The 115,343-nt window shown below is 43.7% G+C and carries 86 protein-coding genes, 4 tRNA genes, 2 pseudogenes and 1 other annotated feature (1 of these 93 running past the window's edge); of the genes and pseudogenes, 36 read left to right on the forward strand and 56 right to left on the reverse strand.

Features of this window, described 5'->3' with window-relative positions:
• Nucleotides 1-598: 598 nt before the first annotated feature.
• Nucleotides 599-1,864, forward strand: a complete 1,266-nt coding sequence (locus FTU54_RS04945; RefSeq protein ID WP_180046032.1) for an integrase arm-type DNA-binding domain-containing protein — start codon at nt 599-601, stop codon at nt 1,862-1,864.
• Nucleotides 1,865-2,010: 146 nt separating this feature from the next.
• Here the strand turns inward: FTU54_RS04945 and FTU54_RS04950 are convergent, their stop codons facing one another.
• Genes FTU54_RS04950 through FTU54_RS04960 form a run of 3 tightly spaced genes read right to left on the reverse strand, consistent with a single transcriptional unit; the run spans nt 2,011 to nt 11,184 of the window.
• Nucleotides 2,011-3,387, reverse strand: a complete 1,377-nt coding sequence (locus tag FTU54_RS04950; protein ID WP_180046034.1) for a hypothetical protein — start codon at nt 3,385-3,387, stop codon at nt 2,011-2,013.
• A 19-nt stretch (nt 3,388-3,406) separates the two neighbouring features.
• A complete protein-coding gene (locus FTU54_RS04955; protein WP_180046036.1) occupies nt 3,407-9,382 on the reverse strand; it encodes a DUF637 domain-containing protein in 5,976 nt (1,991 codons plus the stop codon).
• 44 nt (nt 9,383-9,426) lie between these two features.
• Nucleotides 9,427-11,184 carry a ShlB/FhaC/HecB family hemolysin secretion/activation protein gene (locus FTU54_RS04960; RefSeq protein ID WP_180046038.1) on the reverse strand — a complete coding sequence of 586 codons (1,758 nt, stop codon included), beginning with the start codon at nt 11,182-11,184 and terminating at the stop codon, nt 9,427-9,429.
• A 198-nt stretch (nt 11,185-11,382) separates the two neighbouring features.
• Between FTU54_RS04960 and FTU54_RS04965 the strand changes: the two are divergent.
• Nucleotides 11,383-11,689: pseudogene (locus tag FTU54_RS04965) on the forward strand (integrase); the annotation flags it as partial.
• 81 nt (nt 11,690-11,770) lie between these two features.
• On the opposite strand, the gene FTU54_RS04970 reads toward FTU54_RS04965, so the two are convergent.
• Complete coding sequence (locus FTU54_RS04970) at nt 11,771-14,731, reverse strand: DEAD/DEAH box helicase (RefSeq protein ID WP_180046040.1); 2,961 nt, start codon at nt 14,729-14,731, stop codon at nt 11,771-11,773.
• A 157-nt stretch (nt 14,732-14,888) separates the two neighbouring features.
• Between FTU54_RS04970 and FTU54_RS04975 the strand changes: the two are divergent.
• Nucleotides 14,889-15,397 (forward strand): annotated as a pseudogene (locus FTU54_RS04975) (IS3 family transposase); the annotation flags it as partial.
• Nucleotides 15,164-15,280: a sequence feature (AL1L pseudoknot), on the forward strand. It overlaps the preceding pseudogene by 117 nt.
• 69 nt (nt 15,398-15,466) lie before the next feature.
• On the opposite strand, the gene FTU54_RS04980 reads toward FTU54_RS04975, so the two are convergent.
• The 3 genes from FTU54_RS04980 to FTU54_RS04990 are packed head-to-tail and all read right to left on the reverse strand — an operon-like array spanning nt 15,467 to nt 22,301.
• Nucleotides 15,467-18,718 carry a type I restriction endonuclease subunit R gene (locus FTU54_RS04980; RefSeq protein WP_180062637.1) on the reverse strand — a complete coding sequence of 1,084 codons (3,252 nt, stop codon included), beginning with the start codon at nt 18,716-18,718 and terminating at the stop codon, nt 15,467-15,469.
• Complete coding sequence (locus tag FTU54_RS04985; protein WP_180054315.1) at nt 18,715-20,016, reverse strand: restriction endonuclease subunit S; 1,302 nt, start codon at nt 20,014-20,016, stop codon at nt 18,715-18,717. The genes FTU54_RS04980 and FTU54_RS04985 overlap by 4 nt, the downstream gene beginning before the upstream one ends.
• Nucleotides 20,016-22,301 carry a class I SAM-dependent DNA methyltransferase gene (locus FTU54_RS04990; RefSeq protein ID WP_180062638.1) on the reverse strand — a complete coding sequence of 762 codons (2,286 nt, stop codon included), beginning with the start codon at nt 22,299-22,301 and terminating at the stop codon, nt 20,016-20,018. The genes FTU54_RS04985 and FTU54_RS04990 overlap by 1 nt, the downstream gene beginning before the upstream one ends.
• Nucleotides 22,302-22,602: 301 nt before the next feature.
• On the opposite strand from FTU54_RS04990, the gene FTU54_RS04995 reads away from it, so the two are divergent.
• Nucleotides 22,603-22,773, forward strand: a complete 171-nt coding sequence (locus FTU54_RS04995; protein WP_000935322.1) for a YhfG family protein — start codon at nt 22,603-22,605, stop codon at nt 22,771-22,773.
• A 12-nt stretch (nt 22,774-22,785) separates the two neighbouring features.
• Nucleotides 22,786-23,382 (forward strand): putative adenosine monophosphate-protein transferase Fic, encoded by a 597-nt coding sequence (locus FTU54_RS05000; protein ID WP_180046047.1) that lies wholly within the window; start codon nt 22,786-22,788, stop codon nt 23,380-23,382.
• 103 nt (nt 23,383-23,485) lie between these two features.
• On the opposite strand, the gene FTU54_RS05005 is transcribed toward FTU54_RS05000, so the two are convergent.
• The 4 genes from FTU54_RS05005 to FTU54_RS05020 form a co-directional block, all read right to left on the reverse strand.
• On the reverse strand, nt 23,486-24,382 hold the full coding sequence (locus FTU54_RS05005; protein ID WP_180046049.1) for a hydrolase or metal-binding protein: 897 nt from the start codon (nt 24,380-24,382) through the stop codon (nt 23,486-23,488).
• A gap of 138 nt (nt 24,383-24,520) precedes the next feature.
• Nucleotides 24,521-25,612, reverse strand: coding sequence for a YqaJ viral recombinase family protein (locus FTU54_RS05010; protein WP_180046051.1), 1,092 nt, complete (start codon nt 25,610-25,612; stop codon nt 24,521-24,523).
• 88 nt (nt 25,613-25,700) lie between these two features.
• Nucleotides 25,701-26,738: a DUF932 domain-containing protein gene (locus tag FTU54_RS05015; protein ID WP_180046053.1), complete on the reverse strand. Its 1,038-nt coding sequence runs from the start codon at nt 26,736-26,738 to the stop codon at nt 25,701-25,703.
• A gap of 47 nt (nt 26,739-26,785) precedes the next feature.
• The gene (locus tag FTU54_RS05020) at nt 26,786-27,103 is read right to left on the reverse strand and encodes a hypothetical protein (RefSeq protein WP_180046055.1); all 318 of its coding nucleotides are present in this window, start codon (nt 27,101-27,103) and stop codon (nt 26,786-26,788) included.
• Between the two features lie 812 nt (nt 27,104-27,915).
• Here FTU54_RS05020 and FTU54_RS05025 point away from each other — a divergent pair.
• Nucleotides 27,916-29,034 carry a hypothetical protein gene (locus FTU54_RS05025; protein ID WP_180046057.1) on the forward strand — a complete coding sequence of 373 codons (1,119 nt, stop codon included), beginning with the start codon at nt 27,916-27,918 and terminating at the stop codon, nt 29,032-29,034.
• A gap of 102 nt (nt 29,035-29,136) precedes the next feature.
• The gene (locus FTU54_RS05030) at nt 29,137-29,640 is read left to right on the forward strand and encodes a hypothetical protein (RefSeq protein WP_180046059.1); all 504 of its coding nucleotides are present in this window, start codon (nt 29,137-29,139) and stop codon (nt 29,638-29,640) included.
• A 178-nt stretch (nt 29,641-29,818) separates the two neighbouring features.
• Here FTU54_RS05030 and FTU54_RS05035 read toward each other — a convergent pair whose 3' ends face one another.
• On the reverse strand, nt 29,819-31,204 hold the full coding sequence (locus FTU54_RS05035; RefSeq protein ID WP_180046060.1) for a hypothetical protein: 1,386 nt from the start codon (nt 31,202-31,204) through the stop codon (nt 29,819-29,821).
• Nucleotides 31,205-31,319: 115 nt separating this feature from the next.
• Between FTU54_RS05035 and FTU54_RS05040 the strand changes: the two genes are divergently transcribed.
• The 3 genes from FTU54_RS05040 to FTU54_RS05050 all read left to right on the forward strand — a co-directional run bounded on the left by FTU54_RS05040 (nt 31,320) and on the right by FTU54_RS05050 (nt 34,113).
• Nucleotides 31,320-31,523 (forward strand): AlpA family transcriptional regulator, encoded by a 204-nt coding sequence (locus FTU54_RS05040; protein ID WP_180046101.1) that lies wholly within the window; start codon nt 31,320-31,322, stop codon nt 31,521-31,523.
• A 267-nt stretch (nt 31,524-31,790) separates the two neighbouring features.
• Nucleotides 31,791-33,083 (forward strand): inovirus-type Gp2 protein, encoded by a 1,293-nt coding sequence (locus FTU54_RS05045; protein ID WP_180046062.1) that lies wholly within the window; start codon nt 31,791-31,793, stop codon nt 33,081-33,083.
• Between the two features lie 22 nt (nt 33,084-33,105).
• The gene (locus tag FTU54_RS05050; RefSeq protein WP_180046064.1) at nt 33,106-34,113 is read left to right on the forward strand and encodes a hypothetical protein; all 1,008 of its coding nucleotides are present in this window, start codon (nt 33,106-33,108) and stop codon (nt 34,111-34,113) included.
• A 244-nt stretch (nt 34,114-34,357) separates the two neighbouring features.
• Here FTU54_RS05050 and FTU54_RS05055 read toward each other — a convergent pair.
• Nucleotides 34,358-34,447: transfer RNA gene (locus FTU54_RS05055), tRNA-Ser, on the reverse strand.
• Nucleotides 34,448-34,537: 90 nt separating this feature from the next.
• Nucleotides 34,538-35,032 (reverse strand): transcription elongation factor GreB, encoded by a 495-nt coding sequence (gene greB, locus FTU54_RS05060; protein ID WP_005176376.1) that lies wholly within the window; start codon nt 35,030-35,032, stop codon nt 34,538-34,540.
• Nucleotides 35,033-35,398: 366 nt separating this feature from the next.
• On the opposite strand from greB, the gene FTU54_RS05065 reads away from it, so the two are divergent.
• On the forward strand, nt 35,399-36,514 hold the full coding sequence (locus FTU54_RS05065) for a transglycosylase SLT domain-containing protein (protein ID WP_005176374.1): 1,116 nt from the start codon (nt 35,399-35,401) through the stop codon (nt 36,512-36,514).
• A 71-nt stretch (nt 36,515-36,585) separates the two neighbouring features.
• On the opposite strand, the gene FTU54_RS05070 is transcribed toward FTU54_RS05065, so the two are convergent.
• Nucleotides 36,586-36,969, reverse strand: coding sequence for an SCP2 sterol-binding domain-containing protein (locus FTU54_RS05070; protein ID WP_016659963.1), 384 nt, complete (start codon nt 36,967-36,969; stop codon nt 36,586-36,588).
• Nucleotides 36,970-37,185: 216 nt separating this feature from the next.
• Nucleotides 37,186-38,109 (reverse strand): tRNA 2-thiocytidine(32) synthetase TtcA, encoded by a 924-nt coding sequence (gene ttcA, locus FTU54_RS05075; protein WP_005176370.1) that lies wholly within the window; start codon nt 38,107-38,109, stop codon nt 37,186-37,188.
• 509 nt (nt 38,110-38,618) lie between these two features.
• On the opposite strand from ttcA, the gene FTU54_RS05080 reads away from it, so the two are divergent.
• Together FTU54_RS05080 and htpX are read left to right on the forward strand one after the other, a co-directional pair.
• A complete protein-coding gene (locus tag FTU54_RS05080) occupies nt 38,619-39,461 on the forward strand; it encodes a lytic transglycosylase domain-containing protein (RefSeq protein WP_034597413.1) in 843 nt (280 codons plus the stop codon).
• 115 nt (nt 39,462-39,576) lie between these two features.
• On the forward strand, nt 39,577-40,482 hold the full coding sequence (gene htpX / locus FTU54_RS05085) for a protease HtpX (RefSeq protein WP_005176364.1): 906 nt from the start codon (nt 39,577-39,579) through the stop codon (nt 40,480-40,482).
• A gap of 94 nt (nt 40,483-40,576) precedes the next feature.
• On the opposite strand, the gene FTU54_RS05090 is transcribed toward htpX, so the two are convergent.
• From FTU54_RS05090 to FTU54_RS05100, 3 genes are all read right to left on the reverse strand, one after another.
• Nucleotides 40,577-41,170 carry a DUF4112 domain-containing protein gene (locus FTU54_RS05090; RefSeq protein ID WP_180054309.1) on the reverse strand — a complete coding sequence of 198 codons (594 nt, stop codon included), beginning with the start codon at nt 41,168-41,170 and terminating at the stop codon, nt 40,577-40,579.
• 88 nt (nt 41,171-41,258) lie between these two features.
• Nucleotides 41,259-42,596 carry a magnesium transporter gene (gene mgtE / locus FTU54_RS05095; protein WP_005176359.1) on the reverse strand — a complete coding sequence of 446 codons (1,338 nt, stop codon included), beginning with the start codon at nt 42,594-42,596 and terminating at the stop codon, nt 41,259-41,261.
• A gap of 117 nt (nt 42,597-42,713) precedes the next feature.
• Entirely contained in the window at nt 42,714-45,806 is a 3,093-nt protein-coding gene (locus tag FTU54_RS05100) for a multidrug efflux RND transporter permease subunit (RefSeq protein ID WP_180046066.1), read from the reverse strand.
• A 283-nt stretch (nt 45,807-46,089) separates the two neighbouring features.
• Here FTU54_RS05100 and FTU54_RS05105 point away from each other — a divergent pair, with 283 nt between their 5' ends.
• On the forward strand, nt 46,090-47,268 hold the full coding sequence (locus FTU54_RS05105) for a hypothetical protein (protein WP_168381651.1): 1,179 nt from the start codon (nt 46,090-46,092) through the stop codon (nt 47,266-47,268).
• Nucleotides 47,269-47,306: 38 nt separating this feature from the next.
• On the opposite strand, the gene FTU54_RS05110 is transcribed toward FTU54_RS05105, so the two are convergent.
• Both FTU54_RS05110 and FTU54_RS05115 read right to left on the reverse strand, forming a co-directional pair.
• On the reverse strand, nt 47,307-48,461 hold the full coding sequence (locus FTU54_RS05110) for a LuxR C-terminal-related transcriptional regulator (protein ID WP_180046068.1): 1,155 nt from the start codon (nt 48,459-48,461) through the stop codon (nt 47,307-47,309).
• A 205-nt stretch (nt 48,462-48,666) separates the two neighbouring features.
• Nucleotides 48,667-50,457, reverse strand: coding sequence for a YadA C-terminal domain-containing protein (locus FTU54_RS05115; protein WP_180046070.1), 1,791 nt, complete (start codon nt 50,455-50,457; stop codon nt 48,667-48,669).
• A 512-nt stretch (nt 50,458-50,969) separates the two neighbouring features.
• Here FTU54_RS05115 and FTU54_RS05120 point away from each other — a divergent pair.
• Complete coding sequence (locus tag FTU54_RS05120) at nt 50,970-51,347, forward strand: hypothetical protein (protein WP_180046072.1); 378 nt, start codon at nt 50,970-50,972, stop codon at nt 51,345-51,347.
• On the opposite strand, the gene FTU54_RS05125 is transcribed toward FTU54_RS05120, so the two are convergent.
• The 5 genes from FTU54_RS05125 to FTU54_RS05145 all read right to left on the reverse strand — a co-directional run bounded on the left by FTU54_RS05125 (nt 51,334) and on the right by FTU54_RS05145 (nt 55,648).
• Nucleotides 51,334-51,528 (reverse strand): hypothetical protein, encoded by a 195-nt coding sequence (locus FTU54_RS05125; RefSeq protein ID WP_180046074.1) that lies wholly within the window; start codon nt 51,526-51,528, stop codon nt 51,334-51,336. The two genes, FTU54_RS05120 and FTU54_RS05125, sit on opposite strands and share 14 nt — an antisense overlap.
• 259 nt (nt 51,529-51,787) lie before the next feature.
• The gene (groL, locus tag FTU54_RS05130) at nt 51,788-53,422 is read right to left on the reverse strand and encodes a chaperonin GroEL (protein WP_180054307.1); all 1,635 of its coding nucleotides are present in this window, start codon (nt 53,420-53,422) and stop codon (nt 51,788-51,790) included.
• A 57-nt stretch (nt 53,423-53,479) separates the two neighbouring features.
• Nucleotides 53,480-53,770 carry a co-chaperone GroES gene (groES, locus tag FTU54_RS05135; RefSeq protein ID WP_004810787.1) on the reverse strand — a complete coding sequence of 97 codons (291 nt, stop codon included), beginning with the start codon at nt 53,768-53,770 and terminating at the stop codon, nt 53,480-53,482.
• 200 nt (nt 53,771-53,970) lie between these two features.
• Nucleotides 53,971-54,729 (reverse strand): metallophosphoesterase, encoded by a 759-nt coding sequence (locus FTU54_RS05140; RefSeq protein ID WP_016659956.1) that lies wholly within the window; start codon nt 54,727-54,729, stop codon nt 53,971-53,973.
• Nucleotides 54,710-55,648: a diacylglycerol kinase family protein gene (locus FTU54_RS05145; protein ID WP_168399598.1), complete on the reverse strand. Its 939-nt coding sequence runs from the start codon at nt 55,646-55,648 to the stop codon at nt 54,710-54,712. Before FTU54_RS05145 ends, FTU54_RS05140 begins: the two co-directional genes overlap by 20 nt.
• Nucleotides 55,649-56,064: 416 nt before the next feature.
• Here FTU54_RS05145 and FTU54_RS05150 point away from each other — a divergent pair, with 416 nt between their 5' ends.
• Together FTU54_RS05150 and FTU54_RS05155 are read left to right on the forward strand one after the other, a co-directional pair.
• A complete protein-coding gene (locus FTU54_RS05150; RefSeq protein ID WP_104470892.1) occupies nt 56,065-57,894 on the forward strand; it encodes a phosphoenolpyruvate carboxykinase (GTP) in 1,830 nt (609 codons plus the stop codon).
• 175 nt (nt 57,895-58,069) lie between these two features.
• Complete coding sequence (locus FTU54_RS05155) at nt 58,070-58,504, forward strand: hypothetical protein (RefSeq protein WP_005176335.1); 435 nt, start codon at nt 58,070-58,072, stop codon at nt 58,502-58,504.
• Nucleotides 58,505-58,534: 30 nt separating this feature from the next.
• Here the strand turns inward: FTU54_RS05155 and FTU54_RS05160 are convergent, their stop codons facing one another.
• Nucleotides 58,535-59,203: a methyltransferase gene (locus FTU54_RS05160; RefSeq protein ID WP_180054322.1), complete on the reverse strand. Its 669-nt coding sequence runs from the start codon at nt 59,201-59,203 to the stop codon at nt 58,535-58,537.
• Between the two features lie 201 nt (nt 59,204-59,404).
• Nucleotides 59,405-60,253, reverse strand: coding sequence for a bifunctional methylenetetrahydrofolate dehydrogenase/methenyltetrahydrofolate cyclohydrolase FolD (gene folD / locus FTU54_RS05165; RefSeq protein WP_005176331.1), 849 nt, complete (start codon nt 60,251-60,253; stop codon nt 59,405-59,407).
• Between the two features lie 153 nt (nt 60,254-60,406).
• On the opposite strand from folD, the gene FTU54_RS05170 reads away from it, so the two are divergent.
• The 3 genes from FTU54_RS05170 to FTU54_RS05180 all read left to right on the forward strand — a co-directional run bounded on the left by FTU54_RS05170 (nt 60,407) and on the right by FTU54_RS05180 (nt 61,322).
• Nucleotides 60,407-60,480, forward strand: a tRNA-Cys gene (locus FTU54_RS05170).
• A 14-nt stretch (nt 60,481-60,494) separates the two neighbouring features.
• A tRNA-Leu gene (locus FTU54_RS05175) sits at nt 60,495-60,580 on the forward strand.
• A gap of 91 nt (nt 60,581-60,671) precedes the next feature.
• Nucleotides 60,672-61,322, forward strand: coding sequence for a hypothetical protein (locus FTU54_RS05180; RefSeq protein ID WP_257222788.1), 651 nt, complete (start codon nt 60,672-60,674; stop codon nt 61,320-61,322).
• A gap of 120 nt (nt 61,323-61,442) precedes the next feature.
• Here FTU54_RS05180 and FTU54_RS05185 read toward each other — a convergent pair whose 3' ends face one another.
• The gene (locus tag FTU54_RS05185; RefSeq protein WP_168383269.1) at nt 61,443-63,212 is read right to left on the reverse strand and encodes an alkaline phosphatase; all 1,770 of its coding nucleotides are present in this window, start codon (nt 63,210-63,212) and stop codon (nt 61,443-61,445) included.
• A gap of 199 nt (nt 63,213-63,411) precedes the next feature.
• Here FTU54_RS05185 and FTU54_RS05190 point away from each other — a divergent pair.
• Nucleotides 63,412-63,497: transfer RNA gene (locus tag FTU54_RS05190), tRNA-Leu, on the forward strand.
• Between the two features lie 363 nt (nt 63,498-63,860).
• On the opposite strand, the gene FTU54_RS05195 is transcribed toward FTU54_RS05190, so the two are convergent.
• From FTU54_RS05195 to rlmE, 5 genes are all read right to left on the reverse strand, one after another.
• A complete protein-coding gene (locus FTU54_RS05195; protein WP_045796482.1) occupies nt 63,861-64,175 on the reverse strand; it encodes a DUF5713 family protein in 315 nt (104 codons plus the stop codon).
• 126 nt (nt 64,176-64,301) lie between these two features.
• Entirely contained in the window at nt 64,302-65,153 is an 852-nt protein-coding gene (gene folP / locus FTU54_RS05200) for a dihydropteroate synthase (RefSeq protein WP_180054305.1), read from the reverse strand.
• A 78-nt stretch (nt 65,154-65,231) separates the two neighbouring features.
• Nucleotides 65,232-65,846 (reverse strand): GNAT family N-acetyltransferase, encoded by a 615-nt coding sequence (locus FTU54_RS05205; RefSeq protein WP_180046087.1) that lies wholly within the window; start codon nt 65,844-65,846, stop codon nt 65,232-65,234.
• 113 nt (nt 65,847-65,959) lie between these two features.
• Nucleotides 65,960-67,849, reverse strand: a complete 1,890-nt coding sequence (gene ftsH / locus FTU54_RS05210; protein ID WP_005176319.1) for an ATP-dependent zinc metalloprotease FtsH — start codon at nt 67,847-67,849, stop codon at nt 65,960-65,962.
• 134 nt (nt 67,850-67,983) lie between these two features.
• Nucleotides 67,984-68,634, reverse strand: a complete 651-nt coding sequence (gene rlmE / locus FTU54_RS05215; RefSeq protein WP_005176316.1) for a 23S rRNA (uridine(2552)-2'-O)-methyltransferase RlmE — start codon at nt 68,632-68,634, stop codon at nt 67,984-67,986.
• 196 nt (nt 68,635-68,830) lie between these two features.
• On the opposite strand from rlmE, the gene yhbY reads away from it, so the two are divergent.
• Both yhbY and FTU54_RS05225 read left to right on the forward strand, forming a co-directional pair.
• Nucleotides 68,831-69,154: a ribosome assembly RNA-binding protein YhbY gene (yhbY, locus tag FTU54_RS05220; RefSeq protein ID WP_005176314.1), complete on the forward strand. Its 324-nt coding sequence runs from the start codon at nt 68,831-68,833 to the stop codon at nt 69,152-69,154.
• A 9-nt stretch (nt 69,155-69,163) separates the two neighbouring features.
• Nucleotides 69,164-69,703 carry a DOMON-like domain-containing protein gene (locus FTU54_RS05225; protein WP_075167187.1) on the forward strand — a complete coding sequence of 180 codons (540 nt, stop codon included), beginning with the start codon at nt 69,164-69,166 and terminating at the stop codon, nt 69,701-69,703.
• Nucleotides 69,704-69,798: 95 nt separating this feature from the next.
• Here FTU54_RS05225 and FTU54_RS05230 read toward each other — a convergent pair whose 3' ends face one another.
• Nucleotides 69,799-70,290 (reverse strand): hypothetical protein, encoded by a 492-nt coding sequence (locus tag FTU54_RS05230; protein WP_005176311.1) that lies wholly within the window; start codon nt 70,288-70,290, stop codon nt 69,799-69,801.
• A 310-nt stretch (nt 70,291-70,600) separates the two neighbouring features.
• Here FTU54_RS05230 and carA point away from each other — a divergent pair, with 310 nt between their 5' ends.
• From carA to FTU54_RS05260, 6 genes are all read left to right on the forward strand, one after another.
• Nucleotides 70,601-71,740, forward strand: coding sequence for a glutamine-hydrolyzing carbamoyl-phosphate synthase small subunit (gene carA, locus FTU54_RS05235; RefSeq protein ID WP_005176309.1), 1,140 nt, complete (start codon nt 70,601-70,603; stop codon nt 71,738-71,740).
• 14 nt (nt 71,741-71,754) lie between these two features.
• On the forward strand, nt 71,755-74,985 hold the full coding sequence (gene carB / locus FTU54_RS05240; RefSeq protein WP_180046089.1) for a carbamoyl-phosphate synthase large subunit: 3,231 nt from the start codon (nt 71,755-71,757) through the stop codon (nt 74,983-74,985).
• A gap of 92 nt (nt 74,986-75,077) precedes the next feature.
• The gene (greA, locus tag FTU54_RS05245) at nt 75,078-75,554 is read left to right on the forward strand and encodes a transcription elongation factor GreA (RefSeq protein WP_016659940.1); all 477 of its coding nucleotides are present in this window, start codon (nt 75,078-75,080) and stop codon (nt 75,552-75,554) included.
• 132 nt (nt 75,555-75,686) lie between these two features.
• Nucleotides 75,687-77,123: a deoxyribodipyrimidine photo-lyase gene (locus FTU54_RS05250; RefSeq protein ID WP_016659939.1), complete on the forward strand. Its 1,437-nt coding sequence runs from the start codon at nt 75,687-75,689 to the stop codon at nt 77,121-77,123.
• Nucleotides 77,124-77,165: 42 nt separating this feature from the next.
• Complete coding sequence (locus FTU54_RS05255) at nt 77,166-77,789, forward strand: CatB-related O-acetyltransferase (protein WP_005176296.1); 624 nt, start codon at nt 77,166-77,168, stop codon at nt 77,787-77,789.
• A 317-nt stretch (nt 77,790-78,106) separates the two neighbouring features.
• Nucleotides 78,107-78,544: a universal stress protein gene (locus FTU54_RS05260; RefSeq protein WP_005176293.1), complete on the forward strand. Its 438-nt coding sequence runs from the start codon at nt 78,107-78,109 to the stop codon at nt 78,542-78,544.
• Between the two features lie 52 nt (nt 78,545-78,596).
• Here FTU54_RS05260 and FTU54_RS05265 read toward each other — a convergent pair whose 3' ends face one another.
• The 3 genes from FTU54_RS05265 to FTU54_RS05275 form a co-directional block, all read right to left on the reverse strand.
• Entirely contained in the window at nt 78,597-78,926 is a 330-nt protein-coding gene (locus FTU54_RS05265) for an MGMT family protein (protein WP_168390664.1), read from the reverse strand.
• Nucleotides 78,927-79,063: 137 nt separating this feature from the next.
• A complete protein-coding gene (locus FTU54_RS05270; RefSeq protein WP_016659937.1) occupies nt 79,064-79,969 on the reverse strand; it encodes a neutral zinc metallopeptidase in 906 nt (301 codons plus the stop codon).
• Nucleotides 79,970-80,016: 47 nt separating this feature from the next.
• The gene (locus tag FTU54_RS05275) at nt 80,017-80,943 is read right to left on the reverse strand and encodes a DUF808 domain-containing protein (protein WP_075174426.1); all 927 of its coding nucleotides are present in this window, start codon (nt 80,941-80,943) and stop codon (nt 80,017-80,019) included.
• Between the two features lie 203 nt (nt 80,944-81,146).
• Here FTU54_RS05275 and trpS point away from each other — a divergent pair, with 203 nt between their 5' ends.
• The 3 genes from trpS (at nt 81,147) to FTU54_RS05290 (ending at nt 84,968) form a co-directional block, all read left to right on the forward strand.
• Entirely contained in the window at nt 81,147-82,160 is a 1,014-nt protein-coding gene (gene trpS, locus FTU54_RS05280) for a tryptophan--tRNA ligase (protein ID WP_075167197.1), read from the forward strand.
• 404 nt (nt 82,161-82,564) lie between these two features.
• Entirely contained in the window at nt 82,565-83,212 is a 648-nt protein-coding gene (locus FTU54_RS05285) for a YqiJ family protein (protein ID WP_168382433.1), read from the forward strand.
• A 25-nt stretch (nt 83,213-83,237) separates the two neighbouring features.
• A complete protein-coding gene (locus tag FTU54_RS05290; protein WP_075167198.1) occupies nt 83,238-84,968 on the forward strand; it encodes a flotillin family protein in 1,731 nt (576 codons plus the stop codon).
• Between the two features lie 59 nt (nt 84,969-85,027).
• Here FTU54_RS05290 and pgaD read toward each other — a convergent pair whose 3' ends face one another.
• The 13 genes from pgaD to sdhC form a co-directional block, all read right to left on the reverse strand.
• Complete coding sequence (pgaD, locus tag FTU54_RS05295; protein WP_180054303.1) at nt 85,028-85,516, reverse strand: poly-beta-1,6-N-acetyl-D-glucosamine biosynthesis protein PgaD; 489 nt, start codon at nt 85,514-85,516, stop codon at nt 85,028-85,030.
• Complete coding sequence (gene pgaC / locus FTU54_RS05300) at nt 85,509-86,777, reverse strand: poly-beta-1,6-N-acetyl-D-glucosamine synthase (RefSeq protein WP_171249326.1); 1,269 nt, start codon at nt 86,775-86,777, stop codon at nt 85,509-85,511. Before pgaC ends, pgaD begins: the two co-directional genes overlap by 8 nt.
• Nucleotides 86,777-88,627, reverse strand: coding sequence for a poly-beta-1,6-N-acetyl-D-glucosamine N-deacetylase PgaB (pgaB, locus tag FTU54_RS05305; RefSeq protein WP_180054301.1), 1,851 nt, complete (start codon nt 88,625-88,627; stop codon nt 86,777-86,779). Before pgaB ends, pgaC begins: the two co-directional genes overlap by 1 nt.
• A complete protein-coding gene (pgaA, locus tag FTU54_RS05310) occupies nt 88,627-91,086 on the reverse strand; it encodes a poly-beta-1,6 N-acetyl-D-glucosamine export porin PgaA (RefSeq protein ID WP_180054299.1) in 2,460 nt (819 codons plus the stop codon). Before pgaA ends, pgaB begins: the two co-directional genes overlap by 1 nt.
• Nucleotides 91,087-91,277: 191 nt before the next feature.
• The gene (sucD, locus tag FTU54_RS05315) at nt 91,278-92,168 is read right to left on the reverse strand and encodes a succinate--CoA ligase subunit alpha (RefSeq protein WP_005176265.1); all 891 of its coding nucleotides are present in this window, start codon (nt 92,166-92,168) and stop codon (nt 91,278-91,280) included.
• Between the two features lie 11 nt (nt 92,169-92,179).
• Nucleotides 92,180-93,346: an ADP-forming succinate--CoA ligase subunit beta gene (sucC, locus tag FTU54_RS05320; RefSeq protein WP_005176263.1), complete on the reverse strand. Its 1,167-nt coding sequence runs from the start codon at nt 93,344-93,346 to the stop codon at nt 92,180-92,182.
• A gap of 170 nt (nt 93,347-93,516) precedes the next feature.
• Complete coding sequence (lpdA, locus tag FTU54_RS05325; protein WP_005176261.1) at nt 93,517-94,950, reverse strand: dihydrolipoyl dehydrogenase; 1,434 nt, start codon at nt 94,948-94,950, stop codon at nt 93,517-93,519.
• A 99-nt stretch (nt 94,951-95,049) separates the two neighbouring features.
• On the reverse strand, nt 95,050-96,258 hold the full coding sequence (gene odhB, locus FTU54_RS05330; protein WP_075167202.1) for a 2-oxoglutarate dehydrogenase complex dihydrolipoyllysine-residue succinyltransferase: 1,209 nt from the start codon (nt 96,256-96,258) through the stop codon (nt 95,050-95,052).
• A 16-nt stretch (nt 96,259-96,274) separates the two neighbouring features.
• Nucleotides 96,275-99,100 carry a 2-oxoglutarate dehydrogenase E1 component gene (locus FTU54_RS05335; protein ID WP_005176258.1) on the reverse strand — a complete coding sequence of 942 codons (2,826 nt, stop codon included), beginning with the start codon at nt 99,098-99,100 and terminating at the stop codon, nt 96,275-96,277.
• Nucleotides 99,101-99,918: 818 nt separating this feature from the next.
• Nucleotides 99,919-100,629, reverse strand: coding sequence for a succinate dehydrogenase iron-sulfur subunit (locus FTU54_RS05340; RefSeq protein ID WP_005176256.1), 711 nt, complete (start codon nt 100,627-100,629; stop codon nt 99,919-99,921).
• Between the two features lie 14 nt (nt 100,630-100,643).
• Nucleotides 100,644-102,542, reverse strand: a complete 1,899-nt coding sequence (locus tag FTU54_RS05345) for an FAD-binding protein (RefSeq protein ID WP_104470394.1) — start codon at nt 102,540-102,542, stop codon at nt 100,644-100,646.
• A 12-nt stretch (nt 102,543-102,554) separates the two neighbouring features.
• Nucleotides 102,555-102,920, reverse strand: coding sequence for a succinate dehydrogenase, hydrophobic membrane anchor protein (gene sdhD, locus FTU54_RS05350; protein WP_005176252.1), 366 nt, complete (start codon nt 102,918-102,920; stop codon nt 102,555-102,557).
• A complete protein-coding gene (gene sdhC / locus FTU54_RS05355; protein WP_005176242.1) occupies nt 102,920-103,318 on the reverse strand; it encodes a succinate dehydrogenase, cytochrome b556 subunit in 399 nt (132 codons plus the stop codon). Before sdhC ends, sdhD begins: the two co-directional genes overlap by 1 nt.
• Nucleotides 103,319-104,339: 1,021 nt before the next feature.
• On the opposite strand from sdhC, the gene gltA reads away from it, so the two are divergent.
• Nucleotides 104,340-105,614, forward strand: a complete 1,275-nt coding sequence (gene gltA, locus FTU54_RS05360; RefSeq protein WP_005176240.1) for a citrate synthase — start codon at nt 104,340-104,342, stop codon at nt 105,612-105,614.
• A gap of 119 nt (nt 105,615-105,733) precedes the next feature.
• On the opposite strand, the gene FTU54_RS05365 is transcribed toward gltA, so the two are convergent.
• From FTU54_RS05365 to FTU54_RS05385, 5 genes are all read right to left on the reverse strand, one after another.
• Complete coding sequence (locus tag FTU54_RS05365) at nt 105,734-107,353, reverse strand: NAD(P)/FAD-dependent oxidoreductase (protein WP_104500246.1); 1,620 nt, start codon at nt 107,351-107,353, stop codon at nt 105,734-105,736.
• A gap of 9 nt (nt 107,354-107,362) precedes the next feature.
• Nucleotides 107,363-108,214 carry an SDR family oxidoreductase gene (locus FTU54_RS05370; protein WP_171432076.1) on the reverse strand — a complete coding sequence of 284 codons (852 nt, stop codon included), beginning with the start codon at nt 108,212-108,214 and terminating at the stop codon, nt 107,363-107,365.
• Between the two features lie 15 nt (nt 108,215-108,229).
• A complete protein-coding gene (locus FTU54_RS05375) occupies nt 108,230-109,186 on the reverse strand; it encodes a metal-dependent hydrolase (protein ID WP_180054297.1) in 957 nt (318 codons plus the stop codon).
• A gap of 209 nt (nt 109,187-109,395) precedes the next feature.
• Nucleotides 109,396-110,859: a VWA domain-containing protein gene (locus tag FTU54_RS05380; protein WP_180054295.1), complete on the reverse strand. Its 1,464-nt coding sequence runs from the start codon at nt 110,857-110,859 to the stop codon at nt 109,396-109,398.
• On the reverse strand, nt 110,847-112,349 hold the full coding sequence (locus FTU54_RS05385) for an AAA family ATPase (RefSeq protein ID WP_180046095.1): 1,503 nt from the start codon (nt 112,347-112,349) through the stop codon (nt 110,847-110,849). Before FTU54_RS05385 ends, FTU54_RS05380 begins: the two co-directional genes overlap by 13 nt.
• Before the next feature lie 154 nt (nt 112,350-112,503).
• On the opposite strand from FTU54_RS05385, the gene FTU54_RS05390 reads away from it, so the two are divergent.
• The 3 genes from FTU54_RS05390 to FTU54_RS05400 all read left to right on the forward strand — a co-directional run.
• On the forward strand, nt 112,504-113,004 hold the full coding sequence (locus FTU54_RS05390; RefSeq protein ID WP_016659914.1) for a hypothetical protein: 501 nt from the start codon (nt 112,504-112,506) through the stop codon (nt 113,002-113,004).
• A gap of 374 nt (nt 113,005-113,378) precedes the next feature.
• Nucleotides 113,379-115,004 carry an NAD+ synthase gene (locus tag FTU54_RS05395; RefSeq protein WP_005176221.1) on the forward strand — a complete coding sequence of 542 codons (1,626 nt, stop codon included), beginning with the start codon at nt 113,379-113,381 and terminating at the stop codon, nt 115,002-115,004.
• 237 nt (nt 115,005-115,241) lie between these two features.
• Nucleotides 115,242-115,343 carry the 5' portion of a hypothetical protein gene (locus FTU54_RS05400; RefSeq protein ID WP_180046097.1) on the forward strand. The gene runs 93 nt beyond the window's last position, so the window shows 102 of its 195 coding nt (coding positions 1-102); it begins with the start codon at nt 115,242-115,244; the stop codon falls past the right edge of the window.

Here is a 115,343-nt window from a genome sequence, read left to right on the forward strand (position 1 = left end):
CGCGACTCATGAGTGCTCGGTTATATGCGGGCCAATTGGTTGTGCGGTAGATTTTGTGTGCAGGCTTCTTCATTTGAAAATTATATCGCTGAAAAACCCTTTACAGATAGGTTTGTGCAACAAAGCCCTGTCAACCTATAAAATTTAAATAATTGATTTTAATCTTCATCTGTCGCATATACATTGCGACAGGTGAAAGATTATCAATGATTATTTTATAGAAAAGCAATCTATATAAATATTCATTTTTCATATTTTATGGATTTTTATTTTTAGATATTCGAAGCAAAATAATATATCTTAAAGGTATTTATATAATACCTATAAAATATGCTTAGCTCTCCTCTTTAAAATAAATCAGCTCCATATAAAGAATATAAAAATAAAACGGAGCGCAATAAAAAAAGCCCTGACAATGTCAGGGCTTTTTGAATTTGGCGGAAGCGGTGTCCGTCTAACAGTAGTCCTAAACAATCCCAAATAACATTATAAACATATATTTTTCAATTATTTAATATTTTAATTATCCAAAGCCATCTTGCCCAATCCTACTATTTCCAGTATTTTATGAGGGGTAGGTTGTGGGGTAAAATATAATATGCCAAAGAAATCTAAAGAGTTATCTGCTCTGAGTGTAGCAAAAATTAAAACGACTGGTCGACATTCTGTAGGGGGTGTTGATGGCTTATGTCTAAATGTCGAGGGTAATTCCCGTGTCTGGATTTTGCGTGCTGTTGTGGGGAAACGTCTGGATAAAGATGGAAAGTTGAAACCTCATCGTCGTGATATTGGTATCGGCCCCTACCCTGAAGTTTCTTTAGCTGAAGCCCGTGCCAAAGCCACTGAATTACGATTACAAATACGAAGTGGCATTGATCCAATTGCTCATAAACAAGAACAACTAGAAAAGCTGTATGTTCAGAAACTTCGTGACAAAACATTCCTTGAGTGTGCAAAAGTCGTTATTGCCAATAAAACCCGTGAACTGAAAAATGAAAAGCATATTGGGCAATGGACATCTACATTAGAATCCTATATCTATCCAGCTTTAGGCAATCGTTCAATTAGCACAATTACAAAAGTTGATATTGCCGAAGTTCTTAGACCTATCTGGATTGAAAAGAACGAAACAGCTAAACGTATTCGTGGTCGTATAGAAACTATTTTTGATTATGCTAAGGCTATGGGATATCTTGTTGGGGATAACCCAGCTGAATGGAAAGGTAATCTTGAACCTATATTGGGTAACATAAAACAGGAATCACGCCCCCACCCATCCTTACCTTATGAACAGGTAGCTGAGTTTATTCAGCACTTGAGGCAGAAAAAAGGTATTTCACCTAAGGCTCTGGAATTTACGATTTTAACGGCTTGTCGGTCTGGAGAGATTTTTGGTGCAACGTGGCAGGAAATCGATTTTAAACATAAGGTTTGGATCATTCCGAAAGAACGGATGAAAGCAGATAAAGAGCATCGCGTACCTTTATCTCAAGAAGCAATTGCTTTGCTAGAGTTAATTAGACCATATACGCAGCAACAAAATTTCATTTTCCCTGCTCCACGTGGCGGTATGCTTTCTGACATGTCATTGACAACTCTGATCAAACGTATGCATGAACAAAAGCTTAAAGAAAATGGCTTAGGCTATATTGATCCAAAGCAAAATCGAGTGATTACGACCCACGGTTTCCGTTCAACCTTTCGTGATTGGTCAGCTGACAAAACAGATTATCCACGTGAGGTTTGTGAGCATGTACTTGCACATAAGCTGCCAGATGAAGTTGAAGCTGCATATTTACGTGGGGCTTATCTAGAAAAACGTAAAGGATTGATGGCGGACTGGGCTGAGTTTTGTGTTACGTAAAAATAAATATTGTAAAAATCGTGCTTCATCATTAAATAGTAGAAGCACGAATATGCTCATAAATTTTTTTTATATTTGTAATGACAGTTTCACAAAACAATTTACAGGCTGCATAAATTCATTAATTTTTAAATAATAGTTAATTATTATTTAGCCTGAAATGAGCTGAAAACTGGATCAGAGTACTGTTTAGATTCACTCAGATCGTTACAACAATAATCCATAAAAGTTAGCTTAACAAAGTAACTATCAAAAATAATTACTTTAATTGCTATACGAAATAAACTGAACTCCTGTTGGTCTATTTGATCTAAATAGAGCTCTGAGTACTCTTTAAAATGTTCAATCTTACTTTTTACTGTAAACCATTTAGATACCGCTGGTGGATAACTCTTAATCAATGCGTGAATAATAGATTCAGTATATTCATGACGGCTTGTCTTTTCTTGTTCAGGTCGATCCCATGCACCAATAAACAACTCTTTTTCAATAGGTGAATCATAATACTCTGGCTGATAAAAAAATCTAATTTCTTTAACTGTGCCAGTTGATAAATCCGCTTTTTCTTCAGGATAAGCTTGTACAAGCCATTTTTGCGATAAAGCCAATTTCCACATATCCGTATTAATGAGTCTGAGTTGATTTAATTTTTTAGAATCATTTTGAATAGTATCACTCACAATATATTGCTCTGAATCTTCAAATGTAAAATGCGGTATATTAAAAACTTTAGGGCTATGTTCTACTTTTGGAATACGAATTAGATTATTTTCTGATCTTCCTGAAAAAAACCATAAAGTATTCCCAGGTCTATATCCTTTTTCGGGTGTATAAAACACATAGTTGTTTAAAAAACTCTTAACTTCTTCACGCTTAATTCGAGTTTCTTCAGATTTTTCTACAACGTCACTAATATTTTCTGTTAATTGTATAAAAATTAATTCATCTGATAATTTTTCAACTTTAAAGGCAGGTACATTTAATAATTTATCTCCCCACAAATCAATATATGGCTTACCAAATACTACTCCCCAATACATATCAGGTAACCAATTACGCAATTGATCTGTCGTTGGCTCAACTCCTCCAATATGTGGGTTAGCAAGACTCCAACTATCATTAACCTCTATATCAATAATAGTTAGATCAGCATTAAATTTCGTACAAACTTTTTTTACGTATTCAACTAGCTTATTTTGATCAGTTTGTTCTAACTCACTATGAATTACCTCCATAGCATGCATATTATTATGTATAGGAACACTAAAAGCCCCCCAAGCCTTTGTTTTCTTAGCTCTAGACCAGTATAGACTACTAGCCTGTCCGCCACGATCATCAGGAATTAATGTTTCAATTAAGTCTTGAGAAAATTTAATTTTAAATGGCTCTCCAAACCCGCATTTTTCAGGAACTAATTCAGGGTAATGTTCGCATCTAAACTTTATACGCCGAAAGAAACTTTCGGGATTAGCTAAGTTTTGATGAGTATAAATATTTGTACGAATCGCAGTACTAATTTTCATATTGATGATGTTCCTAAATTTAACTGAAATCTTTTAATAATTTAAGAGCTTGCGTCTTTTGATCAAATGTATAGATAGCCCCTTTAGATTCTCTGATTGTTTGCTCAATAGTACTGGAGTATTTAGTATCTGGATTAATAACTAATGTTACTGGCTTTTTAGTCGCAGCATACCCTCTAAATTGCTTTGTATCAGTGATGTACTTTAAATTTTTGAATTCAACTAATGTACCCCCATTACCAAATGCATCTGGAATGATATTGATCTGTCCATCTCTTTCTGTTCTAACCGTAATCATTTCTCGGTTACTATTTCTTTGTATTCCTAACTTGCTTGCAGCACTTACTTCAAACTCCCTTCCATTCAATCTATTGCGTGTAATTACATCAACTTTATTTTGGTAAACTGTTTGGACATAGGAACGATCTGTTTTTAATTTATCAAGCTCATTCTTTGCAAGGTTAAGTGAATCTCCTTTACCCGGTTTTAAGTCAGTTCCAACAATTAAATCTATTGCCGCTAAAGCGCGATCAAATGGAGAAGTGCTTCTACCAAATACTGTCAATAAATCATCGGCAATGCCTATTAGTTCATCTGCACTTTGTTCTTTTAGAGATTTTACAAGATCACTTTTTGTATACTGTAGACCTTTCTTTTTTGCAGCGTTAAATTCATCCAATGTTTTAACTAAAACTTTACCCGTCGCAGTCGCTAATTTAACTAAAGAATTATTTTGAATCGCAGTATCAGCGCTATTTGCAGCTGTATTTACATCATATCCTGCATATGCAGCAACAGTACCTGAAACCAATTTACCTATATTTCGAATTTTGAGTTTTTCATTGTCCGTATATTCAATGCCATTAGCAGGATCAGGCATTAATCCTGCGACGATTTCACCTACACCCGCCCCGATTGCCCCAGCCTCACAACTTGCTTTTGTTGCAGCTGCTGCCGCACAACCTACTGCAGCATGAGCAATTTTATGAATTGTGTATTCAAAGGCACTAGGATCAACTTTATCTAGACTTGTACCAATTTGACTTGCTAGTTCTCCCTGTAATGCCCCTGCTAACCCGGCTAATAAAGCAGCCTGTAAATTGTCTTCGAGATTTCCCCCTTTGATAGCAGTTTGTACTAAAGTAGAGCCGACAGAAGTCGCAAAGTTATTCATTAAACGATCAGGAAAATAAGTACTATCAGGCTTAAGATTTAAAGCTGTACTTACTTGACTCAACAAACCTGCTGTTACAATACTTGTAGCTAAACCTCTTACCGACTCTTTACTGCCCAGCTCATTTAAAGTCTTAGCAATATCTCCACCATTATTAATCAGGCTTACACTCGCTTGTGTTGCTAAAGTTGTAATTGCTGCCTGACTCATTGCAACTGCAGATCCCCCCAAAGTAGATGCTGTTCCCCCTAATGCCCCTACTGCTGTAGCTCCAGCGCCTGCAGTCGCTGCTACCACAACAATTGCAATGATTGCGGCGCCAGCGCCTGTCAAACCTTGCTGCTTATAATTCCAATTCTCTTGAGCAAGTTTAACCGCTTCCCAATTGACATCTTTTCGAGCAATAAGCCCTTTCAAATATTCATTACCAGGCTGATTAGAAAGCTTAATCACCTCAGCACGAACATCATTGTTTTGGCCAGAAACAACAGGCACTTGTACTGTTAGTCCGCCTTTCGCTTCAAACTTTGGTACAACTGGTCCATTAAAACTTGGCAGTTTTGCTGTTTCAGTAATTGAGCCTGTATCCTGCATAGATTGCCAAACAACTGAATTTTTTTCTTTATGAAGAGTATTTTCAATGAGTGTAGTTGCCGAAGTTAATGTAATTGTTCCTCCTGCAGTTATTGAAGCGCCAGATAGATAGTTAAATTCTGAACCTTGTAGAAGAGTATCAAATGCTGCTTTAGTACTTATATAATCAGCTTTTGCTTTAACAGGTAATTGTGTAATTTCTTTATATGATGAATTTGAGGTCGAATCATTATATTTAAATCCCCAAAATGAAGATTTTTTTCTTGAAGTAGTCTCTTTTCTTTTTATTTCATCAGTTACAAGTAGTTTTATATTTTTAGCTTTAATATCAATATCGCCATATGCATCCATATTTGTAGAATATAAAACCGTATCTCCTTTGCTTTTTAATAAAATATTTTTACCTTGTAAATTTACAGGAATTGAAGAATAGTTTTGAGCTTGATAAATAGTTTGTGTAGTTTTTTTCTTTCCGTACCAAGTTTTTTTAGTCGTTGTTTGCGTTGATTTATCATAACTTTGATCTTGACCAGTTAATAATTGAATATCTTTTCCACTTTGTAAATCAACATCTCCATACCACGAAATAATATCAGCACCTTGAATAACTAAATTATCTGTTAAGTTTTCACCTAATGAATTTATTGTTACTCCATTTGAGCCCCTAATTTGATTCGCAACAAAATTCTCTCTAACTTGATAATTAGCACCTGTATCAACACCAAAATCAAAACTATCAACTACTCCATCTATTAATATACCTGCATCCAGTTGCTCAGTAAGTTCTTTAGAGGTTTTAGTTTTTTGTAAAGTACCTTGAGACTCTATTAAGATTTTTTCTGGACTAGTAACATCTGTTGCTCTTAATAAAATTCCCTGCTTTGCATTAATTTCGATATTTCCTGTGTTACTTACAACATTAGCTTTTTTATGCTCAAAACCATTTATATTAGACAAATAGAAATTCATATCTGACTGAATTGCTTTACCTCTTTCTTCAGCAATCGCAATCTCATTAAGAACATATTGGGGTCCAAGTATTGCTAATAAAATTTGATCAGTAGGATATTGCGAAACTAACAATGCTTTAGCTGCTGCGATAAATTGATCATTATTTTTCTTTTCATTCGAAAGCATCTGATAATTTAAAGTATGAGGTGCATTAACATGTTTATTTTTTATACCATCAACAACAATATCCCCATTAGTGGCTACTAAATTTATAGCGCCTTTAGCATTTAAATTACTTCCATCTAACTGTATAGATTTACCAATTAAATTAATCCCACCATTACTTGTTACTAAGTTTACAATTTGCTCTGAACCATTACCTTTCATACCACCATAACCAGCCAATTTTAAATGACCATTCTTTGCAATAAGTTCAATATCACCAATTGCAGATAAATTTATTATCTTTGGGTCAATTGTTAAACCAGTAGTTCCGGTAGTTTGAATACTTAAATCACCATTTAAACTACTGAGTTTACTATCATTTTTTAATAGATCACTTCCCGTGGCATTGAAGACCAGACCTGGCTTCATAAATAAATTTGTGGTCTCTAATAAAATAGCACCACCTGTCAATTGGGCATTCTGCATCACCTGATTGCCCGTTGCAGTAAGGGACAAAACACCCTTTGCTGTTAAGTTGGTTTTAGCTGATGGATGCCACACAGTAGCGGTCGGCGTATAATCTGCATTCAGATATAGGGTTCGTTTTGAATTGACTGCTAAATGTTGATCTGAGTTCGCTGTGATATTTTTAAGAGCCAAAATATCCTTGGCGTAAATTCCAGTATTCCCCTTAGACTGCAGCTTACTGTCTGCAACACTGAGCATGCCTGCTTCACTGTTTAGATGTAGCTGGTTTACAGTTGAGGTCAACACAGTATTCTTAATATCAATATTACCCTTTTTAGTTCCGACTGATACAGACTGGCCTTCGAGCTGATTGCTAAGAGTAGTGTCATATCCATTATCTCCACCACCAACAACCACATCAATATTGGAATCTAGATTTACACCATTTTGTCCAAGGATTTTTAAATCACCTTTGACTGTAGTTAAATCTGCGGAATTAACACTGACTGTACCTTTTTCTGCACTGGCAATTACAATTCCTTGAGCTGCGTTAATCACGGTCTTATCTGTAATCTGTTCATCACGATCGGCCTGGGGCGCGGGCACAGTGGTTTGGACCGAATTCAAGTTTACATTTTCATGGGCGATGATCGATGCATGGCCTGCAGTGGAGTTAACTTTCAGACTTTGTGCCTGAATACTGCCCTGTAATGAGGCTAAATTGACATCTTTGACTGCAGTTAACGATGTGCCTTGTGCTAAAGACATGGCATTATGTGTCGTTAAGTCAATGCCCTGATCTGACTTTACTGTCGTGTTCAAGTTTAGAGTATCAGACTGGGTGACAATACCATTGGCTGCATGGAGCGCCGTACCCGCAAGCTCTAGTCCTTGCTTGGCTTCAAGTTGTAGTTTTCCTGAAATCTTAGCTAAGGGTTTCGCTTTATTATCCCAAGTCAGATTTTTGCCACTGTAGATATTGATATCTTTTAAACGTGTAGCATTATTGACTAGGTTAAAGCTTAAGTTTTTAAGACTGACATCACCTGAGCTATAGATATTTAAGTCTTTGCCGGCATAGAGTGTTCCACCATCTACTTGGAGCAAATGTGCCTCTTCAGCTGACTGGACATTGATTGAACCACTCGTGGCCTGTAGGGTATTTCCTATTAGTTTCAGATCTTTGTTGGCAGTCAAATTTAAATCTTTCGCAGCGATCAGTCTTGCTGTGCTGTTACTCACCAAACTTTCATTGGCATTAATATTGGCAGAACCACGGTTACTACGTAACTCTGAATTTGCTGCCAGACTGATCCCTTTAGCATCGACATATAAGTCCCCATTTGTACTGAGGTTATTAATTTTGGTCCCGGTGGCTAAGTTTAGATTACCTTGAGCTCCAATAATCAATGCTGCTGAGTTCAGAGTTGTGGCATCATAATTTAGCGTAATATCTTTTGCATTCAGATTTACGTCATTATCAGAATCAATATTGATCAGGCCATAGCTATTCACTGAACCACTTATAGCAATATCCGCAGCAGCTCCTGTTCCGGCAACGCTGACCAAACCATTCTTTTTATCTGTGGTTGAGATTGTCCCACTATGCACAATTTTACCAGTATTGGTCACCACTATATTATTTACAGCTTGGACTGTACCTGCATTCGTGACACCTAAGCCCTTTTCATTCCCCATCAGAAAAATGTTATTGGCATACATCCCGCCCAAACTTTTAATATCTACTGCCAATGCAGGTGCTGCAACTGTTGAAGTTTTACTGTCAATGCTCTCAAGATCGGCTGAGATGGTATTTGCACCTGTAATGACATTAATATCTTGATTAGCATGCAGTTGTGCATTCAAGTCTAACGCACGTGCATAAATATCTACATAATCAACATTATTGTTGTTCCCACCTAAACCTAAAGTTGAACCTGTGTTGGCTGTAACCGTCACCTTACCCTGGTCTACAACAAATTGCTTTAGGCTTCCATCCGCATTTAGCTGTGCCTTGCCTGTGGTAAAAATGGCCTTATTGGCATTAATGAAACCGCCACCTTTAATATTAATACCAGCTGGGTTAGCTATAACGACATCTGCACGTTGACCGGCAACCTCAAGATTTCCTTCAAAACGGGTTGCTGCAGTTGAATTGATTTCATTTAAAATAAGCCGTGCTTCACCTTTAGCTAAAAATGGGTTTGCTCCTACACTTCCCACAATGGCAGAACCGGCACCTGTACGGCTATTATTCAAGACTACACCATTACTCAGCACATCCATTTGTTTATAGATGTTATGGGAGACACCATTTACTGGGGTTTGAATGTTGACTACAGGTACATTTTGACCTTGGCTATTCTTTCCCACGCCCACGACTGGACGGTTCGCTGCATTAGCCACCGGATCTGCCTGAATCTGTGCATATACAGGCGCTACAGACATCCATATACTCATGCTGGCCACCAAGCTTTTCACTACCCAATGCTGGTGTAAAGCTGTACTATCATGAGTTCCTGGAGATATCGCTATTTTTGCACTCTCCCCAGCAGCTTTGGTTTGGCTTTTACTATTTTCCCCTACAGCGATGAACATATTGCGGGGTTTGCTGAAAATGATGCGATAAAGATTTTTATTCATTGAAAGTACTTCTATTTTTAAATCAAGTTTTTAAATTCAAAGGTTTAAAAGGAATAATTTAGACTAAAGCCTGTAATAAGCTCTTTTTTCATACGCTGTGGTGCAACCAGTCCGTGTCCAACAAAAGCATCCAGATATAGCCCTTGGTAGTAGCTACGTATTCCCGTAACTCCACCAGCTAAATAACACTGCCCTGCAATACTGTGTTCTCCAGCAACCCAGCCCTGATCTACCCCTAGATAGACTTGGCTGTTCAAGGGAGTGTTGATATTTATTTCTTGCTGCAGGAAATGCCCATTATCTCCAGATAACATGATTTCCCCATCAAAACCGCGAACACTATAGCGGCCACCAATATAGAAGCGGTCTTGGGGCACCAAGACCTTCGGCGCATATTGTCCTTTCCAATTGATGCGGTATTGAGCTGCCTGACTGAATAAATTAAAAGGATAATTTATTCGCAAGTCAGCGCTCCAAAGTGGTGCGCGTGAGTAACCTTCGACCGGAAGTGGATTTCCAAAAATGTCGGTAATTTCTTCTTCTGGCGCAGCCAGTGAATTAAAAGCGCCAACCCCTCTTCGATAATCTAACCCAACATCGACTAAGGTATTGCCAATATAGTGCTTATGCTGAATACCCGCATGCCAGCCAGCTGTACGTCGATGCTGAACACCGATTTCAATATCTTCAATATAGTTGCGGTTTTGCTTTTGATAAAATTTGCCATATACGGAAGTTTTATATTGGGTTCCGCGTAACAACATTTTAGACAAGGTGATATTAGCCTGCTGACTTTCACCACTGTATAAAATCGGACTCTCATAACCCGCAACATACTGATCGTATTCATACCAGTTGTAAGTTGCACTCAAGTCAAAGGTCTGGAACGGTAATTGATAGCTGGCAAAGTAACTTTTATTACGGTCTTGATCAAAATCATCAAGCGAATGGCTGAAATTAAGATACAGACTGTCATTCATTCGGGCAGGATTATTCAGGGTCAGTCCAATGTTACCAATATATTGTCCGGTGCTTTTATTGCCCGAATCATCTACAGACAGGCTGACATGAAGTTTTTTATAAGGTTGCGTGCTAATCAGAATGTTACTTTGCCCTACTGCCGTCTCTTCTGTAGCAGGCTCTATTTGAATATCAACCTCTAATCCAGATACTTTTTTTAAATTTTCTAATGCATGATCTAATGAGCGGATATTAAGAATATCTCCTTCTGTAAAAGGAAGTGCTGTCTTTAACTGCAGCACTGAAATATCAGGGCCATTGTGTCTAATCTTAGCTATGCGTCCTGGCACCAATTCAAACCTTAACATCCCTTGCGTCATATCCTGTTCAGGCACCACAATTTGAGTCGTGACAAAACCTTTCTTGATCAGCTCATTCTGAGCGAATCTCACCACGTTCTGTAAGCTCTGAGTACCAATGCACTGCTCTACAATCGTATTGCTTTTTTTATTGAGGATTTGGCTTAAAAAATTGAAAGTATCAAGAGTTTTTGGATGTGAATCAGTCACATCTATACGGATAGTGTGGATATCAAAACAAGGTTCTTCCGTAACAATAAGATGCTGTTTTTTGAGTAAAGGTGTCAAGCTAGGCTGGATAATAGCTTGGGTATCCAGCTGTTGCTTTAAATCACTTAAACGTTGATCCTGTCGAATGAGCTCAGGAAGCGATAAGTCTTGCGGAAACGTAGCGTTAGCAGCAAATAGATTGATATTTCCTGCAGCATGTACGTTACCTATTCCCCAAACATAACAAAGACTTAAATAAAGTATTTTTTTCATGAATTACATTTTTTAATATAGCTTTTCAATACACAACAAAATCTACTTTTTTTATCTAAAATTTGCAATGCTTTCTTACTACCAATTTCTTCTTTTTTACCAGATGATAAATTCTATTATTTACATTTTAGAAGTAGTTTCCCTGAATTCATTTGAAAACATATTCAGCTATAAGCTTTCATTTTTCTTGTACACTGTAATGGTGAAATGCTTTCTGACATACCCTTAACAACTTTGATAAAGTTCATGCATGAACAGAAGCTTAAAGAAAATAACTTAGGCTATATTGACCCTAAACAAAATCGAGTGATTACCACACATGGCTTCCACTCTACATTTCGTGACTGGTCAGCAGATAAACAGATTACCCTCGTGAAGTTTGTGAGCATGTACTTGCACATAAGCTGCCAGATGAAGTTGAAGCTGCTTAGTTACGTGTAGCATATCTCGAAAAACGCAAAGGCTTAAGGCTGATTGGGCTGAGTTTTGTAATGCACAAAATTAATAGCATAAAATCTATGCTTCCGCCTTAAATGGCAGAAGCATTAATATATTTTTCCCTCATCAAGTTTGATAGAGATTATACTTATTTAATAATATAATAAGTTTCAGCATTCAAGGTTTGTTTAATAATACATGCCAACTGCCCTAGTACTGATTCAACACGAGAATTCAATTCAGAATAATCTAGGCTCGGCTGAACTAATACTATTTCTATAGTAACGTCATAAGTTCTATACTTTTTAATCAAAGCATCTAAATCTGACATTTCACCTAATATGAATCTACTATTTTTAGTCTTTTTATAAGTGTTATTCTCTCTAATTTTTAATTGTTTTAATGCTTTTACTGCATCAGATAATTTATCACAAGTTGAAAGGGTTTGCTGAACCAGCTCATTCACAGCTCCAATAGAAGATTTTGTACCTATAGCATATTTACAATGATATAAACGCATACATACTTTTTGCTGTTCTTCATCAATCCAAAATCCAACTAAATCTGCAAGTTCATTACTACCATCGTCATAGAACAATATGTTCGGCTTATTTTCTTGAGATTGAAGTACATCAATTATTTTACCCTGAACAGAGTTTTTCACTGCCCCAAACTTCCAACTCTCTTTATTTATCTCCACCCCATTCCAGTCCAACTCAGTTACATTATCTTTTACTAATGTGTAAGAATATTTGTTCTTATAACCAATTTTTTCATTTAAACTAATTACTTCAAAACCTGAAGTCCAAGCAACAAGCCCAAGTTTTTTTGGAAGTTCCTTAATAAAATCTAACTCACAATTAAGTTTTATTCCATTATAAGACTCGGAAACTAAAATAAAACCATGAGTTAAATCATAGATATAATCAAGTGTACAAAAATAATCACCTTCAAAATAAATTTTTATCGAAAAACTTATTTTCTCTTCAGCTTGTTTAACATTTAAAACCTCATAAAAGCTAAAATTTAATGTTTTTAAGCCCAACTCGCCTCTAATCCGTATCAAATTAACAGCCTTAGAAATTAAATCTACAGGTGAGATTGTGAGAATTTTAAAGTTAGCTAAGTTTTCAACACTAAATGGCTCAAGCATATTATTAACAAATGAATCAATAGGAATATTTTCATTATGAATTTTGTCATATAACGATTCACACCATTTGACCCATTGATAAATGTTAGCACTAGACATTGACCATGTGATACCCTTCCTAGAGCACCCCAAGCTAGCTTTCTTACCGTCAATGTAACCATGGCCAAACAAATTTGATAATGCATTATTATTTAAATCTTGCTGTGTTAATTCTTTGTAGACATCTGTACCAGTAAACATTCTAAATCTTATATTTCTAGATGTTGATAACATACCTAAATTTGCAAACGCTGAACGTTCTAAATCATAAAACATTCGAAATAACTCAGGAAAACTAAAGTTAATATAGCCTAACTCTTTTGCTAAATTCTGGACTAAATCCTTATTACTTCCATGAACAAATAAGTCAGTACCTTTTCTCAGAAATATGAATATATCGAACAAATCAAATTGTAACTCATCACTAGACACCCACATAGGGGTAACTTTCTTTCTTGATAAGATAATTCCTAAATTTTCTTCCCTAAAAATTGCAGAAATATAATTATCCGACAACTTATTAAAATATTTTTTAAGATTAGTTTTTTCAAAAATCTCGTTAATATCATCATCAATTTCTTTATAAATTGTTGCGCTATTTTTAATATAGAATGAATTTGATGAGAACAATTTTCTTATCAATTCATGATTATATTCACCATCAATTGAAGAACTAAAAAATTCTTCTATCATTTTTTCTTTACTTAAACTCCCAATCAATAGGTTCCAATCTGCATCAGCCTGATAAAGCTCTTGAAATTGCTCTCCAATATCATCTGCAACAACATTTGAGATGATTGTTGCTTGACCTAGTTTTTTTGTTCTATTAACCCTTGTGAAACGACCCACTAATTGCATAAATATTGGCAAGCTCTTACATTTTTTATGTAAAGCTAATATTTTTAAATTAGGTAAATCATACCCTTCTCCAAACATATCAACACAAACCACTATTTGTGTTTTTCCTTCCTTTAATTTACTTTTATCTTCTTCATTTATTCCATCTTTGCTGGTTGCTAATAAAACTTCCATTTTTTCAGGGAAATATTCTTTTATTAGAGAGGTATATAATTTTTTTAATTCTTTTGCATGCTTAATAGAAGAAGTTTTAACCATAAGAACATGCTCTAGCCCTGCCAAAATATCTTTCTGTAATACTTCCAATGCTTTCCTTGCGACAACTCCATCGGATTTCTCGTCATAATATTCATTGACAGCTTCAAATTGAATTTTCTCAAAAATACCTTCATCAAAAGCTTTTGCAATTGAATATTGATATATGAGTTTTCCTTCTAATTTTTTACCATCTCCTCTGTAAGGGGTTGCGGTAAATTGAAATATCTTCTTTTTTCTTTGGGCGAAATTATCACGAAGTTTTTTCCATGTTGGAGCTTCACTATGATGAGCCTCATCAAAGATCAACCTATCAAACTGATTTAAAAAAACCTTCAAATTTTCATCTTGGAATGAATTAAAAATTTGCGATGTTGCAACGACAATAAACTGTTCTTCTAAATCATGTTCAACAATTTTATCAATATCTTTTGGTTCTAACCTAGAAATAATAGGTTGTTCACTATTCTCAGGAAGAATTCCCCAAGCAATATATTTTTTAAAATCGATTAGATCATCACTTATTTGCTTTCGTAAAGAGTCGGATGGAACAACGATTAGTGTTCTCTTAAATATTGCTTTAAATAACAATGATGCAATGACACCCGTTTTTCCTGTCCCTGTAGGCATATTAATTATTACAGGCTCTTCCTCATCATTTAAATCATAGTCTAAACATTTAAGCAATGCTGACTTTTGAGGTAGCCTTAAGGCTGTTTCATGAATAGCAAGGGTTGATTTCCACGATGAAATTATCTGATCTTTTGACTTATCATTTCCAGTATCAACTCTTACTAGCCCCATATTTAACCTGTTAGATTTATTGAAATAAGTTCCATAATGATAGTATAAACTATTTAAAACAAGAGCAAATAATCAATAAAAATATATTATTACAATTATAAAGTTTATGAACCGTACCGGGTTTGTCGGAGAGTCAATATTCTGAGAGACTATTCCGATGAAAAAACCAAACTATATCCCCGAAATCAGAGAAAGAGCGGTTCAATTACTAATTGAATCTGAAAAAGATTATCCTTCTACTTGGGCAGCAATCACAGCTATTGCGCCTAAAATCGGTTGTACTCCTGAAACATTGCGCGTTTGGTATTTAAAGCATATGGATCAACTAAATCCTGCCAAAGTACAACAGATATCTGACCAAGAAAAAATGAAGCAAATGGAACGTGAAATTAAAGAATTAAAACGTGCCAATGAAATTCTACGTAAAGCAGCCGCTTTTTTCGCCCAGGCGGAGCTCGACCGCCCACACAAATAATGGTGGATTTTATCCATTACAATAAAGATCGATATGGCGTTGAAGCGATTTGTAGAATTTTACCGATTGCAGCTTCGACCTATTATCGGGCTTTAGATCTCGTTGATAACCCAGAACATCGAGCGAAACGTGCTCTGCATGATGTAAATCATGCAGAGCAAATCAAACGTATTTGGAAAGAAAGTTTAGGTTGTTAGCGGCAGTGTAAAAATGACCCCCTAATGGCATTTAAAAACTGACCCCCTTGGTTAATTTAGCGGTCATTTTGGACTGCTCAACATATCAAAGATCACCCGTGCAAAGATGCTGGCCTTCGCCGGATCAGACAGCAACTGCATCATCTGTTCCTGATGTGCCGCACTACTGCCAAGAATGGCATCATCCATCGCTTTCGGGAAATCACCCAGCATGGCTTGTTCACGGGTATTGTTGGCAATCTGCTTCATCACAATCTCATTTTCCGCCAGCTTGTCACGTACCGTATAGGCATAGTTCAGCATGTCTTTATCGGTTAGGTTATCAGTGATAAAGACATCATTCAGACGCTCAATGATCTGTGACAGGAACTCTTCTTTCTTATCGCGTGGCTTGGCTGCACCGAGGTCATTGCCGGGTTCTAGCTTAAAATCTTCGGCATCTTCTTTCAGCTTGATGTCTTGCTGACGGATCTTGGACAAGCGGTAATGGCTCATACTGACATTACTTAGATCTACCTCATCGTCTTTCGTTGCGGTTTCACGCAGCAATGGACGCAGGTTACGCGCATACAGACTAAGTTTTTCCAGTTCTTTATCATCGTAGTCCACGATCTGCGACATAAACTCGTAAAAACGAGTAAAACTGCCCAAGTCTTTTTTAAAGATTTCCAGCTTGTCTTTTTCAAGCTTGGCCTCTTTAAAGGCATTGTCGGCATTGGCAATCAGCACGGCATCATTGGTTTTCTTGCAGCGTTCCAGCATATCTCGGGTGGTGTTATAGGCTTCGATGGCTTGGCTATAGCGTTTCTGCCAACGTTCAACCGCAGGCTTGCAAATGTTACTGATCGCGGCATTGGATTTGTTCTTGGTAAAGAAGGCTTCTACAAACTGCTCGACTTCCGTCCACAAGAAAATTTTGCTGGCTTTCAGCTTTTCAAACAAGTCAAAGATCTGATCCGGATTGGAGACATCGGCCAGTTCTGCGGTTTGATAGTAAGGCTGGAAGGCCGCAAGAATGTCTTCAGGATCGTTAAAGAAGTCCAAGACAAAGGTGCCAGATTCCGCTTTGCCCGGATAGGTGCGGTTCAAGCGTGACAAGGTCTGTACACACTCAACACCACCCAGCTTTTTGTCTACGTACATGGCACACAGTTTTGGCTGGTCAAAGCCAGTCTGGAACTTGTTGGCCACCAGCATCACCTGATAGTCATCACTGTCAAAGGCCTTGCGCATTTCCCGTCCTTTCAGTCCCGGGTTCATGTTGCGTTCGTTAAAGGTCTGCCCGACTAAGCCGCTGCTGTCGGTATCCTTGTCATTAAACTCAACCTCACCCGAGAAAGCGACCATAGCCTGAATAGACTTGTAACCCTGATCCGCCACGTATTTGTCAAAGGCCAACTTGTAACGCACCGCTTCTTTACGTGAACTGGTCACCACCATGGCTTTAGCCTGCCCACCCAATAAGCCCATCACGTTATTTTTGAAATGCTCGACAATGACTTTCACTTTCTGAGAAATGTTGTGGTCATGCAGGCGCACCCACTGATTCAGTCGGATCTTGGCTTTTTTGGCATCGACCTGTTTGTCGGCTTCTTCAATTTTCTGTTTGAGTTTATATACCACTTTATAGTTGGTATAGTTTTTTAGCACATCCAGAATAAAGCCTTCTTCAATGGCCTGGCGCATGGAGTAGACATGGAAAGCTTCCGGCTTGTTCTGCTTGGATGGCGGTAGCTCAGGATTGGGTACACGGCCAAACAGTTGCAGGGTTTTGTCTTTCGGTGTCGCGGTAAAGGCATAGTAACTGAGGTTATTACTGCCCTTACGTGCAGCCACCACCGCATCCAGAATATCTTCCGAAGACAATTCAGCATCCTCTTCGCGCTCTTCCAGCATCAACACTTCTTTCAGTTGTCGTGCCGTAGAGCCGCTTTGTGAAGAATGCGCTTCATCGGCAATCACCGCATAACGTCGCTGTTTCAGATTGGTACTGTTTTCAATCGCACGCAACACAAAGGGGAAAGTCTGGATGGTCACAATGATAATCGGCTGTGAGGTTTCCAATGCCTTGGCCAGTTTTTCCGATTTGGAGCCATCGCCTTCTTTATTGTTGATGCGTCCGACCACGCCATCGGCATGTTCAAACTGGTAGATGGTGTCCTGTAGCTGGGCATCCAGAATGGTACGGTCAGTGACCACAATCACCGAATCAAACAGTTTCTGATTGTGTTGATCGTACAGGGTCGACAGCTGATGTGCTGTCCAGGCAATCGAGTTGGACTTACCTGAACCTGCACTGTGCTGAATCAGATATTTATGTCCAGTGCCCTCCTCTAAGGCGGCATTGATCAGTTTGGTGACCACATTCCACTGGTGGTAACGTGGGAAGATCAGCAGTTCTTTTTTGTACTTGCGTCCTTCCCAGTCTTCTTTTTCTTCAATTTGCAGATGGACAAAACGTCCAATGATATTCAGCAAATTGTCCGGTGTGAGGACTTCATTCCACAGATAGGCGGTGGCGTACTGATTCTGGTCTTCTGGCACATCATTGCCTGCGCCACCGTCATGCGTGCCTTTATTGAATGGCAGGAAGAAAGTATCTTCTCCGGCCAGTTGGGTCGCCATATAGACTTCGTATTGACTCACGGCAAAGTGTACCAATGCGCCACGCTTAAACATCAGCAAGGGTTCAGGCTTGTTGGTTTCTGGATCTTTCGGCAAGCGGGTACGTTTGTACTGCAACATGGCATTCTGCACCGCCTGTTTAAACTCGGACTTGAGTTCCAGTGTTGCCACAGGAAAGCCGTTTATAAACAGCACCAGGTCAATGCGCCATTTCTTGGCCTGTTTGCCCATGTCCTGTAACTCGGCAGCCGTAGCATACGGGCTATAGACCAGCTCTGGCACAATGCGGCAGATGTTCTTTTTGTAATTGGCTAAGGTATCGGGATTCAGCGCATGTTCAGGTTTAAACTGACACAGGAAAAATCGTGCGCTGCGGGTTTTCACTCCATGACGAAGCACACCCAAGGTGCCATAGGTACGCGACTGTTCATCGGTGGCATTGATGTCGGCTTTCTTTAGCTGGGCCACCACGGCATCGAGAAAATGCCGTTCGGTATCCTGCGGAAAGATGCGCTGGAACTTCTGCCAGTCTTGTGCTTGGGTCTGTTGCACAAAATCCAGTACGTCCTGTTCATACAAGGCGGTTTCACGGTTGTAGCCTTGTGGCGTACCGAGTTGCCAGCCTTTGGCCAGCATCTGTTGAATGATGTCGTTCTGGAAAATGCTTTCGCGGGTGGCGTCTAGACTCATGCGCTTAACTCCGTCTGTGTCTCAGCAACCGTTGGCGATTGCCAGTGGCGCACGTCGATTTTTCCAGTCACTGCGGCTGAGATGAGAGCGGTTCGTCGTTCTTGCATAAGCTGAATGGCTGACTCAGCTTTGGCAATTAAGTTATCAATTTTGTTAATTTCACATTCAAGGAAATTTGAAATCTGTTCTTGAACTAAAATTTCAGGTACAGATAAATACAAATCCCCGTATTTTTCAGCACTAACATTTTGAATTGTTGCTTGGATTTGAGAACCTGATACATATTTCCAATATGACTCAGACTGAAAAAACCAATATGCAAATTTTGGATTTAATTTCTTTTTATCCGATCTAGCTCGAATCAAGTATCCTGCAAAACAACTTGTTCCAAATTCATCTTTAAATAAAAACGATTTACCAACAGTTGCACCACTTCGTGCCAAAAGAATATCCCCATCTTCCAAGAGATAATTTTCAGCAATGTGATGTGGCAGTGATCTAAAAGTATTTGGATCTAATGACCCATCATTATTCATATCTGTAATACGAATGTAGCGGGGGTTATTCGGATTATCATCTTCAGCAGCTTCATTTGCACCATATACTAAATTACCTAAAATTAAGTGTTTTAATCGGACTATCCCCCAATGCTCCGGCACTTCCCCTAACCATTCCACACCCGAATCTTTCATTGGGACATTTGGGTTAAGTCCTTTGGTCACGGCATGGCTAATCACCGCCTGACGTTTTTCTTTCAGCAGTTCAATCAGTTGTTGCTGTTTTTCAATCAGGTGGTCGATTTTGGCGGTTTCATGATCCAAGAAATCACCAATAGAATTTTGTTCATCTAATGTAGGAATAACTATCGGAAGTGCATTAATGCGATCAACTGCAATTCCTGGTTGTGCAGCAGAAACGGAATATTGCCCCAAATCCATAAACCTTAAAAATTCTGATAAATATGTAAGGTTAAATTTTTCGTATGGATAGACAACAACAGCATGTTCAGTAGCAAAAAACTTTCCTCTTGCTACATTGATATTTCCACAAAGTGCACCTTGTCTACCAACTAGTGCATATTCACCATCACAATTATATTTTTCAGTAAATCCTCTCAAACCATTACCACCAAATACAGGGTAAGTTCCTGTATCTTCAATATCAAAGGCAGTTATGCCATCACCACTCAATAATCTTAATTTATAACTTAATTTAACGACTTTCCAATGGCTAGGAATCTCACCTAACCATTCAACACCTGAATCTTTATACTCAGTGTATTTTTGATACTTCGCCATTAAGAATGCACCTCTTGCAGAAGTTCCATAATTTCACGGCTCACCGCATCTAAATCCGCATCAATCTCAGCTAAATCACGTGGTGGCTGGTACACGTAGAAATGACGGTTAAACGGAATTTCATAACCCACAATACCAATCTCACCATCTTTCTCATCGCGCTTGTCAGCATTGATCCAGGCATCAGGCACATGGGGCTGGACTTCACGTTTAAAATAGTCTTCAATCAGTTCAGTCGTGCTGACCTTTGGATTCAGTGCAATATTCTCCGCATCACGCAAGTCGCCATCCTGCACAAACTCGACCACTTTGCCCTGGTAGCTGAACTGGCCATATAGTGGATTTTCAACCTGTTTCACGACCTTGTTAATCACTGGTTCTGCTTCCGGATTTTTCCAGGTAATGGCATCTAACAGCTGTTTCTTCTCTTTGGCATCCAACTTGATGTCGGTTTGCTTCAGGGCTTTTTTCAGCACTTCATCAAACTGGTTAAAATCATCAAACTGCTCAGTACCAATCACCTCTTGTAACGCCTCGGCTTTTTCCATCAGGGCTTTCTGGAATAGCCAGATTTTGCTGTCCAGTACCTCTTTAATGTCTTTTTCTTTTAGCTCAGGGAACTCGGCTTTAATCAGGGCACGCACCTCAAGCGCCACGTCCTGCAACTGACCATAAGTTTCTGCTGTCCACGCTGTACCAAAGGCTGTGCCCAATTGCGCATCGATACTTTGCATCACGGCATTAAACGGTTTTGGCGCAAAACGTAATGCAGCAATCGCGCTATCCGTGATCTGTGCCGATAAACGTAATGGACGTTCAATCGTTACGCGACGGTAGCCAAATTCATGGCTGTCAAAAATCTTGCTGGCGAATGGTTTTTGCTGTTCGGTTTCGCCATCCTGCGCCAAGGTGTCTACTGCCACAAAGTCACCGTAATTTTGGGTAATGGTGGCAATTTCAGCTTCAGTCAGATAGTTACGTTTTGAACCCAGCGACTTACGCATTTTGGTACTGAGGTTTGAGGCATTGATCAGCTGTACCTTGCCTTTACGTTCAGTGGCTTTTTTATTGCTGAGTACCCAGATATAGGTGGCAATCCCGGTGTTGTAGAACATATCGTTCGGTAAGGCAATAATGGCTTCCAGCAAGTCGGCTTCTAAAATATAGCGACGGATCTCACTTTCGCCACTGCCTGCACTGCCAGTAAACAATGGTGAACCATTCAGGATAATCCCGATGCGACTGCCGCTCTCGCTACTACTGGCATCACGCATCTTGCTGATCAGGTGCATCAGGAATAATAATGAACCATCGGACACACGTGGCAAGCCGGCACCGAAACGTCCATCAAAGCCCTTGTGTTCATGCTCGTCCTTGATGTCCTGTTCGATCTTTTTCCAGTCCACGCCAAAGGGTGGATTCGACAGCATGTAGTCAAACTGATCCACAGCAAGCTGGTCATTCGACAGGGTGTTACCCAGTTTAATCCGGCTCACGTCCTGGCCTTTGATCAGCATGTCGGCTTTACAGATGGCGTATGATTCCGGATTGAGTTCCTGACCGAAAGCGCGCATCACGGCATTCGGATTCAGCTCATGCAGATATTCCATCCCAGAAGAGAGGAAACCACCCGTCCCGGCTGTCGGGTCGTAAATGGTACGGATAATGCCGTCTTTGGTCAGCACGTCATCATCTTCCATAAACACCAGTGCCGTGGTCAGACGCACGATGTCACGCGGGGTAAAGTGTTCACCTGCGGTTTCATTAGAACCTTCGGCAAAACGACGGATCAGTTCTTCAAACACCAAACCCATGTCATGGTTGGATACGTTCTTTGGACTCAGATCCGTGGTGGCAAACTTTTGCACGACTTTATACAAAAGGTTGGCATCATCGAGTAAGCCTGCAAATTCGATGAAGTTAAAGTATTCAAATATCTCGCGAGCATCTTTAGAGAAACTTTGCACATAGGTGCTTAAGTTGGCCTTGATATCACTCTGCCCCATTTTGCTGAGATCCATTGGGGAGGTGTTAAAGAAGGCTAGACCGTTGGTGGCACGCAGCAATAACTTTTCTTGAGCTTCTTCTGGCAGATTCAGCTTGGAGACTTTTTCATGTTCTGCCAGTACCGCCGCCTTGCTTTCTTCCAGTACACACTCCAAACGACGTAACAAGGTAAATGGCAGAATGATGCGACCATATTGCGATTGTTTGAAGTCACCACGCAGCAGGTCAGCAACCGACCAGATGAAAGAAGCGATTTGAGAAAAGTTATTGTTGGTCATAGTGGCGAATCAATTCCTGAATTCTTATCTGTGATCAGTATCTGGCGACACTTCGGTTGCTAGAGATAATACTGATAATTTTTTAACTGTTGGATAATATTATATTATTTAAAAAGCAGATTGTTGATTATTCATTTATTGCATGAGAGTTAAGCGACAAATTTTGTCGTCTGGTTTCAGATTTTTCTCATAGAAGGTTCATCCACCATAACGCTACAACCCTGCTTTTGAAAGCCGTGCCTATTTATAAGCCCATCTGCTAAACTAGGCTTACATTACCTTTGTTCAAGGAAATTCCAGAATGCTAAACACTCTCGAACAGAAAAAAAAATATATCCAAGCTACGCGCTTGCAGAATTATCAAGCCAGTTTAAAGCTGGAAGGCATTAACCCGTCCTCAACCGCACCGGCATTAAGTAAAGCTCAGATTCTACAGAAATATAAGAAATTCTCACAGACCTCGGAATCGTGATCAGGCTTCCTTATGGATAAATATGGTGAAATGGGTGACAGCATTTACTGTTACCCCGACTCGGACGTCCTCAAAAACAAACTGAACATTCAGGATGCTGAAATTCTGCAACAGGCAGAACTGGAGTTGACTGAGTATGCCAGCACACGAATTGAGTATGCGGAGCCACCTTACGATCTCAAATACCTGCAATCCATTCACTTTCAGCTCTTTTCAGACCTGTATGCCTGGGCAGGTGAACTAAGACAAGTGGATATTGCCAAAGGCGATACCCGCTTTTGTACCTTCCCGCGTATTGAAATTGAAGCCAATAAGCTCTTCAAGCAACTTGAGCAGCAGCACTATTTTCAAGGTTTAGCCAAACCAGCACTTATCCAAAAAATCGCTGATTTTTATTGTGAAGTCAACGTGATTCACCCATTTCGTGAAGGCAATGGACGCACCCAGCGTATCTTCTTTGAACACCTACTTGCTCACTGCGGCTATGGGGTACAGTGGAGTAAAATTAACAATAAGGAAGTCTGGATTCAGGCCAATATTGATGGATTCAACTGCCGGCTAGATGGACTGATCGCTATTTTTGAAGCCTGCATTATCACTCCTGAATAACAAAAAAATTAAGGGAGCCAAAGCTCCCTTCAATTAGTGACTAGCCAACTTGTTCAGAATCCATTAATTGACTTACCAAGCTGACTAGATAATTCAACTGTGCTCAATTCACAGCTCTAACACTCTGCTGCAACCCCTGCTGAATCTCCTGCACATAGCTCAATTGCGCTGAATGCTCTGTATCTACAGCACTGTCACTGTGTGGATAAAATTCCTCCAGCAATTCCACCCCCTCCTCTGCATGCACCTCAAACTTGGCATTGGCAAAACCCTGCCGTGCAATCTGATCTAATGCCGCCTGATCAAACCCTGCCTGTTTTCCCTGTTGGTCAATCTCCTTAGCCGTCTGAATTGCTGTTTGCAAATCCACGCCTTCCCGTAACGTTAAATCCACGTAATACACGGGCTGACGATAGCTTTGGGTGGTACTTTTTCCCCTTAACGTGAGTTGCAATGGTAAACACGACAACAAACCACCTGATGCTGCATGGTAGTAATTCAAACGTGCTGCCAAAGTGCGAATGCTGTTAAAACCAGTGGTTCTGAAAATAAAAGTCCCAAACTCATCGGCTTCGCCTAAATTGACATGCAGGCGTCCATAAGGCTTGCAATGTCCACCTTGTCCAAGTGGGCATAAGTCGGGGGATGGACAAGGATGTTGCTCTACACCTTGTGATGTCATACGTTGGCAGGTTTGACCATTCCCCACACAAATCGGGCGACCTGTCTGTCGGTCAAACAAGCTGTACTCGGCACGTAAGTTCAATTCAGGGTCATTGAAGATCATCCGCACAGGGATGCTGCGCAGTTTTTGATTCGGTGCTTGGCTACGCAATTGCTCATCCAAGGGGTGTTTAATCCAACCGTCCTTACCCTGTATTTGACTGGTAATGGTGAACTGATCATCTTTCTCTGGCAGACGCTTGCCATTCTTTTCTATTACACGGCCAATACTGATCCGTCCCAAGATGGGTGGTGTGATTGCTAAACCTTTAATCATGTTGAAATTCCTCTGTCGTTGAGATGTTTAGATGTGTTGTCCTGTGTGCTTAAAATAAAATCGGCATAAAAAATCCCGTGCAGGGCTGCACGGGATTTCAGGTTTCTTCTTGCTGAGTGTTTGGCTCTAGGCTTTAAGCTAATCTTGATAAATGTTGAAACGACGACTGCCTGCTTTCTGCAATGGGTACTGTTGAATGAGTTCAGGTTGGTGCTGAAGTAAGGACTTGATGTCTAGGCTGATACTGTCCTTGCTTTTCTTCCATGTCACTGAACCTTGCTGAAATACAGCACGTTCATGTTCCTGCATCAGTGCCTGAACACGGTGTTTAAGTAGGTCAAATTGGCTTTGGTGCTGTTCAATCTGCTGTTTCTCCTGTATCAGCTGATCAAACAGTTCATTGGCAAGCTTTACCTCCGTTAGATCAACACAGCTCAGTGGGGTATGTTCAGGATAGAGCTGTTGTAAAGCTTTGGCTGCCGATTCACTGGCATCCACTGCTGGCGGAACGTCATTTTCAACACACTCCCAAAACAGCCGTTCTGCCTGAATGATCTGTTCAATCAGGGCTTCATTACGACTGACTTTGTAGATTTTAGTTTCCTGCCCACACAGCAACACACAAATATGTGCCGCTTGTTTACCTGTCACGGCCAGTTGGTGTTGTACCTGACACAACACGTATAACGGCACACCATCTCGCCACAGTTTAGCGCCATATTCTCCTGCGGTTTTACATTCCAGTATTTGTACGTCTTCATTGCCCACCACGGCATAATCCAAGTTCGCCAACATAAAGGCTTTGTCAGGATCAGGGTGCTGTAACACCGCATTAACCCGACGGACTTTATTATTGGTGTGCATGCTGTAGTATTCTGCGACCAAGGGTTCTAACTGCTTGCCCCAATATAAAGGTGCATGTCCTGAGCTTTCATCTTCAATATTTTGCTGTACCCGTCCTGTTTTAATCATCCACAGTTCTAGCATCGACATATAAGGATTCAAGCCACAGGCGGCTGCGGCGTCACTGCTGCCTATTCCCTGTTTACGCACTTCCAGCCATGCTTGATAGTCCAGTTGTTTGGTGTTGATCAGACGTTTGGCATTTAAACTACGTTTTGAAGGGCTTGGTGGTGGATGTAGCCGTCCTGAATCAACGACAGCAGTTGAATTGGTTGTAGTTAAAGTGCTGTGATGCACTGTTGGTGTTGTGGTCATGTTTGGGTTCATGTGATGTTCCTCATCTCAATACGTTCTAAAAAACGGCATAAAAAAAGCCACATCCGAAGATGTGGCAAAGAGGGATACAAGATAAAATTTAGGCTGCAAGATATAATGCTTGCTCTAATCCACGTTGCTTTAATGCTGCCCCTGCACCAAACCAAGCAGAGTCAAGGCGGTGATCAGTACTCATCGCACGACGTTCATGGTCGACAAACTCGGTGATCGCACAAAGTAGTCCATAGGCGGTGTCTTTGGCTGAAGATAAATCTGCCCCACGTCCCTGCCCATTAAACATATTCATGACTTTGGTCATGGCACGTCCATTCGGTTCAGTTTTATTGGGTTGTGGATTGGCTTGAGACGCGACATTACGGTAGTACTGAATAATGTTATCCTCCTGTTCCATCGCACTTAGGCTATTGTTGTTAAATACCGCATCAAAATAAGCCGCTGCTTCTTTCTGGGTGACTTTACGTTGGGTGAGTTGTTTCATTTCATACATGTGGTCGTACCATGTTTTCACTGAAATACCGAGTTGATCTTTGACTTTGTCGGCATCAAACTTAGTACTGTGCGGTACTTTGACCACGCCTGCATTGGAACTCTGCCCTCGTAAGGCAATCGCTAAGGTGTTATTGCACACCACACGGATATTAGTGAATTGTGCGGTGGTGGCTAAAGTACCATCACATGCGGTTGCTAGCAGAATATAGCCATTGCTGACATCCCCACCTTTCAATTCTGCAGTTTGTCCTGTACGTGCCAAAGCCCAGAACTTTTTCCCACCTTTTAGGACACCTGCGGTTTCCAGTTCAAAGCCTGATTGCTCAGTGAGGTCTCGATAGAATTCTAAAATCTCTCTGGGTTGGACTTCTTGATAACGCTGACTCACCACCGATAAAGGAGCATGGGTATCTGAACGGTACAGTACACGCTGGTCTTCATACGGCATGATGATGCTTTGCCCACGTTCATTCTGTGCCATATAACTGACATTGGATGATTCAATGCGCCAGTCCATACCTGCCTGTTGTGCCCAGACTTCTATCGGTTGATTTTGGGTAAGTTGATTCCCTAGTCCATGCCAAGGGGTATCACCAACATAGGCCATTTGTTCAAGTTGATGTGCCATGATTTTAATTCCTATAAAAAGTTAAATGTCTATAAAGGTATAAAAGCTTAATTACGCATGCTTGGACTAAAATCACGGTCACAGTCATTGCAGTAATAATGTCGGGTATAAACAGGATGTGAGCTTTTTGGGACTTCATTCTCGGTCATCAGCATCCAAATTCCACCGATCAGGACACCTACTAAGGCACCTGCAATCGGGGGGATGTTTAAACTTTTAGAAACACTGATGCCTAAGGTCGCTAGTGCCAGAGGTGACATCACATTGTTTTGCGCTGAAGGTGAATGACTGTTAATGACCAAATGTTGTGGAGATTCCAGTAGTACCGTGTCTCGGGACTGACAATAAGGACATGGCAAACTCATCTAAATAATTCCTGTAATAAAAAATGAGTGAAATAAAAAAAGCCTGCTTTGGGGGAAAGCAGGCAAAGCGTGAATTGGGTTATTGCATAAGGCTGTTTTGAAGGAGCCACATGCTTCTCATTTAAATGATATGTATCTGTATTTTTTTAGAATTCGACTTTAAAAGCTGCTTTTATATTAATTTTAACGGCTTGATTCCAAGATCAATTGACCTGATTTTTATCAGCGATTATCATGCAAGGGCTGGCCTACATTGCCAGTCGGTTTTAGCAGACCGTTCATCTAGCGCATCAGAGTTTATTCTTCTGAGTATTCTCTACGTGCGTAAAACCTTCTCGTCCCCCTTTGCGGTAGAACGGGAGGGGGACGCGTTCGCGCGTGCTGGTTCTAGATGTCCAGTCTGCTAACCCCTTTTCGTTCTGCCACCATTATTTAGCAGTAATTTGGTAGAACTTCTATACATCTAGGAGTCATCTATGACGCTATTCAATTTATGTGCTTCCCCTGCACTCGCTTCATTCTCATACCCTCCCAAACTTTGGTATTTCATCCCGATTCCAACTTTATGGTCTTGCCCTGTGCACTGATTCATTTCATCACACTGATCAACCACTGAGTTTTTAATTCAGGGGCTGCTTTGTGCTGGAACAATATGATGAAATTTATCGCACAGCTAATTTGATCTGTTCTCATTGCGCTCAGTAATAACATAACTAGAGCCTGTGACAGCCAGATAATATGTATTTGAAATTACAGTCAATTTCATAATTCATTTTTAAAACTTTAAAAATATTTGATGGGGAAATAACAGGATGAAATACATTTCAATTGCACTACTGACTAGCCTAGCTTTAGCAGGCTGTTCAAAACCACAGAATGATACAAAAAATGAAGAACTGACTCAAAGTATTGAAAAAATGTCATTGAATGATGATACCCCCGCACAGGCCGTGTCTTCCCCTTTGATTATCGCCCGAAATGAAATTACGACTCCGCTCACTAAAACGGGAGAAAACTTTCAGGAATTAATCAAAGATGAGGGCTATTTTTCTTTTTATCCGCCGTATCAGACCATCTCTGGATTACAGATGTTTGCTGAAAATGACGATACTGCTGAAAATTGTCTAAATTGCGTGAATTTCCAAACCACTCTCAATGATTTAAGAAGTGTTCTGGCTTTAAAAAACAATCAAGTTCTGGTCATCGGGCATACAGGTCAACAATTTCCTGCATTCACTTTTGCTTTAGGTGACGATTATTCCTTGCGTGCAGCGCATGATACCGCGATCAATTATATAAGATCGACCATGCAAGTTAAGCCACCGCAAAAAGATCAGTTTGAAAGTACAGAGCAATATCAACAACGTATTCAGACCCTTCAAAAAGAACTGGATACTAAAAATGCCAATTTAAACTATGACTTAAAACTTCTAGAAATGAGTTTAAATGCGACTTCTAGACAAAGTTTGTTCATGACGAGCAGCTATACGCCCAATGATCGTCCAAGTGGCCCGATTGATAACTTCGTTTATTATGATGCTGACTCGAAAAAGTTACATTTTGAGGACATGAATTTTTCATCTGAACTGATCGTAAATTTCACAGCCCCATCCACGCCAGAGTTAGCAAAAAATATTATTACGGCTGATGGACAGAAATATGTCGGGTATATTTTTAACTTTAATCGGAATAAATTAGAGTTAGATAGTTTAGTCATTTATCAAGCTATCAATACTCAAACTGGTTTATTAAATGAGCCTATCGCAATACTTGAACCGAGTACGATTTCTTTTCAACGAAAGCATTTCAACGGTATCGAAAATGCTCGCTTAAAAAAATTTGATGTCGCATTTAAAAAGCCAATTCACTTTGATTTTACGCTGAATAACTACACCCCTATCGAGCATGTATTTAAAAAGATCGGTGAGTAATCCTCAAGCTTATTAATCTTAAGAATTTTATTAACAATTAAATATACAAGAGTGGCCTCCACCCTGTAGATCACGATATTCGCTTAAGAACAGGTATTTATAATGAATTGTATTCCATCTATTTTTTTATCCAGCGTACTGTTGCTAACTTTAACGGCATGTAATTCAGACAATGATGCGCCAAAGTCTAAAGATACCCAAACGCAAACAAGCTCTGCTGAAAATACTACCGCACAAACAGATGAAGCTTTACCGGAGGATGAATTTAGGACCACCATGGTAGAATATGATCCAGACGATCCTGCTTTTGAAGCTGTAGAGCAAGCGCCCCAAGAAGAGTTTGAGCTAAGTGTCCGTCGTGATCCATCACAGCATACCATGACAGGCTACGTAGATAAGCTGATGATTGTTTCTCTAAATAACGATCCCACGACTTTAACTGGTGTTTCGATCAACCGTGGCAATTGTGGCACCAAAGGTTTCTATGACTATAAAAATATGCGTTATGGTTCTGTAGCGCAAATTTATCTGGGCTGTGCTGCTGAGTATGTTCGTGAAGTAACGATCAGTACCAATAGTGGCTTGACCTACACCTATAAGTTTTAGCTATTCGAGAGGCTAAATATAGCATCATTTATTAACGGAAAAGTTAAGGTTACCCTAAGTGAAACTGCTGAACATATCTGGTCAGCAGTATAGCTGTTGAGGCACTAAAAGTGCGCCATATAGTCAGCCTAGGTCGGTGTAAAGATGAGTCTTGATCTTAGAAAAATAAAGATTTTTCTTACTTAACCATATACAAACTTGCAAAACTAAAAGCTTTCCCTTTTTCATCACTTATCTTGGTATTAAGTTGATTTACATTGATAGAACATAGCTTTATTCCGCGGTTAAATGATACGTTCTGATTGACTTCCTTATTAAGGTCAAAATTAGTAACTAAATCCACAAAACTGGGCTCAAACAGACCTGTTTCAACATTGATCTTGTCATCAGACAATTGAAGTGATGTACTAATTTTAGAATAAAATTCAAAATACAGAGCAAAAAGATTCTCTTGAATCGCCGAAGCTGTAAAATATATAGTCAACTTTAGGTTAGATTTTGCTTTTACAGTAGCGTTATAAGAATAGTGAACACCTACCAACTGAAGTAAATTAGCCAAGTAATCTAAAAATCCCTTTTTTAAATCACTTTCATTCTCAAAAGATTGTGCCGCACCATCATAGCCCCTTAATTTATAGACTGTATAACAGAGCAAAGTAAAAACTCCCGCTCCTTTTTGGGATGCTTTTTTAGATTTTTCTGCATTCAGTATTTGGATAATTCGATGTAATTGCTCTAAACGTGGATTATTCGAATTAGGAGCATTTATAGATGCAGCTGTATCATGCAGTTTAAATTTTGCAAACTCCAAATAATCTAACAAAGCGTCAACCACTGGAACCTTAAAGTCTTCCGCTAAGCGAAACGTTAAGTAATCCTTCTTATCTGCTTCCCCTGTAAACAGAGCTAAATCTGCAATTGATACATGTCCTATTTCATATCCTTTATTTTTAGCTAAAATTTCAAAATCATGTAAGTACTCATAAATTTTCTTTTCAAATTCTTGTCCTTTTAAATACTCATCATGATTTAATCGCGTTGTGCGCTGGTTTAGACTGGAAAAATAATTTTCAATACTAATCCAGGTTAAGAATAGACGTTCCGGATTAAAACGGTAGAGCACTAAGTAACGTATATCAATATGTTCAGTCAGTTTGATATAAGCTTCTTTTAGCTGCTCATCTTCACTTAACTTTTTCTTAAACTTTAATCGAAGCTCATCCATTTCCTTTACAAATAAATCATTACCTAGATGATTGATCAAAAAAGCTTCGGTACCCTGATTGATTTTATTTCGCCCATATTGAAGGCAATCAAAAACATACCCTTGTACTGTTTTTTTAAAATCTAAAGTATTTAAAGAGTTTCCTTCTTTCAGCTCGAATTCACCACAGACATCACCTATAAATTCACTAATTTCAACTTGGTAGAAATCACGCAGCCAATCATAAAAATCTCTAAATTCATCAGATTTTTGAATATCATGAATGATATTTATCGTTTTCAGCATCCGCATAAAACGTACCGAACAATATTCCCTATCCACTTTCCACCATTTTTTCATATATTTTTCAACAGATTATAATATATTATTTTTTCACTAAAAAATATATTCACCATGAATCACAATTTAATCGAACCAAAACCAACTCATCCTATGGAGTTCGATCATGGATAATATGAAGAATCAAACGATACAAATCATTCGTTTACCAAAAGTCATTGAAACATGCGGATTATCTCGCAGCACGATATATGAAAAGCTTAACCAACGATCCCCAAGGCATGATCCTACCTTCCCCAAACCCGTGCGTCTTGGAACAGCCGCAGTAGGCTGGCTTCAACATGAAATTAACCACTGGCTGCTCTCCAAGAAAGCATAGGCTCTAAGTGCTTATCTTTTCAGTCAGGTAAACCACAAATCTATCGACTTTACCGAAAGGGGCTGGATTCCAAGTCCCCTTGTAGACAGTTGTTGTCTCTAATTCTGATGGGTGGCTTCTATAAGATTATAATTAGATCAATATATTTGTATCTTATTAATATTTATATATTTTATAAATAAAGATTATTTATCTTACTTAGTCTCTGCTCATACTATAGGTTAGATGGCAACAATCAGTATTTTATTACCGATTGGAGTTATATCTATGAACGATAATAACATTCATTATCCTAAGATCAAAGAAACTGAGGTTAAAGATTCTTTTGACCCAATACCAAGTTTATCAGTTCAAATTGAAACAGACCTATTAAATGAGTCTGAAGAAGTCCTATCTGGGTATGACGATGAATTAAATGAGCAATTTGAACTAGAAGATCTCTTAAACTCAGAAAGTGATAGCAAGCACGATGAGTTACCTAGTCCTCAGACTCTCAATCAATTCCTTAACCACCTAATAGACCCTAATGTAGCTGCATGCACCATCGCTATTAGTTTATGTGATGAAATAATTAAGCAAAAGGCTACCTCCCTATACAGTCTGTATCAGCCAAAAAATAAAGAGGATATTTCCCTTTTCAATCGAAAACATTGGGAATTGACTCACCCCAGAATAAAGCAATTGCTTCGTTCATTCTTACTTAATTCCAAGCGAACAGCTGTATGGGTGAATATAAAGTGTGAACAGCTTGAGGCTGTTATGGCTGCGTTAGATAAGGCCTTAAAACCATATCTAGACTTTATTTATGACTTAATTGAGCATCCATATGAGGAACTTAATGAGGTAGATGCAAATGGTAGACTGACAGGACATAAGGTTTCTTTAGCAGTAATCTTAAATCGCTTTATTAAAGTGCTTTTTGAACAGTTACATTCGCCTGAATATCTACAGCGTGTGAATGACCGTCGCAAAGTAGCGAAAAGGGGTGAAAAAAAGGTTCAGAAATACATTGATAAGTTACGTGGCCTTTATTCACGTTTATTGGGTGTTCGGGTTGATCTCTATCTACCTGCAGATAAAAAACATTTTACTCCTCAACAAATCGTAAAGCATTTCCATACGATTTTACAGAAACTGCGTCGCAGTAAATCCCTGCATTTAAAAGGCTATGTTTCAAAAATGGAATATGGCGTAGATCAGGCTTTACATATTCATTGTTTTTTCTTTTTCTGTGGTCGTAAACATCGAGAAGACATTAGTTTAGGTCGAATGATTGGTGAGTTGTGGGACAGTCAAATTGGCGGTAAACACAGCTATTTTAATTGTAATACCAGTAAGAATCGTAAGAAGTACAAATACGATGCTATAGGCATCATTGACCGTGATGATCAGACCAAATACGACAATATTGCAAAGGTGATTCGCTACTTTGCCAAGTTCGAACAATATGTCTTACATAGCAGCTTAGCGCGCGTTAAAACGCTCAATACAGGCTTATTACCCCATATTAAGAAAGGTATGGGTCGTCCTAATCTAACTCAATACTACAAATCTATTTAACCTTATTACTGAGATTCTTACTATGAAGCAATTACCCTTACACCGTCCTCAACCTCAATGCTTGCAGTCAACTCATGCTGTGTCAAATGTTTATCCAAACAACCATGTGGATTTACTATCTGAGAATGTAATAACACGATGGACATATGCCGATGAAGGCTTTGGGAGAAGAGCATTTGGATTAATTGATTTTCTTAAACAGTTAGAACATGACAGAATTAGGGTTTTTCCTAAACCAACTGCAGCTTATCCACATCCTTTTATGAACTCTTTGTGCTATTTTGCTCTCCAGCAGATATCACCGTTTTCCTATTTTATCGATCTTTTTGATGGCTTTGAAACAAATCCTTATTTAAGGGTTTTCCATAAATTTGCTGTTGAAAACTCACAACTGATGAGATCAGTACATCAAGTCCCTAATCATATTTGGGAAAGTTTATTCCAGCGTTTACGTGCTGAATTATATACAGCCAAGGCAAAACTTCAGACGAATAAATATGAAGCAGAAATACAAAAACTTCGCAATGAACAAAAAGCTTTCTTTAGACGTGTTATGCAAACACAAGAGCAAGCCAATTGTATTTTCTTAGAATTGCCTTTTATTTCTCAAATTGATCCTCCTCATTACCAAACCCAGGAGGAAGCCGAGAAAGATTCAGCAAAAGTATTGAAAAAATACTTTCAGTGGCTACATACAGCACCAGAGCTAAGAGGCAGGCTTTTTGATATTCACTGGCGCATCATTAAAGGACTGGATCATAAGCTAACAGCACAAGCATTCATTTACATCCTCGGCGATAAAATTGATTATTTGCCGTTGCTAAAAGAACAGTGGGAACTAACCTGCTCAGATTATCAGCTTCAAGGTATTCTTCCAGAACCGAAGCACCTTCATTGTTACGATGGACAAGGACTAGTTCAAAAAGCATGGTCACAACTCATCGAACGAGTACATGAGCCACTTCGTTTTTATCGTTATAAGGGCAATGGTATTACTTATGTGTGGAAAGAATACACAGGCAATGTTTAACCTATAGTCTTTTTTATTTCGGCCTAAGGGTTCATTCGTGAACCCTTTTTTATATATTAAAAATATCTTTTCAAAGCTATAAATGAGTTTAAAATTATTAACGTTTTTTATACTCATTTCCTATCTTATCCTGAATCGTCCTGTTTTTGCTTGTCACATCCAAAATTTTATGAGGGGTAGGTTGAGGGGTAAAACTACAGACAAAAAATAAGCCCTTGTAAAAACAAGGGCTTATTTAGATATTTGGCGGAAGCGGTGAGATTCGAACTCACGGAGGACTCACACCCTCGTCGGTTTTCAAGACCGGTGCATTAAACCACTCTGCCACGCTTCCAATGGCGGCTATCATATAAAGAAAATTTTAACTTGGCAAATATTTTTCCAGGTTTTCGCAACCGACTGTACAAAATAAAATCAAAATCATTTAATTTGCTGAATTTTCAAACTTTTCATAGCGAATGTCGACAATATACCAGTGTTTTGCACCTGATGGCGTCTGCACTACTGCTTCATCATCCACACTTTTGCCCAGCAAGGCGCGCGCCATTGGCGAGTCAATTGAAATATGTTGTGGATGATGATCATAAATTTCATCAACCCCGACAATTCTTAGGGTTTTCTGCTCGCCATCATCATTTTCAATATCGACCCAAGCGCCAAAATAGACCTTGCCCTCCTGTTCAGGTGAAAAATCAATAATTCGCAGCTCTTCCAGCCGCTTGCCGAGGTAACGTACCCGACGGTCAATCTTGCGCAGCAGCTGCTTGTTATATTGGTAATCGGCGTTCTCCGAACGATCGCCGAGACTGGCCGCCCAGTTCACTTTTTTGGTAATTTCAGGGCGTTCTTCATGCCACAAATGCTGAAGTTCCGCGACCAGTTTGTCATGTCCACCACGGGTAATTAAGCTCGATTTCATGGCCTTTAACAGCAGAAAAATATGCCTGTAGCTTACCAAAAACTGCTGCCTTCTCCCCAATTACTCCACTTTTAAAGTTTATAAAATATTTTTCCTAAATAGAATCATTTACTTATGAAACAGTTTTATATTTTTTTATGGACAAAATTTGACAACTCAAATTTTGGTCTTTATTATGCGCACATCTTTTAATTATGATCATTTTTTAACCTGTGTGGCGTAGCCACATTTTTTATCTTTCATCCCATGTCATTTTGAATGACGTCATGAGTGCCCACCCTCTTATTGAATTTATCAAACTTGAAAAAGTCTGAGGCCTTTTGCCTCCTGCTTTGTAGGGCATAAATTACTTGTAGCGGAGACAACATGCACAGTAGTTCAACTTCTGGGTCGAGGCTTGGCCTTCACTCTTTTTTCAACTCTCTCCCTTTAAAAGTCTTAGTATTAAGCAGTGCGTTAATTCCGTTTCATAGTATTAATGCAAGTAAAGCAGCGTATCAGTTTGATCGCGTGGTCAATCACAATAAATTGACCGTGGTTTCTGTTTCGAATCCGACCACCGTGTTTCAGAACAGTCAGCATCTGCATGGCTTTGGTTATGACCTGGTGCGCAACTATGCGCATAGCCTGAATGTCAAACTCGAGTTTAAAACCGTACCGGACAATGCGACAGCGTTGCAATGGGTGGCGTCAGGTAAAGCCAACTTTGCCATGACCACTGCCAGTATTCAGAGCATTGAAAACAAGCATCTGACCGGTTTTTCGGCCACCTGTGGCGATTTAAACACCTTGCAGAAAAATGGCCTAAACAGCAATTTAAACTGGGTATTTAAACATGCCGATGATCCGCTGAGCCAGACCGCCAGTGCCTTTGTCTGCCGTGGCAAACAAAGCGGTGCCATCAACCAGCTGGCCTCGTTCTATAACCAGAATGTGGTTAAGCAGGAATCCTGGAATACTATCCAGCGTGACTTAAGCAATCGCATGCCTTTATATAAGGCCAGCTTCCAGCGCACTGCGCAGCAGTATGATCTGGACTGGCATTTACTGGCGGCCATTGGTTATCAGGAATCGTACTTAAAGCCGAACTCTGTTTCACCAACCGGTGTTCGTGGTTTGATGATGCTGACCAACAGCACAGCCAAAGCTATGGGCGTCAGTAACCGTACCGATCCAACCCAGAGCATTCAGGGCGGTGCCAAGTATTACAACCTGATGCTGAACCGTTATAAGCATATTCCGTTTCCAGACCGTAACTGGTATGCACTGGTGGCCTATAACATGGGTCCGGGTGCCGTGAGCCAGATTCAGAAGCGTATTCAGGCCACCGGTAAAAACCCGAACAACTGGGTCAACCTGTATGCTTACTTAGACGGCAATAAAGCCAAGAACGGACGTTATCGTCAGGCCTTACAATACGTGACCCGTATCCGTGCCTATCTGGAACACATCAAGACCACGCCGCAGCTGGTGAATATTTAAATGCTTCACCGTTGATCTTCAAGGCAAAAAAAAGCTTACCTTCGGGTAAGCTTTTTTGTGTCGGGTCACAATCAGGTGGTTTGCGCCAAAACGTTTTTGAACAGGTCTTTTTGCTCTTGGCTTGGTTTTGCAGTTTGCAATGCCATTAATTGAGACATATCGCCTTGTACTTTGATTTTACCGGTCATGAAGGCTTGCATGGCTGCAGCCATATCAAACTCCAAGAACACTTTACGTAAGGTCTCAGCATCCATATTCAGGGTTGTTTTTGCATTTGCAGACAATCCTTTCTGGATTTTGCCACCGTCTAAAGCTAATTCTGTATTGCCTGAAGCATCCGTAACAACCAAATTAATTGCAAGATTCGCAAGCGCAGGTGGTAAATTTAAGTCACCAGCTTGAGCCGTCAGGTTCTCTACGGTTGCAAACCAATCATCAGATAAAAAAGCAGGCATGATTATTCCTCAATTTATTTGTTCATTTGTGTCGCCTGTCCAGACAACATTTTTGTGAAGCAATGATGCTTGTGACCTGTTATAGCATGTAATTATAAAAGATGGCTAAGATTTTTTGTACGATGCGTTCAAATTTTATATTTTTAATACAATATTGAAATAATTCAAATATATAAAAAAAGCACTGAACTGAAGTTCAATGCTTTTTTTGACTATTTAGTCAGCTGCATAGCCTAAATTGACCATGTTGATGCGGTTGGACTGACCATCTTCATTCTCGTGCGAATAACTGCCTTTAAAGTCAAACTCGCGCTCGCTATCGAGTGCTTCAAAGTCAAACAGCTCGCGGTCTGCCAGTTGCGATGGTGATACATTTTGCAATGCACCAAAAATACTGTGCAGACGTTTTGGATGGGCATTGTCCCATTCACGCAGCATGTCATTGATAATCGCACGTTGCAGATTTTCCTGCGAACCACACAGGTTACATGGAATAATCGGGAACTGGCGCATTTGCGCGTATTTGATGATGTCTTTTTCTTCCACATAAGCCAGTGGACGAATCAGCATATTCTTCTTGTCGGAAGATAACAGCTTCGGTGGCATCGCCTTTAAGCTGCCGCCATGGAACAGGTTCAGGAAGAAAGTCGCCAGAATATCATCACGATGATGCCCCAGTGCCACCTTGGTTGCCCCAATTTCCTGGGCAAAGCCGTACAGTGAACCACGACGCAGACGCGAACACACTGCACAGTAGGTTTTGCCTTCCGGGGTCAGACGCTTGGTAATACTGTAGGTATCTTTTTCCAGAATATAATACGGGATATTATTTTCTTCCAGATAACGCGGCAGCACATCTTCAGGGAAGCCCGGCTGTTTCTGGTCCAGATTCACCGCCACCACATCAAAATGAATCGGGGCAATACGTTTAAACTGCAACAGAATATCCAGTAAGGTATAACTGTCTTTACCACCCGAAATACACACCATGACCTTGTCACCGTCTTCGATCATCTTGTAATCACGAATGGCATGACCCACCTGGCGACGCAGCTTTTTCAGCAAACGGTAATACGCAGAGCTGGTTGGCAGTTCTGGTTTAAAATTAAATCCTTGATCGGACTCAACTGGCGAGAACATAGACGAGATTTACCCATAAAAAAAATACCGCGCAATTTTAGCCGATTCAGTCCCGGCACGCATCAAAAGAATGTAATTTCCTGCTTGTCATTTTTTGTCATCTCGCTGTCTTTATTTTTATGCTAATTTGAACGTTTGCGTTCATCTTTTAAGCAAGATGCTTATCTTTTGGACTTTTCCACAGTTTTCCACAAAAGCTGTGGATAACTTTGTGGATTTAAAACAACTTGACAAGGTCACTTGCCTGCAATTGAAGGCTTCTATTTAAATTGATCATTTTTTAATCAATTTTATTTATAATTAAAATCAATGGTTTAAGTGTGTCAAGCAGACCAGAATAAAAAAAAATAAATATTTTTTTTGATTGTTCTGTCAGCAAACAGGGCTTGATTTTTACAAAGTAAACGGGGAAATAAATGTAAAGACTCTTTTCATCAATGTTTTTTTTGTTAAACTCAAACCACCTGTTTGGGGACAGTATGAACTTCGTTACCATAATGAATACGATAATGTATAAAAGATTACATTTTAAACAACTGGCTTTTTGGGGATGTGTGACGCTGCTTGCGGTTGCATCGCACAGTCATGCCGGACAGATTTATGTCTATAAAGACAATAATGGCTCTACCCTGCTGACCAATCGTAAAAGTTCAGACCAGTCCCTGAAAAAAGTCAAAGTGACGTATTATCCCGACAGCAATATTCATCGTTATAGCAACTGGGGCAGCTCTGAAGCATCGGTCTTACCAAGCTATAGCCGCAATAAAAATGCCTTTGACCATATTATCCAGCAGGCCGCGCAGCGCCACGGTATTTCGTCTGGGCTGATTAAAGCCGTCATGCACACCGAGTCCGGCTTTAATGTCAATGCTCGCTCTCCGGTCGGGGCCCAAGGCTTAATGCAGCTGATGCCGGCCACTGCCAAACGTTTTCAGGTTTCTAATGCCTACGATCCTTATGAAAATATTATGGCCGGGGCCAAATATCTGGCCTGGTTACTAAAACGTTTTAACGGTAATACATCCTTAGCATTGGCCGGTTATAATGCCGGTGAAGGCAATGTCGCCAAATACGGTGGCATTCCGCCCTTCCGTGAAACTCAGGACTATGTGCGCCGCGTGACCAGCCGTTATCACAATCTGTATGCCGGTGGTGTCAGCAGTAGCGATCAGGGACCGTTACTGGCCCAATCCAATACGCTTTCTTCTGGTTCGCATTTAACTGCAGCCCAGCCTGCACGCCCATCGCGTGAAATTATTGTTGCCGCAGATGGCAGCTTTACCGATGCACCGGTCCGCTCCTATGCCACGGCACATGCCTCTGCTGCAGCCCGAATCACCATTTCGGACTAAGATGATTTTTTGTTGATTTTCACGATTTTTTCTTGAATTTTTAATACATTCACCGCATATTTACTTGCATGATTTATGAATCAGATTACATTTTCATTTTAAGAGGATTTACTCAATGATGCGGATTGGTTTGTTCTTGCTAACCAACCTCGCGGTACTGGTTGTAGCTGGCATTATTTTGTCACTCTTCGGTGTCGGTAGTTACCATGGCGCGGGTGGCTTAAATCTAGGCAACCTGTTGGTCATCTGTTTTGTCTTCGGTATGGTCGGTTCTTTAATTTCCCTGTTCATGTCTAAATGGATGGCGAAAAAAACCACCGGTACAGAGCTGATTGACCCGAATGCCCCACGTAACCAGGCTGAAGCGTGGTTATTAAATGAAGTTGCACAATTGTCGCAACGTGCTGGCATTAAAATGCCAGAAGTGGGTATCTTCCCTTCTTATCAGTCGAATGCCTTTGCAACCGGCTGGAACAAGAATGATGCTTTGGTGGCGGTTTCAACCGGTCTGCTGGAGCGTATGAACAAAGATGAATTACGTGCCGTACTGGCGCACGAAATTGGTCACGTGGCCAATGGCGACATGGTTACGCTGGCGTTAATCCAGGGTGTGGTCAACGCCTTCGTGATGTTCTTTGCCCGTGTTGCCGGTGATTTCATTGATCGTAACGTATTTGGCCGTGAAGATGGCGAAGCGCCAGGCATTGCCTACTTCGTGATTACCATTGTGCTGGATATCGTGTTTGGTATTCTGGCTTCGGCCATTGTGATGTGGTTCTCGCGTCAACGTGAATACCGCGCCGATGAAGCGGGTGCCCGTCTGGCTGGCAAACAGGCCATGATTTCTGCCCTGTTACGCTTACAGGCCGAATCTGAAATGCCAGATGCAATGCCAAAAGAAATGAAAGCCTTCGCGATTTCTGCCGGTCAGGAACAAGGGTTTAGTCTGGCAGCGTTATTCCAGACCCACCCGACCATTGAACAGCGTGTGGCGGCATTACAGCAGTTAAACCTGCCTTAATAATAATGCCCAACCGTTAAATAGACAAAAGCCTCCATATGGAGGCTTTTGTTTTTATGTGTGATAGATACTGGTTGGAATGATGACAGCTTACTTAAAGATTTAAACCCTGCATCCACTGCCAGACCCATTGCAGCCCGGCCAAGGTCGCCACCACCAGAATGATCAGGAACAACAGGCCTAATAAATCAGGAAGATGAATCCACAGCCAGGCCACCACAGGATTACGCCAGAATGCCGAATATTGCTGCTTCTGCTCCAGTTTTTCATGCAAGAAAGGATGCACCACATGATGGTCACTCTGGATATCATATTCCTGCCGGATATGATCATGCACAATATCCAGCGCCTTACGGCTAGGGCGAATAAAAATATCAAAAATCGTCCCGGCAATCGGAATAAAGCCCACCACCGCATCCATAACCGCCAGCTTCATGACCGGATTCAGTTTGGCATGTGGCACGCCGACCTGTTTGGCTTTATAAATTGCATAACAGGTCAACACAAAACCGGCCAGATCGCCGGCCACCGGAATGGTACTTAAAGCCGCATCAGCGCCCACGCCCTGTTTGGTAAACGGAATCCGCACCACCGAATCCATCATATTGGCAAACTTGGCCAGATCACGCTCCAGGCGAATCACCTCTTGCCGGGAAAGTTTGGGTTTGGTGCTGTGCAGCTCTGTCATGAATCAACCTGATTTTTATCTATTTATGTCATGTTTTTACTATACTCGAGCGCGCTGCTCAAACGTTTTACTGCTTTGTAAATACAGGCTAAAACAACAGCTGTGAGGCAATAAACAGATAAACCACCACCCCGCTGGCATCGCAAATTGAGGTCACCAGAGGTGCCGACGCACTGGCCGGGTCCAGTTTCAGCTTATTGAGAATAAACGGCAGGCTCATGCCAACCAGACAGCCCATCAGCACAATGCCCAGCATACTTAAGGCCAACACCACCGCCACCATCAAATCGCCACGCACATAACCCAGTACCGACACGGCCAGTGCCATGGTGCCACCTAAACAAAGCGCCACCAGACTTTCCCGCCCGAGCAGATAGAACCAGTCACGAAAATGCACATCGCCGGTGGCTAAAGCACGGACCATTAAGGTCGCCGATTGCGCCCCAGCATTCCCGCCACTACCGACCAGCAAGGGCAAGAAGAACACCAGCACAATATGCGCGGCAATAATCTCTTCAAAATGGGCAATCCCAAAACCGGACAGCAAACTGCCAAACACCAGAAATACCAGCCAGAACACGCGCTGGCGATATAAAGATAAAATTGGTGCATTTTTCAGGCTCAGGTTGGGCAAGGATTCAATCGCACCGGATTTTAAAATATCTTCAGTAGTTTCGGCCTCGACAATGTCCATGGCATCATCATAGGTGACAATCCCGACCAGACGCTGCGCCTGATCAACAATCGGCAAGGCCAGAAAATCATAATGCGCCAGCTTCCAGGCAATCTGTTCCTGATCTTCATCGACCTGGCCCATCACCAGATCCGTGGTCATGAGATGCTGCAGCTGTACCTCTGGCGCGGCCTGAATAATCTGCCGCAAGGACACCACACCGAGCAGATGCTGTAGCGCATCGACAATATAAATCAGGTACAGGGTTTCCCGGTCTGCCGCCACCTGACGCAACTGTTCAATCGCCTGCTGGATCGTCAGCTCTGGGGATAAAGTCACAAAATCCGAACTCATGATCGCCCCGGCAGATTCTTCCGGGTAAGCCGCCAGCTGCTGAATTTGCTGACGTTTTTCCGGGGCCAGCTCGGCCAGAATCCACGGCTGTAGCGTCGGACTCAAACCTTTAAACAGGTCGGTCCGGTCATCTGAATGCATGGCACTCATCAGCTGCAACAAATCGGCTGGGTCCAGCTGTTCGGCAATTTGCGCCTGCACAGTTTTTGGCAAAAACTCAAAGATCAGCGCGGCCTGCTCCAGGGTGGGAATCAATCGAACCTGCGCTTGCAGCGACAGCTGTTCAATCCAGACCGCCAAATCGGCCGGATTCATATGCGCAATCAGGGTCTGTACCCGCTCTGGATGCTGCTGCAAAATGGCCTGTTCCAGTGCCTGAAGTTCAAAAGGATTCAGCATAAACTCTCATCATTATTCTTGGTTATTTTTTAAAATGTAAAGTGATTTGCACTGCATCTGCGTGCTGCCGCAGTGTCCCTGAAGCAGCAGCATTTTTCTCTGTATAAACCCGGCGGATCAGGCCTGTTTCAGTTTAAAGATCGAACGCACCAGTACATACATAAAGGGAATAAAGATCAGCACCAGAACCGTACCGAAAATCACTCCACCCAGCACACTCACGCCAATTTCCTGACGGCTGACCGCACCGGCACCAAAGGCAAATACCAGCGGAATGACCCCGGCCCCAAAGGCCAGCGAGGTCATCAGAATAGGACGTAAACGCAGACTCGCTCCTTCCAGTGCGGCTTCCACGGCGCTGCGCCCCTGCTGCTGCGCCATCGAAGCAAACTCGACAATCAGAATCGCATTTTTACAGGACAGGCCGATGGTGGTCAGCAGTGCAATCTGGAAATAGATATCATTCGGGAACCCGGCCAGGTAGCTGAACAGGATATTACCACCAATACCCAGTGGAATCGCGCTCATCACCGCAGTTGGAATGGTCCAGCTTTCATACAGCGCTGCCAGACACAGGAAGATAAAACCAATTGATACCAGATACAACAATAAAGCCTGATTGCTGGACTGCTTTTCTTCAAAGGACAAGCCGCTCCAGGCCAGATCAACACCGTCCTGCTGGTCAACCAGCTGCTGAATATCCTGCATGGCCTGACCGGAGCTGGCACCGGCTGCGGTATCGGCTTCCATTTCCAGTGCGGTATAGCCCATAAACCGGTTCACCACTTCTGGTCCGCCACCCCAGCTCAGGGTAGAAAAATTACCAAATGGCACCATCTGCCCGTTGGCATTACGCACCGACCAGGCCTGTAAATCTTCCGGGGTGGCACGGAACTCGGCATCACCCTGCATAATCACCCGTTTAATCCGGCCACGATCAATAAAGTCATTGATATAACTGCCGCCCCATGCCGCCGACAAGGTGCTGTTAATCGCGCCTTGGCTCAGGCCATTGGCCATGGCCTGTTTCTGATGAATATTGACATTCAGCTCGGCTTTTTCCGGATTGGATTTTTTATCCAGATTGGCAAAGCTGGAATAACGGTCGGCCTGACTGCGCAGGCTCTGGAATTGCTGCTCCAGATAATCACGGCCCTGCCCATTTAAATCTCGCAGCCAAAACTGCAGGCCATCGGTCTGGCCTAAACCGCGCACCGAGGCCGGCATCCCAATCATAATCTGCGCATCCGGATGACGCTGGAAATGCTGCATGGCCCGCTCACGAATTGCCTGCGCAGCATTGTCACTGCCCGGACGATCATCCCAGTGTTTCAGCGCAATAAAGCCCTGCCCCAAGTTCTGACCAGTACCTGAGAAATTACGGCCATAGCGAATCATCACCAGATCAACATTGGCCTGTTCCTGTGCAATAAAATAGGCACGAATCGTTTCCCCAACTTCACGGCTTTTTGACAGGGGCGCGCCTTCTTGCAATTTAAATTGTACCGTGAGCATGCCCTGATCTTCACTTGGAATAAAGCTGGTCGGCAAGGCTCGATAGAACAAGGCAAATACCCCGATTAAAGCCACAAAAATCACCAGAGAGATGGTGCGATGTTGCAGGGTCCAGCTTGAAGAACGCAGATAATGCTGTTTCAGATTTTCCAGTTTCTGATTAAACCAGGCGGCCCATCGGGCGGTTTTCTGCTTTGGCTTTAAAATTAAGGCACATAAGGCCGGGGTTAAAATCAGTGCCACCAGCAAAGATAAGGACATCGCGGCCACCAGGGTGATGGAAAACTGACGGTAGATGACCCCGGTCGAGCCACCAAAAAATGCCATCGGAATAAACACCGCGGTCAGCACCAAGGTAATCCCGACCAGTGCCCCGCTAATTTCCTGCATCGACTGGATTGCCGCCTGTTTGGCTGAAAGCTGCTGCTCATGCATCAAACGCTCAACATTTTCTACGACCACAATCGCATCATCGACCAGCAGGCCAATCGCCAGTACCAATGCAAAAAGAGTTAAGGTATTGATGGTCATGCCCAGCACATACAGCACTGTCAGGGTACCTAAAATCACCACCGGTACGGTGATGGTCGGAATTAAGGTAGCGCGCCAGTTCTGTAAAAACAGGAACATCACGATCACCACCAGAATAATCGCTTCAATGAGGGTTTTTACCACCTCTTTCATCGACTCCTTCACAAACGGCGTATTATCGCGTGGATAGACTATCTTGTAGCCTTCAGGCAACTGTTTGGAGAGATGATCAATTTCCTGCTGGATTAAAGCCGAGGTCGCCAGTGCATTGGCGCCAGAGGCCAGGGAGATGCCCAGCGCAGCTGAAGGATAGCCGTTAATCGTATTAAAGGACTGATAATTTTCTGCCCCCAGCTCGACCCGCGCCACATCTTTTAAATAAACAAAACTGCCGTCCTGGGCCGACTTTAAAATTACATTTTCAAATTCTTCGACAGTTTTTAAACGTGAACCGGAGGTGACTTTGGCATTTAAATACTGATCGGTTGCGGTGGGTAAATCGCCAATACTGCCGGCTGCCACCTGGGTATTCTGGGCTTCAACAGCGGCCCGAATATCGCTTGGCATCAAGGCATACTGTTTCAGTTTTAAAGGATTCAACCAGATTCGCATGGCATATTGCGAACCGAAGACATCCACCTCACCCACGCCTTCAATACGCGCCAGATCCTGTTCCAGATGGGTCATCATATAATCGGACAGTTCAATATTGGAACTGTGACCAGCGCTGTCATACAACCCGATGACCATATGGGTATCACCCAGAGATTTGAACACATTCACGCCTTGGCGCTGTACATCTTCAGGCAAACGGTTAATGGCGCTGTTAATCGCATTTTGCACCTGCACCTGTGCGGTATCTGGGTCTGTGCCATTTTCAAAACTGATACTGATACGGCTGCGCCCCGAAGAATCACTGCTCGAGCTAAAATACAGCAGATGATCCAGCCCTCGAATCTGCTGCTCCAGCACCTGGGTCACGCTCTCCTCCACTGTTTCTGCCGAAGCTCCAGTATAAGTGGCACTCACGGTAATGCGGGGTGGTGCAATATCTGGATAACGCTCGACCGGCAAACCTAAAGTGGAAAAAATACCAAACGCCATGACAATAATGGCCAGGACTCCAGCAAAAATAGGACGTTCAATAAAAAATTTTGACAGCATAAAACAGGATCACTTTTCGGTGGCAGCGTTGTTATTTAAGTCTTGCTAGAGCATCAAATTTATCAGCAAAATCAGAAAGCTTAAAAGGGTTTCTCAAATTACCACAGCTAAATAGATCTTCTATGACGACCTATCAAAAAATGCAGTTTTGTCACAAAAATATGCTTGTTTCTCCATCATTCCTCACATATTTGGCTTATACCCTCCCAATTTTGGGATAGCACCTAAACTCATCTAATTTCTATACTGCAGACATGACAATTTGAATAACAAGGAATTCGTGATGAAAAAAACTTTATTATGCTTAACTTTAGCAGGCTTACTCAGTGCATGTGGCGGTTCAGACAATGATTCTGGTAGCAATCAGAATCCACCACCATCAAATCAAACCACTGAGAATTACGGTACTTTTTTAAATAGTTCTGTCGATAATGTAAGCTATGAAACCAGTTCTGGTATAAGTGGCACACTTACAGAAGAGAATAAAACTTTTAAATACCAATCTGGAGATAAAGTTCAATTCAGTATTAGTGGTGTACAAATTGGTGGACTAGTTACAGCTCAGGATAATATTTCTCCTGCAGATTTATTCACAGATGAAACTGCCCAAAAGAATCTACTCAGCTTTATTGATGCTTTAGATTCAGACCCTGATACTGATGGAGTGCAAATTAGTGATGAAATACTTGAGAAGTTAAAAAACATTCCTAGCATTACTTTCGATCAACCCTTTGAGAATTTCTCTACTCAAATTTCAGAAACTAACCTCTTAAATGATCAAGTCTTAGTAAGCCCTGATGAAATCGTTATTAAACAACAACAAGTTTTTTATAAAGATATCGCAGGCACATGGCAATTGCATGAAAATAATAGTGTAGCAGTGATACACATATTAACGAATGGTAATTATATACTCGGACAAGCTTCTCCAAAAGATGCTGAAAGTCAAGCAGGGATTGAATTAGGCTCGCTTCTATGGAACCCTTTAAACAACAGCTTTGAGCCAACTATTACTCACGATACAAATGGTACAGCAGGTCTGTCTCATGCTAGTGATGGTAAACCCTACACTCTAAGCTCGGATGGCACTTATTTAATTCTGCATGAACCTGGTGCAAATAGTACATATAAACTGACACGTGTAAAACAATCATCTGGTTTAGTCGGCACTTGGAAGTTCTCAGAAACTCAACTCTTTGCTTTCTTTGACAATAATTACTACTTCTTCCTAGATGGAGAAGGTGGTGACGATTGCGGTTGGCCTGGAATTGAATATGGTAAGTTATCCATTACAGCAAATACGCTTACACCAACAGAAGTCTTATATGACACCAATGAATGTGGTGGATTACAAGACTCTTGGGATGGCAGTAAAGTTAATGCAACTTATAGCATCTCAGGAACAAGTCTAACCTTACATCCGCAAGGCGAAGACACTTTCACCCTACAACGTAGTAACTAAAAACTCTTAGAAGCTGTCTAAGCTAGACTTAGGCAGCTTTAACCAATATGTTCAAAATGAATGGTACAGCCCATTAATAAATGCATCAATTCAATCTGCGATGTACACCCGGTTTTTTCATAAATATTCTTAAAATAGGTACGCACCGAGCTTAACGTCAGCTTGCAATGCTCTGCAATCTCTTCAAGTTTATAACCATTAATCAGCACCTCACATAACTCAACTTCCCGATTCGACAAGTGATACTGCTGCTTTAAATAATCTTTGGCTAAATAATATTTCTGCCCGGTTTCAGTCACAAAAACCGCGACATAGGCCTGTTCTGGTAGTCCTTCAGTATTTTTTAGCTGGCTTAAATTAAAAGGAATCACCGTTAGCATTAAGGTACTCTGATCAGCTGCTGTCAGCTCAATCACCCCGCCTGGTTCTTTACTCCATTGACTTAAGTCCGAACCTGCCCCCTCAATGAGCTGATCGAGTTTGGCCTGAAAGCCGCGGCCCACTTTTAAATGATTATAACGGTCCAGCTCAATCAGGCTGGAGCGATTAAGAATTGCTTGAGCCTTTTTATTAGAATAGATTAAACAGGACTGCTGATCGAGTAGCAGCACGCCCGTTTTTAAGTGATCTAAAATATGGCCTAAAGCCAGTTTCTGCTGCTTGGCCTGACAAAGCTGCCGATGAATTTGTAGTGCCCGGCGTAAATGCTTACCGATTCGCCTAAGAAATTCATGTTCTTCCGGACTATAAGGCTGAGCATCTGGTGCCCGGTGAATGCCTAAAACTGCCCAACGATGCTGGCCCTGATCCAGTAAGACTGCTGCGATATGACAAATCCCGGTTGGTTCCAGACAACGCTCATAAAAGATATATTCATCAGTGCCTGGCATCTGGCCATAAGACTGTAAGTTTTGCTCAATGGTGTCTCCTACCGCGGTTTGCTGCCATAACGGCGCATGCAGTTTCATATCAATGACTTTAATCCGCTCATCCTGATAGGCATCAATACAGACTTGAGGAATATTATAGGTATGCACAAAGTCATAGCTTGGACTCAACTGGTCCAAAGCGGTAAAGATCGCAGTTTTACTGTTGGTGTAGTGCACAATGGCTTCAATCACTTGTGGCCACAAACGCGTATCCATCGCGGCATCATAAATTAACACAATGATCTGGTGTTCTTGTTCTTTCATCTCTTCCCCAGCTTAATCATTAAGCCCTACCAATTTAATACAAAACATCATCATACATTTAATTATTTTTGAACCACTTATCTATTTCTTACATTTTATGCGACAGATCCCCAAGATATTTTATAGGGTTATAAATCCTTACCCCTATAAAAAAATCCCCGCAAATGCGGGGATTCTGTGTTTAATCCATTCTCAAATTGGTAAATTATTTACCACCGAAAACGTGTGATAGACCAATACGGCCACCCACTTCACTACTACCTGCAACACCCAGTGCAGCACTTAGCGAAGTTTTACCATTTGCAAATACATTTGCTAGACCTAATGCAACTGCTGATTCACCTTCATAGTGACCTACACCACCGAATACAGCCATTTGACCTGCACCGATATTTGGAATTTGCTGTTGTGCCGCTAAAGCGATTGCAATACCACGGTAAGATGTTTTCTCAACATCATCCACACGTTGATTCAATTGATCAACACGTGAATTTAAGTTAGCAGCCGTAGTATTAAACTGAGTTAAGCGAGAATCAACTTCAACAATTTTAGAATCTACTTCTGCTACTTTAGCATCGATAGCTTCAGTAGCGCCAGCTACAGCACCATCAACAGACTCTTTAATGTTATCAACGATACTTACACCATTGATACGGAAGTCACCAGAGTCAACATAGTCAGCAGTGATTTTTGTTGTTGCAGTAGTTTGCTTACCTTCTGAATCAACAGTCGTTTTCTTAACTTCAACGCCATAAACGTTTTGGTCATCTACTTTATTAATCACACCAGTTGAAACTGATTGAGTAGTTTTGATAGTAGCCTCACCAACGTTTTCATTAGCGACTGCAGTAGCACCAGTAACACCAGTAGTTTTTACAATACCTGCTTGAAGTTTAGATTTATCTACAGATGTAACCGATTCGCTATAAGTTACATTTTTATTAGTAATTGTATTATGAACAACTGCTTGTTCAAATTTACCAGTTGTATATGTTGCTGTACCTGTACGAGTTGGTAATAAATCAGCTACATCTGCTGCTGTTACATCAGCAACTCCTGCCAGTGTATAATTACCATCAGCATTTTCAGTTGCTGCATAGAATTTTGAAGCAACTTCATTACCAGCGTCATCATTATAAACTTCAAGAATTGTACGACCATTAATAGTATATTGACGAGTTTTTAATGTCGAACTATTTGCTGCACCTACTTGTTTTTCATTTGTAATAACACTGCCGTCATACTGAAGAGTGCCTAAGCTAAGATCAGCTAATGCAATACCATTACCTGTTAATGCAACAAAATTGTTGCCATCTTTAGCACTTACACCATAAATATTTTTAGATACATCAACTGGCTGACCAGCAGCATTGTAAGCACCAGTGTTACCAATAATACCCGTATTCACATATTTACTTACAGAAGCACCTGGTTGCACTAAAGTACCTTCAAACTCTTCAGTTTCACCTTCTGGATTAATATATGCACCCTCAAGAATTCTGTTTGCTGCACCAACATTACCTTGATAGCCATAAATCAGATGTTCATCATTAACTTCTTTTAATTCATAACCAGTAACTATTGTACCAGTGGTTACATCACTCAACTGACCACCATCAGACAAAGTATTTAAAAGAACATCGCCACCTTTGTATTCAACTAAACGGCTTTGACCTGTTACTTTGTCAGTAACAATCTCAAAGTAACCTTCAGAAGTCGTAGAACCTAATTTAGTCAAACTAACAACATTCTTACCAGATTCAGTCTTATAATTAAAGATCTCATAAGTTTGTGCAGATCCTGTAGAGCCCGTTGTTCCTGTAACCGTGCCCGTACCTAAGTCTACCCAGTTATTACCAGTATTTAATACAGGTGAATAAATATAATCACCATCAAAAATACCTTCTGATTGCTGGGTTGGATTAGCTACTTTAGCATTTGCTGATACTGCTACTACTGCCAAGCTTGCTGCTAAAAGCGTTTTCTGAAATTTCATATAAATTTCCTTCAATTTTTATAAAAAGACTGGCCTACCCTAGGATGATGTAAACCAGCAAAACTGAGTTGAATGTCTGGTTGTTCTGGAGAATGCCATCCACCCGGTTACCGCTGCTCTAGCGGTCCTGAAGCAATAATATACAAACTGAAACAAAAATATCAATCAAAATTTGATTTATTTTAATTAAAAATTTAAATTTATTGCCAAAGATTAAAAAAAATCAACCATAACTTACTGTTTTAAAACATATTATATGAATAAACAAGCATAAACTTTTGGTTTATATTAATTCAATTTTATTGTAATTCTGATTGATAAAATCTGCCAAAAGTATTGCTTCATAAGAAAGAAAGCTATGAGTTACAAATAATTACGTAGAAGAGAGTACAAATAAATGTAGTACAATTGAAATCCCTGTAAAGTTTTCCTAAAATCTACTCTTTGAAAATAGTAGTTTAAATACACTTTAAAAAAGTGTTACATATCGAGGCCTTAATCAGTAAAAATATATGAGTAGCCAACAAGAAAAAATTTTGTTTGCAGAGCGCTTGAAACAAGCTCTCCAGAATTCAAAACACCCGATCAGCCCTACTTATTTATCAAAAGAGTTTAATCATCGTTATGATGGCCAACCTATATCTGTACAGTCTGCAAATAACTGGATATTAGGCAAAGCAATTCCAAATCAAGATAAATTAGCGACCTTAGCAATTTGGCTTAATGTGTCAAATCAATGGTTAAGATTTGGCGATGAAACTGGCAATTTAGAATCCCAGTTGACTGAATTGGACTCATTAGATTTGGATTATTTTCTCAAATTTCGTGCTTTAAAAAGTCAGCAGAAAGAATTGATTAAAAAGTTAATTGATGAACTTAGCCACGGTTAATTTTTTTTGCAAGAAATTCTAAAGTTTTTCTTTCCTGTAGCTCATATTTTCTTATTCGCTCCTCATAGTCTTTTATCTTTTTATATAATGATTTTAACTCCGCCCTACTGACCAATATAAATTCAGTACGGCGCTCAACTACTGCAGCTTCCTCATTGTTTATAATAACTGATTTATCCATAGTATCAAAAAATATCAATTACATATTGATAAAAATATAAACTAAAAGTTCATAAAAACCAATAATAAAACTTTAAAAACCCAACTTTTTTGGGATTTTCCCCAAAACAACTACACAGTTAACACTTACTGGCAGTAATTAAAAATAAGTCTCAGATTCTACTTTATTTTAAACAAAAAATATAACTTTTTATTAATATTTCAATAAAAAAATCCCCGCAAATGCGGGGATTTTTTATGATCGATGATCGGACGATGACTTACATCATGCCGCCCATACCACCCATGCCACCCATATCTGGCATCGCAGGTTTATCTTCTGGGATTTCAGTGATCATACATTCAGTGGTCAACATTAGGCCCGCAACAGATGCAGCATGCTCAAGTGCAGAACGGGTTACTTTCGCTGGGTCAAGAATACCCATTTCAAGCATGTCGCCGTATTCACCAGTTGCAGCGTTATAACCGAAGTTACCTTCACCATTTTTCACAGCGTTGATCACAACAGATGGTTCATCACCTGCGTTTGCCACGATTTGACGAAGCGGCGCTTCGATTGCACGGCGCAGGATGTTGATCCCTACGTTTTGGTCATCGTTGGCACCTGTTACACCGTCAAGTGCTTTGGCAGCACGTACCAGTGCAACACCACCACCAGCAACCACACCTTCTTCAACTGCAGCGCGAGTTGCATGAAGCGCGTCGTCTACGCGGTCTTTTTTCTCTTTCATTTCAACTTCAGTTGCAGCACCGATCTTGATCACTGCTACACCGCCTGCCAATTTAGCAACGCGTTCTTGAAGTTTTTCTTTATCGTATTCAGAAGTCGATTCTTCGATTTGCGCACGGATTTGTTGAACACGCTCAGCGATTTGGCCTGCGTTACCCGCACCATCCACAATCACGGTGTTTTCTTTAGATACAGTTACTTTGTGTGCAGTACCTAAGTGTTCAAGCGTTGTTTGGTCTAACTGCATACCGATTTCTTCAGAAATCACAGTACCACCAGTTAAAATCGCGATGTCTTGCAGCATTGCTTTACGACGGTCACCGAAGCCAGGTGCTTTCACCGCACATACTTTGATGATGCCGCGCATGTTGTTCACAACAAGCGTTGCAAGCGCTTCACCTTCAACATCTTCAGCGATAATTAATAGTGGCTTACCGGTTTTTGCAACTGCTTCAAGAACCGTAATCAGTTCACGGATGTTGCTGACTTTCTTGTCTACCAGCAGGATGAACGGGTTTTCAAGTTCAGCAGTGAGCGTGTCTTGTTTGTTGGCGAAGTATGGAGAGATATAACCACGGTCAAACTGCATACCCTCTACAACGTCAAGCGCATCTTCAAAGCCTGAACCTTCTTCAACAGTGATTACGCCTTCTTTGCCCACTTTTTCCATTGCTTGTGCAATTAAAGCACCTACAGTGGTGTCAGAGTTTGCAGAGATCGAACCGACTTGTTCAATTGCTTTCGAATCAGATGCAGGTTGTGCAGTTGATTTGATTTCAGCCACTAAAGTTTTCACCGCGATGTCGATACCGCGTTTCAAGTCCATTGGGTTCATACCCGCAGTCACTGACTTGATGCCTTCGTTCAGGATGGCTTGCGCCAATACAGTTGCAGTTGTGGTACCGTCACCTGCAATGTCATTGGTTTTAGAAGACACTTCACGAACCAGTTGCGCACCCATGTTCTCGAACTTGTCTTTTAACGTGATTTCTTTCGCAACAGAAACACCATCTTTAGTGATGTGCGGTGCGCCGAAAGAACGGTCGATCACCACGTTACGGCCTTTAGGACCTAAAGTTACTTTCACTGCATCTGCAAGAATGTTGACACCCGCAATCATTTTGCTACGAGCTGAATCACCAAATTTTACGTCTTTAGCTGACATGATTTACTCCAATTTTAAATCTTAACTAAATCTGATAACCATTGAGTTAGTGAGAAATTAGCCTTCTAAAACAGCTAAAATGTCAGACTCTTTCATAATAAGCAGTTCTTCACCGTCTACTTTTACAGTGGTGCCGGCATAAGTACCAAACAATACTTTATCGCCAACTTTCACATCTAATGCACGTACGCCATTGTCTGTGATTTGACCATTACCAACTGCAATGATTTCACCCTGAGCAGGTTTTTCAGCAGCAGAACCTGGCAATAAAATGCCGCCAGCAGTTTTTGTTTCTTCTTCGACACGACGAATTACTACACGGTCATGTAATGGACGAATGTTGCTCATAAATAACTCCATCAGACTAAGTCTTCGTTAGATAACTGATGACGACTTATTTATTCCTTTGGTCATCATCAAAATGAATTTTAGATGTCACTTTTGTGGGGATGGAAAAAAACGCTTCAAGGGGAAAAATGAAAAAAAATCTGTTTTTTGTCTTTTTTTTCGCCAGCCATCAGACCACTGTCGCTTTATTCCTCATATTTCTAATACGGTTCAAATTTTTGCGTGCGTTCATTAAAAAAATAGGCCTGAATTTCACCGCTGTCATGAATCACATTAAAGCTGTTATTAAAACGATGATGCAGACGATAAGACAGCGCCGTGCCGGCATGAATATCCAGCACCGGATGACTGGCCTGCAAATGATAAATCTGGTTTAAATCATAGACTGCGGACTGATGCAGATGACCATGCAACAGCCCGAACAGGCCATGCTGGCTCCAGCTTTCCAGCGCCATTTTGCCAAGCATTGGACAGTCTTTTACCCCATGCGGATCATCCGGCGGGGTATAAAACGGTTGATGCGCAGCAATCAGCTTGATTTTATGCGCCGGCGCCGCGGCCAGAATCTGATCGACCAGCTGGATTTGCGCCAGCGAAATATGCCCGCGGGTATGGTAACGCCGCCGGATACTGTTTAAACCAATCAGAAAAAAATGCTCGGTTTCCAGCACAGTTTCCATCTTGCCAAAAAACAGCTGATAACGCGCAAATGGATTGACAAAACGGGTCCATAAATCGAATAGCGGAATATCATGATTGCCCGGCACCACCAGATACGGCCGCTCCAGGCTGTCGAGAAACTGCTTACAGTCATAAAACTGTTTAAAACGCGCACGCTGGGTTAAATCACCACTGACCACTATCGCTTCAGCCTGATGCTCCAGGCAAAATTGCCGGATGGCTGCCATGCAGGCCGGCTTTTCGGTGCCAAAATGCAAATCAGACAGATGCAGAATCATAAGGCACCATCATATTTAAGGCATTTTTTTCCACTGTGACTTTTAGCGGTGGTCGCATCCGGACAATTTCACCATCAATGGCCACCTGCATGGTTTTTAGTTGTGCGTGAATCACCACCTGATCTGCAGCAAAAGTATATACATCGGGTGCTTGTTCAATTTCCCCTTTCACCAGCTGCCATAAAATTTTAAACAAGGTCAACTTATCGCTTTTCGCCACCACAATGCCGGCCACCTTGCCCTGTGCCACCGCTGCAGCAATACGCAAATTCATCTCCGACAATTGCAGCTGGTTATTGCCAAAAAATACCAACGGAGTTTTCACCGGAAACAGCTTGCCATCGACTTCAACTTTTAATTTCAGTTCCTTGCGATGGCGAATCAGTACATCCAGACCGGAGGTATAGGCATGTAAAGGAAAGCGACCCAGATAGCGGTTATACAGCTCCCGTTTCTGGATAAATAAAGGATACAGCCCTAAGCTGGCATTGTTTAAATAGATGTGTTCATTGATCCGCGCGATATGCGCCTTGCGTGGCCGGCCGGTTGCAATCACATGCGCTGCCTGAATAATATCCACCGGAATATCAAATACGCGGGCCACATAGTTAAAGGTACCTAAAGGTAAAATGCCCATGGGAATATCGGTATGAATTAGTTTGGCCGCCACAGCATTCAAGGTGCCATCGCCCCCTGCGGCCACCACCACGCCATAATTGTCCGGGTCCTGATGACGTAAAAATACCTGCGCCATTAATTCATCAAAACTGGCATACTGTTCGATATCAAAGGACTGGATTTCAAAACCGTATTGGGAAAAAATCTGGATCAGCTCTTCATACACCTCGGTTTTATGGGTCGCATGAAAGCCTGATTTTTTGTTATACACAATAGACAATGGCTTGAATTGTTCAGACATTTTGTCCACATCTTTAAAGCATTTGTTCTAATTTCAGCCAATTAAGTGGAAATTTAAAGCACCTTTATGTAAAAATCGAATTACCACCATTTATTTAATCAATAATGATTCTCAGAAAAAATTTAGATATAAATTATTGTTTTAAAAAGAAATAAATAAATTAAATAATATACATAAATATAAAAAATAAATAAGATACCCCCTTATTTAAACATTATCTTTTTGTTTTTTATAAACTTATCATTTAGATTGCATTAACTACCAAAATAATTCCTTTAGTCCTTTAGTCTTATTTTTTTCGTCATTTTGTGCTTTAATACAGCCACTTTTTTTTCATATTTCATCTGAGCGGTTCATTTCATCTCTCAGATTGTACTTTGTACAACAGTTTGTACACATTTTAGATAGGCCTCACCATGACCCAAGTGAACGCACCAGAATTCGTTCGTCACCCTAAGCTTATTGCTTGGGTGGAAGAGATTGCTAAATTAACAAAACCAGCAAAAATTGAATGGTGTGACGGTAGCGCAGAAGAATATCAACGTTATATCGACTTGATGATCGCTAACGGCACAATGCAAGCGCTTAACCAAGAAACTCACCCTGGTTCTTATCTTGCAAACTCTGATCCTTCTGACGTAGCTCGTGTTGAAGACCGTACTTACATCTGCTCTGAAAACCAGGAAGATGCCGGTGCGACCAACAACTGGGAAGCGCCTGCAGTAATGCGCGAAAAATTGAACGGTTTATTTGACGGTTCAATGGCAGGTCGTACGCTGTATGTGGTTCCATTCTCAATGGGTCCACTCGGTTCACACATTGCACACATCGGGATCGAGTTAACTGACTCTCCTTATGTTGCAGTCAGCATGTCTAAAATGGCTCGTATGGGTAAAGCTGTTTATGACGTATTAGGTACAGATGGCGAATTCGTTCCATGTGTACACACTGTAGGCGCTCCGCTTGCCGAAGGTGAAAAAGATGTTGCATGGCCTTGCAACAAAGAAAAATACATCGTGCACTATCCAGAAACACGTGAAATCTGGTCTTACGGTTCAGGTTACGGCGGTAACGCATTGTTAGGTAAAAAATGCCTGGCGTTACGTATTGCATCGTTCATGGGTCGTCAACAAGGCTGGTTAGCTGAACACATGCTGATTCTTGGCGTGACCAATCCTCAAGGCGAAAAACACTACATCGCAGCGGCATTCCCATCTGCATGTGGTAAAACCAACTTCGCGATGCTGATTCCACCAGCTGGTTATGAAGGCTGGAAGATTGAAACTGTAGGTGACGATATTGCCTGGATCAAACCAGGTGAAGATGGTCGTCTATACGCAATCAACCCTGAAGCTGGTTTCTTCGGTGTAGCACCTGGTACAAACACCAAAACTAACCCGAACTGTATGGCGACGCTGCACAAAGACGTGATCTATACCAACGTTGCTGTGACTGACAATGGCGAAGTATGGTGGGAAGGTCTTTCTAAAGAAGCACCTGCAAACCTGACCAACTGGAAAGGTCAACCACATACTGGTGAAGAAAAAGCAGCGCATCCAAACGCGCGTTTCACCGTATCTGCAGGTCAATGTCCTTCAATTGATGCTGACTGGGAAAATCCAGCAGGTGTTCCAATCTCTGCATTCATCTTTGGTGGTCGCCGTGCAGACACAGTGCCTCTAATTTCAGAAGCATTTGACTGGGTTGATGGCGTGTATAAAGCGGCAACCATGGGTTCTGAAACCACTGCTGCTGCGGTTGGTCAACAAGGTATCGTTCGTCGTGACCCATTCGCAATGCTGCCATTCGCGGGTTACAACATGGCGGACTACTTCTCTCACTGGTTAGAAATGGGTGAGAAAGTGGGTGCGAAAGCTGAAGCTGCAGGTAACAAACTGCCTGGTATCTACAACGTGAACTGGTTCCGTCGTGATGCTGAAGGCAACTTCGTATGGCCTGGTTTCGGTCAAAACATGCGTGTACTTGAGTGGATCATTGACCGTTGTGAAGGTCGTGCAGATGCTGTAGACACTCCAATTGGCCGCGTTCCAACTTACGAACAGCTGAACTGGACTGGTTTAGATTTCTCTAAAGAGCAATTTGAAACTGTGACAGCACAAGACAAAGATCAATGGATCAAAGAACTGGAAAGCCACACTGAGTTATTCAATAAACTGGGTGATCGTTTACCAGAAGCATTGAAAAAACGTCAAGCTGAGCTTTTAGAAGCGGTTAAATCTGCTTAATTGCTGATTAACATGAAAGAGGTCGCGAAAGCGGCCTTTTTTATTGCCTGCCTATATACGCTACATTTTACCGGCAATAAATTTCAACACATCATTGAGGAAAGCAGTCGTCCCCAGGTCAGGCTTTTATGGCATACTTGAAAGTATAAATTAGAGATCATGAGCCATAATAGCAATGAACAATACTTATAAACTTTTAGGACTTGCCTGTACGGTTACCCTGCTCACTGCCTGCCAGAGTGGGCCACGCGAATTTAATGGCAATGTCGGTTATCAGATCGAAAGCCGCACTGACAGCACAGCCACCTTGGCTTACACCCTTGCAACACGCAACAATCAGCAATTAGATGAACAGCGCCTACAACGTGCCTGCCAGAAAGTGCTGGCCAGCAATAAAGTCTTTAAATTAAATATTCTCAGCGTCAATGAAATTGCCAACCCGGCGGCCGGTAATAATCTTACTGCTCCAGGACGTCAAATTGGCGATACCCGTGCCACCTTCAGCCTGTCGAATACCCCTGGCCTGCACAGCAGTGAAAATCCGGCCACACGTGATGCCCTCACTGCCCGCCCAAGCACTTTAACTGTGGTGCGCTATACCTGCTCTTAAGCTTCTGCAAGCCAATAAAAAAGACGCTGTTTACAGCGTCTTATAAAAACTGACATTACGAAATTCGGGCGACTCATCTAAATCGGGCCAAGTGGTGGCACTACGCTCATCCAGCTTTTCATATTTGGGATGGCTAAAGTTTTTCACCCGGCTGTCCGCCACCCACACTTCTGGGGCAAATTTTAAAAACTCATCCAGGAAAAAACGGTTGCATTGATCGTATAGCACATCCGCTGCGAGTAGTACATCAACCTGCTCGGCTTTGTAGAGATCATCCAGATATTCCAGCTCGACGCCATTAAGTTCGGCATTGACTCGACAGGCATCCAGACTGACCTGATCAATATCACAGCAGATCACCCGTTTAGCACCCGCCATTTTGGCAGCAATGGCCACCACACCTGAACCTGCGCCAAAATCTAGCACTACTTTATCTTTCACATGATGCGGCTCAGCTAGCAACCACTGTGCCATCGCCAATCCTGAGGCCCAGCAGAAAATCCAGTATGGCGTATCATTCCAGATCCGGCGGATCACTTCATCATCGAGTTTATCGGTGGGAAAAACCGGCGGAATCAACCAAAGTGAAATCGGTGTTTCAGGCAATTGCTGTGCCTGCAGTTCACAATGTGGAATCACATCATGCAAAGCACTTAATAGATGTTCAGGGGCTTTAGGAAATTGAAAGGTGCAGCTCATTGGGTTTTTATTCTTTATGTATTTCAGCAAAAATCTGATGTTAGAGGTTTTACCCTCATCCCAACCTTCTCCCTGAGCCGTATACGGCGCAAGAGAAGGAGTATCCATTATTTTTACAATGATTTTTCCCTCTCCTGAGCAAGATTTAAAGCACTGCTTTTAAATCGAAGCGCAAGAGAGGGTCAGGGAGAGGTCAATTTATTAACCCAAAGCCTTCTCAGCCGCTTCTACGGTTTGACGAATCAAGGTTGTAATCGTCATCGGACCAACACCACCTGGCACTGGTGTGTAAGCAGAAGCGATGTCTTCGATACCAACGAGTTGGATATCACCAACACCGCCGCCTTCACGTGGGTGGAAGCCCGCATCAACGACCACTGCACCTGGCTTAATCCAGTCTTTCTGAATCAGTTCAGCTTTACCAACTGCGCCCACAATAATGTCTGCCTGCTTCACGAATTCAGCCAGGTTTTGTGTGCGTGAGTGACAGGTGGTTACAGTTGCATTGGCTTCTAGCAGCATCGCCGACATTGGTTTACCCAGAATAGCCGAACGACCAACCACCACTGCATGTTTACCCGCGATTTCGATGTTGTTTTCTTTCAGAATAGTCATGATGCCCGCTGGTGTTGCCGAACCATAGGCCGCTTCACCCATCGCCATACGACCATAACCCAAACAAGTCACACCATCGACATCTTTTTCAAGTGAAATGGCATCGAAGCAGGCACGCTCATCAATTTGTGCCGGTACCGGATGCTGTAACAGGATACCGTGTACATCAGGATTGGCATTGAGTTTTTCAATTTCAGCCAGTAACTGCTCAGTGGTGGTTTCCTGTGGAAGCTCGATTTTTAAAGAGTCCATACCGACACGGCGGCAGGCATTCCCTTTCATACGTACATAAGTTGCAGATGCACCGTCGTCACCTACCAAAATAGTCGCCAGAATTGGGGTACGACCTGTTTTCGCCTTTAATGCTTCTACGCGTGTTAACAAGTCAGCTTCAATTTGCTTTGCTAATGCACGACCATCCAAAACTAATGCCACGGCACATCTCCAAATGTTGATAGGAATCAATTTTGCAAATAATACATGATAATTTAGGCAATTTTCTTTCATATGCCGAATTTATGTGCATATGCGCGATTTATAGTATTGTTTTTTTTCCAGAGCTTGCTAATATGTGCATCACCAAGACGTGGCGGGGTGGCAGAGTGGTCATGCAGCGGACTGCAACTCCGTGGACGCCGGTTCGATTCCGACCTCCGCCTCCAATCTTGGTAAAAATGCCCGAGTGGTGAAATCGGTAGACACAGGGGATTTAAAATCCCCCGCCCTCAAAGCGTGCCAGTTCGAGTCTGGCCTCGGGCACCATTTTAACAGATCTTAAAATGGTGCAGTAAAGAATCCAGCGTCAAGCTGGTTTTTTTATGCCTGCAATTTAGCTTCTGCGTTGACCCTGTCCATGACCCCACAACAGCCCCTGCTTTTTCTACAACAGCTACAACAACACCATCCGGCTGCATTTAAACGCAATTTTCTGCTGTATGGCGCAATAAAAATCAAAGGCATGCTGGATGAGTGGAAAGAAATCCTCCCCTGGGTGCTGGCCCTGCTGATTTTTATTCCGCTGTCGATGGTCTTTGCAGATGCGATTCAGCAGCACTTGCCACAGTTTGATGCCGCACAAAGCAAAAGTATGGCAATTTTAGCGCTCATGTTGCTGTTGATGCTCACGACACCCTATGTGATTTACCAACTCAAACACAGTGCAGCGGCCTTATATCGCATGCTCCGCCATACCCCAATCAAACTGGCGATCGTGATTTTAGTGCAGGCGCTAAATGTCTATTACTGGCAAAGCGTGCTATTGCAAGGGATACTGTTCTTTTTTGCCCTGAGTTTTGGCTTTGTACGTTTTTATAAAGAAAACCTGTTTCGTCATGAGGCTACACCAGAACAGCAATACTGTTTGCAGCAGATTCGCCGTGCAGCGTACTGGTCATATCGTCAGCTTCGTAATACCCACCTAAAAATGTACTTTTATCCCAAAAGTTCGGCACGCTATGCAGACCTGGCGCTACAGCGGATGAAATATGCCAATCTGCATCAGTAAATCATGCAGGTTGAACACAAGTTTGCGCAGCAGATTAAATTTATTGATCTGGACAGTTATCTCAACGAAATCAGCCAATAAAAAAACCGGGACAATCCCTGTTTTTTATAGAAACAGGGTTTAAGCACTGGCCGGCAGGTCTTTAATTTCCACCAGAGCCGGCGTGTATTGCAGACGGTGATAACGCGCATCATCCAGTTGATAATCTGCTGCTTTGACCGTGTTCACGAATTTCCACTCGGCCAGCATCTCATCTGCCGTAAAGCTGACGGTCAGATAACCTCGCTGATTCAGGTTGCAATAACTCAGCTCATCAATCAGGGTATTAAAGGCAAATTCAAATTCGTATAGCTTGGCCGCCGGAATCTGCAGATATTTTTCCATCCCCGGAGAGGACACCGAACTGGTGGCCAGCTCCACCCCGACAAAGTTCTGCTGGGCATCATACAGCTGTGCAGACCAGGCATTATGAGTATCGCCCGCCAGCACCACCACTTTTTTACCCAGTTGACCCAATACGCTATACAGTGCTTCACGCTCATAAGCATAGCCATCCCAGGCATCCAGATTATACGGCACCACGGTCAAAATACGGGCCTTTTCCTGTGCGGTTAAAGTGGGATCGCCCTGTAAATAACGGCTTTTCAATGTGACCAGTTCTACCAGCATCCGCTCGACATTGGCCAAGGTCTCTACGGTTGCCTGACCCCTGGTGATTTGCCCGAGCACCTGCAAGATTTCCGCCGGAATCAGCATTTTCGCCATCAGCACCTGTTGCCCCAGCACATTCCAGGTGGCTTGAGATTGAGTCAGCTGCTGGGCCAGCCAGGCAAACTGAGTACGTCCAAGCAAGGTACGGTTAGTGTCAGTTAAATCTGCGCTAAATCGGGCGGCATCCAGACCGGTCGCGGTTAAATAATGGGCATAATCCAGCTGCTTGTGACGTGCTAGTACCCGCGTATCCAGCATATTCAACTGCACCAGCTGACCGAAATTGAACTGGCGGTAAATATTCAGATGGTCATTTTCAGAGACCGGACGAATTGGCATCCACTCAAAATAGGCCTGCAATGCAGCCAACTTGCGTGCAAAGAAATCACCTTCGTTGTCCTGATGATTCTCCGCCCCTTCCATCCAAGTGTCATTGGTTAGCTCGTGGTCATCCCAGATTACAATAAACGGATGACGCTGGTGCACTGCCTGCAAATCGGCATCTCCACGATACAGAGCATAACGCTTGCGATAATCATCTAAACGGATAATTTCCTGATTATTATCGGCGGCCAGGGTACGTCCCAGTTTTTCGGCATCTTCAGTGGCATAACCATCGGCGCCATATTCATAAATATAATCACCCAGGTGGATGACTACATCCAGATTTTCCTTGGCCATTTCCTTATAGACATGGAAATAACCGGCCGGATAATTGGAGCAGGAACAGACTGCAAACTTTACTGCAGCAGTATCAAGCGGCAAGGTTTTGGTCTGGCCCACCAGTGAGCTTTGTGCGCCATAGCGGAAACGGTAGAAATAGGTCTGATTGGCTTCTAAACCGTCTGCATCAACTTTGACGGTAAAGTCCTGCGCCTGTGTGGTCAGCACTTTGCCCGTATTTACAATGTGCTGAAACGCCTGATCGGTCGCGATTTCCCACTGTACTTCCAGACGCATAGCCGTATCTTCGGGGCTAAGACGGGTCCATAGAATCACCCGGTCTGCCAATGGGTCACCACTGGCCACGCCATGTAAAAATTGTATTTGTGGCGCATCAGGAGATGAATGCTCTGGATCATCATCGCCACAGGCAGTTAAGCTGAGTGGCAAAGACAGTGCCCCAAAACCTGCAATGGTTTTTTGAATCAGTTCGCGACGGTTCATGTGCGTTGTCATACGGTTTTCCTGTTGTTTTTATTTGCACTACCTTAGAAAACCGAGGTTTAGCTTTGATCTCATTTTTATGAAAAAATGATGACAGTCGACATCCAGCCTGCTTCGAGTTTAGGCTAATACAATGATTTGCTTGAAAAGAAAGCAATTGTAAGCAAATTTACTTGCCAAGTTTTCCATCCTCCTCTATTATTGCGCACATGCCCGAGTGGTGAAATCGGTAGACACAGGGGATTTAAAATCCCCCGCCCTCAAAGCGTGCCAGTTCGAGTCTGGCCTCGGGCACCATTTTAATAGATCTTAAAATGGTGCAATAAATTACCCAGCGTCAAGCTGGTTTTTTTATGCCCGAAATTTAATAAAACAGATTGAATAGAAAGAGAAGAAATATAAAAAGAAGAATGAAATATCAGGTCACCCTACTCACCTTGCCAAGCTGTTTTTCAAGCATTTATGCCGCCGATGAATCAAGCATTTAATATGATCAAGAAACGCCCGCACAGCAGAGCAACACACTGAGTAGGTCGTGCAGGTAGATGAGAGGACTAAAGCATATCCGAAACAGAGCTGCTATTTACTGGACACCCTGTAAGATTGAGCGATGGGATCATCTCAAACCCAGATCATTCCATCATAAAAAAAGAGAGCGGCTTACCACTCTCGATTGGATACCAGCTCTTCCATTTCCAGCTCAAAATAGCCGGCGTCTTGCAGCACCATCATCATCGCTTCAGCAATATAATCCGCTGCAGTATCATCCAGTGAGGAATCCAGATCTTCAAATTGTGGTTTCATCTTGTTGATGACGTTTACCGTTTCATGCGCGAAGTGATAAATGTCAGCCTCGGACAAATTCGGCTTGGCGACTTTTTTCGCAAACTGTTCAATGGACTGTTTGATTTCAGCGACCAGAATATCGGGATAATAGTCATCGTCAAACATGGGGAGAAGTAAATCTGTAAACATACAGGCACTCAAAACTACAAAAGGTCAAATTCAAGACAGGCTATATAGCACAAAGCCCCTGAAAAGCCAAACTGAGCGAGATTTGAATACCCATATGATATAAAGCAGGCTGGTATAGAGCAGCCCTTAAGCCAATTGCATCGCCTGCCAGATTTTAATGGCATCGGCGGTAGCTTTCACATCATGCGCGCGCACCATACAGGCACCCTGCTGAATACTCAGCAAATGCGCAGTGGCTGAACCAACTGCACGTTGCTGTGGCTCTGCGGCATCCAGCACACTGCCAATAAAACGTTTACGCGACAAGGCAGATAAAATTGGATAACCCATGTCAGTCAGTTTATAGAACTCATTTAGCAATTGCAGATTTTGCTGGGCATTTTTGGCAAAACCAAAGCCCGGATCAATCATAATGTTTTCAGCCTTGACCCCGGCATCCAGTGCATCCTGAACCCGTTGCGAGAGTTCACGAATAACATCTGTAGTGACATCTTCATATTGATCCAGATTATTCATGGTGGTTGGCTCACCGCGCATATGCATGATGATCACCGGAATATCTAATTCTGCCGCGGTTTCCAGAGCCTGAGGACGGGTTAAAGCCCGCACATCATTCCAGATATGCGCACCGGCCGCTACTGCCGCACGAATCACCTCTGGCTGTGAAGTATCAATTGAAATCACCACATTTAGTTTGGCCAGCTCCTCGACCACAGGCACCACCCGGCGGATTTCTTCCTCAATTTCCACCACCGCTGCGCCGGGACGGGTCGATTCACCCCCCACATCAATGACGGTGGCACCTTCAGCAATCATTTCCAGGGCTTTTACTACTGCCTGATCTTTCTGATTGTGCAGCCCCCCATCGCTAAAGGAATCCGGAGTCACATTTAAAATTCCCATTACATGCGGCTGAGACAAATCCAGTTTCAAATGACCGAAAGTCCAGATCTGTGGTCGTAGTGGCTTCAGCTGCATGGTTCAATCCTAGTTCACAATAACCCCGGTATTGTCTTATGGAAAGATCAATAAAGCAAAGCTCAATCTATTCAATAGCTAGATTTCAAAATAGTTCTTATTGGAATATTGCATCAGCTTGGATTGCAGTAACGCTTTTACATCAACCCATTCGCTTTTTAAAATACTATAGATATAACTATCTCTGAGTGTCACGCCATCTTTACGCAGCATATGACATCTAATGATGCCATCCTGTTTGGCACCCAGAGCTTCAATAGCTTTTTGACTTTTAAGATTCAGATGATCAGTCCGAAAGCCTACCACTTGAGCATTCAGCTCTTCAAATGCATGCTGCAGCAAAAGATATTTACAGACCCGGTTTACATAGGTTCGTTGATAAGGTTTGGCATACCAGGTAAAGCCAATTTCAACACGTGGAATTTCCGGCTTGATATCATGAAAGCTGGTGGTGCCGATTGCTCGGTCTGAAGTTAAATCAATCACGGCAAAAGCCATTCTTTCACCTTTGGACTGCTGTTCAAAAGCTTGGGTAAAGTAGTGTTTAAGTTTATGTAGGTAAGGTACCGAATTATATAACACTTCCCCCAAGCCCCCTTCGGCACATGCATTTTCTAATTCTGCAAAATGTTCCCAGCTCAGTGGTTCTAAACGTAGCTGATAAATACTGGATTCCAGAACAGGTAAAGTCATTCTTATTTTTACTCAGTGATTTTTATAAATTGACTATACTATAGCATTCAACTAGATATGACAAAACAATAGCCATAAAAAAACCACCCGAAGGTGGTTTTCTTAAAATATTCTTAGTTGGCTGGCAATGGTGGCGGTGTGCTTGGACCATTGCTTGGGGTTACATCAATCACCGGATTTTCTGCAACATATACTTTTGGTGGCTGTGGTTCACGACCTTCCATAATGTCACGAATCTGCTCACGATCAATGGTTTCCCAATCCATCAGCGCTTTTACCATAGCATGGGCAATATCTTTGTTGTTTTCCAGGATATCCCAGGCCACTTTATATTGCTCATCCAGAATGCGGCGCACTTCACGGTCCACTTCCAGCTGCGTCGCTTCAGAAATGGTCCGGCTACCCAGGCTGCCCATGAAGGATTGCTGTGAATCATCTTCATAAACCATCACACCTAGTTTGTCCGACATACCGTATTTGGTCACCATGGCACGCGCCATTTTGGTTGCACGCTCAAAGTCGTTCGATGCACCGGTAGATTGCTGATTAATGAAAATTTCTTCAGCAATACGACCACCAAACAGGATTGAAATTTCTTTCAGCATCTTGTCTTTGTAATGGCTGGTCTGGTCAAACTCAGGCAACTGCCAGGTTACACCCAGCGCCCAACCGCGCGGCATAATCGTGACTTTATGCACAGGATCCGTACCCGGCAGCATTTCTGCCACAATGGCATGGCCTGCTTCATGATAAGCCGTCGCACGACGTTCTTCTTCACGAATCACCATTGATTTACGTTCAGGACCCATGTACAGCTTGTCTTTGGCGTCTTCAAAGTCATGCATGTCGACCGTGTTCTTGTTACGACGTGCAGCAAATAGCGCTGCTTCGTTCACCAAGTTGGCCAACTGTGCACCCGAGAAGCCCGGTGTACCACGTGCAAGGACTTTTACATCCACACCTGTGGTTGAAGGCAATTTTTTCAGGTGAACATTCAAGATTTGCTCACGACCTTTAATATCGGGTAAGCCCACCATCACCTGACGGTCAAAACGACCTGGACGTAATAAAGCTTTATCCAGTACATCGGCACGGTTGGTTGCAGCAATGACAATAATACCTTCATTACCTTCAAAACCGTCCATTTCGACCAGCATCTGGTTTAAGGTCTGCTCACGCTCATCATGACCACCACCGGTACCTGAACCACGGTGACGACCGACCGCATCAATCTCGTCAATAAAGATAATACATGGCGCGTGGCGTTTCGCCTGCTCGAACATGTCACGGACACGAGAGGCGCCCACACCCACGAACATTTCTACGAAGTCAGAACCTGAAATACTGAAGAATGGCACTTTAGCTTCGCCAGCAATGGCTTTTGCCAGCAAAGTTTTACCGGTACCCGGAGGACCAACCATTAACACGCCTTTCGGAATGGTTGCCCCCAAACGTTTAAATTTGGCCGGATCTTTCAGGAAGTCGACAATTTCAACCACTTCCTGTTTGGCTTCATCACAACCTGCAACATCGGCAAAGGTTACTTTAATCTGGTCTTCAGACAGCATTTTCGCTTTGGACTTACCAAAGCTCATTGGGCCGTTTTTACCACCTGCACCGCCACCCATGTTGCGCATAAAGAACATGAATAACAAAATGATTAAAAGTACAGGGAAACTAGCAATGAGTAGTTGCATCAACAAACCTTGACGTTGAGGTGCAGTACCTTCAACAACAACGTTGTTTTCAATGAGGCTCGGCATGAGTTCAGGATCTTGAACCGCCGGACGAATACTTTCAAATGGTGAGCCATTGGCTTTTTCACCACTAATTCTTTCGCCATCAATTGTAACTTTTTTAATTTGACCAGCATCCACCGCCGCAACGAACTCGGAATAGTTCATTGACGTTGGCTTATCACTGCCATTGATGTTACTGAAAATCAGAATCAGTACACCAAGTATAATTAGCCACAATACGGCATTCTTGAAGAGATCGCTCAAAGCTTTATTCCCATATCAATCTAATTTGATCATGCCCTTTACAGGGTGACCTTAATGTTAAAGCTGAAGATCAGCCTACAAAACTCTTAAAAACGTACAAAATGCACAATTTTTAACGGCTTGGCAAGTAAACTTTATTTGAATGCCTTCTTCCGGCCCTGTCCGATCAAAAACACTTCTTTCGAACGTGCACGAGAAGCTGCCGGTTTTGCAGTCTTTAATACATCGAAGCTGTCGACGACCTGTTTGCGAAATTCATCGAAGCCAGAACCCTGGAACACCTTCACAACAAACTGTCCGTTTGGCCCCAGCACTTTTTGCGCAAAGTCCAAAGCCAGTTCACATAAATAGATTTGTCGTGGCTGATCTACTGCTCTATTACCTGATGTATTGGGGGCCATATCGGAAATTACAACGTCTACAGTCCGGCCATTTAAAATATTTAACAATTTTTCAAAAACTTCTTCCTCACGGAAGTCACCTTGCAGGAAGGTCACATCTGGTAAGGCATCCATAGGCAAAATATCCGATGCAATCACCAGCCCTTTGTCACCGACCAGTTTGCCGGCAATTTGCGACCAGCTGCCGGGCGCAGCACCCAGATCGACCACCGTCATGCCGGGTTTGATAATTTTATATTTTTCCTGAATCTCTAGCAGTTTATACGCAGCACGCGCACGATAACCTTCCTTCTGGGCTTTTTTCACGAAAGGGTCATCCAGGTGCTCTCTCATCCACGCACGACTACTTTTGGATAATTTCTGGTTGGTAATGCGTGTTGCCATAACTCTCTAAATATTAAAAACCTTCTAATTTATAATTGTACGTGAAAATTGCCGCGCTTGCAGTACAGATGTGTAGTTAAATGGACGTAGAGGGTGTGATTTTTTCTATTATTTGCATCGATTATTTGCGCAGATTTTACAGCGTTTCAAATTGGGATTTGCTATACTAAGCCGTTTTTAAAATCAGGTTATTTTTATGGCGGCTTTATCTATTCAGGAACGCAAGCGTTTACGTCAAATCGGTCATGCACTCAATCCGGTTGTGATGATTGGCGGACAAGGGCTTACTGAAAATGTCATTGAAGAAACCACGCGTGCGTTAAACGACCACGAACTGATTAAAGTGAAAATTGGCGGTGAAGACCGTGAAGCACGTGCAGCTGTAATTGAGGCAATTGCAGAAGCGACTGGTGCAGAAGTGGTACAGACCATTGGTAAAATTGCCCTGCTGTATAAAAAAGCCAAACCGCAAAATCCAAAATTATCGAACCTGGTTCGTCACGCGCATCTGGCAAAATAATTTTTCCTTATGGCAAGTTATGAACTGAGTGCTTTTGATCGCCGTTTTCAGGCCATCTCCCTAGTCGGGGCGATTGAGCAGCAAAGCCCGTTTAACCTGAATATTGGTTACTGGCTGCGTGATCCGAACCAGTATGTGCAGTGGCCCGATCTGGTGTCTGCGCATCCGCGTCAGGATTTTCTCTGGCAGAACACCTGTTTTGAAGTGTTTATTGGGGTTCATGGGGAAGATTTTTATCGTGAAATTAATCTTTCTCCATCTCAAGCCTGGCAGGCCTATCAGTTTGAGGAATATCGCTATCCGGAAGATATGCCGCCGCAAGCCGCCTATGATATTGAGCTCAACCAGCTGAAACGCACCCATTATGGACTGAATGTCAGTCTGGACTTGGGCGAATTCATGGCCAAGCATAAATTAAAGTGGTCGGATCTGTTCATTGGTTTAACTGCCGTGTTAAACACTTCTGAAGGTGAACACTATTACGCCATGCAGCACAGCAGCCCACAGGCCGATTTTCATAACAAGCGCGATTGGCTGCATCAGTTCTAGGCATTATGTCTGAACTAAAACGCAGTATAAAAAAAGTGAGGCACATGACCTCACTTTTTTATTGCCTGCATCGCACGCACCCGCTACAACACGCCTTAGCTTTTAAGGGTGGTGTCGGTTTCAGAAGCAGGTGCCGCCTCTTTTGCTGGTACAACTTTTTTCCAGGTTTCCAAGGTATGTTCTTTGGAGCGCTTGAAGGTTTCGGTTAACTGGTCTTTATGCTTGACTGAAATCTGGCTGACATCGGCTTTAAGCTCTTTGCCAATTTTATTCAAATCTTCAATCACCGCATTAAACTCGGTTTTCACAAACTCTTTCAGTTCACCAAGATCTTTTTGTGAGCTGCCAAAATGCTCCTTGAGCGATTCAATTTTCTGTAGCAGCTCTTTCTTGAGCTGACTGAGCTGCTCCTGCACGCTGCCATTAAATTTTTTCGCTTCGGTCTGCAGTTTTTCCTGGGTCTCCCCGACTGCTTCAGTAACCTGCTGCTTGGCCTCTTGCGCTGCCTGTTCAAGCTTTTCAGTGCCTTCTGCCACCACGTCTTTTAAGGAGTTTTTAGCCGCTGGCTGTTTTTGTTCTGCTGTCATTGCCGTTCACCCGCCTGTTATTATGAAAGACCATAGCATAGTAGAAACAGATAAAATTTAAGTTTTGATTTGTTAGACAATTATTAAATGCTTACATTTCTGTGACATTGCGTGACAAACATGCTTTTGCACCAAAAGAATACTTTTTTATTGGATATTCCGCTTCAATAACGTGGACTTTTTCAGAGTTGGTGCGTATAATGCGCTGTTAAGTTCAAGCGAGCAGATGTGAGGAGGGTAGGTTGTATAGTAGCCTTCCTTTTTTTTCGTCTACTCGCTTTTTTACAGCCTAAATTTCAGGAGCTTTGGTTTGAGCACCCCCGCCATTTTAGCCCTTGCCGACGGTACGATCTTCAAAGGAACGTCAATCGGTGCATCGGGTAGTACGACTGGTGAAGTCGTTTTTAACACTGCCATGACTGGCTATCAAGAAATTTTGACTGACCCGAGTTATGCACAGCAACTTGTGACTTTAACTTACCCACATATTGGTAACACAGGTTGTAATGAAGAAGACGCAGAATCTGGTCGTATTCATAAAGTATGGGCCAACGGATTAATCATTCGTGATCTGCCTTTATTGCATAGCAACTTCCGTTCTACACAGTCTTTAGCGGATTACCTGAAGCAACACAATGTGGTTGCCATTGCCGATATCGACACGCGTAAACTGACTCGCATTTTACGTGCAAAAGGTGCGCAAAACGGTTGTATTCTGGCTGGTGAAAATATCACTGAAGAAGAAGCAATTGCAAAAGCACGTGCATTTGGCGGCTTAAACGGTTTAGACCTTGCAAAAGAATGCTGTGACCCGAACGGTTTTGAATGGACCGAAGGCTCATGGGAACTTGGCAAAGGCTTTACTCAACCTGAACTTAAATTCCATGTGGTTGCATACGACTACGGTGTCAAAACCAACATCCTGCGTATGCTGGCAGACCGCGGCTGTAAACTGACCGTTGTGCCTGCACAAACCCCTGCTGCTGACGTACTTGCGTTAAATCCAGATGGCGTGTTCCTGTCGAACGGCCCTGGCGACCCAGCTGCTTGTGATTATGCAATTGAAGCTGTAAAAACTATTGTTGAAACCACCAATCTCCCTGTGTTTGGTATCTGTTTAGGTCACCAGATTCTTGCTCTGGCTTCTGGCGCAAAAACCATGAAAATGGCGCACGGTCACCACGGTGCCAACCATCCTGTACAAAACATCGAAGATGGTACAGTGATGATTACCTCGCAAAACCACGGCTTCGCAGTGGATGAAAGCAACCTGCCAGCAGTCTTGCGTGTTACCCACCGTTCACTGTTCGATGGTACTAACCAGGGTATCCACCGTACAGACAAGCCGGCATTCAGCTTCCAGGGTCACCCTGAAGCCAGCCCAGGTCCACACGACTGTGCCCCACTGTTCGATCATTTCATCGAACTTCTTGAAGCAGCTAAGAAGTAATTAAGGAGCAAATAATGCCAAAGCGTACGGATATTAAAAGCATCTTAATTATTGGTGCTGGTCCTATTGTTATCGGTCAGGCCTGTGAGTTTGACTACTCGGGTGCTCAAGCCTGCAAAGCGCTGCGTGAAGAAGGTTACCGCGTCATTCTGGTGAACTCGAACCCGGCGACGATTATGACTGACCCGACAATGGCGGATGCAACCTATATCGAGCCAATCACCTGGCAAACCGTTGCAGCGATCATTGAAAAAGAACGTCCAGATGCAGTTTTACCAACCATGGGCGGCCAGACTGCACTGAACTGTGCCCTTGCTCTGGATGCCAACGGTATTTTAGAAAAATACAATGTTGAGCTGATTGGCGCGACTAAAGAAGCGATTGAAAAAGCAGAAGACCGTAAACTGTTTGACGAAGCAATGCGTAAAATTGGTCTGGAATGTCCAAAAGCTGCGATTGCGGAATCTATGGAAGAAGCGCTGGACATTCAGGCGCGCTTCGGTTTCCCTGTGATTATTCGTCCATCATTCACCATGGGTGGTTCTGGTGGCGGTATCGCGTACAACCGCGAAGAATTCCTTGAAATCTGTGAACGTGGTTTCGACCTGTCTCCGACTCACCAGTTATTGATTGATGAATCACTCATTGGCTGGAAAGAATACGAGATGGAAGTTGTTCGTGACAAAAACGACAACTGTATTATCGTCTGTTCAATCGAAAACTTTGACCCAATGGGCGTGCATACTGGTGACTCCATCACAGTTGCTCCGGCACAAACATTGACCGACAAAGAATATCAACTCATGCGTAACGCGTCTTTAGCGGTACTGCGTGAAATTGGTGTAGAAACCGGTGGTTCTAACGTTCAGTTCGGTATTAACCCGAAAGATGGCCGTATGGTTATCATTGAAATGAACCCGCGTGTATCGCGTTCATCTGCCCTTGCGTCTAAAGCAACAGGTTTCCCGATTGCGAAAATCGCAGCGAAACTGGCAGTGGGTTATACCCTGGATGAGCTGAAAAACGACATCACTGGCGGTACAACTCCTGCATCGTTCGAGCCATCAATTGACTACGTTGTAACCAAGGTTCCACGTTTCAACTTCGAAAAATTCCCGCAAGCAGATGCAACACTGACGACTCAGATGAAATCTGTGGGTGAAGTAATGGCAATTGGCCGTAACTTCCAGGAATCTGTCAACAAAGCCCTTCGTGGTCTAGAAGTCGGTGCTTCTGGTTTTGATGAAAAAATCGAAGTGGGTACTGAAGGCGCACGCGAGAAAATCCTGCAAGAACTTAAAGTTCCAGGCCCAGAGCGTATCTGGTACGTGGCCGATGCCTTCCGTCATGGCTTCACTTTAGACGAAGTATTTGAAGCGACCAAAATTGACCGCTGGTTCCTGATTCAGATTGAAGACATTATCAATACTGAAAACCAGATCAAAACTTTAGGTTTCGGCGACTTAAACGCAGACAATATCCGTGCGTTCAAACGCAAAGGTTTATCGGATCTGCGCATCGCCAACCTGATGGGTATTTCACAAAAACAATTCCGTAAACACCGCTGGAACCTGGGCGTGACTCCGGTTTACAAACGTGTGGATACATGTGCGGCAGAATTCGAATCTGATACCGCTTATATGTATTCAACTTACGATGAAGAATGTGAATCGAATCCATCTGCGAAAGACAAAATCATGGTCATCGGTGGTGGTCCTAACCGTATTGGTCAGGGTATCGAATTCGATTACTGCTGTGTACACGCGGCGCTTGCGATGCGTGAAGACGGTTTTGAGACCATCATGGTGAACTGTAACCCTGAAACGGTTTCTACTGACTATGACACCTCAGATCGTCTGTACTTCGAACCAATTACTTTGGAAGATGTGCTTGAAATCGTGCGTACCGAGAAGCCTAAAGGCATTATCGTACAGTACGGTGGTCAAACACCGCTGAAACTGGCGCGTGCGTTAGAAGAGGCTGGTGCACCAATCATTGGTACATCTCCAGATGCGATTGACCGTGCCGAAGACCGTGAACGTTTCCAGCAAATGATTCAACGTCTGCAACTGCGTCAACCAAACAACAGCATCGTAAAATCTGCTGAAGAAGGTATTGCTGAAGCGGCGAAAGTGGGCTATCCACTGGTGGTACGTCCATCATACGTACTAGGTGGCCGTGCGATGGAAATCGTGTACAACGAAGAAGAGTTGAAGCGTTACTTACGTGATGCCGTTCAGGCGTCGAATGATGCCCCTGTTCTTCTTGACCGCTTCCTGGATGATGCGATTGAAGTTGACGTAGACTGCGTATCTGACGGTAAGGATGTGGTGATCGGCGGGATCATGCAGCACATTGAACAGGCGGGTATTCACTCAGGTGACTCTGCATGTTCGATTCCACCTTACTCGTTATCAAACGAAGTACAGGACGAAATGCGTCGTCAAACCGTAGCGATGGCCAAAGAGCTGGGCGTTATCGGTTTAATGAACGTACAGTTCGCGGTAAAAGGCGATGACGTTTACATTCTGGAAGTGAACCCACGTGCTTCTCGTACCGTGCCGTTCGTATCTAAGTGTATCGGTGAATCATTAGCGAAAATTGCTGCACGTTGTATGGCGGGTCAATCTCTGGAGTCACAAGGCTTCACAACCGAGATTATTCCTGAGCACTTCTCTGTTAAAGAAGCGGTGTTCCCATTCAACAAGTTCCCGGGTGTTGACCCAATCCTTGGCCCTGAAATGAAATCTACAGGCGAAGTAATGGGTGTGGGTAAAACTTTTGGTGAAGCATTCTACAAAGCTGTGTTAGGCTCGAATGAACGCTTACCAGGTTTGCCAACCGAAGGCGAAATCAAGCATGCATTCATTTCAGTACGTGATTCTGATAAACCACGTGCAGCAGGTATTGCCAAACAGCTTGCAGACTTTGGCTTCAAAATTATCGCTACCGGCGGTACTTATGATGTGATCAAAGCCGCAGGAATTGAATGTGAACGTGTGAATAAAGTAACTGAAGGTCGTCCGAATATTGTGGACCGCTTGAAAAATGGCGAAATTCACCTCATTATCAATACCACTGAAGGCAAACAAGCGCAGCAGGATTCATTCTCAATCCGCCGTTCTGCCCTGCAAGGTAAGGTCTATCATACGACTACCCTGAATGGTGCCGATGCGGTATGCCAAGCGTTAGCCATTAAATTGCCGATGGATGTTTATCGTTTGCAAGATTTAAGCAAAGGTTAATTGTCTACCGAGAAGTCCCGTCACCTCTCGGTGGCGGGCTTTTTTTCATTTATAGAGCTGTATTTTTCTAATATTCAACTTGAGGGACAACAATGCAACGTTATCCTATGACTCCTGAAGGCAAAGTCGCCTTAGAGAAAGAATTACACCAGTTAAAAACTGTTGAACGCCCACGTATTACTGCTGCGATTGCAGAAGCACGTGAACACGGCGACCTAAAAGAAAATGCAGAGTATCATGCAGCACGTGAGCAGCAAGGTTTCTGTGAGGGGCGTATTCAAGACATCGAAGGTAAACTCGGTGCTTGCCAAGTCATTGATGTAAAAGAACTTGAGCAAAATGGTCGTGTTGTATTTGGGGTAACAGTAACCATTGAGAACCTGGACACTGAAGAACGCAAAACTTATAAAATCGTTGGCGATGACGAAGCAGACTTCAAGATCAATAAAATCTCTGTGAACTCTCCTATTGCTCGTGGTCTTTTAGGTAAAAATGAAGGCGATGAAGCAAAAATTGTAACACCACAAGGTGAAGTTGAGTACGAAATCGTCAGCGTTGAATACATCTAATCCTTAGATGGTTTGACATCCCAAAGCCCCTCTTCTGAGGGGTTTTTTTATTATCTTTAAAACAAAAGTTCACGAAAAAATTACAGCAAATGTATATGCTTTAATAGTCAATATTTTTCTATAAATTTTAAAATGCAGCTTATTTGGTTCCGTCAAGATTTAAGAATTCATGATCATGCAGCTCTTTGGCATACTCGCGAAGCTGGCCCTTGCATTGCCTTAGTCGTGCTATCGCCAAAACAATGGCAAGTGCACAATGATGCGCTAATTAAAATTGACTTCTATTTAAGACAACTGAATCATCTAAAAAATGAACTTGCCACGTTAAATATTCCACTTGTTATTTTAACTATTCCATTATGGAAAGACCTGCCAAATCAATTATTAAGCTTATGCCAAAATCATAATATTCAAGCTGTTCATGCCGATATAGAATTGGGTGTAAATGAATTAAAACGCGATGCTCAAACTCAACAGCTATTAGAAAAGAATAATATTCGTTTTGAGTTGTATCATGACCGAACTATTTTCCCTGTTGGAAGCATTCGTAATAAAACTGGTCATCCATATCAAGTATTTGGTGCATTTAAAAAGCAATGCTATGAGAAACTCAGCATAAGCTTGCCACAATGCTACCCAACTATTGAGGTTCAAAAACCAATTCCACAGCACAATGACTTTACAAGAGAAGTTCCACAATTAAGTGATATTTACTCAGATTCAGAAGAAAAAGTAATCAGCGAAAACCTACAAAATCTTTGGCAAATTGGTGAGCATCATGCTTGGGAACTTTTAGATGAGTTTATTGAAAATCAAGTTGAGTATTATCATATTGAACGTGATTTCCCGAATTTGAATAGCACGAGCAAACTTGCAGCTTATTTAAATATTGGCATTCTTTCTATTCGCCAATGTTTACAAGCTTTGTTTCGCCACAGTCACGGCTGTATGGAATTTGAAAACAATGGGCAACAAATTTGGTTAAATGAACTCCTTTGGCGTGAGTTTTATCAGCATATTTTATTCGACTACCCTCGCGTATCGAAAAACTTACCATTTAAATTAGACACTCAACGCATTGTATGGCGCAATGCTCCTGAAGATTTACAGGCTTGGCAGCATGGGCAAACAGGTATCCCAATTGTAGATGCTGGCATGCGACAGTTACTTGCAACGGGTTGGATGCATAACCGTGTTCGTATGATTTGCGCGATGTTTTTAAGCAAAAATTTACTGATAGATTGGCGTTTAGGCGAATCATGGTTTATGCAGCATTTAATTGATAGTGATTTGGCTGCCAATAACGGTGGATGGCAGTGGTGTGCATCTACAGGAACAGATGCTGCACCGTATTTCCGTATTTTCAACCCTGTAAGTCAGTCGCAAAAGTTTGATGCAAATGGCGATTATATTCGTCAATGGGTACCTGAAATTTCACATTTAAATGCGAAACAAATTCACGAACCTTATGCGAAAAATCCACAACTAAAATTGGATTATCCAAAACCGATTGTAGATTTAAAAAGCAGTCGTGTTCGTGCAATTGAGGCCTTTAAGCATTTGAGTTAACTTCGGCTATAATGGCGTTACGCTTGTTCTTTGATTGCTCTTATGGCTGAACCCTTAATTAATTCCCCTGTTAAGCATTGGTGTGAATTCGAATTTATTTCTAAAACTATGAAAAACCCTAATATTCACATTAAGGGAAACTATTCTTATTATTCTGCTTATTGGGATCAGGGTTTTGAGCGTTGTGTTGTGCGTTATTTGCATGACAAGCCTTCTACGCCTGAGAAGCCAATTGATCAGCTTTATATTGGCAATTTCGTGTGTTTTGGGGCGGAATGCGTGATTATGATGGGCGGTAATCAGTTACACCGAACTGACTGGATTTCTGCCTTTCCGTTTGATACGCGCAGTTTTGTACCTGCTGGCGATACTGTTATTGGTGATGGTTGCTGGATTGGCTCACGTGCCATGATTATGCAAGGCGTGACGCTGGGTGAAGGTGCAATTGTGGCAACTGGTGCGGTCGTAACAAAAGACGTTCCACCTTATGCCGTGGTGGGAGGAGTTCCTGCCAAAATTATTAAATATCGCTTTCCACAAGAAGATATAGAAAAACTGCTTTCCCTTAAAATTTACGAGATGGATGAAAAGCAGTTTTTAAAGATGCGGGAACAGTTACAGACAGAGGATGTTGCTGCTTTGGTTGATTATTTCAAAGACTGCTGATTATTCCCTTGGACTTTTGCTTAGGCCAAGCATCAGGTCAAAACTTTCATCTAATCGATATTAAAACTCAAAAAACCTAAGCTAAACTCACTCTAAAGCCAGACTTAATGAAATAAGCCTTCAACTTTAGTGTAAATTGCTGATTAATTACTCAAAAACATGTTAAATTAGAAAGGCTTAAACTTCCTTAAAAATAATTATCCCTATGAAATTACTGGGTTTTATTATTTAAAAATAAGCGCTAAGATAAGATTAAGGCAATAGAAAGTGTTCCCTCAATTTTTTATTGTTGAATGACACAATAAGGAGAAATAACGATGGCATTTCAACACATTTTAGTTCCAGTGGACGGTTCTGAAACTTCTTACGCAGCAGTTGCCAAAGCAGTCGAGCTTGCCAAAGCTTTCGGCAGTAAAGTAACCGTTGCACAGGTGTTAACACTCGATCCATATATTGCATCAGAATACATTTCAGCAGGCCAGACCAATGACCTGATTGAACGTGCGCGTGTGTCTATTCTCAAAACACTGGATGAAGCCAAAGCAAAATTCCAGGAACAAGGTGTAGCAGTTGAGTCTCGTCTGCTTGAAGGTCAAGTGATTCATCGTGAAATTGCACGTGCTGCAACTGAAATGAATGCAGACCTGATTGTGATGGGTTCTCATGGCCGTACCGGTTTGAAAAAGTTATTCCTCGGTAGCGTCGCGCAAAGCGTACTGGGCGAAGGTAATGTTCCTGTACTCATCGTACGTTAATCTTTCCTCCAGAAAATTCCCTGTACCTGCGGGTATGGGGAATTTTTTATTTTTAGGGCTGCCATTGATACTGCTTTAAGCTCACCTTGTTATTCAGGACCACTACACCCTCCTGTATCAGTTTTAACGCCTGTATATTTTCACCCTGCGCATTGATTTTGCTTAGGCTAATTTTCCCTTGCGCATTTAGCACCCGATGCCATGGCAACACATGCCCCGGTGCCAGATGTTTCAGTACATAACCCACCAGACGCGCATGTTTCGGCAAACCGGCCAGTTTTGCAATCTGACCATAGGTGGCAACTTTACCAGGTGGAATCTGGGCAATCACCGCGGTGATATAAGCGGCCAACTCCTGACTGGGACGTGCTGGAATAGACATAAAAAGAATCTTAGAGTGTTGAAATCTATTGGGATGAAAAGCTGTGCTGGTTAGAAAAGCTAGGCTTAAAAAACTAGAGGACATGCAGTTGCACATTCTCCTGTATTCACCTTGAGTTAAAAAGCGGATGCAACGCTTTAGATGGCTTGTCCAAAGGTATCGCAATCATTCATATTGCCCGACTTCAGACCAGTATTAAACCATTGCACGCGCTGGGCACTGGTACCATGGGTAAAGCTATCCGGCACTACTTGTCCACTCGAACGTTTCTGCAAATAGTCATCACCAATTTTATGTGCGGCATCCATCGCTTCCTGCACATCACCCTGTTCCAGGAATTGAGTACGCTGATGGTTATGATGCGCCCAGACACCGGCCAGACAATCGGCCTGAAGTTCCTGACGAACCGATAACTGGTTGCCTTCGACCTGACTGGCACGCTGACGCATCTGCTGTACCTGTCCGGAAATCCCCAGAATGGTCTGAATATGATGGCCGACTTCATGTGCAATCACATAAGCCTGGGCAAAATCTCCAGCCTGATCCTGACGCGATAATTCGGTCTGGTTCTGCTCGCCGGAAATTCCCATCTGGGTGCGCATATCTTTAAAGAAACCAGTATCTAAATAGACTTTCTGATCGGCCGGGCAATAAAACGGCCCCATGGCAGCGCTGGCATTGCCACAGGCGGAACTGACCGCACCATTAAACATCACCAGTTTGGGTGGCACATATTGCTGATTCAGCTGCTCGGCAAACACCTGCGTCCAGGTATCTTCGGTATCGGCCAGAATAGTGCCAATAAACTCCATCGATTCCTGCTGCTCCGGCGTCGGATTTTCCAGACCACGCGTTTCCGCGCTCTGCCCCTGATTAGTCACCTGTTTGGTGGCCTGATAGGCTGTTTGCGGATCGACCCCAAAAAACTTCCAGGCCACAAAAGCCACCACCAGACCCAGAATACTGATTCCGCCGGCTTTGGCACCGCCACCACCGCGACGATCTTCTACATTGCTACTGACGCGACGACCTTTCCAACGCATAGCAATCTCCTTATTATCTTTATCTCTTGGCTAGAATTTTACATAGTTTAAGAGGCTTTGGAACGTGGCCAGACCTTTTTCACCAGACCAATTAGCGCCACCACAATCAAACCGGCAATAAAGCCCACAGCAAAATTGATCAAGGTTGGAGTAAGCGCACCAAAAATACTGCCGATATTGGGAATTTCCTGCACGTATTCCACACTGTCTTCGGTAAAGTGATGTACCAATGGAATAGCGTGGTTGATAATCCCGCCGCCCACCAGGAACATGGCCAGAGTCCCGACAATCGACAGGATTTTCATCAAGATTGGCGCAAAGGCCAACAAGCCGCGCCCGACCGACTGTTTAAAATTAGAAGCCTGTTCCGAGAGATGCAGCCCAATATCATCAATCTTGACAATAAATGCCACTAACCCATAGACCCCAATGGTCATGGCGATGGCAATAATACTCAGCACTGTGACTTTTACACCAAAGGCCGCGGTAGCTACAGTACCCAAGGAAATGACAATAATCTCTGCCGAGAGAATAAAGTCGGTCCGGACTGCCCCTTTGATTTTTTCATTTTCAAACGTGGCCAGATCGGTTTCGGTTTTAATTAATTCCTGCTGCGCTTCTTCGGCAGTTTTGGCTTTTTTCTTGTGCAAGGAATGCAGAACTTTTTCAACCCCTTCATAACATAAGAATAAACCGCCCACGACCAGTAACGGGTTAATCAGCCACGGCGCCACCACGCTAATCAGTAGAGCTAAAGGCACCAGAATCAGTTTATTGACAAAAGAACCTTTGGCCACGCGCCAGACCACCGGCAGTTCCCGCTCCGAACGTACACCGCTGACCTGCTGGGCATTCAGGGCCAGATCATCACCGAGTACACCGGCCGTTTTCTTTGCGGCCATTTTACTCATGACCGCCACATCATCTAAAACAGTGGCAATATCATCTAATAATAGTAATAAGCTACTCGCCATAATTTTTATCCTTATCGTGTTCTAGGCTTATTCTAAGGAGAAATCTTCCAAAACTCTGTATTTACTTAATTAATAAATCTTTAAAATTTCCAGACAATTGTTGATTCTGTTCGGCTTATCCCGTGACATTCAAAAATATTATGCCGTACAATGTAGCCCAATCATCGGTATAGAAATGTCGTAACAACGACTTGGAAGAGATAATGAGTAATCAAGATAATCGTCCTGTTATTTTGACTGGCGACCGTCCAACCGGACAACTTCACCTCGGTCATTTTGTAGGTTCTTTACGTTCACGTGTAGGTTTACAGGATTCTCACCATCAACACCTTTTACTTGCCGATGCTCAAGCCCTGACTGATAACGCCGACAACTTTGAAAAAGTACGTCGCAATATTATTGAAGTGGCGACCGACTACCTGGCGGTGGGCATTGACCCGACCAAAACCACCATTTGTGTTCAGTCTTGCCTGCCGGCCTTGAATGAACTGACTATGCTGTATTTAAACTTTGTCACTGTGGCACGTTTAGAGCGCAACCCGACCATTAAATCTGAAATTCAGATGCGCGGTTTTGAACGTGATATTCCAGCCGGTTTCCTGTGCTATCCGGTTGCCCAAGCGGCCGATATTACCGCGTTTAAAGCGACTGTAGTGCCCGTGGGTGAAGATCAGATTCCTATGATCGAACAGACCAACGAAATTGTACGCCGCATTAACCGTCAGGTGGGTCAGGACCTGCTGCCTGAATGTAAAGCGCTGCTGTCGAATGTAGGCCGTTTACCTGGTTTTGATGGTAAAGCCAAAATGTCAAAATCATTGGGCAACACCATTGTGCTCGATGCTACTGACAAAGACATTAAAAAAGCAGTAAATGCCATGTACACTGACCCGAACCACCTCCGCATTGAAGATCCGGGTCAGGTTGAAGGCAACGTGGTATTTACCTACCTAGATGCTTTCGATCCGAACAAAGAAGAACTGGAAGAATTAAAAGCCCATTATCGCCGTGGTGGTCTGGGTGATGGTACCGTGAAAAAACGTCTGGAAGGCATTTTAAAAGAGCTGATTGGTCCAATCCGTGAACGCCGTTTAGAACTGGCCAAAGATCCGGATTACATCATGGATATCTTAAAAAGCGGTACCGATAAGTGCCGTGACATTACTCAAGCCACTTTAGATGAAGTTAAAGCCGGTTTAGGTGTGTTCCGCTTCTAAGCAGCCATGCTGATCTTGAAAAGCCTTTCCTCGCGAAAGGCTTTTTTATGCCGTGTTTACAATGATGGAGAAAATATGGAGAGAAATGTCACACAATTTTTATAGAAGCAACAATCTTTAACATGAATTTACCTGAACGCTGCTGAACCTGGCCTGATGCCGGCGTATTCTAGTCACATGTTCTAGGAGCAATCCTAATTCATAACATTTCTCCTTTACCGAAACTGTGCAAGCAGATTCGTTGTTCTACGCAATGATCACCCCAATCATTGCGTATTTTTTTGCCTAAAATATGCAGGTTTTTGAGACAAAAACGCGACCTAATGCTATGCTAGGCGCATTCAATAATAATATATATTGAATATCAATAATTTAAACACAACAGAACAATAGAGTATTCAGTTATGTGGGATTTGCTCACTCACCCTTCCAATCTGATTTTTAGTGTCTGTATCTGCCTGCTGTTTTTCTTTGCCCTGCTGGAAGTGTTTCTGTTACTGGTCGGCGGCGGCAGTCAGGGCATTCTGGACCAGTTCCTGCCAGATGACTTAATTCCGCATAAAGATGTGGAAGTGAATATTGATGGTTCTAGTGGCCTGTTGGTCCAGTTTTTAGACTGGCTGTACATTGGCCGGGTACCGCTGCTGATCTGGCTGATTATTTTCCTGACCTTATATGGTCTGTCTGGCCTGATTTTACAATCTGTACTGTTTCAATGGACCGGACAATATATTACAGCCTGGATAATGGCACCGGCCTGTCTGTTTCTGAGCATGCCTCTGGTGCGTTATAGCGCCATGCTGATTGCCCGCATTTTACCGCAAGATGAAACCACCGCCATTTATAGTGACGAGCTGATTGGCCGCACAGCCACCATTATTTTAGGTGTGGCCACTCCAAACTCTCCGGCAGAAGCCAAAGTGCAGGATCAGCATGGTCTGACCCACTATATTCTGGTAGAACCGGAACAGGACGAAAGTTTTCAACAGGGTCAATCCGTAATTTTAACGGGGAGAACCAAAATTGGCTTTTATGCCATGCATTTAAATTAACAACTGAAAAACACAAGAGATAACAATGTTAAGTTCAAATATGTATAACATCTTGATTATTGCCGGAATTATTTTCCTGGCCTTATTTGTGATTGGTTTAATCCTGGCCCGTCTGTATCGCCGCTCTAGCAAGGAAATTTCCTTTGTACGTACCGGTTTTGGCGGTGAGCATGTCATTCTCGGCGGTGGTGCGATTGTATTACCGGTGCTGCATGAAATTATTCCGGTCAATATGAATACCCTTCGTCTGGAAGTACGCCGTGCTGAAGATCAGGCCCTGATTACCCGCGACCGTATGCGTGTGGATGTCATGGCCGAATTTTATGTGCGGGTTAAACCGACCGCTGAATCTATTGCCACCGCAGCACAAACGCTGGGGCAAAAAACCATGTCACCGAATGAATTAAAAAATCTGGTCGAAGGTAAATTTGTCGATTCTTTACGTGCCGTAGCCGCAGAAATGGCGATGGAAGAACTACATGAAAAACGCGTCGACTTCGTGCAGAAAGTGCAGCAGGTGGTGTCGGAAGATCTGTTTAAAAACGGTCTGGAACTGGAAACTGTGTCTTTAACCGGACTGGATCAGACCAGTTTCCGCTACTTTAATCCGCAAAATGCTTTCGATGCCGAAGGTCTGACCAAACTGACCGAAACCATTGAAGATCGTCGCCGTAAACGTAACGACATTGAACAGGATGCCGACTTAGCCATTAAAGCCAAAAACCTGGAAGCTGAACAGGCGCGCCTGCAAATTCTACGTGAAGAAGAATATGCCAAGTTACAGCAAGAACGTGAAATTTCCGTGCGCCGTGCTGAACAGCTGGCGGAAATTGCAGCCCAGGAAGCAGCCAAAAAACGTGAAGCGGAAGAAGCCCGCATTGCTGCTGAACGTGAAATTGAACTGAAACGGATTGGCTCAGCACGTGATGTCGCCAATGAAAATATTTTAAAAGAACAGCTAGTCCAAAAAGCCCAAGTGGAACAGAAGAAAACCATTGAGCTGGCCGAACAGGATCGTGCCATTGCCATTGCGGAAAAATCCCGTGCCGAATCTGAAGCCAAAGCGCAGGCCGATTTAGCCCGTGCTCAAGCGGTAAAAGCAGAAGAAGAAGTGATTACAGTACGTGAAACCCAGCGCGCAGAACGTGCCAAGGCAGTCGAGCTGGTGGCTGCCAAGCAGGCCGCTGAAAAAGATGCGATTGCCATTACTGTTGCTGCTGAAGCGGGCAAACAGGCGGCGGTCGATGAAGCGGAAGCGGTGCGGATTACCGCAGAAGCCAATGCAGAACAGCTGCGTTTAAAAGCGCGTGGTGAAGCCGATGCCAAAGTCCTGCTGGCACAAGCGATGGAAAAACAGTATCAGGTTGATGCTGAAGGTACCCGTGCAGTCAACGAAGCCAATAACATCCTGTCGACGGAACAGGTCGAAATGCAGGTACGTCTGGCCATGCTGAAATACCTGCCAGAAATTATCCGTGAAAGCGTCAAGCCAATGGAAAATATTGATGACATCAAGATTCTGCACGTCAATGGTTTAAATGGGATGGGCAGCGCACATGTCGATGGCAGCGAACACGGTCATGGTCAAGTGGCCCTGTCTGATCAGGTGGTGAACAGTGCCCTGCGCTATCGTTCGCAAGCGCCGTTAATTGACAGCCTGATGAGTGAACTGGGTATTCATGGCGGTGATATTAACGGTCTGACCCAAAGCCTGAAATCTCAGCCGAAAATCAATCAGGAAACTTCATCAACTTAAATGAGGTGAATAAAAAAACGCAGCTAAGGCTGCGTTTTTTATGGCTGTTTTTCAATGTTCTATGATGAAGACAGTGGCTGATGAACTTCAAATTTTTCCAGCTGTCCATCTTGATCATAATGTAAGGTCAGATTTTTGGCCTGCTGCAAATACGCCATTTCAGTTGTGTCGACCTGAAAACTTTCCGCCAGCTGCTCAGTCTGAATATGCTCCGGAAAAGCCCGGCGCTCATTATCACGAAAACGCAGCCAGTTATACACAGCCCAGATCAGCAGAATCAGAATAAACACCATAATCGCCAGCCCCAGATAAAACAGGCTGAACGAGCTTTGCGGTGCCGACATCACAAACAGCTGCTCATATACGGTATAGCCCTGAAACAGCCACAGCAATACGGTGATCAGGGGCAGGAATAACCAGATCCAGGCCAGCCAGCCCAGAAAGAATAGTCCATAGCCTGCGACCTTGTTACGTACATAGCGCGGCTCATCAATATATTCTGGTAGCTCCAGCTGAGCTTCATCCTCAATCATTTTAAATTTAGCCATGCTCGTGCTCCTTGGTAAAACCACGGTCCGGACTGACCCAGCGTGCACGTTTCTGCTTTTTCAGCAAAGTTTTTGGCACAGACACCACCGTGGTCAGCGCGGTAATCAGCCAGAAAAATAGCGGATACCAGATTACCCAGAAATAGGTTCTCAAGGTACGGTTTTTATCATATTGATGATCGATCATTAAGCTGACCAGAAACTGCAGCAAACAGGTCAGGCCCAAAATCACCCCGTACCACTGCGGCAGAATCGATTGAATTGCCCACTCGCCCGGCAAGGGGAAAAACAGCCCATAAAAATACAGCACAAAGATGCCCATAATCACATAGGCCCATAGCACGCTGATGATCGATTCAATCACAATCGGCCACATCCGTCTAAGGCGCCATTTAAACAGTTTTGGCACATAGGCAATCAGCACTTCAATCCCGCCTTGTGCCCAGCGTAAGCGCTGTTTCCATAACCCTTTGAAGGTTTCCGGCATATAGATATAACACAGGGCTTTGGGCACATACTGCAAATCCCAGTGGTCGAACTGCAAACGCCACGAAACATCAATATCTTCAGTAATCATGTCATCACGCCAGTAGCCAATCCGGTCCAGCGCGGTTTTACGAAAACCGGCAATCGCACCTGATACGGTAAAAATCCGGCCATAGGTACGCTGCGCGCGTTTAATCAATCCAATAATTGAAGAGAATTCACCGACCTGAATTTTACCGAGCACGCTGGAACGGTTAATAATCCGTGGATTACCGGTAACCGCCCCGACACGCGGAAAGCTGGTCAGCTGATGCATCATCCAGAATACTGCGTGTGGATGCAGCAGCGCATCACCATCAATACAGACCAGAAATTCATAGCGACTAACCATTGCCCCGGCTCTTAAGGCATAGGCTTTGCCCTGGTTTTCGGCCAGATGGACCACCCGTAGCTTTGGATATTGCGTGGCCAGCTCATCCAGAATTGCTGCAGTCCGGTCCTGACTGCCATCATTGACTGCAATCACTTCAAATTCCGGATACTGGCTTTGCATGGCAAACTTGATGGTACGTCTGACCTGCTCTTCTTCATTGAAGCAAGGAATGACGATACTGCAGCCTTCATCGCTCGGTTCAGGGAAATGATCCTGACGATGTTCCCGTTTAAAATAAAACCAGATCCCGCCCGCAATCCACAGCCAGGCCATCAACAAGGGATATAAAAATGCAAAACCAAAATAAAAATCGTTAAAACTCAATTTCGAGAACACTTCCATCATTGCGGCTCTCCCTGTTCCAGGACATAGGGATCACGATAACTCAGCGGACTTGCATTCAGGCTCAACGCCCGGTACAGGTGCTGATGCACGGCCTGCCCATGGGTCGGCTGATAATTATCAATACCAATTTTTTGAATGCCCTGACGTCTTAGCTGCTGATACATCTGCTGATAATGTCGCCAGTCTGTTGCAGTGCTGTCCGGATTAATCTGCAAGTTAATCATCAAATGCTGCTTTTCCCGCTCATTTAACTGGTTTAAAGCCTGATGCAGATGTTTGATGGCTTGGGGTGATGGCAACGGATCGACAGCCAGATACAGGAAATCGGCATGATCCGGCAGTTGCTGCAGCAGTTTTTTCAGTCCGTCAAGTGGCTGATTCTGAATCTCCAGCTTTAATGCAGTCTGATAGTTGTTACTGATATTGGCATAGTATTTACCCTGGCTTTTGGTCCGGTTCTTGATGCTCAATACCTGTTGCAGCTGTGCCTGACAGCTTGCATTCCATTCGGCCTGAAATACGGCGCAATGTAACGCATCGCCGGTTTCAATCATCAGCCCTTCAATCGAGCTGTTGTTTTTCACCAGATCTGCGGTCAATTCTGCCAGATCATAACCTTGCCGGGTTTCCAGACTCAGCGGCATTTCTGCATATACCCGATTAGCAATCCGGGTCCGGGCCTGCCATACCACCCGGTTCAGCAAATCCTGAGCCACCGGCAAGGTCCGATTCGGAAAATAAGCCACATCAATTTTACCATCGGCATTCTGATCGGCCACCGCATTTAGGACCAGCGTATTGGATTGAAAGGCATTGACCTGATTGAGCAGCTGGCTCAAATGTGCTTCTGATGCGGTGATATTGCTCCCTGCCAGATCTGCCAGGTTGATGCGTAATAAACTTTTACGCTGCTTATGCGGCGCCCGGCTATTCATTAAGAAGTCTTTAATTTCACCAAACACTTCTTCTGGCGATGGGTTTTCCGTAATCAGGGCACGCTGATAGGTGGTATCGGCATCGGCCAATGTCAGTACGCTGCCCAGACTAAACGACATTGGTAGACCGGCTTCACGGGCCAGCGCTTCAGTTTCCTTGGTCACCGCACCATACGGCCAGAAAATGGCACGGGTATTGATTCCCAACTCACGATCCAGAATCTGCTTTGATTGACGCAAGTCTTTTACCACTCGCGTCGCATAGGCGCGATCAGATTCATAACGCTGCTGGGCCGGGAAATATTCACGGGTAATCGCGGCCGGCTGCTGGTTCAGCTGCGGATTGGCAATAATCCCGTGATGCAGGTCATCACTATGTGAGGCAAACTCGACCAGACCGGATTGCTGCATTTCACGCATCTGCGGCCAGTTCATCAGGTTGCCCTCTCCATAGGCTTCATAGGCATCTTTGGTATTGCCATTAATCCAGCTGGTCGGAATGGCAAAAACAGCCGGAACCTGATGCAGTTTTAATAAGGGGAAAATATGGCTATAGCTGCTGAGCGCGCCATCATCAATAGTTATTAATACTGCTTTTTCCGGTAAGGCTGTCTTATGCTGACGGGCCTGCCAGACATCTTCTAACCGAATAGGCTGCCAGCCATGTTCCCTGATCCATTGCAGGAACTGGGCAAAGTTATGGGTACTGATGGCGTATAGATCACGGTCACCCTGTTTGGCAACGTCATCACGCACATCATGAAAAGTTAAGGTAACAAATTCATAGGCCTGCGCATCAAGCGGCGCTATAGTTGCTGCTGGCGCTGTGCTGGTCTCGGCCTGCACGGTCAAAGGAGAATAAACACATGCAGCGATACAGGCACTCAGGAGTAAAGCGGGTTTCATTTGCATTAGAATCGTCCTTCAAAGCCGAATACTGCATAGGTTTTTTCTTCTGTTTTGCCATCGTATGGATGGCTGCCCCAACCAATGCCATAGTGCAGTTTCCAGGTTCGTGACACATGCCAGTCATGGCGATACAACAGGTGATATATCGGCTCATTGGAATAGTCTTTCTGTCCAAATGTGCCCAGCGTCAGTTCAAAATGCTGATTAAAATGTTGCTCATAACGACGCCAGGTCATCCAGTCATGTTCCAGTTTCAGCTCTAAACTATGGCTGGATTCAGGATTAAAATAATCCACGGCGACGGGCTTATTTTTTCCATAATAGCCGCTGAGCGTGGCACGACTCAGATGATGCGGTGCCTGATAAAACTGCTGGCTAAAATAGGCCTGATATTCCTGACGGGTGTTGCCATCATCAATATCGGTCAATTGAAATTGTGCACCGGCTTTACGCGACTCGTTGGCCTGCCAGTTGAGGCCAGCCCGATACGATTGCCCTTCATGTGCTTTGGCCACTGCCTGCAACGGAATATCGGCCTGGGTATTCACCGCCAGATGATATTGCCAATGATCATTTAACCAGTGTGACCAGTCCAGTGCAGCGCCCACACGGTCTTCATCTAAAGATTGAGACAGCAACAGGCTGGCATACTTGCGATCTTTGGACCAGGCCACACCCAGACCTAAACGCGGATCATCCAGAGTGCCATCTTCATAACGCCCCTGCCGATGCTGATGGTCAATAAAAACCTGATAATGCTCATTTAGCCACGGGCTGTTAAGACGGGTCCAATGGGTACGCTCTTCTGAACCTTTTAAACGGTTCAGCAACTGTTCCTGATCGGAACGACTTTCAGAAAAATAACTTTCATGCTGAATGCTGAAATGATCGCGATCCTTTAATTCTTTGCGGCTTAATTGCACACCGGTATCATCTGCAGCCGTCTGTAACAAGGCCTGATTCAGCTGACGCCAGCCCCTAATATCATTCAGGGCTTGGGCATTTTGCATCTGGTTAATCTGGGTGATTTGACTGACCTGATCCAGGCCATTCCACTGCTCCAGCGTCTGTTGGGAAGTCAGTGGTTTTTCACGCCAGCGCTGAATTTGTGCCAGATTGTTCTGATAGGCCAGATTATTCGGTGCAATTGAAACCAGGGTTTCAAAATACTGCTCGGCTTTGGCATGTTCATTGCGGTAAGCATAGTTCAGCCCTTTTAAAGCCAGATACTGCTCCCGGTCTTCATGGGTACTGCGATCCACGCCTTTGGCCTCACTATAACGATAACGCGGCAACTGACGGTCCATGTCTTGAATCAGCTGATCGGCCTGCTTGAATTTTTCCTGTTCGATATAGGCATAATACAAACCGGCATACACCGTATAGTCTGCATAGTTCTTTTCCTGAAACAGGCTTAAATACACCGGTTCAGCCAGTTCGGGCTGTCGGGTGGCCAGATAGGCATCGGCAATGGCATGGCGTACATAAGCCGGCCAGTTTGCAATTGGCTGATGCTGCTGTTGCACAATTTTCAAGACCTGCTGATGACGCTTACGCTGTCCCAAGGCATACAGATAATCGGCATAGAATGCGCGCTGCAGTTCAGCGTCAGCTGCCACCTGTGGTTCATGTGCAGCCATATCGGCCAATACCGCATCCAGCTCGGTATAGGCTGTTGCATATTCACTGCGCAGTTGTGCCGTTTTATAGGCCTGTACTGCATTCTGAATCCGGGTAGAAAACTGGTGCTGTTTGACTTGCAATAATAAACGAGGATGGCTCTGTGCTAACTGTTGTTGCAGCAGATAGTGCTCTGCTGCCTGATGCTTGCCATTAAGCATCAGCGCCAGCACATATTGTTCATGACCTGCGATACTGCTTTGCTTTTTTAATCCGGCTTCGGCCGCCTGCAAGGCTTGTACCGACATATTCAGGATACGATAGGTATAAGACAATAAACTCAGGTCATCGGCACTAAGCTGTTGCCATTGCAGGTTTTTCAGCAACGTTTTAGCGGCTGCTGTCTGCCCCGCCTCGGCTTCCAGTACCGCGCGCCAGACTTTGCCGCTGGCCTGGGCATTTAAGGGCTGAAACCGGGCCAGATACGCTTTGGCCTGAGCGTACTGCTTGGCATCACGGAGCACCTTGATGGCGCTGACCTGGGCATAGGCAGGAAAGGTTTTAGGTTGAATCTGCTGCGTTAGGCGGTATAAATCCTGTGGATGTACCGCAGGCTGACCATAGGCCAAAACCAGATAATCCGCAATTAACTTTTGATCTGTGGGAAATTGAGCTAATAACGCCTGCAAGCGATTGAGTCCAGAGACCACCTGTCCGGACCGAACCATCTCCACCGCGTGCTCACGTTGCTGATCAAGCATATTGGCATGAGCAGAAGAAAAAAATAAAAAAGAGCAAAGCGACAGACACTGAATCGGCATGATCGTTGTTATTTTGATCATATAAATTCTCAAGTTTCTAATAATTATTGCTCAATATTCTATTAAAGTGTGATGCAAATCACAATTACCAAAACAATCATTTTATTTGTTTTGTATGCTTTACTTTTTTCCTCAATAGAAGCGTCATCATTATCTATGTTCTTTGCCATAAAAAAACCCCAAGAACTGGGGTTTTTTTAGTCAGTTAGGTTTTACACCAAACCTTTGTCCTGCAATACTTTCAGCATGGTTGAACCGAGCTCGGCCGGGCTACGGGTATAAGCCATTCCGGCACGTTCAAAGGCAGCAAATTTCTCCTCTGCGGTTCCTTTACCGCCAGAAATAATCGCGCCAGCATGGCCCATGCGTTTGCCTTTTGGTGCGGTCACACCGGCAATATAGCCCACCACAGGCTTGGTCACATGCGCCTGAATGTATTCGGCTGCTTCTTCTTCGGCTGTGCCGCCAATCTCACCAATCATGATAATGGCTTCAGTTTGAGGATCGTCCTGGAACAGCTTCAGACAGTCAATCTGGTTCATGCCCGGAATCGGATCTCCCCCGATCCCGATACAAGTAGACTGACCCAGTCCAAGCTTGGTGGTCTGCGCTACGGCTTCATAGGTCAAAGTCCCTGAGCGCGAGATAATTCCAATTTTACCCGGCTGATGAATATGACCTGGCATAATCCCGATCTTACATTCGCCCGGGGTGATAATACCCGGACAGTTCGGGCCAATCAGGCGTGTACCATTACCATTGGTTTCCAGATAGCGTTTGGCTTTTAGCATATCTAGGGTCGGTACACCTTCAGTAATTACCACAATCAGTTCAATACCGGCATCGACCGCTTCAACAATCGAGTCCAGTACAAAAGGTGCGGGTACATAAATCACCGAAGCGTCAGCCTGAGTTTCACGGACCGCCTGCTTCATGGTGTTAAATACTGGCAGGTCTAAATGGGTTTGACCACCTTTACCTGGAGTTACACCGCCGACAACACGCGTGCCATAATCCAGCGCCTGGGCCGAATGGAAGGTTCCGTTTTTACCGGTGAAGCCCTGAACCAATACTTTTGTATCTTTATTTACTAATACGCTCATGATGCATCTCCTTAAGCTTTTACCGCAGCAACAATTTTTTCTGCAGCATCGGCCAGGCCATTTGCAGAAATTAAGGTCAGGCCAGATTCATCTAGTAATTTGGCCCCCAGCTCAGCATTGTTTCCTTCCAGACGTACCACCACCGGCACGCTGACATTGACTTCCTGAACTGCTGCAATAATCGCTTCCGCAATCATGTCACAACGTACAATCCCACCAAAAATATTGATTAATACTCCCTGAACCGAATTGTCGGCCAGAATAATTTTAAATGCTTCAATCACGCGCTCTTTGGTTGCACCGCCACCGACATCAAGGAAGTTGGCCGGTTGACCACCATACAATTTGATGATGTCCATGGTTGCCATGGCAAGACCGGCACCATTGACCATACAGCCAATATTGCCTTCTAGCGCTACATAGTTCAGATCGAACTCAGAGGCTTTCAGCTCGCGCTCATTTTCCTGGCTCTTGTCACGCAGCGCAGCCACTTCCGGCAAACGGTACAGCGCATTGGAATCAATGCCGACTTTGGCATCGACACATAAAATTTCGCCGTTTTCACGTACAGACAATGGGTTAATTTCAAACAGGGCAAAATCGTTTTCAATAAAGGCCTGATACGCCGCGGTCATGATTTTGACAAACTGGTTGATTTGTCCATCTTTTAAGTTCAGGGCAAACGCAACTTCACGTGCCTGAAATGGTAATAAACCGACTAGAGGATCAACTTCAACTTTAATAATTTTTTCTGGGGTTTCTTCTGCGACTTTTTCAATTTCGACCCCACCTTCGGTTGAGGCCATAAAGGTCACGCGACGGCTGGAACGGTCCACCACGGCACCCAAATATAATTCACGCTCTACCGGATAGACATCCTGGGCCACCAGAATACTGTTCACCGGCTGGCCATTGGCATCGGTCTGATAAGTGACCAGTCGAGTACCGATCAGCTGATTGGCGTACTCTGCCGCTTCTTCAGCCGATTTCACCACTTTCACACCACCCGCCTTACCACGGCCACCCGCATGCACCTGGGCTTTCATGACAGCGAATTTGCCACCGAGCTGTTCAAATGCCTGTACTGCTTCATCTGCATTGGTTGCAAGCAGACCTTCCTGCACCGGCATACCATATTTTTTTAATAGCGCTTTGGCTTGGTACTCATGTAGATTCATTTATTTACCTTTTACTACTTTTCACGTTTTTTTATGACTCGCTAAAACTCCAACATCCATCGTCGTGAGTATTAACATTTATACAGTTTTATCGTTTTAGTTTTAGATGATTATTCAAACAAAAACAACCACCAAATGAAAAAGAGCGGTCGAAACCGCTCTTTTTTTATTTATTTACGCTTACGCTGAATCGCGTGGATGGCACGTCCATCGACGGCCAGTGCCGCTTCGTGCACCACCTCAGAGAAGGTTGGGTGACCGAATGTCATTAATTGTAAATCTTCAACTGAAGATACAAATTCAAGCGCGATCATACCTTGGTGAACAATGTCAGACGCCGCAGGTCCAATCACGTGCATACCCAGTAAACGATCTGTTTTAGCATCGGCAACGAACTTCACGAAACCAGCACCTTCACCGGCAGCTAAAGCCCGGCCGTTGACTGCGAAACCGAATTGACCGGTTTTCACTTCATGACCTTTTTCTTTAGCCTGCTCTTCTGTTAAACCTACCCACGCCGCTTCAGGGTGTGTATAGATGACAGAGATGATGGTGTCATAGTTCACTTGAGCAGCATGACCGTGAATACGTTCAACTGCCATTACGCCTTCTTCCATAGCTTTGTGTGCCAGCATTGGACCGCGTACCAAGTCACCAATTGCGTATACGCCTTCAACAGAAGTCGCACACCAGTCGTTCACTTCAACCAGACCACGTTCAGTCAGCTTGATACCACAGTCATCAGCCAGTAAGCCTTCAGCATACGCACGACGACCCACACACACGATCAGCTTGTCGAAAGTCTGTTCTTTCTCTTCGCCGCCTTGAGTGTATTTAACAGTCACTTCACGACCGTTGACTTCAGTGCCCGACACTTTCGCGCCTACACGAATATCCAGACCCTGTTTGGTCAGCAGTTTCTGGTAGTCTTTTGCCAGCGCTTTATCCGCCATTGGCAAGAAGGCATCCATTGCTTCAAATACAACAACTTCAGCACCTAGACGACGCCATACTGAACCAAGCTCCAGACCGATCACGCCGGCACCAATCACACCTAAACGCTTCGGTACTTCAGGGAACTCAAGCGCGCCAGTAGAGTCAACAATAATGTCTTGATCAACAGGAGCAACCGGAATGTTCACAGGTACAGAACCAGACGCAAGAATTACGTATTTTGGTTCTAGAATCTGAGTTTCACCTTCGTGAGGAACAAACTCAACTTTCTTACCCGCCAGTAATTTACCAGTACCTTTTAACCATTCGATACCATTGCCTTTCAGCAACTGGTCAATACCGCCAGTCAACTGGTCAACAATCTTGTCTTTACGTGCCAGTAATTTAGACAGGTCAAAGTTTACTTCACCTGTCGTAATACCATGATCAGCCAGGTGATGAACGGTATCTTCATAACGGTGTGAAGAATCAAGCAGTGCTTTAGACGGGATACAGCCCACGTTTAAGCAGGTACCACCTAAAGATGGTTTACCTTTGTGGATGCGTTTTTCGATACATGCCACTTTAAAACCAAGCTGAGCCGCACGAATGGCTGCTTCATAACCGCCTGGACCACCGCCAATAACAACTAAATCAAATTGTTGAGACATTTTTATCTCCAATCAATCTCTCTAAATTCCCCCTTTTGCTCAAGGGGGAACCTTTCCCCTCTTTTTTAGAGGGGTTAGGAGAGATTTTTAATTAATAAATTATAAGTCAAGGATAAGTTTAGCTGGCTCTTCTAACAATTCTTTGATTGTTACAAGGAAACCTACCGCTTCTTTACCATCGATTAAACGGTGGTCATAAGACAGCGCTAAATACATCATTGGCAAGATTTCAACCTGACCATTGACTGCCATAGGACGTTCCTGGATTTTGTGCATACCCAGAATAGCAGTTTGTGGTGTATTCAGAATTGGCGTAGACAGCAGTGAACCGAAAGTACCACCGTTAGTAATGGTGAATGTACCGCCAGTCATGTCTTCAATCGCAAGTTTGCCTTCACGCGCTTTCGCAGCATAAGCACCAATGCCAGATTCAACTTCAGCGTAGTTCATACGGTCTGTATCACGTAATACAGGAACCACCAGACCACGGTCAGAAGATACAGCTACACCGATGTCATAGTAACCGTGATAAACGATATCGTCGCCATCAATTGATGCGTTGACTGCTGGGTAACGTTTTAGCGCTTCAGTCGCAGCTTTTACGAAGAATGACATGAAGCCAAGACGCGCACCGTGGCGTTTTTCAAATGCGTCTTTATATTGCTTACGCATTTCCATGATTGGTTTCATGTTCACTTCGTTGAACGTCGTCAACATTGCAGTTTCTTGAGTCGCTGCAAGTAAACGTTCAGCTACACGCTTACGTAAACGCGTCATAGGAACACGTTTCTCGATACGCTCGCCTACTGCTGCAGTTAAAGGCGCAGCCGCTGGTTTCGCCTGGTGGTTTGCCACATCTTCTTTGGTGATGCGACCGCCACGGCCTGTACCTTGTACGTCAGCAGCGTTGATACCTGTTTCAGTCAATGCTTTACGCACTGCTGGTGCCTGGTCCGCAACTGGTTGAGCACGCTCAACTACAGGTGCTGCACCTGCTTCAGTTTTCTCAGCGGCCTGTTCAACTTTCTCTTCAGACTGAACTGCTTGAGTTTGCGCAGCGCCAGATACAGCACCTTCTTCAAACTGTGCAATCACTTCGTTTGAAAGTACAGTATCGCCTTCATTTTTAATGATTTGAGCAATCGTACCGTCTGCAGGAGCTACAACTTCCAGAACAACTTTGTCTGTTTCAATGTCACAGATCACTTCATCACGTGATACTGCTTCACCTGGTTGTTTGTGCCAAGTCGCGATTGTTCCATCTGCAACTGACTCTGGAAATACCGGTGCTTTAATTTCGGTTGCCATTACTTCGAATCTCCTGTTATTCAGCTACGATCGCAAGCGCGTCATTAATGAGCTGAGCTTGTTGTTTTGCATGCAAATATGGTGAACCACACGCTGGAGCGGCAGAAGCCTCACGACCAGCAAAGCTGATACGAACCTGTTTACCAGCTTTCATCACGTCATCATATAGACGCGGCGCGATGAACAACCAAGCACCTTGGTTCTTCGGTTCTTCCTGAGTCCAAACCAGTTCTTTCACGTTTGGATAAGCTTCAAGAATTTCCGCAATGCGTTGTTCTGGGTATGGATACAACTGTTCAATACGAACAATTGCCGTGTTGTTCAATTCTTTTTCACGACGTTTTTCAAGCAGGTCGTAATACACTTTACCACCACAAAGTACCAGACGGGTCACGTCGGCCTTGTTGATGTTGCTGTCGATTTCGTCAATCACGGTCTGGAAGGTACCAGTTGCCAGCTCATCAAGAGATGAAGTTGCCAGCTTGTGACGCAGCAATGATTTCGGTGACATCACAATCATTGGCTTACGGATTGGACGAATTGCCTGACGACGTAAAGCGTGGAAAATCTGTGCTGGTGTAGTCGGGGTAATCACTTGCATGTTGTCTTCAGCACACAGCTGTAAGAAACGTTCTAAACGTGCAGATGAGTGTTCCGGACCTTGACCTTCAAAGCCGTGTGGCAGCAACATGGTTAAACCACATACACGTTCCCACTTGGTTTCACCAGAGGCGATGAACTGGTCAATCACCACTTGCGCACAGTTAGCGAAGTCACCAAATTGTGCTTCCCAAATGATCAGACCGTGTGGAATCGTGGTCGCATAACCATATTCAAATGCCAGTACCGCCATTTCAGACAATAGCGAGTCATATAAAGCAAAACGCGGCTGGTTTTCTTTCACATGGCACAATGGAATATAAGTTTCGCCATCAACCTGGTTATGCAGTTTGGCATGACGGTGCGAGAAGGTACCACGACCTACGTCTTCACCAGTAATACGTACCAGGTAACCCTGATCTAGCAGTGTTGCATAGGCTAGAGTTTCAGCAGCACCCCAGTTCAGCGGCATTTCGCCGGTCTGCATTTTCAGACGTTCGTCAATCACTTTAGACACCTGACGCTGCATCACGAAACCTTCTGGAAGTTTACGCATGCCTTCACCAAGCTCTTTTAAGCGCTCAGCCGGGAAAGTGGTATCCCATTCGTCAGTGTATTCATGGCCCAGGTACGGCGTCCAGTCCACAAACATTTTCTTGTTCGGTTCAAGAACCAGCGCATTGGCAACGTGATTACCTGCTTCAAGATCGGCACGGTAGTCTTCAACCATTTGGTCTGCAGCAGCGCGATCTAATACGCCCTGTTGTACCAGTTGGTCTGCATACAAAGTACGTGTAGTGGCTTTCTTGTTGATCACCTGATACATCAGTGGCTGGGTTGCAGATGGCTCATCCGCTTCGTTGTGACCACGACGACGGTAACAGAACAGGTCAATCACTACGTCTTTACGGAAAGTATGACGGAAGTCGTGTGCCAATTGCGTTACGAAGATTACCGCTTCAGGATCATCACCATTCACGTGGAATACTGGCGCCTGAACCATTTTCGCGATGTCGGTACAGTATTCTGTAGAACGCGCATCACGTGGATCAGAGGTAGTGAAACCAACCTGGTTGTTAATTACGATGTGCACAGTACCACCCACGGTATAACCGCGTGTTTGTGACATCTGGAAAGTTTCCTGGTTCACGCCCTGACCTGCAAATGCAGCATCACCGTGTACGATTAATGGCAACACGTCATCGCCACCAATGTCTTTACGACGTACTTGACGGGCACGTACCGAACCTTCAACCACAGGTCCAACAATTTCAAGGTGCGACGGGTTAAACGCCAATGCCAAGTGAACTTCGCCACCTGGGGTCATTACGTTAGATGAGAAACCTTGGTGGTACTTAACGTCACCCGAACCTTTCTTGTGTAAAGATTTACCTTCGAACTCGCCAAACAGGTCAGCCGGGTTTTTACCCATGATGTTAACCAGCAAGTTCAGACGGCCACGGTGTGGCATACCAATCACGACTTCTTTACAACCAACCGCACCGGCACGTTGAATTAGTTCGTTAACCATTGGAATGAAAGATTCACCACCTTCCACACCAAAGCGTTTTGCACCAACGTATTTATTACCTAAATATTTTTCCAGACCTTCAGCGGCAGTTAAACGCTCAAGGAAGTGTTTTTTCTGTTCTGCATTGAAGCCATACTGACCACGGGCACTTTCAAGACGCTGTTGAATCCAGCGTTTCTCTTTGGTGTCAACAATGTGCATGTACTCTGCACCAATTGAACCGCAGTAAGTTGCTTCCATCGCTTCAACCATTTCGCCCAGCGTGGTATCTGTTTTACCAATCGCCAGGTTGCCTGTGTTGAATACCGTATCTAAATCAGATTTGGTTAAACCGTGCGCAGCAAGATCAAGATCTGGCACTTCTTCGCGTTTTGCCAAACCTAGTGGATCTAATTTTGCTTTTTGGTGACCACGATTACGATACGCTGCGATCAGTTGCAGGACGCCAATTTGACGACGTTCATGCTCAGAGCTTACCGCGCTTTGAGCCACAGACTGAATACGATTTGAGTTGCGACCCAATAAAAGGAATTGCTCACGTACATTGCTATGAGGTTGATCACCTTTTGGGAATTTATCGAAGTACACTCTCCAGTCTTCACCAACTGACTCTGGAGACGTTAAATACTGCTCATAAAGTTCTTCAATATACGCTGCACTATCAGCGGAAAGTTCAGTGTCAAGACGCAGAGCGTCAGCAACTTCTTGCATTTGTGGACCCATTTCCTATTGCAAAAACATTTTTCAGGATGCTTTTTAAGCAAAACCCATGATTGATAATGTCAAATTGGTAACATGACATTCGTCCCCATTCGACAACTGTCATGAGGCGTTATCACTACATTAGGACTACCCAATGTGAATAATGAATCATAACGCCCTGATTGGCATCATCACTCATTTTATACTCGGCCAAAACCGAGCAATTTTTTTGCAAATCGACTTAGAAAAATTAATTCGGCAAATTAGCTTTTCTAAATAGGTTTACTCTAATTTCTGGCTTTCTACATCTCTTTAAATGTTGAAAAAATGTACATAAATTCAACCTCAATTTTTAAATATAGAAGTTTATTAATCGTAACATGATCTCCAACTCTCAATTGATTTTTTTGACGTATACCTCCTATAAATTGGCGAAATACAAGAAACATATTTTGCTCTAACATATGGTGCTTTATTTAATAATTAGAAGCAATTAAGACCAAAGTCCAACGGCTTCTTTATTCCATAAAACAAAAGAGAGCACATCTTTCAATCTGCCCTCTTCAACTTGCGTTATATAATAACATCTTGCACCACTTTTTGCAGTCCCATGCCCCATTTCTGGGCGTATTAAAACAAAATACCATCACTCTATTACACTTTTGTAGAGGATTGATTTAAAACTATTCACCTGCACTTTTCATACCCAGTTTATATGCAGCAATGCATCTCATCAGACCAGCCCCACTCAAGTGTTCAATAAAGCAGCATAAAAAAAAGCACATCCGGAGATGTGCTTTTTTGAGTTCACCAAACTGGCGTTCAGATTAACCCGCAGTATCCAGAAGCATGTTACGGATGTGACCGATTGCTTTGGTTGGGTTCAGACCTTTCGGACAAACTGACACACAGTTCATGATACCTTTACAACGGAACAGCGAGAACGGGTCGTCAAGACGCGCCAGACGCTCTTGAGTTGCAGTATCACGTGAATCGATGATGAAGCGGTAAGCATTCAACAGCGCTGAAGGACCCAGGAATTTGTCCGGGTTCCACCAGAATGATGGGCATGAAGTTGAACAGCATGCACATAAAATACATTCATACAGGCCATCCAGGTGCTCACGGTCTTCCTGAGACTGTAAACGCTCTTTTGGTGGCGCAGGCTGGTTGTTGATCAAGAATGGCTGAATCTTGTTGTACTGGTCGTAGAACTGATTCATATCAACAACCAGGTCTTTGATCACTGGCAGACCTGGTAATGGACGAATGGTGATTTCATTTGGTAAATCGTTCAGGTTCCAAAGACACGCCAAACCGTTTTTACCATTGATGTTTACACCATCAGAACCACAAATACCTTCGCGGCAAGAACGACGGAACGTTAAAGTTTCGTCTTGTACTTTCAACGCCAAAAGTGCGTCAAGCAACATACGATGCTTATCAGTCAATTCCAGCTTGAATGTTTGCATGTACGGTGCTTTATCCTTATCAGGATCATAGCGGTAGATATGAAATGTACGAGTACCTCTACTCATCTTGTTTCTCCTGATTAGAATGTACGTGGTTTAGGTGGAATAGCTGCAACAGAAAGCGGCTTGTAACGTACTGGTTTGTACTCAAGACGGTTGTCTGCAGAGAACCACAGAGTGTGCTTCATCCACTCATCATCACGACGACCATAAGAATAAGTCGGGTGATCTGGTGGTAATTCAAAGTCTACAACAGTGTGCGCACCACGACACTCTTTACGCGCAGCAGCAGAAATCAAGGTTGCTTTTGCGACTTCGTATAGGTTTTCAACTTCTAATGCTTCTACACGTGCAGTGTTGAAGACTTTAGATTTGTCTTTCAGGTGAATATTGCGAACACGTGGTTCAAGCGCAAGAATCTGTTTCACACCTTCTTCAAGCAATGCTGAAGTACGGAATACACCTGCGTGATCCTGAACGATGTTACGAATTGCATCCGCAACTTCTTGAGCGTTTTCACCTGAGGTTGATTCGTCAAGTTTACGAATACGGTTCAGCGTGTTTTCAAGTACAGTTGTAGGTAGTGGTTCGTACTCGCCATCGTGCTGTTTAGTTACATACTCAATGATATGTTGACCAGCCGCTTTACCAAATACCACCAGGTCAAGCAGTGAGTTAGTACCTAAACGGTTTGCACCGTGTACAGATACACATGAACATTCACCAATTGCATAGAAACCTTTTACTGGTTTCGCAAAGTCACGACCTTCCGCATTTGTAGAATATGTGTCAGTGTCTTTGTCGTAGTTGGCAACCAGTGGAGTCGTTTCACGAGATTCTGGAACAACAACCTGACCATGAATGTTGGTCGGAATACCACCCATTTGGTAATGGATTGTTGGTACAACCGGAATTGGCTCTTTGGTACAGTCAACGTTCGCGAATTTCTTGCCAATCTCGAATACAGATGGCAGACGTTTCATGATCGTGTCAGCACCCAGGTGCGTCATATCCAGCAAGATGTAGTCTTTGTTCGGACCACAACCACGGCCTTCTTTAATTTCCTGGTCCATAGAACGTGATACGAAGTCACGTGGCGCCAAGTCTTTTAAAGTTGGAGCATAACGTTCCATGAACGGTTCGCCAGAAGCGTTACGAAGGATACCACCCTCACCACGACAGCCTTCCGTTAACAATACGCCTGCGCCCGCAACACCTGTTGGGTGGAATTGCCAGAATTCCATATCCTGTAATGGAATACCTGCACGAGCAGCCATACCAAGACCGTCACCCGTGTTGATATACGCGTTAGTAGATGCACGGTAAACACGACCTGCACCACCAGTAGCGAATAGCGTCGCTTTGGCTTGGAATACCGCAATTTTACCCGTTTCCTGGTCAATTGCAGTTACACCCAGTACGTCGCCTGCTTCGTTACGAATTAAGTCAAGTGCAATCCATTCAACGAAGAATTGAGTCCCCATTTTCACGTTGCTTTGATAAAGCGTGTGAAGCAGCGCGTGGCCTGTACGGTCAGCAGCAGCACATGCACGTGGCACAGCTTTTTCACCGTAGTTTGCAGAGTGACCACCGAATGGACGCTGGTAAATTGTACCGTCTGCGTTACGGTCAAATGGCATACCCAAGTGTTCTAATTCATAAACCACTTGTGGCGCTTCACGCGTCATGAATTCGATCGCGTCTTGGTCGCCTAACCAGTCAGAACCTTTAACTGTGTCATAGAAGTGGTAGTGCCAGTTATCTTCTTGCATGTTACCAAGAGATGCACCAATACCACCTTGCGCCGCAACCGTGTGCGAACGTGTTGGGAATACTTTGGTCAGTACCGCAACTTTCAAACCCGCTTGAGCAAGTTGGTAAGATGCACGCATACCTGAACCACCACCACCAACGATGACTGCGTCAAAAAATTGGTGTGGAATGTTTGAATAATCTTCTTTAGGGTTAATCGCGCCCATGATATCTTCCTATCAATTCGCCCAGAAAATCTGGATTGCCCAGATTGCATATGCAAAAACAGCAATAATCACTGCTGAAGTCAGCACTAGGCGTAAACCTGAAGCTGAAGGACCCATCTGACGAGTAGTCACGTAATCTGTGAATACCTGCCACATACCAATCCATGCGTGTGCAACAAGAGATAAGACTGCCAATAAAGATAAAATCTTCATTGGTAATGTCATCATAAAGCCGTACCACTGTTCAAAGTTAAATCCGCCATTCAGCAGAATCCAACCAAATACCACAACGGTATAAACAGCAAGAACAACAGCACTTACGCGTTGGATAAACCAGTCGCGAGAACCTGAACCCGTTAAACCTGTAGCACTTTTCATTAGAGAACAATCCATACAAAGGCTGCGAGAATACCAATCGCAGACAAGACTAATGCGATAGTAGCTGCAACACGACCACTTTGCAGTTCCTCTGCAACACCAAGGTCAGCAAGTAAATGCTTGACACCAGCGATGAAGTGATAGATTAATCCGGCTACAAATACCCATACGATAAAGCGGACAAAGAAACCGTTAAAGATTTCCTGTACTTCTGCAAAACCTTCTGGCGAAGACAAAGACTTGTCTAATAACCAAAGAAGTACCGGTACGAGTAAAAATACGATGACACCTGAAAGACGGTGTAAAATTGATGCAATAGCCACAGGTGATTTTAAGTTTACTGATAAAACTTGACCCATGGACAAATTGACAGGTCTGTTGCTTTTCACAGCGGGCATCCTGTAAGTAAAAACTCCATCCGGAGTTTGTTGGAATTAATTCGAAGGAAAGCTGGCATTGCTAGGCATTCGAATGCCTATATTCAAAACGACACTGAATTATAAAACGTCAACTATTAAAATACAAACAACCGCACCGGGCTTTTTGAACAAAAAATCCTTAAATAAGAATCATTAACAAATAGGTAATTTGTGAAACACATTAACCAGATACACCGTTAAGGCATCATCTCACTGTTTTTTATTAATTTATTTTATATTTCTGCTATTGGTTTTAGCTATAATTGCAATTTTCACCGGACTGAAATATTTAGACTAAAGCAGCACAGTAAATGTCTAGGCACTATATTGTTGAATCTTTTCACTTTATCTTTGGGTGCCTGAATATTTTTTCCTTGAATATTCGCTATCAGGAAAACAACATGAAATATTTTCAGCGCCCTGCCCGTGCTTCCCGCTTCAGGCTGACATTTGGTCTTCGCTTTTAAAAAAATGCCGATAGATTGTTCTGCCTTTACTTGCAATTTCAGCGCATCAGAACAAGTTAACTGGCTGAATGGCTGATTTAATCAGCTATTTTTTAACCAGTTAAACCTAAAAAAATGACAGACTTAGCGCTTTTATTTATGAATAACAAAGCAGCAGCAGAACCGGCAAAGCCCAGCTAAGTTATGAAAAACAGATACATTTCGGAAAGCTTAAAATTCCAGCAGCCTGGCTTTTCAAGAGCTTTTAACGCTAAAAAATTGCTTACAATTAAAGCATTCCTATTATTTTTTTCTGCACCTGTCCGGGAATTTGACTTATTATAGCGCGTCGGTGCTGTGATTTTACTCAGTTTTTCATACGAATATTTTTTGACTAAGCTGCTGTGTCAGCGTCACTTTTTATCCATAAGTATAATTGACAAAATTTCAGTACACACTAATCTTATAGCAAATTTTCGATCCGTCTGATTCGCGCATTAAAAGATTGATACTACGAGTCAGATCAACATTCACCAGGACAGGAGATCTATTGAATGTCTGAAGCAACTGGCAAGAAAGCCGTTTTACAGCTTGATGGCAAAGAAATTGAATTACCAATTTACAGCGGCACATTGGGCCCAGATGTAATTGACGTTAAGGATGTGTTGGCTGCAGGTCACTTTACTTTTGATCCTGGTTTTATGGCGACAGCTTCTTGTGAATCTAAGATCACATTCATTGACGGTAACAAAGGTGTTCTGTTACACCGCGGTTACCCGATTGATCAATTGGCGACTAAAGCTGATTACCTGGAAACTTGCTACCTGTTATTAAACGGCGAGCTTCCAACAGCTGAGCAAAAAGAAGAATTTGACGCGAAAGTTCGTAACCACACCATGGTTCACGACCAAGTTAGCCGCTTCTATAACGGTTTCCGTCGTGATGCGCATCCTATGGCGATCATGGTTGGTGTTGTGGGTGCATTATCTGCGTTCTATCACAACAACCTGGACATCGAAGATGTTAACCACCGTGAAATCACTGCGATCCGTTTAATCGCGAAGATTCCTACTTTAGCGGCTTGGAGCTACAAGTACACTGTGGGTCAACCATTCGTTTACCCACGTAACGACTTAAGCTACGCTGAAAACTTCCTGTACATGATGTTTGCTACGCCTGCAGACCGTGACTACAAAGTGAACCCGATTCTTGCCAAAGCAATGGACCGTATCTTCACTCTTCACGCTGACCACGAGCAAAACGCGTCTACGTCTACAGTACGTTTAGCGGGTTCTACCGGTGCTAACCCTTATGCTTGTATCGCTGCGGGTATCTCTGCACTTTGGGGTCCTGCGCACGGTGGTGCGAACGAAGCAGTTCTTAAGATGCTGGATGAAATCGGCACTGTAGAAAACGTTGCTGGCTTCATGGAAAAAGTGAAGACTAAAGAAGTTAAACTGATGGGCTTCGGTCACCGTGTTTACAAAAACTTCGACCCACGCGCGAAAGTAATGAAAGAGACTTGCGACGAAGTTCTTGGTGCATTAGGTATCAACGATCCACAATTAGCGTTAGCAATGGAACTTGAGCGTATCGCGCTTTCTGACGAATACTTCATCAAGCGTAACCTGTATCCAAACGTAGACTTCTACTCTGGTATCATCCTGAAAGCGATTGGTATTCCGACAGAAATGTTTACTGTGATCTTCGCGCTTGCACGTACAGTTGGTTGGATCAGCCACTGGTTAGAAATGCACAGCGGTCCTTACAAGATCGGTCGTCCTCGTCAGCTTTACACTGGCGAAGTTCAACGCGACATCAACCGTTAATCCGGTTCGCGTTCAACGACGAAAAAACCACCCGTTTGGGTGGTTTTTTTATGGACATTCAAACTAAATGCGCGTTTCGACCAGACCGAGGCAACGCCAATATTCAGCGCAAAAGTACGTTAAGCTACCTGATAATGCTCCAGATCTAGGCGCTGTAAACGTCGCTTTAACTCGGCCAGTGACCACGGCCAGGCGGCAAAGTTGCGACCATTCTGGTCCAGATAATAACTTTGACAGCCGCCACGGTTAAACACAGTTTTCTGCACATGAGTCTGTACTTTGGCATTGTGGTATTTCAGCACATCCGGCTTGATTTCAATGCGCTTTAAGCCCTTGGCTTTCATTTGCAATAAACCACTGACAATATAGTCCAGTTGCGCTTCGGCAATGCCAATAAAGGAATCATAGACCAGAATATTCGGCCCGAGCACCAAAAAGGCATTGGGTAAATGCTGGATACTGGTGCCCAAAAAGGCTTCGGGTGAACTGCTCTGCCACAGCTCGGAAAGTCGTTGGCCTTGGGCATTCTGCACACGGCGACCAATCGGTGGATGTGACACCTCAAAGCCCGTTCCCCAGATAATCACATCGACCTCATGCCGGTCACCATTGGCGGAAATCACCGTATTGCCTTCAATTTCCACCAAGCCATGCGGAATTAAAGTGCTATTCGGGGCCTGCAAGGCCGGATAATAATCATTGGCAAACAGTAAACGCTTACAGCCAACCGAGAAATTGGGGGTAACCGCCTGACGTAAAGCCGGATCTTTGACCTGTAATTTTAACAGCTGCCGGCTGAGTACATTGACGGGCTCCAACAAAGGTGGATGGCGCAGGCCAAAATTAATCAGATTCAAAGATTGTGATACCGCGCCGCGCCAACGCTGCTGAATGACCGGAAACTTGGCCAGCGTACTTTTCATCACCTGATTCAGCGGCAGATCAGGCTTTGGCAGGACCCACGGCGCTGTACGCTGGAAAATATATAACTCTTTGGCCAGAGGCTGAATTTGTGGAATAAACTGAATAGCCGAGGCACCGGTACCAATCACCGCAATGCGTTTACCACACAGGTCATAGGCATGGTTCCAGCGTGCCGAATGGAACATTTCGCCCTTAAAACTGTCGATGCCTTTTATTTTCGGCAGTTGCGGCTCGGTAATCGGGCCGGGGGAGAAAATCACGGTTCTGGCCCGATATCGCCCTTTGCTGGTGTTGAGCTCCCACATCTGTTCAGTCTCATTCCAGCGTGCATCTTGCAGTTCATTATGAAATTCAATCTTGGCATATAGCTGAAAACGGGTCGCCACATCTTCCAGATAATTCAGGATTTCCGGCTGCTTGGCAAATAAATGACTCCAGCCATGACTCGGTGCAAAAGAAAAAGAATATAAGGCCGAGGGCACATCACAACCACAACCCGGATAGGTGTTGTCCCGCCAGGTGCCACCTACCCGGCCGGCTTTTTCCAGCACCAGATAATCCTGATAACCGGCCTGATTCAGTTTATAGGCCGCTGCCAGACCGGAAATACCCGCCCCAATAATAATGGTGTCATAGACCCGGCTTGGTACAGCGGTCGATCTACTGCGCTGCTCGACTGTTTGAGAATTTGGCTGATTGGCCCCTGCCCTTGCTGATGCTGCACTGACACTTTTGGCTTTTCGACTGGGCTTTTTGAGCACAGGCTCGGCCGGCTCGGTGACTGCTTGTGACGTGACTTGATCATCTTGTTTCATTTTTGCTACTCAGGATTTTTGTACATATTTATTGAACAGTGGATAACCCACACCCAGCAGCTTGGTATATAAACGCGGCGCGGCACGCTTGAACCACCAGAACAGTTTGGCGTCTGGCTGTGGAATGGTATACAGCTCGCCCCGGTCTAAATTGTTTAAAGTCTGCGCTACCACCTGCTCACAGCTGACAAAGGCATGATGAGTCAGCAAATGATCTGCTAGCCCAGAATAATGCGCAGGCAAACGGCCATTTTTCATGATATTGGTCGGCACCAGCGTTGGGCATAACACATTGATGCGAATATTGGCGCCACGTAACTCGGCAGACAGGGTTTCAGACAAGGCCAGTACGCTGGACTTGCTGACGTTATAGGCGGTCATTTCCGGCGCTGCGGTATAACCAGCAGCCGAAGCGACATTAATAATCGCACCACCACCCTGCTGTTTCAGTTTCGGTACGAAATAATGACAACCGTGGATCACGCCCCATAAGTTGACCTGCATACACCATTGCCAGTCGGCCAGGCTGACTTCATCAAACTTGCCACCCAGCCCCACACCGGCATTATTGATCAGCAAAGTCACCGGATGGCCCAACAGCTGTTCAGACTGTTCAGCCAGTTGCTGCACCTGCTCGGCCACACCCACATCACATTGCAACGCAAAGACCGCAGTCGCAAACTGGTGTTCAATCTGCTTGGCGGTTGCTTGAGCCGCCGCCAGATTGATATCGGCACAGATCACGCTGCCACCACGCCTGGCCAGTTCCAGCGCAAAACTGCGTCCAATCCCACTACCTGCACCGGTCACCACCGCATAGGCCTGCTGGCTCAGTCGCACTTTTTTTGCAAATAATCCCATCATTCTTCTTCATCCTTACACTTTGAGCGCCGGGGTAAATTCCTTGACGAAATACGGCGTTAACACCCCGCTTTCCGGATGCAGCAAACGTTCCTTGTAATAGGCTAAAAAGGCCGAAGTATCATGGTCATTCGGATGAAAACCGGGACGCAGATAATCCAGAATATACGCCCAGCTACTGCCATACACGCCATCTTGCAGACCAAAAATCAGCTTGATGCTACGCGGCAGGTCTTTCCAGTAACTCAGGCTAAGCAGATTAGACGGTTTGCGATAAAACGGCACCAGCAGCGAGGCAATGGAAATCAGCACCAGGATGGTGATGAGCGCCGGGAAGAAACCGGCAATGCGCAAGCCATAACTGTTGGATAAAGACTGGAACACATCATAGGCAATGTCTTTGTGTTCCGATTCTTCCAGCATGTGCCACATCCAGATGGCACGCTGCTTTTCATCATGCGACTGGAAGAAAATTTCCTCATGATTCATCATGTACTCGGCCAGCACCGCGGTGAAATGTTCAATGCCAGCCATCAGCGACAGTTTCATCGGCTGTGGCAAACGGTTAAAGCCGTGATCAAAGACAAATCTGGCCCAGGAACGGAACAGCTCAACCGGCAGATCGGCATCCCGAAAGGCATCATTCAGCTCTTCATGCAATCTGGAATGTAGCGCCTCCTGGCCAATTAGGGAGGTGACCCGCTGTTTTAGCACGGGATCATTTAACAGCTCACGATGATAACGCGCGGTGTCAATCACCAGATCTTCGCCATAGGTCAGGAAAATCGACAGCGAGGCAAAATAGGCACTGGCCAGTTCGGCATTCAAGTAAAATTTGGGATCTATTTCTTCGGCCTTAAAGTCGAATTTCATATGCCGGATTGGGAGGGCAGCCGACTGTTTCTCGGCATCAAAAGGTGTCGCGCTGAAAAAATGGCGAACAGGCTGAGGTAAAAACTGAGCAATCTGCATGGCTATTCTCTTTGTTTTGTCCATTTGAGCCAGGTCAAGACACCGTGGTCATCGACCTGAATGAGACCAAAACTAAGCCAGCCCTGCATTGAAACCAGTTACCAAAATCGTCATAAAATTGGCAAATCGTGACTTTAAAAAATATTGTCTGACAATTTGCTCACACTTTTTTCCGCAGAGCTCATTTCCTTGTCAATTGAGGTCAGCGCCTATTCGGGCACTCTGTCACTGCGACTACTGGGCAGATAACGCACTTTGCGTTCTTTGGACTGATAAATCCACTGATGATCGAACAGGCCCTGATTCAGATGTTCAAAACGGAAGTTACCAATCGCTACCGCATAAAAACCGGTGCCCTGCTGTTTCTGCTGCTCGACTTGGGCCATCAGTTCTGTCGGTAACTGCCCCATGATGAAATCGGACACCACCAGCACATCGGCATTGTGAAAATTTGGCTGGGCCAGCATCGACAGGGCATGTTCGATGGCGGGAATAACATCGGTGCCGCCATGAAAAGACTGGCTAAGAAAGTGAATCAGATCATCCAGCGAATAGCCTTCGAGTAAATTCAGGCTGGTCAGCTGGGTCGAGAAGTTAATTAAATACATCGGGCGTTTGGCTTTCATGGCCTGAATTGCCAGATACAGACTCATGGCTTTGGCAATCAGCTCCGGCTGGCCGTGCATGGAACCGCTGGTGTCCAGACACAAAATCATCGGGCCTTTTTGCCCCAGACGCTTGTGCCGTACTGTTTGATCCTGAATTACCCGACTGCTGTGCTGACCTTGCAGGTTAAAGCTCATCAGGTTAGATTCCAGATATTTCAGGTCAAATAAAAGCGCCAGATCGGGATCGGCCAGTAAGGCCAGCTCGCTCGGCAGCGCCAGATTCAAATCCTGCGCCAGCTGAATACCGGTAATTTCTTCATGCCAGTGCTGCTCCAGCAATTCCAGCTCCTGCTCTGGCCGATGCTGCTGCACGGCCTGGCGCGGATAATGTGCAGGCTGGGCAGAACCGATTTTCTGGCACAAGGCTTGCAGCTCACGATCCTCCTGCAGATAGCTGGCCCATTGCTCAAACTGCTGGATATCCTGTGGTTGTAACTGGCCTCTGGAATAGTCAATAAAAATACCGGTTTCGATGCCGGTGGCATCTTTGTATTTGGCCAGTCGCTGCATCTGGCTAAGAAAATCGCGAATCTCATCCAGAAAAGCATCCCGCTGCAAGGCCAGCTGCTCAAATTCCCAATGAGCAATGGCTTCGGTCAGTTTACGTTGCCATTTTTCTGTTAATAACTGTGCCTGTAGCTCGCGCTGTCCGGCAGAGAAAGTAGCGCTTTGAGTCCAAAACGGGCTTAAATCAGGCAGCCCCAGCTGAGCCTGAAAATCCTGATATTGCACCTGCATCTGCTGAAACTCGGCGCTATTGATGGAGGGCTGCGCCAGCCAGTGTTCCAGTTGCTGCTGCACTTCCCTATAAGGATGCTGCTGATCGAGACTGGATTTGGCCTGATAGGCCCAGGCCCGGACTTTATCATCCAGATGCTGACTGACTTTCTGATCATCCAGCCAGTGTTTTAAGGAGGAATCGGCCAGCTCCTGATACAGCTGTCCGGTCAACTGCTCTAACGCTGTATGCTGACGCTGATGCTGCTGCAGGTCTAGCCTTGACATAGCTGTTCCAGCCGCGCGCAGTCTTGCAGTTGCAACTGATAGCGCTGTAACTGCTGCTGCACATGCTGTTGTAACTGGGCACTGTCGGCGGCGGCAACAAAGACTGAAGCAAAATGTGCTGACTGGGCATCAAAACGCTGCTGTAACAGGGCTAAATCTTCGCTCAGTGCATTTTGTAGCTGGGCAAGCTCTCCCCGCAACTGCTGCACCAACTTTTCATCAATGACACGGCGTGCGCTGCCTTTCGGGTATTTAATATACGGTGTGACCACTTCTTCCAGCCCATAATAGCCGCCTTTTAAGGTACAGACCCGGCCGCCATTAAAGTTACACACGATGCCGCGAATTTCCTCACCGGAAGCATCCACAGCAAAGAAATCCTGTTTGCTGTCCATTTTATTTAATAACAGATACAGCACTTTATCCTGATAATGATGATCCAGGTGAGTCACTGCTCTTAAGTATTCCTTGTCCTGAATCAGATAGCTTTCATAGACATCATCGGTATAGTAAAAGGCGTTCAGCATCTGCTGTTCCAGCTCGTCTTTGCGCTGAATTAGTGACTCCAATTGCAAATCGGCGTGCAAGCCTATCTCCAGAATGGCCTGATCAATCAGCTTGTGCATCTCCGGAATATCTTCCAGCTGATTCCACAGGCAGGATTTCAAGAGATACAAATCACTGACCAAGACCTGTGAGCGGCCATTTAAAAATGCCGCAGCTTTAAGCAGATAAGCCACACGTTGCCAGCGCCGGTCGGAAATATAGACCGACAGGCCATCGACATGCTGCTGTAAATACTGGCGAATCAGATCAATCACCTGGAATACCAAAGCCGGCAGCTCAATTTCATGAATCTGTTCGCGCCATTCGGCCAGTTCGGCCTGGGTAATTTTAAGCGGTTCATCCATCTGCAAATGAGCACTGCCCGGTTTGGCTTGTAGCAGCTGATGAAAATTGCCGGCCTGCTGAATGGGTTCGACCACCAGACGCAAAATAAAACGGTCATACAGCGCATCCAGTCCCTGATTCGGTTCAGGAATTTCATTGGATGCACCAATCAGCACACTTAAGGGCACCTGCTGCAGCTGCTCGCCATTTTTAAAGACTTTTTCATTCACCAAAGTCAGCAAGGTATTTAAAATGGCCGGGCTGGCCTTCCAGATTTCATCCAGAAAAGCAAAATCGGCACAGGGCAGATAATGCTCGGTTTTACGGATATAGTGATCTTCTTTTAAGGCTTTAATTGACACCGGGCCAAAAATTTCTTCCGGGGTACTAAAGCGGTTCATCAAATATTCAAAATAGGCATAGACCTCAAAAGCGGCTGCAACCCGTCTGGAAATCAGGCTTTTGGCCGTGCCCGGCAAGCCGTATAAAAAGGTATGACTGCCGGCCACAGCGGCCAGCAAGGTTTGTGCGATCACCTGTTCACGTTCATACATCTGCTGGGACATTTGCGAAATAAGTGTATGAATACGTGCTTTCATCGAATACCTGAACCTGCGCGAAAAACTGCATTGTAACGGTTTGCGGAAATGAAGAAAAACCGGCAAGCCACCGCAGATGAAATTTTTGCTACATATCTGCCTGCCAGTTTTGTTATAACTGGGAAAATTGAATGGCCCGACCTGATCTTTCACCATGCTGTTATTGAAACTGTTACCGCTGCTACTGCGCCTGCTTAAACTGGAGCAGTTTCGCTGCCGGGCTTTAACCCCGGGCGAAATTGCGTTGTGCCAGCGCGTATTCGGGCAGCTGATTGATTACAGCCGGGTCAGCATCATGAATCATCCTTATTTGCCCTGGCAACCGGCGCATATTCTGATGGCGCCGCAAGGTTATATTCATGTGCGTGATCCATTGTACCGGGAAGATTATAGCCAGGCACCGCTTGCCTTTCAGGCGGTGCTGATTCATGAAATGACACATATTTACCAGCATCAGCAGCAGATTAATGTGCTGCTGAAAGGTGCGCTGCTGCAAACCGCTTTTTATCTGTCTGCCGGGCGGTATAATCCCTACCGTTACCAGCTAATTCCCGGTAAGCCGTTTTTTGCCTACAACATTGAACAGCAAGGCGATATTGCCCGCGATATTTTTTTAAACAAGATTGACAATATTATTCTGCATCCACCGGCCTAAACTGCGCTGCAATAGCGCTTTCATGTTGCAAGCTGCCGGTTTTTTGTGCCATCAGGCCTGATTCACCAAACCCATGCTTTTGTTACTCAAGCTTACTAAATAAAGCATTATGCGCCTTCTCTCACGGCGCGAATTGCCGCTACTATGCAATTATCCTGAATATGCTCTAGCATCTGAATTAATTTAAGATAAAATAAACCCGTCTGATTTTTTGCATTGCAAAATAAGATTTTATCAAGTCGTATGCGTATTACTTTTTATACTTGAGCCAGTCGGCAGTACTTTTTAGTATCAGAATGCACCGCTGCCCGATCACCATAATTACAAGCGGCAGCCCGTGTATTCAAAACCCTATAGGAATAGGACGTAAATTAATGAAATCTTTTAAAATTGCCCTTGCACAGTTCTCTCCATACATTGGCAATCTCGAAGCAAATGCGCAAAAAATGCTTGAACAAGCAAATGAAGCGAAAAAACAACAGGCTGACCTGATCATTTTCCCAGAGCTTTCTCTGATTGGTTATCCAGCAGAAGATTTGCTGTTACGCCCAAGCCTCAAAAAACGCACGCAAAAAGCGTTTGAACAGCTCAGCCAGATTAAAGACATCGTCGTGGTATTTGGTTTTGTCAATGAAACTGAAGATGGCCAGCGTTATAACTCGGCTGCGGTAATGAAAGATGGCCAGATTCTGGGTATTTATAACAAACAGAATTTACCGAACTACGGCGTGTTTGATGAAAAACGTTATTTTAACGAAGGTCATCAACATCTGGTCTTTGAATACTTGGGGCATAAATTTGGCGTACTGATTTGTGAAGATGTCTGGTCTTTAGCCACTGTACAGCAACTGGCCCAGCTGAATGTAGAAACCGTGCTGGTGCTGAATTCATCGCCATACGAAGTTGGTAAACCACAGCACCGTATTGATACCATGACTGCGCTGGCCAAACAGCTGAATCTGAACCTGGCCTATGTCAATCAGGTTGGTGGTCAGGATGATCTGATCTTTGATGGCACCAGCTTCCTGATCAGCAAAGACGGTGAACTTGCTTTACGTGCGCCAACCTATCAGGAAGGCCTGTTTGTGGTGGAGTATGAAGCCGAACAGCAGCGCTATAAAACGGGCGAACAGGCGGCAGCCCTCGACACCATGGCTGAAATTTATCAGGGTCTGGTGCTGGCAACACGTGACTATGTACAACGTTCAGGTTTCCCAGGCGTGATTCTGGGTTTATCTGGCGGGATTGACTCTGCACTAACCTTGGCCATTGCGGTTGATGCCCTGGGTGCAGACAAAGTACAAGCGGTGATGATGCCGTATACCTATACCGCGCAAATTAGTGTAGAAGATGCTGCACAGCAAGCCAAAACCATGGGTGTGACCTTTGGCATTGCCGAAATTCACTCGATTGTGAACAGCTTTATGCAAACCCTGTATCCATTCTTTGGCAATAGCCCGGTTGATACCACCGAAGAAAACCTGCAGGCCCGTGCCCGCGGTACGTTGCTAATGGGCTTATCCAATAAATTTGGCAACCTGGTCCTGTCGACTGGTAACAAATCTGAACTGTCAGTCGGTTACTGCACCCTGTATGGCGATATGGTTGGTGGTTATGCAGTTCTCAAAGATGTCTACAAAACCATCGTGTTTGAACTGGCCAAATACCGGAACAGTATAAGCGAACAGCCGGTGATTCCGGAGCGTGTAATTAGCCGTCCGCCATCAGCTGAACTGAGCCCGGACCAGAAAGATCAGGACTCTTTGCCACCGTATGATGTGCTAGATGCGATCCTGTATGCCTATATTGAAGAAGACCTGAGCCAGGACGATATTATTGCCAAAGGCTTTGATCAGGCTGTGGTTGAAAAAGTGGTGCGTCTGGTTGACCGCAATGAATACAAACGCCGTCAGGGCGCAATTGGTCCGCGCATTACATCACGTTCTTTTAGCCGTGAACGCCGTTATCCATTAGTCAATGGCTGGAAACCGGGCCTATAAGCTCCTGATCTGATCCATCCTAAAAACCTCAAGCCAGTCTTGGGGTTTTTTATTGTCCGCTGGAATGAGGCTACTTAGAATACGCATCTTCCCCTGCCATCTAAACCGATCCTATATTTTTGAGTTCTACGTCATTCAAAAAAACCAATATCAATGAATCGTCTAGGTTGACTAAAAACAGATAGACAACGGTCTATGTTTAACCCTATGTTCAAGATATGCATGAGCTAAAATTGGATGCAATGGATTTCATATGACACTAAGAAATACCCTGCAGACTTTAGAACAGATTTATCATTATTTAATGAACGTCCGCATTTTCATTGCTATAGCCAGTAT

Source organism: Acinetobacter sp. YH12116, from assembly GCF_013418895.1.
In the GTDB taxonomy this organism is placed as follows: domain Bacteria; phylum Pseudomonadota; class Gammaproteobacteria; order Pseudomonadales; family Moraxellaceae; genus Acinetobacter; species Acinetobacter indicus.

Coding starts and splice junctions, on each gene's coding strand:
- FTU54_RS05045 (WP_180046062.1), top strand. CDS start 31,791: ATGAACGATAATAACATTCATTATCCTAAGATCAAAGAAACTGAGGTT.
- FTU54_RS05340 (WP_005176256.1), bottom strand. CDS start 100,629: ATGAGTAGAGGTACTCGTACATTTCATATCTACCGCTATGATCCTGAT.
- sucC (WP_005176263.1), bottom strand. CDS start 93,346: ATGAATCTACATGAGTACCAAGCCAAAGCGCTATTAAAAAAATATGGT.
- FTU54_RS05380 (WP_180054295.1), bottom strand. CDS start 110,859: ATGTCAAGGCTAGACCTGCAGCAGCATCAGCGTCAGCATACAGCGTTA.
- FTU54_RS05265 (WP_168390664.1), bottom strand. CDS start 78,926: ATGTCTATTCCAGCACGTCCCAGTCAGGAGTTGGCCGCTTATATCACC.
- FTU54_RS05025 (WP_180046057.1), top strand. CDS start 27,916: ATGAAATACATTTCAATTGCACTACTGACTAGCCTAGCTTTAGCAGGC.
- FTU54_RS05395 (WP_005176221.1), top strand. CDS start 113,379: ATGAAATCTTTTAAAATTGCCCTTGCACAGTTCTCTCCATACATTGGC.
- sucD (WP_005176265.1), bottom strand. CDS start 92,168: ATGAGCGTATTAGTAAATAAAGATACAAAAGTATTGGTTCAGGGCTTC.
- pgaC (WP_171249326.1), bottom strand. CDS start 86,777: ATGGAAGTGTTCTCGAAATTGAGTTTTAACGATTTTTATTTTGGTTTT.
- lpdA (WP_005176261.1), bottom strand. CDS start 94,950: ATGTCTCAACAATTTGATTTAGTTGTTATTGGCGGTGGTCCAGGCGGT.
- FTU54_RS05070 (WP_016659963.1), bottom strand. CDS start 36,969: ATGCCTGCTTTTTTATCTGATGATTGGTTTGCAACCGTAGAGAACCTG.
- trpS (WP_075167197.1), top strand. CDS start 81,147: ATGAGTAATCAAGATAATCGTCCTGTTATTTTGACTGGCGACCGTCCA.
- FTU54_RS05390 (WP_016659914.1), top strand. CDS start 112,504: ATGCTGTTATTGAAACTGTTACCGCTGCTACTGCGCCTGCTTAAACTG.
- FTU54_RS05105 (WP_168381651.1), top strand. CDS start 46,090: ATGAAAAAAACTTTATTATGCTTAACTTTAGCAGGCTTACTCAGTGCA.
- sdhD (WP_005176252.1), bottom strand. CDS start 102,920: ATGAAAAGTGCTACAGGTTTAACGGGTTCAGGTTCTCGCGACTGGTTT.
- FTU54_RS05290 (WP_075167198.1), top strand. CDS start 83,238: ATGTTAAGTTCAAATATGTATAACATCTTGATTATTGCCGGAATTATT.
- FTU54_RS05285 (WP_168382433.1), top strand. CDS start 82,565: ATGTGGGATTTGCTCACTCACCCTTCCAATCTGATTTTTAGTGTCTGT.
- FTU54_RS05140 (WP_016659956.1), bottom strand. CDS start 54,729: ATGATTCTGCATCTGTCTGATTTGCATTTTGGCACCGAAAAGCCGGCC.
- FTU54_RS05365 (WP_104500246.1), bottom strand. CDS start 107,353: ATGAAACAAGATGATCAAGTCACGTCACAAGCAGTCACCGAGCCGGCC.
- groL (WP_180054307.1), bottom strand. CDS start 53,422: ATGTCAGCTAAAGACGTAAAATTTGGTGATTCAGCTCGTAGCAAAATG.
- FTU54_RS05125 (WP_180046074.1), bottom strand. CDS start 51,528: ATGGATAAATCAGTTATTATAAACAATGAGGAAGCTGCAGTAGTTGAG.
- mgtE (WP_005176359.1), bottom strand. CDS start 42,596: ATGCTGAATCCTTTTGAACTTCAGGCACTGGAACAGGCCATTTTGCAG.
- FTU54_RS04980 (WP_180062637.1), bottom strand. CDS start 18,718: ATGAGTCTAGACGCCACCCGCGAAAGCATTTTCCAGAACGACATCATT.
- FTU54_RS05110 (WP_180046068.1), bottom strand. CDS start 48,461: ATGAAAGAACAAGAACACCAGATCATTGTGTTAATTTATGATGCCGCG.
- sdhC (WP_005176242.1), bottom strand. CDS start 103,318: ATGCCCGCTGTGAAAAGCAACAGACCTGTCAATTTGTCCATGGGTCAA.
- pgaD (WP_180054303.1), bottom strand. CDS start 85,516: ATGGCTAAATTTAAAATGATTGAGGATGAAGCTCAGCTGGAGCTACCA.
- pgaB (WP_180054301.1), bottom strand. CDS start 88,627: ATGCAAATGAAACCCGCTTTACTCCTGAGTGCCTGTATCGCTGCATGT.
- FTU54_RS05345 (WP_104470394.1), bottom strand. CDS start 102,542: ATGGGCGCGATTAACCCTAAAGAAGATTATTCAAACATTCCACACCAA.
- FTU54_RS05250 (WP_016659939.1), top strand. CDS start 75,687: ATGCAGCTTATTTGGTTCCGTCAAGATTTAAGAATTCATGATCATGCA.
- yhbY (WP_005176314.1), top strand. CDS start 68,831: ATGGCGGCTTTATCTATTCAGGAACGCAAGCGTTTACGTCAAATCGGT.
- FTU54_RS05000 (WP_180046047.1), top strand. CDS start 22,786: ATGGATAAATATGGTGAAATGGGTGACAGCATTTACTGTTACCCCGAC.
- FTU54_RS05150 (WP_104470892.1), top strand. CDS start 56,065: ATGACCCAAGTGAACGCACCAGAATTCGTTCGTCACCCTAAGCTTATT.
- FTU54_RS05050 (WP_180046064.1), top strand. CDS start 33,106: ATGAAGCAATTACCCTTACACCGTCCTCAACCTCAATGCTTGCAGTCA.
- folP (WP_180054305.1), bottom strand. CDS start 65,153: ATGCAGCTGAAGCCACTACGACCACAGATCTGGACTTTCGGTCATTTG.
- FTU54_RS04955 (WP_180046036.1), bottom strand. CDS start 9,382: ATGAATAAAAATCTTTATCGCATCATTTTCAGCAAACCCCGCAATATG.
- FTU54_RS05040 (WP_180046101.1), top strand. CDS start 31,320: ATGAAGAATCAAACGATACAAATCATTCGTTTACCAAAAGTCATTGAA.
- FTU54_RS05035 (WP_180046060.1), bottom strand. CDS start 31,204: ATGAAAAAATGGTGGAAAGTGGATAGGGAATATTGTTCGGTACGTTTT.
- FTU54_RS05225 (WP_075167187.1), top strand. CDS start 69,164: ATGGCAAGTTATGAACTGAGTGCTTTTGATCGCCGTTTTCAGGCCATC.
- FTU54_RS05195 (WP_045796482.1), bottom strand. CDS start 64,175: ATGTTTACAGATTTACTTCTCCCCATGTTTGACGATGACTATTATCCC.
- greB (WP_005176376.1), bottom strand. CDS start 35,032: ATGAAATCGAGCTTAATTACCCGTGGTGGACATGACAAACTGGTCGCG.
- FTU54_RS05255 (WP_005176296.1), top strand. CDS start 77,166: ATGGCTGAACCCTTAATTAATTCCCCTGTTAAGCATTGGTGTGAATTC.
- FTU54_RS05385 (WP_180046095.1), bottom strand. CDS start 112,349: ATGAAAGCACGTATTCATACACTTATTTCGCAAATGTCCCAGCAGATG.
- FTU54_RS04970 (WP_180046040.1), bottom strand. CDS start 14,731: ATGGGGCTAGTAAGAGTTGATACTGGAAATGATAAGTCAAAAGATCAG.
- pgaA (WP_180054299.1), bottom strand. CDS start 91,086: ATGATCAAAATAACAACGATCATGCCGATTCAGTGTCTGTCGCTTTGC.
- FTU54_RS05020 (WP_180046055.1), bottom strand. CDS start 27,103: ATGAGTTTGCCATGTCCTTATTGTCAGTCCCGAGACACGGTACTACTG.
- FTU54_RS05180 (WP_257222788.1), top strand. CDS start 60,672: ATGACCCCACAACAGCCCCTGCTTTTTCTACAACAGCTACAACAACAC.
- FTU54_RS05030 (WP_180046059.1), top strand. CDS start 29,137: ATGAATTGTATTCCATCTATTTTTTTATCCAGCGTACTGTTGCTAACT.
- FTU54_RS05270 (WP_016659937.1), bottom strand. CDS start 79,969: ATGCGTTGGAAAGGTCGTCGCGTCAGTAGCAATGTAGAAGATCGTCGC.
- groES (WP_004810787.1), bottom strand. CDS start 53,770: ATGAGCAACATTCGTCCATTACATGACCGTGTAGTAATTCGTCGTGTC.
- FTU54_RS05370 (WP_171432076.1), bottom strand. CDS start 108,214: ATGGGATTATTTGCAAAAAAAGTGCGACTGAGCCAGCAGGCCTATGCG.
- FTU54_RS05115 (WP_180046070.1), bottom strand. CDS start 50,457: ATGAAATTTCAGAAAACGCTTTTAGCAGCAAGCTTGGCAGTAGTAGCA.
- FTU54_RS05145 (WP_168399598.1), bottom strand. CDS start 55,648: ATGTCTGAACAATTCAAGCCATTGTCTATTGTGTATAACAAAAAATCA.
- FTU54_RS04960 (WP_180046038.1), bottom strand. CDS start 11,184: ATGAAAAAAATACTTTATTTAAGTCTTTGTTATGTTTGGGGAATAGGT.
- odhB (WP_075167202.1), bottom strand. CDS start 96,258: ATGGCAACCGAAATTAAAGCACCGGTATTTCCAGAGTCAGTTGCAGAT.
- FTU54_RS05260 (WP_005176293.1), top strand. CDS start 78,107: ATGGCATTTCAACACATTTTAGTTCCAGTGGACGGTTCTGAAACTTCT.
- ttcA (WP_005176370.1), bottom strand. CDS start 38,109: ATGTTCTCGCCAGTTGAGTCCGATCAAGGATTTAATTTTAAACCAGAA.
- htpX (WP_005176364.1), top strand. CDS start 39,577: ATGATGCGGATTGGTTTGTTCTTGCTAACCAACCTCGCGGTACTGGTT.
- FTU54_RS04990 (WP_180062638.1), bottom strand. CDS start 22,301: ATGACCAACAATAACTTTTCTCAAATCGCTTCTTTCATCTGGTCGGTT.
- FTU54_RS04945 (WP_180046032.1), top strand. CDS start 599: ATGCCAAAGAAATCTAAAGAGTTATCTGCTCTGAGTGTAGCAAAAATT.
- FTU54_RS05080 (WP_034597413.1), top strand. CDS start 38,619: ATGTATAAAAGATTACATTTTAAACAACTGGCTTTTTGGGGATGTGTG.
- rlmE (WP_005176316.1), bottom strand. CDS start 68,634: ATGGCAACACGCATTACCAACCAGAAATTATCCAAAAGTAGTCGTGCG.
- FTU54_RS05065 (WP_005176374.1), top strand. CDS start 35,399: ATGCACAGTAGTTCAACTTCTGGGTCGAGGCTTGGCCTTCACTCTTTT.
- FTU54_RS04985 (WP_180054315.1), bottom strand. CDS start 20,016: ATGGCGAAGTATCAAAAATACACTGAGTATAAAGATTCAGGTGTTGAA.
- carB (WP_180046089.1), top strand. CDS start 71,755: ATGCCAAAGCGTACGGATATTAAAAGCATCTTAATTATTGGTGCTGGT.
- FTU54_RS05205 (WP_180046087.1), bottom strand. CDS start 65,846: ATGACTTTACCTGTTCTGGAATCCAGTATTTATCAGCTACGTTTAGAA.
- FTU54_RS05010 (WP_180046051.1), bottom strand. CDS start 25,612: ATGAACCCAAACATGACCACAACACCAACAGTGCATCACAGCACTTTA.
- FTU54_RS04995 (WP_000935322.1), top strand. CDS start 22,603: ATGCTAAACACTCTCGAACAGAAAAAAAAATATATCCAAGCTACGCGC.
- FTU54_RS05335 (WP_005176258.1), bottom strand. CDS start 99,100: ATGCAAGAAGTTGCTGACGCTCTGCGTCTTGACACTGAACTTTCCGCT.
- FTU54_RS05005 (WP_180046049.1), bottom strand. CDS start 24,382: ATGATTAAAGGTTTAGCAATCACACCACCCATCTTGGGACGGATCAGT.
- FTU54_RS05375 (WP_180054297.1), bottom strand. CDS start 109,186: ATGCAGATTGCTCAGTTTTTACCTCAGCCTGTTCGCCATTTTTTCAGC.
- FTU54_RS05185 (WP_168383269.1), bottom strand. CDS start 63,212: ATGACAACGCACATGAACCGTCGCGAACTGATTCAAAAAACCATTGCA.
- FTU54_RS05100 (WP_180046066.1), bottom strand. CDS start 45,806: ATGCTGTCAAAATTTTTTATTGAACGTCCTATTTTTGCTGGAGTCCTG.
- FTU54_RS05155 (WP_005176335.1), top strand. CDS start 58,070: ATGAACAATACTTATAAACTTTTAGGACTTGCCTGTACGGTTACCCTG.
- FTU54_RS05160 (WP_180054322.1), bottom strand. CDS start 59,203: ATGAGCTGCACCTTTCAATTTCCTAAAGCCCCTGAACATCTATTAAGT.
- greA (WP_016659940.1), top strand. CDS start 75,078: ATGCAACGTTATCCTATGACTCCTGAAGGCAAAGTCGCCTTAGAGAAA.
- FTU54_RS05275 (WP_075174426.1), bottom strand. CDS start 80,943: ATGGCGAGTAGCTTATTACTATTATTAGATGATATTGCCACTGTTTTA.
- FTU54_RS04950 (WP_180046034.1), bottom strand. CDS start 3,387: ATGAAAATTAGTACTGCGATTCGTACAAATATTTATACTCATCAAAAC.
- FTU54_RS05120 (WP_180046072.1), top strand. CDS start 50,970: ATGAGTAGCCAACAAGAAAAAATTTTGTTTGCAGAGCGCTTGAAACAA.
- gltA (WP_005176240.1), top strand. CDS start 104,340: ATGTCTGAAGCAACTGGCAAGAAAGCCGTTTTACAGCTTGATGGCAAA.
- FTU54_RS05015 (WP_180046053.1), bottom strand. CDS start 26,738: ATGGCACATCAACTTGAACAAATGGCCTATGTTGGTGATACCCCTTGG.
- FTU54_RS05230 (WP_005176311.1), bottom strand. CDS start 70,290: ATGACAGCAGAACAAAAACAGCCAGCGGCTAAAAACTCCTTAAAAGAC.
- FTU54_RS05090 (WP_180054309.1), bottom strand. CDS start 41,170: ATGACAGAGCTGCACAGCACCAAACCCAAACTTTCCCGGCAAGAGGTG.